The organism is Acidisoma sp. (assembly GCF_965199065.1).
In the GTDB taxonomy this organism is placed as follows: Bacteria; Pseudomonadota; Alphaproteobacteria; order Acetobacterales; family Acetobacteraceae; genus Acidisoma.
Map to the genome: position 1 here is coordinate 1,416,034 of NZ_CBDAQN010000001.1, position 113,055 is coordinate 1,529,088.

At 66.4% G+C, this 113,055-nt stretch carries 100 protein-coding genes, 1 tRNA gene, 4 pseudogenes, 1 CRISPR repeat array and 1 riboswitch (2 of these 107 cut by a window edge); of the genes and pseudogenes, 51 read left to right on the forward strand and 54 right to left on the reverse strand.

Annotated features, from left to right (window positions below; all coding sequences use genetic code 11):
* The 3 genes from ACOEQ1_RS06670 to ACOEQ1_RS06680 all read left to right on the forward strand — a co-directional run.
* On the forward strand, nt 1-1,897 hold the 3' portion of the coding sequence (locus ACOEQ1_RS06670; RefSeq protein ID WP_419758410.1) for a hypothetical protein. The gene continues 566 nt to the left of window position 1, outside the view; 1,897 of the gene's 2,463 nt are visible here — the last part of the coding sequence; its start codon lies beyond the left edge, outside the window; its stop codon occupies nt 1,895-1,897.
* 42 nt (nt 1,898-1,939) lie between these two features.
* A complete protein-coding gene (locus tag ACOEQ1_RS06675; RefSeq protein ID WP_419758411.1) occupies nt 1,940-2,323 on the forward strand; it encodes a hypothetical protein in 384 nt (127 codons plus the stop codon).
* A 362-nt stretch (nt 2,324-2,685) separates the two neighbouring features.
* The gene (locus ACOEQ1_RS06680; RefSeq protein ID WP_419758412.1) at nt 2,686-3,426 is read left to right on the forward strand and encodes a hypothetical protein; all 741 of its coding nucleotides are present in this window, start codon (nt 2,686-2,688) and stop codon (nt 3,424-3,426) included.
* 360 nt (nt 3,427-3,786) lie between these two features.
* Here ACOEQ1_RS06680 and mfd read toward each other — a convergent pair whose 3' ends face one another.
* Both mfd and ACOEQ1_RS06690 read right to left on the reverse strand, forming a co-directional pair.
* Nucleotides 3,787-7,230: a transcription-repair coupling factor gene (gene mfd / locus ACOEQ1_RS06685; RefSeq protein WP_419758413.1), complete on the reverse strand. Its 3,444-nt coding sequence runs from the start codon at nt 7,228-7,230 to the stop codon at nt 3,787-3,789.
* Nucleotides 7,227-7,511, reverse strand: a complete 285-nt coding sequence (locus ACOEQ1_RS06690) for a succinate dehydrogenase assembly factor 2 (protein ID WP_419758414.1) — start codon at nt 7,509-7,511, stop codon at nt 7,227-7,229. Before ACOEQ1_RS06690 ends, mfd begins: the two co-directional genes overlap by 4 nt.
* On the opposite strand from ACOEQ1_RS06690, the gene recG reads away from it, so the two are divergent.
* A complete protein-coding gene (gene recG / locus ACOEQ1_RS06695) occupies nt 7,510-9,615 on the forward strand; it encodes an ATP-dependent DNA helicase RecG (RefSeq protein WP_419758415.1) in 2,106 nt (701 codons plus the stop codon). The genes ACOEQ1_RS06690 and recG overlap by 2 nt on opposite strands.
* The gene (locus ACOEQ1_RS06700; protein WP_419758416.1) at nt 9,612-10,070 is read left to right on the forward strand and encodes an NUDIX hydrolase; all 459 of its coding nucleotides are present in this window, start codon (nt 9,612-9,614) and stop codon (nt 10,068-10,070) included. The genes recG and ACOEQ1_RS06700 overlap by 4 nt, the downstream gene beginning before the upstream one ends.
* A 26-nt stretch (nt 10,071-10,096) precedes the next feature.
* On the opposite strand, the gene ACOEQ1_RS06705 is transcribed toward ACOEQ1_RS06700, so the two are convergent.
* Entirely contained in the window at nt 10,097-10,675 is a 579-nt protein-coding gene (locus ACOEQ1_RS06705; RefSeq protein WP_419758417.1) for a bactofilin family protein, read from the reverse strand.
* Nucleotides 10,676-11,017: 342 nt separating this feature from the next.
* Here ACOEQ1_RS06705 and ACOEQ1_RS06710 point away from each other — a divergent pair, with 342 nt between their 5' ends.
* Nucleotides 11,018-11,995 (forward strand): adenosine kinase, encoded by a 978-nt coding sequence (locus ACOEQ1_RS06710; protein ID WP_419758418.1) that lies wholly within the window; start codon nt 11,018-11,020, stop codon nt 11,993-11,995.
* 48 nt (nt 11,996-12,043) lie between these two features.
* On the opposite strand, the gene ACOEQ1_RS06715 is transcribed toward ACOEQ1_RS06710, so the two are convergent.
* The 5 genes from ACOEQ1_RS06715 to ACOEQ1_RS06735 all read right to left on the reverse strand — a co-directional run bounded on the left by ACOEQ1_RS06715 (nt 12,044) and on the right by ACOEQ1_RS06735 (nt 16,003).
* Entirely contained in the window at nt 12,044-12,529 is a 486-nt protein-coding gene (locus ACOEQ1_RS06715; RefSeq protein ID WP_419758419.1) for a septal ring lytic transglycosylase RlpA family protein, read from the reverse strand.
* A gap of 289 nt (nt 12,530-12,818) precedes the next feature.
* Nucleotides 12,819-13,544 (reverse strand): phosphate regulon transcriptional regulator PhoB, encoded by a 726-nt coding sequence (gene phoB / locus ACOEQ1_RS06720; RefSeq protein ID WP_419758420.1) that lies wholly within the window; start codon nt 13,542-13,544, stop codon nt 12,819-12,821.
* A 58-nt stretch (nt 13,545-13,602) separates the two neighbouring features.
* Nucleotides 13,603-14,328: a phosphate signaling complex protein PhoU gene (gene phoU, locus ACOEQ1_RS06725; protein WP_419758421.1), complete on the reverse strand. Its 726-nt coding sequence runs from the start codon at nt 14,326-14,328 to the stop codon at nt 13,603-13,605.
* Between the two features lie 8 nt (nt 14,329-14,336).
* Nucleotides 14,337-15,152, reverse strand: a complete 816-nt coding sequence (gene pstB, locus ACOEQ1_RS06730) for a phosphate ABC transporter ATP-binding protein PstB (protein WP_419758422.1) — start codon at nt 15,150-15,152, stop codon at nt 14,337-14,339.
* Between the two features lie 200 nt (nt 15,153-15,352).
* Complete coding sequence (locus tag ACOEQ1_RS06735; protein WP_419758423.1) at nt 15,353-16,003, reverse strand: peroxiredoxin; 651 nt, start codon at nt 16,001-16,003, stop codon at nt 15,353-15,355.
* 387 nt (nt 16,004-16,390) lie between these two features.
* Between ACOEQ1_RS06735 and ACOEQ1_RS06740 the strand changes: the two genes are divergently transcribed.
* The 3 genes from ACOEQ1_RS06740 to ispD all read left to right on the forward strand — a co-directional run bounded on the left by ACOEQ1_RS06740 (nt 16,391) and on the right by ispD (nt 18,330).
* Nucleotides 16,391-17,059 carry an HAD family hydrolase gene (locus ACOEQ1_RS06740; RefSeq protein WP_419758424.1) on the forward strand — a complete coding sequence of 223 codons (669 nt, stop codon included), beginning with the start codon at nt 16,391-16,393 and terminating at the stop codon, nt 17,057-17,059.
* A 142-nt stretch (nt 17,060-17,201) separates the two neighbouring features.
* Complete coding sequence (locus ACOEQ1_RS06745) at nt 17,202-17,612, forward strand: hypothetical protein (RefSeq protein ID WP_419758425.1); 411 nt, start codon at nt 17,202-17,204, stop codon at nt 17,610-17,612.
* Nucleotides 17,613-17,637: 25 nt separating this feature from the next.
* Nucleotides 17,638-18,330 (forward strand): 2-C-methyl-D-erythritol 4-phosphate cytidylyltransferase, encoded by a 693-nt coding sequence (ispD, locus tag ACOEQ1_RS06750; protein ID WP_419758426.1) that lies wholly within the window; start codon nt 17,638-17,640, stop codon nt 18,328-18,330.
* A gap of 6 nt (nt 18,331-18,336) precedes the next feature.
* On the opposite strand, the gene ACOEQ1_RS06755 is transcribed toward ispD, so the two are convergent.
* On the reverse strand, nt 18,337-19,242 hold the full coding sequence (locus tag ACOEQ1_RS06755) for an NAD(P)-dependent oxidoreductase (RefSeq protein ID WP_419758427.1): 906 nt from the start codon (nt 19,240-19,242) through the stop codon (nt 18,337-18,339).
* 26 nt (nt 19,243-19,268) lie between these two features.
* On the reverse strand, nt 19,269-19,886 hold the full coding sequence (locus ACOEQ1_RS06760) for an acetate uptake transporter (protein ID WP_419758428.1): 618 nt from the start codon (nt 19,884-19,886) through the stop codon (nt 19,269-19,271).
* A gap of 168 nt (nt 19,887-20,054) precedes the next feature.
* Here ACOEQ1_RS06760 and ACOEQ1_RS06765 point away from each other — a divergent pair, with 168 nt between their 5' ends.
* Nucleotides 20,055-21,539, forward strand: coding sequence for an aldehyde dehydrogenase (locus ACOEQ1_RS06765; protein WP_419758429.1), 1,485 nt, complete (start codon nt 20,055-20,057; stop codon nt 21,537-21,539).
* Nucleotides 21,540-22,214: 675 nt separating this feature from the next.
* Here the strand turns inward: ACOEQ1_RS06765 and ACOEQ1_RS06770 are convergent.
* The gene (locus tag ACOEQ1_RS06770; RefSeq protein ID WP_419758430.1) at nt 22,215-22,565 is read right to left on the reverse strand and encodes a helix-turn-helix domain-containing protein; all 351 of its coding nucleotides are present in this window, start codon (nt 22,563-22,565) and stop codon (nt 22,215-22,217) included.
* Nucleotides 22,566-22,769: 204 nt separating this feature from the next.
* Between ACOEQ1_RS06770 and ACOEQ1_RS06775 the strand changes: the two genes are divergently transcribed.
* The 6 genes from ACOEQ1_RS06775 to ACOEQ1_RS06800 all read left to right on the forward strand — a co-directional run bounded on the left by ACOEQ1_RS06775 (nt 22,770) and on the right by ACOEQ1_RS06800 (nt 27,782).
* Nucleotides 22,770-23,315, forward strand: a complete 546-nt coding sequence (locus tag ACOEQ1_RS06775; RefSeq protein WP_419758431.1) for a histidine phosphatase family protein — start codon at nt 22,770-22,772, stop codon at nt 23,313-23,315.
* A gap of 17 nt (nt 23,316-23,332) precedes the next feature.
* Nucleotides 23,333-24,286, forward strand: a complete 954-nt coding sequence (locus ACOEQ1_RS06780; protein ID WP_419758432.1) for a threonine dehydratase — start codon at nt 23,333-23,335, stop codon at nt 24,284-24,286.
* Nucleotides 24,287-24,398: 112 nt separating this feature from the next.
* Nucleotides 24,399-25,199 carry an ATP-binding cassette domain-containing protein gene (locus ACOEQ1_RS06785; protein ID WP_419758433.1) on the forward strand — a complete coding sequence of 267 codons (801 nt, stop codon included), beginning with the start codon at nt 24,399-24,401 and terminating at the stop codon, nt 25,197-25,199.
* Nucleotides 25,199-26,239 (forward strand): ABC transporter permease, encoded by a 1,041-nt coding sequence (locus ACOEQ1_RS06790; protein ID WP_419758434.1) that lies wholly within the window; start codon nt 25,199-25,201, stop codon nt 26,237-26,239. The genes ACOEQ1_RS06785 and ACOEQ1_RS06790 overlap by 1 nt, the downstream gene beginning before the upstream one ends.
* Nucleotides 26,240-26,305: 66 nt before the next feature.
* Nucleotides 26,306-27,304, forward strand: a complete 999-nt coding sequence (locus ACOEQ1_RS06795) for a substrate-binding domain-containing protein (protein ID WP_419758435.1) — start codon at nt 26,306-26,308, stop codon at nt 27,302-27,304.
* A 193-nt stretch (nt 27,305-27,497) separates the two neighbouring features.
* Complete coding sequence (locus tag ACOEQ1_RS06800) at nt 27,498-27,782, forward strand: hypothetical protein (protein WP_419758436.1); 285 nt, start codon at nt 27,498-27,500, stop codon at nt 27,780-27,782.
* A gap of 69 nt (nt 27,783-27,851) precedes the next feature.
* On the opposite strand, the gene cobS is transcribed toward ACOEQ1_RS06800, so the two are convergent.
* The 4 genes from cobS to cobA are packed head-to-tail and all read right to left on the reverse strand — an operon-like array spanning nt 27,852 to nt 31,738.
* Nucleotides 27,852-28,598 carry an adenosylcobinamide-GDP ribazoletransferase gene (gene cobS / locus ACOEQ1_RS06805; protein WP_419758437.1) on the reverse strand — a complete coding sequence of 249 codons (747 nt, stop codon included), beginning with the start codon at nt 28,596-28,598 and terminating at the stop codon, nt 27,852-27,854.
* On the reverse strand, nt 28,582-29,595 hold the full coding sequence (gene cobT / locus ACOEQ1_RS06810; RefSeq protein ID WP_419758438.1) for a nicotinate-nucleotide--dimethylbenzimidazole phosphoribosyltransferase: 1,014 nt from the start codon (nt 29,593-29,595) through the stop codon (nt 28,582-28,584). The genes cobS and cobT overlap by 17 nt, the downstream gene beginning before the upstream one ends.
* Entirely contained in the window at nt 29,592-30,923 is a 1,332-nt protein-coding gene (locus ACOEQ1_RS06815) for a cobyrinate a,c-diamide synthase (RefSeq protein WP_419758439.1), read from the reverse strand. The genes cobT and ACOEQ1_RS06815 overlap by 4 nt, the downstream gene beginning before the upstream one ends.
* A complete protein-coding gene (cobA, locus tag ACOEQ1_RS06820; RefSeq protein ID WP_419758440.1) occupies nt 30,920-31,738 on the reverse strand; it encodes a uroporphyrinogen-III C-methyltransferase in 819 nt (272 codons plus the stop codon). Before cobA ends, ACOEQ1_RS06815 begins: the two co-directional genes overlap by 4 nt.
* A gap of 32 nt (nt 31,739-31,770) precedes the next feature.
* On the opposite strand from cobA, the gene ACOEQ1_RS06825 reads away from it, so the two are divergent.
* Complete coding sequence (locus tag ACOEQ1_RS06825; protein WP_419758441.1) at nt 31,771-32,862, forward strand: cobalt-precorrin-5B (C(1))-methyltransferase; 1,092 nt, start codon at nt 31,771-31,773, stop codon at nt 32,860-32,862.
* Here ACOEQ1_RS06825 and cobM read toward each other — a convergent pair.
* From cobM to cbiE, 3 genes are read right to left on the reverse strand one after another with little or no spacing between them, the layout of a single operon-like run.
* On the reverse strand, nt 32,853-33,611 hold the full coding sequence (cobM, locus tag ACOEQ1_RS06830) for a precorrin-4 C(11)-methyltransferase (protein ID WP_419758442.1): 759 nt from the start codon (nt 33,609-33,611) through the stop codon (nt 32,853-32,855). The two genes, ACOEQ1_RS06825 and cobM, sit on opposite strands and share 10 nt — an antisense overlap.
* Nucleotides 33,608-33,976 (reverse strand): cobalamin biosynthesis protein, encoded by a 369-nt coding sequence (locus tag ACOEQ1_RS06835; RefSeq protein ID WP_419758443.1) that lies wholly within the window; start codon nt 33,974-33,976, stop codon nt 33,608-33,610. Before ACOEQ1_RS06835 ends, cobM begins: the two co-directional genes overlap by 4 nt.
* Nucleotides 33,973-35,178, reverse strand: a complete 1,206-nt coding sequence (gene cbiE / locus ACOEQ1_RS06840) for a precorrin-6y C5,15-methyltransferase (decarboxylating) subunit CbiE (protein ID WP_419758444.1) — start codon at nt 35,176-35,178, stop codon at nt 33,973-33,975. Before cbiE ends, ACOEQ1_RS06835 begins: the two co-directional genes overlap by 4 nt.
* A 2-nt stretch (nt 35,179-35,180) precedes the next feature.
* Between cbiE and ACOEQ1_RS06845 the strand changes: the two genes are divergently transcribed.
* Nucleotides 35,181-35,930 (forward strand): cobalt-precorrin-6A reductase, encoded by a 750-nt coding sequence (locus tag ACOEQ1_RS06845; RefSeq protein WP_419758667.1) that lies wholly within the window; start codon nt 35,181-35,183, stop codon nt 35,928-35,930.
* Here ACOEQ1_RS06845 and cobJ read toward each other — a convergent pair.
* The 7 genes from cobJ to ACOEQ1_RS06880 form a co-directional block, all read right to left on the reverse strand.
* Nucleotides 35,903-36,664 carry a precorrin-3B C(17)-methyltransferase gene (gene cobJ, locus ACOEQ1_RS06850; RefSeq protein ID WP_419758445.1) on the reverse strand — a complete coding sequence of 254 codons (762 nt, stop codon included), beginning with the start codon at nt 36,662-36,664 and terminating at the stop codon, nt 35,903-35,905. The two genes, ACOEQ1_RS06845 and cobJ, sit on opposite strands and share 28 nt — an antisense overlap.
* The gene (locus ACOEQ1_RS06855) at nt 36,661-37,398 is read right to left on the reverse strand and encodes a precorrin-2 C(20)-methyltransferase (RefSeq protein WP_419758446.1); all 738 of its coding nucleotides are present in this window, start codon (nt 37,396-37,398) and stop codon (nt 36,661-36,663) included. Before ACOEQ1_RS06855 ends, cobJ begins: the two co-directional genes overlap by 4 nt.
* Nucleotides 37,395-38,027 (reverse strand): precorrin-8X methylmutase, encoded by a 633-nt coding sequence (locus ACOEQ1_RS06860; protein ID WP_419758447.1) that lies wholly within the window; start codon nt 38,025-38,027, stop codon nt 37,395-37,397. Before ACOEQ1_RS06860 ends, ACOEQ1_RS06855 begins: the two co-directional genes overlap by 4 nt.
* A complete protein-coding gene (locus ACOEQ1_RS06865) occupies nt 38,024-39,133 on the reverse strand; it encodes a hypothetical protein (protein ID WP_419758448.1) in 1,110 nt (369 codons plus the stop codon). Before ACOEQ1_RS06865 ends, ACOEQ1_RS06860 begins: the two co-directional genes overlap by 4 nt.
* Nucleotides 39,130-42,177, reverse strand: coding sequence for a cobaltochelatase subunit CobN (locus ACOEQ1_RS06870; RefSeq protein WP_419758449.1), 3,048 nt, complete (start codon nt 42,175-42,177; stop codon nt 39,130-39,132). The genes ACOEQ1_RS06865 and ACOEQ1_RS06870 overlap by 4 nt, the downstream gene beginning before the upstream one ends.
* Before the next feature lie 80 nt (nt 42,178-42,257).
* The gene (gene cobW, locus ACOEQ1_RS06875; protein WP_419758450.1) at nt 42,258-43,289 is read right to left on the reverse strand and encodes a cobalamin biosynthesis protein CobW; all 1,032 of its coding nucleotides are present in this window, start codon (nt 43,287-43,289) and stop codon (nt 42,258-42,260) included.
* Nucleotides 43,286-43,657 (reverse strand): DUF1636 family protein, encoded by a 372-nt coding sequence (locus ACOEQ1_RS06880; RefSeq protein ID WP_419758451.1) that lies wholly within the window; start codon nt 43,655-43,657, stop codon nt 43,286-43,288. Before ACOEQ1_RS06880 ends, cobW begins: the two co-directional genes overlap by 4 nt.
* Nucleotides 43,658-43,768: 111 nt before the next feature.
* Nucleotides 43,769-43,990: riboswitch (cobalamin riboswitch) on the reverse strand.
* 9 nt (nt 43,991-43,999) lie between these two features.
* Between ACOEQ1_RS06880 and cobU the strand changes: the two genes are divergently transcribed.
* Together cobU and cobO are read left to right on the forward strand one after the other, a co-directional pair.
* Complete coding sequence (gene cobU / locus ACOEQ1_RS06885; RefSeq protein ID WP_419758452.1) at nt 44,000-44,518, forward strand: bifunctional adenosylcobinamide kinase/adenosylcobinamide-phosphate guanylyltransferase; 519 nt, start codon at nt 44,000-44,002, stop codon at nt 44,516-44,518.
* Entirely contained in the window at nt 44,515-45,177 is a 663-nt protein-coding gene (gene cobO, locus ACOEQ1_RS06890) for a cob(I)yrinic acid a,c-diamide adenosyltransferase (RefSeq protein ID WP_419758453.1), read from the forward strand. Before cobU ends, cobO begins: the two co-directional genes overlap by 4 nt.
* A gap of 39 nt (nt 45,178-45,216) precedes the next feature.
* Here the strand turns inward: cobO and ACOEQ1_RS06895 are convergent, their stop codons facing one another.
* Complete coding sequence (locus ACOEQ1_RS06895; protein WP_419758454.1) at nt 45,217-46,290, reverse strand: alpha/beta hydrolase; 1,074 nt, start codon at nt 46,288-46,290, stop codon at nt 45,217-45,219.
* A gap of 184 nt (nt 46,291-46,474) precedes the next feature.
* On the opposite strand from ACOEQ1_RS06895, the gene ACOEQ1_RS06900 reads away from it, so the two are divergent.
* Nucleotides 46,475-46,768 carry a hypothetical protein gene (locus ACOEQ1_RS06900; RefSeq protein ID WP_419758455.1) on the forward strand — a complete coding sequence of 98 codons (294 nt, stop codon included), beginning with the start codon at nt 46,475-46,477 and terminating at the stop codon, nt 46,766-46,768.
* A 12-nt stretch (nt 46,769-46,780) separates the two neighbouring features.
* Here ACOEQ1_RS06900 and ACOEQ1_RS06905 read toward each other — a convergent pair whose 3' ends face one another.
* From ACOEQ1_RS06905 to ACOEQ1_RS06915, 3 genes are all read right to left on the reverse strand, one after another.
* Nucleotides 46,781-48,142 (reverse strand): alpha,alpha-trehalose-phosphate synthase (UDP-forming), encoded by a 1,362-nt coding sequence (locus tag ACOEQ1_RS06905; RefSeq protein ID WP_419758456.1) that lies wholly within the window; start codon nt 48,140-48,142, stop codon nt 46,781-46,783.
* A 49-nt stretch (nt 48,143-48,191) separates the two neighbouring features.
* On the reverse strand, nt 48,192-48,917 hold the full coding sequence (gene otsB / locus ACOEQ1_RS06910) for a trehalose-phosphatase (RefSeq protein WP_419758457.1): 726 nt from the start codon (nt 48,915-48,917) through the stop codon (nt 48,192-48,194).
* A 91-nt stretch (nt 48,918-49,008) separates the two neighbouring features.
* Entirely contained in the window at nt 49,009-49,401 is a 393-nt protein-coding gene (locus tag ACOEQ1_RS06915) for a YraN family protein (protein ID WP_419758458.1), read from the reverse strand.
* Between the two features lie 165 nt (nt 49,402-49,566).
* On the opposite strand from ACOEQ1_RS06915, the gene ACOEQ1_RS06920 reads away from it, so the two are divergent.
* Nucleotides 49,567-50,667 carry an aldose epimerase family protein gene (locus tag ACOEQ1_RS06920; RefSeq protein ID WP_419758459.1) on the forward strand — a complete coding sequence of 367 codons (1,101 nt, stop codon included), beginning with the start codon at nt 49,567-49,569 and terminating at the stop codon, nt 50,665-50,667.
* A gap of 13 nt (nt 50,668-50,680) precedes the next feature.
* Here the strand turns inward: ACOEQ1_RS06920 and ACOEQ1_RS06925 are convergent, their stop codons facing one another.
* The gene (locus ACOEQ1_RS06925; protein ID WP_419758668.1) at nt 50,681-52,207 is read right to left on the reverse strand and encodes a cryptochrome/photolyase family protein; all 1,527 of its coding nucleotides are present in this window, start codon (nt 52,205-52,207) and stop codon (nt 50,681-50,683) included.
* On the opposite strand from ACOEQ1_RS06925, the gene ACOEQ1_RS06930 reads away from it, so the two are divergent.
* Entirely contained in the window at nt 52,088-53,149 is a 1,062-nt protein-coding gene (locus tag ACOEQ1_RS06930) for a PPK2 family polyphosphate kinase (RefSeq protein WP_419758669.1), read from the forward strand. The two genes, ACOEQ1_RS06925 and ACOEQ1_RS06930, sit on opposite strands and share 120 nt — an antisense overlap.
* A 517-nt stretch (nt 53,150-53,666) precedes the next feature.
* The gene (locus ACOEQ1_RS06935; protein WP_419758460.1) at nt 53,667-54,659 is read left to right on the forward strand and encodes a glycoside hydrolase family 5 protein; all 993 of its coding nucleotides are present in this window, start codon (nt 53,667-53,669) and stop codon (nt 54,657-54,659) included.
* A gap of 41 nt (nt 54,660-54,700) precedes the next feature.
* Here ACOEQ1_RS06935 and aqpZ read toward each other — a convergent pair whose 3' ends face one another.
* Nucleotides 54,701-55,444, reverse strand: a complete 744-nt coding sequence (gene aqpZ, locus ACOEQ1_RS06940; protein ID WP_419758461.1) for an aquaporin Z — start codon at nt 55,442-55,444, stop codon at nt 54,701-54,703.
* Between the two features lie 256 nt (nt 55,445-55,700).
* On the opposite strand from aqpZ, the gene ACOEQ1_RS06945 reads away from it, so the two are divergent.
* Nucleotides 55,701-57,152, forward strand: a complete 1,452-nt coding sequence (locus ACOEQ1_RS06945; RefSeq protein WP_419758462.1) for a methyl-accepting chemotaxis protein — start codon at nt 55,701-55,703, stop codon at nt 57,150-57,152.
* Between the two features lie 80 nt (nt 57,153-57,232).
* Here ACOEQ1_RS06945 and ACOEQ1_RS06950 read toward each other — a convergent pair whose 3' ends face one another.
* Genes ACOEQ1_RS06950 through betB form a run of 3 tightly spaced genes read right to left on the reverse strand, consistent with a single transcriptional unit; the run spans nt 57,233 to nt 61,286 of the window.
* Nucleotides 57,233-57,631: a DUF2177 family protein gene (locus ACOEQ1_RS06950; RefSeq protein ID WP_419758463.1), complete on the reverse strand. Its 399-nt coding sequence runs from the start codon at nt 57,629-57,631 to the stop codon at nt 57,233-57,235.
* Nucleotides 57,632-57,639: 8 nt separating this feature from the next.
* The gene (betA, locus tag ACOEQ1_RS06955) at nt 57,640-59,295 is read right to left on the reverse strand and encodes a choline dehydrogenase (RefSeq protein ID WP_419758464.1); all 1,656 of its coding nucleotides are present in this window, start codon (nt 59,293-59,295) and stop codon (nt 57,640-57,642) included.
* Complete coding sequence (gene betB / locus ACOEQ1_RS06960) at nt 59,295-61,286, reverse strand: betaine-aldehyde dehydrogenase (protein WP_419758670.1); 1,992 nt, start codon at nt 61,284-61,286, stop codon at nt 59,295-59,297. Before betB ends, betA begins: the two co-directional genes overlap by 1 nt.
* Before the next feature lie 412 nt (nt 61,287-61,698).
* Between betB and ACOEQ1_RS06965 the strand changes: the two genes are divergently transcribed.
* The 6 genes from ACOEQ1_RS06965 to ACOEQ1_RS06990 all read left to right on the forward strand — a co-directional run bounded on the left by ACOEQ1_RS06965 (nt 61,699) and on the right by ACOEQ1_RS06990 (nt 66,959).
* On the forward strand, nt 61,699-62,661 hold the full coding sequence (locus ACOEQ1_RS06965) for a choline ABC transporter substrate-binding protein (protein WP_419758465.1): 963 nt from the start codon (nt 61,699-61,701) through the stop codon (nt 62,659-62,661).
* Between the two features lie 191 nt (nt 62,662-62,852).
* On the forward strand, nt 62,853-63,680 hold the full coding sequence (choW, locus tag ACOEQ1_RS06970) for a choline ABC transporter permease subunit (RefSeq protein WP_419758671.1): 828 nt from the start codon (nt 62,853-62,855) through the stop codon (nt 63,678-63,680).
* A gap of 2 nt (nt 63,681-63,682) precedes the next feature.
* The gene (choV, locus tag ACOEQ1_RS06975; protein WP_419758466.1) at nt 63,683-64,909 is read left to right on the forward strand and encodes a choline ABC transporter ATP-binding protein; all 1,227 of its coding nucleotides are present in this window, start codon (nt 63,683-63,685) and stop codon (nt 64,907-64,909) included.
* A gap of 156 nt (nt 64,910-65,065) precedes the next feature.
* The gene (gene parA, locus ACOEQ1_RS06980; RefSeq protein ID WP_419758467.1) at nt 65,066-65,695 is read left to right on the forward strand and encodes a ParA family partition ATPase; all 630 of its coding nucleotides are present in this window, start codon (nt 65,066-65,068) and stop codon (nt 65,693-65,695) included.
* Nucleotides 65,692-66,138, forward strand: coding sequence for a hypothetical protein (locus ACOEQ1_RS06985; protein WP_419758468.1), 447 nt, complete (start codon nt 65,692-65,694; stop codon nt 66,136-66,138). Before parA ends, ACOEQ1_RS06985 begins: the two co-directional genes overlap by 4 nt.
* Before the next feature lie 14 nt (nt 66,139-66,152).
* The gene (locus tag ACOEQ1_RS06990; RefSeq protein ID WP_419758469.1) at nt 66,153-66,959 is read left to right on the forward strand and encodes a phosphate/phosphite/phosphonate ABC transporter substrate-binding protein; all 807 of its coding nucleotides are present in this window, start codon (nt 66,153-66,155) and stop codon (nt 66,957-66,959) included.
* A gap of 166 nt (nt 66,960-67,125) precedes the next feature.
* On the opposite strand, the pseudogene ACOEQ1_RS06995 reads toward ACOEQ1_RS06990, so the two are convergent.
* A pseudogene (locus ACOEQ1_RS06995) lies at nt 67,126-68,049 on the reverse strand (fatty acid desaturase); the annotation flags it as partial.
* 27 nt (nt 68,050-68,076) lie between these two features.
* Here ACOEQ1_RS06995 and ACOEQ1_RS07000 point away from each other — a divergent pair.
* Nucleotides 68,077-68,940, forward strand: a complete 864-nt coding sequence (locus ACOEQ1_RS07000) for a helix-turn-helix domain-containing protein (RefSeq protein ID WP_419758470.1) — start codon at nt 68,077-68,079, stop codon at nt 68,938-68,940.
* A gap of 8 nt (nt 68,941-68,948) precedes the next feature.
* Here the strand turns inward: ACOEQ1_RS07000 and adhP are convergent, their stop codons facing one another.
* Entirely contained in the window at nt 68,949-70,028 is a 1,080-nt protein-coding gene (gene adhP, locus ACOEQ1_RS07005; RefSeq protein WP_419758471.1) for an alcohol dehydrogenase AdhP, read from the reverse strand.
* A gap of 47 nt (nt 70,029-70,075) precedes the next feature.
* Nucleotides 70,076-71,458, reverse strand: a complete 1,383-nt coding sequence (locus ACOEQ1_RS07010) for an NAD-dependent succinate-semialdehyde dehydrogenase (RefSeq protein WP_419758472.1) — start codon at nt 71,456-71,458, stop codon at nt 70,076-70,078.
* A 334-nt stretch (nt 71,459-71,792) separates the two neighbouring features.
* Between ACOEQ1_RS07010 and ACOEQ1_RS07015 the strand changes: the two genes are divergently transcribed.
* The gene (locus ACOEQ1_RS07015) at nt 71,793-72,311 is read left to right on the forward strand and encodes a hypothetical protein (protein WP_419758473.1); all 519 of its coding nucleotides are present in this window, start codon (nt 71,793-71,795) and stop codon (nt 72,309-72,311) included.
* Nucleotides 72,312-72,318: 7 nt separating this feature from the next.
* Nucleotides 72,319-73,302, forward strand: a complete 984-nt coding sequence (locus tag ACOEQ1_RS07020) for a zinc-dependent alcohol dehydrogenase family protein (protein WP_419758474.1) — start codon at nt 72,319-72,321, stop codon at nt 73,300-73,302.
* 52 nt (nt 73,303-73,354) lie between these two features.
* On the opposite strand, the gene ACOEQ1_RS07025 is transcribed toward ACOEQ1_RS07020, so the two are convergent.
* The 6 genes from ACOEQ1_RS07025 to ACOEQ1_RS07050 form a co-directional block, all read right to left on the reverse strand.
* Complete coding sequence (locus ACOEQ1_RS07025) at nt 73,355-74,125, reverse strand: L-iditol 2-dehydrogenase (RefSeq protein ID WP_419758475.1); 771 nt, start codon at nt 74,123-74,125, stop codon at nt 73,355-73,357.
* Entirely contained in the window at nt 74,122-74,949 is an 828-nt protein-coding gene (locus ACOEQ1_RS07030) for a carbohydrate ABC transporter permease (protein ID WP_419758476.1), read from the reverse strand. The genes ACOEQ1_RS07025 and ACOEQ1_RS07030 overlap by 4 nt, the downstream gene beginning before the upstream one ends.
* Nucleotides 74,946-75,878 (reverse strand): carbohydrate ABC transporter permease, encoded by a 933-nt coding sequence (locus tag ACOEQ1_RS07035; RefSeq protein WP_419758477.1) that lies wholly within the window; start codon nt 75,876-75,878, stop codon nt 74,946-74,948. The genes ACOEQ1_RS07030 and ACOEQ1_RS07035 overlap by 4 nt, the downstream gene beginning before the upstream one ends.
* 135 nt (nt 75,879-76,013) lie before the next feature.
* Nucleotides 76,014-77,318, reverse strand: coding sequence for an ABC transporter substrate-binding protein (locus ACOEQ1_RS07040; RefSeq protein ID WP_419758478.1), 1,305 nt, complete (start codon nt 77,316-77,318; stop codon nt 76,014-76,016).
* Nucleotides 77,319-77,445: 127 nt separating this feature from the next.
* Nucleotides 77,446-78,420: a sugar-binding transcriptional regulator gene (locus ACOEQ1_RS07045; protein ID WP_419758479.1), complete on the reverse strand. Its 975-nt coding sequence runs from the start codon at nt 78,418-78,420 to the stop codon at nt 77,446-77,448.
* Nucleotides 78,421-78,516: 96 nt separating this feature from the next.
* A complete protein-coding gene (locus ACOEQ1_RS07050) occupies nt 78,517-80,670 on the reverse strand; it encodes a ComEC/Rec2 family competence protein (protein WP_419758480.1) in 2,154 nt (717 codons plus the stop codon).
* Between the two features lie 25 nt (nt 80,671-80,695).
* Here ACOEQ1_RS07050 and gltX point away from each other — a divergent pair, with 25 nt between their 5' ends.
* The 3 genes from gltX to ACOEQ1_RS07065 all read left to right on the forward strand — a co-directional run bounded on the left by gltX (nt 80,696) and on the right by ACOEQ1_RS07065 (nt 84,453).
* Entirely contained in the window at nt 80,696-82,108 is a 1,413-nt protein-coding gene (gene gltX, locus ACOEQ1_RS07055) for a glutamate--tRNA ligase (protein ID WP_419758481.1), read from the forward strand.
* A gap of 72 nt (nt 82,109-82,180) precedes the next feature.
* On the forward strand, nt 82,181-83,143 hold the full coding sequence (locus ACOEQ1_RS07060; RefSeq protein ID WP_419758482.1) for an aspartate carbamoyltransferase catalytic subunit: 963 nt from the start codon (nt 82,181-82,183) through the stop codon (nt 83,141-83,143).
* Between the two features lie 5 nt (nt 83,144-83,148).
* A complete protein-coding gene (locus ACOEQ1_RS07065; protein WP_419758672.1) occupies nt 83,149-84,453 on the forward strand; it encodes a dihydroorotase in 1,305 nt (434 codons plus the stop codon).
* Nucleotides 84,454-84,488: 35 nt separating this feature from the next.
* On the opposite strand, the gene ACOEQ1_RS07070 is transcribed toward ACOEQ1_RS07065, so the two are convergent.
* On the reverse strand, nt 84,489-84,785 hold the full coding sequence (locus ACOEQ1_RS07070) for a type II toxin-antitoxin system RelE/ParE family toxin (protein ID WP_419758483.1): 297 nt from the start codon (nt 84,783-84,785) through the stop codon (nt 84,489-84,491).
* Between the two features lie 272 nt (nt 84,786-85,057).
* On the opposite strand from ACOEQ1_RS07070, the gene plsY reads away from it, so the two are divergent.
* From plsY to ACOEQ1_RS07095, 5 genes are read left to right on the forward strand one after another with little or no spacing between them, the layout of a single operon-like run.
* A complete protein-coding gene (plsY, locus tag ACOEQ1_RS07075; RefSeq protein ID WP_419758484.1) occupies nt 85,058-85,663 on the forward strand; it encodes a glycerol-3-phosphate 1-O-acyltransferase PlsY in 606 nt (201 codons plus the stop codon).
* Nucleotides 85,660-86,796, forward strand: a complete 1,137-nt coding sequence (dprA, locus tag ACOEQ1_RS07080) for a DNA-processing protein DprA (RefSeq protein ID WP_419758485.1) — start codon at nt 85,660-85,662, stop codon at nt 86,794-86,796. Before plsY ends, dprA begins: the two co-directional genes overlap by 4 nt.
* Nucleotides 86,797-86,814: 18 nt before the next feature.
* A complete protein-coding gene (topA, locus tag ACOEQ1_RS07085; RefSeq protein WP_419758486.1) occupies nt 86,815-89,583 on the forward strand; it encodes a type I DNA topoisomerase in 2,769 nt (922 codons plus the stop codon).
* Nucleotides 89,584-89,602: 19 nt separating this feature from the next.
* Nucleotides 89,603-91,957 (forward strand): ribonuclease R, encoded by a 2,355-nt coding sequence (gene rnr / locus ACOEQ1_RS07090; protein ID WP_419758487.1) that lies wholly within the window; start codon nt 89,603-89,605, stop codon nt 91,955-91,957.
* Complete coding sequence (locus ACOEQ1_RS07095; protein ID WP_419758488.1) at nt 91,954-93,459, forward strand: S41 family peptidase; 1,506 nt, start codon at nt 91,954-91,956, stop codon at nt 93,457-93,459. The genes rnr and ACOEQ1_RS07095 overlap by 4 nt, the downstream gene beginning before the upstream one ends.
* Nucleotides 93,460-93,501: 42 nt before the next feature.
* Here the strand turns inward: ACOEQ1_RS07095 and ACOEQ1_RS07100 are convergent, their stop codons facing one another.
* Nucleotides 93,502-94,485 carry a glutathione S-transferase family protein gene (locus tag ACOEQ1_RS07100; RefSeq protein ID WP_419758489.1) on the reverse strand — a complete coding sequence of 328 codons (984 nt, stop codon included), beginning with the start codon at nt 94,483-94,485 and terminating at the stop codon, nt 93,502-93,504.
* Nucleotides 94,486-94,608: 123 nt separating this feature from the next.
* On the opposite strand from ACOEQ1_RS07100, the gene ACOEQ1_RS07105 reads away from it, so the two are divergent.
* Nucleotides 94,609-94,683 (forward strand) — tRNA-Thr (locus ACOEQ1_RS07105).
* Nucleotides 94,684-94,695: 12 nt separating this feature from the next.
* Here the strand turns inward: ACOEQ1_RS07105 and ACOEQ1_RS07110 are convergent.
* The 6 genes and pseudogenes from ACOEQ1_RS07110 to ACOEQ1_RS07135 all read right to left on the reverse strand — a co-directional run bounded on the left by ACOEQ1_RS07110 (nt 94,696) and on the right by ACOEQ1_RS07135 (nt 98,426).
* Nucleotides 94,696-94,977, reverse strand: a complete 282-nt coding sequence (locus ACOEQ1_RS07110) for a hypothetical protein (RefSeq protein ID WP_419758490.1) — start codon at nt 94,975-94,977, stop codon at nt 94,696-94,698.
* Nucleotides 94,970-95,239, reverse strand: a complete 270-nt coding sequence (locus ACOEQ1_RS07115) for a tyrosine-type recombinase/integrase (protein ID WP_419758674.1) — start codon at nt 95,237-95,239, stop codon at nt 94,970-94,972. Before ACOEQ1_RS07115 ends, ACOEQ1_RS07110 begins: the two co-directional genes overlap by 8 nt.
* A pseudogene (locus ACOEQ1_RS07120) lies at nt 95,226-95,476 on the reverse strand (transposase); the annotation flags it as partial. The gene ACOEQ1_RS07115 and the pseudogene ACOEQ1_RS07120, both read right to left, overlap by 14 nt.
* A 390-nt stretch (nt 95,477-95,866) precedes the next feature.
* On the reverse strand, nt 95,867-96,727 hold the full coding sequence (locus ACOEQ1_RS07125; protein ID WP_419758491.1) for a DUF707 domain-containing protein: 861 nt from the start codon (nt 96,725-96,727) through the stop codon (nt 95,867-95,869).
* A 585-nt stretch (nt 96,728-97,312) separates the two neighbouring features.
* Nucleotides 97,313-97,730, reverse strand: a pseudogene (locus tag ACOEQ1_RS07130) (transposase); the annotation flags it as partial.
* A gap of 423 nt (nt 97,731-98,153) precedes the next feature.
* Nucleotides 98,154-98,426: a hypothetical protein gene (locus tag ACOEQ1_RS07135; RefSeq protein ID WP_419758492.1), complete on the reverse strand. Its 273-nt coding sequence runs from the start codon at nt 98,424-98,426 to the stop codon at nt 98,154-98,156.
* 176 nt (nt 98,427-98,602) lie between these two features.
* Between ACOEQ1_RS07135 and ACOEQ1_RS07140 the strand changes: the two genes are divergently transcribed.
* Complete coding sequence (locus tag ACOEQ1_RS07140; RefSeq protein ID WP_419758493.1) at nt 98,603-99,595, forward strand: hypothetical protein; 993 nt, start codon at nt 98,603-98,605, stop codon at nt 99,593-99,595.
* Nucleotides 99,596-99,886: 291 nt separating this feature from the next.
* Here ACOEQ1_RS07140 and ACOEQ1_RS07145 read toward each other — a convergent pair.
* Nucleotides 99,887-100,211, reverse strand: a pseudogene (locus ACOEQ1_RS07145) (integrase core domain-containing protein); the annotation flags it as partial.
* Nucleotides 100,212-100,537: 326 nt separating this feature from the next.
* On the opposite strand from ACOEQ1_RS07145, the gene ACOEQ1_RS07150 reads away from it, so the two are divergent.
* From ACOEQ1_RS07150 to cas2, 7 genes are all read left to right on the forward strand, one after another.
* Nucleotides 100,538-102,784, forward strand: coding sequence for a CRISPR-associated endonuclease Cas3'' (locus ACOEQ1_RS07150; RefSeq protein ID WP_419758494.1), 2,247 nt, complete (start codon nt 100,538-100,540; stop codon nt 102,782-102,784).
* A gap of 168 nt (nt 102,785-102,952) precedes the next feature.
* Nucleotides 102,953-103,627, forward strand: coding sequence for a type I-C CRISPR-associated protein Cas5c (gene cas5c, locus ACOEQ1_RS07155; protein ID WP_419758495.1), 675 nt, complete (start codon nt 102,953-102,955; stop codon nt 103,625-103,627).
* Nucleotides 103,624-105,522, forward strand: coding sequence for a type I-C CRISPR-associated protein Cas8c/Csd1 (cas8c, locus tag ACOEQ1_RS07160; RefSeq protein WP_419758496.1), 1,899 nt, complete (start codon nt 103,624-103,626; stop codon nt 105,520-105,522). The genes cas5c and cas8c overlap by 4 nt, the downstream gene beginning before the upstream one ends.
* Nucleotides 105,519-106,412 carry a type I-C CRISPR-associated protein Cas7/Csd2 gene (gene cas7c / locus ACOEQ1_RS07165; protein WP_419758497.1) on the forward strand — a complete coding sequence of 298 codons (894 nt, stop codon included), beginning with the start codon at nt 105,519-105,521 and terminating at the stop codon, nt 106,410-106,412. The genes cas8c and cas7c overlap by 4 nt, the downstream gene beginning before the upstream one ends.
* A gap of 14 nt (nt 106,413-106,426) precedes the next feature.
* The gene (gene cas4, locus ACOEQ1_RS07170) at nt 106,427-107,059 is read left to right on the forward strand and encodes a CRISPR-associated protein Cas4 (protein WP_419758498.1); all 633 of its coding nucleotides are present in this window, start codon (nt 106,427-106,429) and stop codon (nt 107,057-107,059) included.
* A 4-nt stretch (nt 107,060-107,063) separates the two neighbouring features.
* The gene (gene cas1c, locus ACOEQ1_RS07175) at nt 107,064-108,104 is read left to right on the forward strand and encodes a type I-C CRISPR-associated endonuclease Cas1c (protein ID WP_419758499.1); all 1,041 of its coding nucleotides are present in this window, start codon (nt 107,064-107,066) and stop codon (nt 108,102-108,104) included.
* Nucleotides 108,105-108,107: 3 nt separating this feature from the next.
* A complete protein-coding gene (cas2, locus tag ACOEQ1_RS07180; RefSeq protein WP_419758500.1) occupies nt 108,108-108,398 on the forward strand; it encodes a CRISPR-associated endonuclease Cas2 in 291 nt (96 codons plus the stop codon).
* 200 nt (nt 108,399-108,598) lie between these two features.
* Nucleotides 108,599-111,508: a CRISPR direct-repeat array (repeat unit 32 nt; unit sequence GTCGCTCCCCGTGCGGGAGCGCGGATCGAAAC).
* Between the two features lie 126 nt (nt 111,509-111,634).
* On the opposite strand, the gene ACOEQ1_RS07185 is transcribed toward cas2, so the two are convergent.
* Together ACOEQ1_RS07185 and ACOEQ1_RS07190 are read right to left on the reverse strand one after the other, a co-directional pair.
* Nucleotides 111,635-112,009: a response regulator gene (locus ACOEQ1_RS07185; RefSeq protein WP_419758501.1), complete on the reverse strand. Its 375-nt coding sequence runs from the start codon at nt 112,007-112,009 to the stop codon at nt 111,635-111,637.
* Nucleotides 112,010-112,259: 250 nt separating this feature from the next.
* Nucleotides 112,260-113,055: the final stretch of a chemotaxis protein CheA gene (locus tag ACOEQ1_RS07190; RefSeq protein WP_419758502.1), read on the reverse strand. Its footprint extends 1,508 nt past the window's final position; the window shows 796 of its 2,304 coding nt (coding positions 1,509-2,304); the start codon falls outside the window, past its right edge; its stop codon occupies nt 112,260-112,262.

Here is a 113,055-nt window from a genome sequence, read left to right on the forward strand (position 1 = left end):
GGCGCCGCTCGCCTCGACCGGCCTCAGCTATGCCGTCAACACCAACTGGGACGTGATCCAGGACCCGTCGACGGGCGGCGCCTGGTACTTGCTGAACAACGGCAGCTGGCTCGTGGCGCAGGCCTATACCGGGCCGTATGAGCCGGCCGGACCGCTGCCGCCGGCCTTCTCCCGCATCCCTGACGACGCCGATTTCGGTGCGATTCGGAAGGCCGTGCCGGGCCACCCGCTGCCGCCGGGGACAGTGCCGGTGGTCTTCGTCTCGACGAAGCCCGCCGAGATCATCGTGACCGCCGGGCCGCCGGCCTACCAGCCGGTGCCGGGAACTGCGCTCAGTGCGGTAACGAACAGCGGCTCGGTGCTGTTTCTCTACAAGCCCACCAGCACCTTCTACTATCTGGTCTCGGGGCGCTGGTTCTCGGCCGCGAGCCTCTACGGCCCCTGGACCTTCGCGACCCCGAACCTGCCGGCGGATTTCGCGCAGCTTTCACCGACCGGGAGCTACGGCAACCTGCTCGCAGCCGTGCCCGGCACCGCGGCGGCGCAGGCCGCTGTGCTGAAGGCGCAAATCCCGACGCAGGCGACGCTCTCCCGCAAGGCGGCGACCATCACCGTGACCTATGCCGGCGCGCCTAACTTCGCGCCGATCCCAGGCACGACCATGCGCTACGCGACCAACACGCCCTTCCAGGTCATCGACGTGAACGGGCTTTTCTACTGCTGCTATCAGGGCGCCTGGTTCGTGGCTCATGCGCCCACAGGACCCTGGGCACTGGCGACCAGCGTGCCGCCGGCGATCTACACAATTCCGCCCTCGAGCCCGGTCTATAACGTGACCTACGTGCGGGTTTACGGCTCGACACCGGCAACGATCACCTACGGCTTCACCTCGGGTTATGTGCTGGGCTTCGTGACCGCGGGCGTGCTGGCCTACGGCACGGGCTACTACTACCCGCCCTATGTCGTGCCGGGACGGGTGCCAGCCTACTTCCCCTACCCATACTCCTATGCCGGGAACGTCCACTACAACACGGCGACCGGCGCGTGGGCGAGCACCGGCACGGTCTACGGCCCCTATGGCAATGCGGCGACGGGCGGCGCTGCCTACAACCCGAACAACGGCGCCTATACGCGCGGAGGCGCTGTCTACGGCCCCTATGGCGGCGCCAGCGCGTGGTCGCGCTACAATCCCTCCACCGGCACCTACTCTCATGGCAGCGCGAGCTGGAGCAACGGCAGCGGCACGGCCCGTGCCTCTGCCTACAACCCCTATACGGGCCGCTCCGGCAGCACGACGCAGAACGCCAACCCCTACGCGCGCTGGGGGTCGAGCACCGCCAGCGGTCCGAACGGCACGGTCAATACGGCGAGCGGGAGCAACGCGCGGGGATCGGCCGGCGGGTTCACTGCGAGCAACGGCGCTCAAGGTGCGGCGGTGCACGGGAATAACGGCAACAATGCCGGCGCGGTGAGAACGGCGAACGGCAACGTCTATGCCGGGGCGGATGGCAACGTTTACAAGAAGACTGATTCCGGCTGGTCGAAGTACAATAACAGTTCGGGTTCCTGGCAGGCGACGCAGCCACCTTCGGCCAGCAGCGCGCGGAGCAACGCGCAGACGAACCATCAGAACTACTCGGCGCCGGCGACGCGTCAGAGCTATGGCTCGTCGAGCACGCAACGACCCGGCACGTCGAGCTATCAGCGCCCGAGCACGAGCAGCTACCAGCGACCGAGCAGTTACCAGCAGCCGGGCATGAGCGGCAACGGCTGGGGACAGCTCAACCGGGATCAGACGGCGCGGCAGTATGGCGGCTACAACCGCGGCGGTTATGGCGGCGGTTACGGCGGCAGAGGCGGTTATGCGGGCGGCGGCGGGCGGCGTTTCGCGCGGTAGGAACAGGCAGAGACGCTAGCAATCAACACGTTCGAGGATGCCATGACGCGCATATTGTTCATTGGCCAGAAGCCCGAGACCGTGGACTTCTCAGATCCCGCTCTGCCGCCGGGTTTCGATGCGGACAAGATCAACGCCGGGATCGCTGTCGCCGTCGAGAAGATCGAGGAGCGGGGCTGGCAGGGCGACACCTGCATGATCATGCCCGACGAGACAGCCGGTCCCACGATCGAGAAGCAGTTGTCGAGCGCGCATTACGATTGCGTGGTGATCGGCGGTGGTCTCAGGATCCCGCCGAAGAGCCTTGCGTTGTTCGAGCGTGTGATCAACGTCGTCCACAAGGCAGCGCCTCACGCGGCGATTGCTTTCAACACCAAGCCCGAGGACACGGCCGAGGCCGCCGCCCGTCAGCTTGGGGTGGGTTGACCGCGCGAGGTTCAATGCCGGCTCTGGCTGAAATGGTTGGAAACCGCACTGTCTGGGCTTCTGGCGGGTGCTGGGTTAGCAGACTCTCGGCATCGGGCTAAGATTGGTCGAAAGCCGACTGGCTGCTTTGGAGAAGCATATCAGAGACAGTAGACATACCGTAGCTACCAATGCCGGCAGCCTTCGACCCAGGCCATGAGACACAGAAAGTAGTGATGCGCAGCTGTTCGTATCCGCAGATCTTACCGGCGTCACCGTCCGCATCTGCGTCCAACTCAGAGAAGCGAACATTTTGAATTGCGTAACCATGGGATCTCAGACGTGGGCGCTGGAAAAAAGTCTGAGCTGTAGAGGACTGCCCTGTGAGCCGATCTTTGCCTACGCCATTCCCGAAGCGCGAACGGCTAGCAGAGCGATTTAGGCGCGCGATCCTCACCGTGCCGGAGGCACAGGAACTTGACGAGACCGCCGAGAAGCTTCACGGCGTCAAGTTGGCCGACTATGCCCTGCCTCGCCACAACGTGATAGTAGAGCAGAAGGAGATAAAGGTTCAAACCGACGCCCGCATAACAAAACTTGAAGCGGAGATGTACCGCTTGGGACTGATTTACGGATTTGATCCAGCAGTAACAGAGCCAGTAGAAATCGACCGCATGATTACAGGAAAACACGACCGCTTTGAGAACAACAAAGTCTATCTCAGCGCATTGCGGTTTGTAGAGGAAGATCTTTCCACCGCGAACCGGCAAATTCGGGATACGAAAGATCGGCTCGGAATGGCGTCTGCCGGCGGACTTGTCGTGATGATCAATGAGGACGCAGGAGAATTCTCTGTGCACGTTATTGGATTTGCTATCGCTCGTCTGTTGCGGAAGCGCAAATCAAGGACCGAGCGGCGACTCTCCCACATCAACGGAGTTCTTCTTTTTCAAAACAGACCCATTGCTGGGCCCCGTGCAAACGTAATTTGTTTCCATAGCGCTTACACAATCCCGTCAATAGACCGCTTCGCCTACGAGTTGATGTCTCTCTGTACTGGCGGTGCACCAATCGAGTATGGTCGTGTGGATGCCGCAAACAATGCTCGAATTTTTCTCCTATAGACACGTTCAGCAACGTGTCCGGTAGTCGATCGCACAGTGTGATGTCGGCTTCGGAACAACCCGAGACAGCCCTCGATGACCGACATTGGGCGCAGAGCCGTCGGTCGAGCCGCTGTTTGAACGTCCATTATCGACCATCGCGCGCTTGCCGCTGTACGGCAGGAATGGGTCGCTAGCGAACAATGAGGAGACAGTCCCACTACTTGCTCAGCGCCACCTGCGGCCGAGTGCTCGACGGCCCCTGACCCAAGGAGAGCCGTTGCCTATCAAACTCGGGACCGTCGCTAAGCCGCCTTCGCCTCTCCCAACCTCGGGACCGTCGCTAAGCCGCCTTCGCCTCTCCCAACCTCGGGACCGTCGCTAAGCCGCCTTCGCCTGCCCCACCAGCCGAGACAAGTTCCCCAGCACGTCCTTCGCCACCTTGATCCGGCGGCTCACATCCATGTCGCCCGACATTACCAGCTTGTGGTCCGGGCGCAGCCGGATCGCGCCCCCGCGCGACCCGATCCAGGGGATCAGCCCGGCAGGATTGCTGAACGAGTTGCCGCGGAAGCTCAGCACCATGCCCTTCGGCCCGGCATCGAGCTTCTCCACACCCGCCTCGCGGCACACCCGCTTCAGCGTCATCACCTGAAGCAGATTGTCGACCTCCTCAGGCAACGGCCCGAAACGATCCACCAGCTCGGCCGCCATCGCCTCCGTTTCCTCGGCGGATGACAGCGCACCAATGCGCCGGTAGAGGCCTAGCCGCACCGGCAGGTCCTTCACGTAGTTCTCCGGGATCAGCACCGGCAGGCCGAGTGCGATCGTCGGCGTCCAGTCGCGCTCGCTCGCACGGCTCTTCTTGCCCTTTTCGGCGCGAAGATCGGCCACCGCATCCTCCAGCATCTGCTGGTAAAGCTCGATGCCGACCTCGCGAATATGCCCGGACTGCTCGTCTCCCAGCAGATTGCCAGCGCCACGAATATCCAGGTCATGCGAGGCGAGCGTGAAGCCCGCGCCGAGCGTGTCGAGCGTCTGCATCACGTCGAGCCGCTTCTCCGCTGCCGCCGACAGCCGATGGTTCGGCGGCCACGTTAGATACGCGTAACCCCGCTGCTTGCCCCGCCCGACGCGCCCGCGCAGCTGGTAAAGCTGCCCAAGCCCGAACAGATCCGCCCGATGAATGATCAACGTGTTCACCGCCGGCATGTCGAGCCCGCTCTCCACGATATTCGTCGAGAGCAGCACGTCATACTTCCCGTCGCCGAACTCGGTCATCACGCGCTCGAGTTCGGTTGGCGCGAGCCGCCCATGCGCCTCGACGACACGAAGATCCGGAACGATCTCCTGCAGCCGCTTGCCGACGCGCTCCAGATCCTCGATGCGCGGCACGACGCAGAATATCTGGCCGCCACGGAAGCGCTCGCGCTGGATCGCCTCGCGCACGACGAGCCCGTCGAACGGCATGATGAACGTCCGCACCGCCAGCCTGTCGACGGGTGGCGTCGCGATGATGCTCATCTCCCGCACGCCCGTCAGCGCCAGTTGCAGCGTGCGCGGAATAGGCGTCGCCGTCAGCGTCAGCACATGCACGTCGGCCTTCAGCGACTTCAGACGTTCCTTGTGCGCTACACCGAAATGCTGCTCCTCGTCGACAATGACGAGGCCCAGGTCCGAGAAGGTGATGGACTTCGCCAGCAACGCATGGGTGCCGACGACGATGTTGATGTCGCCCGACGCGACCCCTGCCCGCACAACCGCCGCTTCCTTCGCGGTCACCATGCGGGACAGCTGCGCGACCTTCACCGGCAGGCCCGCGAAGCGCGCGGAGAAGACCCGGAAGTGCTGGCGCGCCAGGAGCGTTGTCGGCACAACGACGGCCACCTGAGAGCCGGACATCGCCGCCACGAAGGCGGCACGCAACGCGACCTCGGTCTTGCCGAAGCCGACATCGCCGCAAATCAGCCGGTCCATCGGGCGGCCGATAGCCAAATCCTCGAGCACGTCGGCAATCGCACGGGATTGGTCCTCGGTCTCCATGAAGGGGAAGCGGGCGCAGAACTCGTCCCACATGCCCTCGGCGGGGGCGAGGCTCGGCGCTTCGTGCAACCGCCGTTCGGCCGCGATCCGGATGAGCCCCGCCGCCATGTCGCGAATGCGCGTCTTGGCCTTCGCCTTGCGGTTCTGCCAGGAAGCGCCGCCGAGCTTGTCGAGTGCGATGCCCGCCGTCTCCGCGCCGAAGCGCGACAGCATCTCGATATTCTCGACCGGCAGGAACAGCTTGTGCTCGCCGTCGTACATGATGCGCAGGCAATCATGCGGCGCGTTGTTGACGTGGATGGTCACGAGCCCGTCGTAGCGCCCGATGCCGTGGTCCTCGTGCACGACGAGATCGCCCTCGGCGATGTCGGTCGCCTCGGCGATGAACTGGTCGGCGCGCTTGCGTTTCCGGGGCGGACGCGCAATCCGGCGCCCCAGCAGATCCTGTTCGCCCACGACCGCCATGCGGTCGCCAATGAAGCCGCGTTCCAGGCCGAGCGTCACCAGCGCGATGGCCTGCGGCGGCAGGGCGCGCACCGCATCCGCGTTAGCCGCCACCTTCATCTGATCGAAGCCGTGTTCGCGCAGCAGCGCGCCGAGGCGGTCCCGCGAGCCATCCGTCCAGGCCGCGATCACCAGCCGCTTGCGGTCGCGCGCCCAGTTCGCGGCGGCCTCACGCAGCTTGTCGAACACATCCGGCTGCATGTCGCCGCCGGGCGCGAAGATCGGCGCCGGCCGTCCGCCACCATCGACGCCGGTCGCATGTTCCGGCTTGGCGAAAGGACTGAAGGCGAAGCTGCCCACTTGGGCCAGCATCGCGTCCCACTCCTCGCCGCTCAGATAGAGCCGCTCGGAGGGCAGCGGCCGGTATGGGGTCTCGCCATCGCGCGGCACAGCGCGCCGAGCATGGTAGTGGTCGGCGACGAGTTCGAGCCGCGATTCCAGCACCTGTTCGGCCTGATGGTCGAGCGCCACCGAAACTCCGGGCATGTAGTCGACCAGCGTTTCCATGGCGTCATGGAACAGCGGCACCCAGTGCTCCATGCCGGCATGGCGGCGGCGGTCGGAGATCGACAGATAGATCGGGTCCTCGGCGGCGGCTGCCCCGAACAGTTCCCGCCAGCTCGTGCGGAAGCGCGCGACGGACTCGGGGTCGAGCGGCACTTCGGACACCGGGTGCAGGCTGAGGCCGGTGACCGTCTCGCCGCTGCGCTGCGTGTTGGGGTCGAACCGGCGCATGCTCTCGATGCTGTCGCCGAACAGGTCGAGGCGGATGGGTTCCGGTTCGCCCGCCGGGAACAGGTCGACAATGCCGCCGCGCATGGCGAATTCGCCCGGCTCCATCACCGTCGCGGCGCGCGCATAGCCATGCGCCTCGAGGTAGGTCGCCAGCGCTTCGGGCGCGATGTCGCCGCCCGGCGCCAGCATCAGGCTCGATCCCTTGAACATCGCGCGCGGGGGCACGCGCTGGACGAGGCCATTGACCGTCGTCAGCAGCACGCCGCGCTTGAAGCGGCCCGGCGCCAGCTGCGCCAGCGCTGCTATGCGCTCGGAGACGATGGCGGGGTTAGGGGAGACGCGATCGTAGGGCAGGCAGTCCCAGGCCGGGAAGCGCAGCACCGGCAGTTCGGGCGCGAAGAAGGCCAGCGCCTCGGCCATCCGCGCCATGCGCTGATCGTCCCGCGCGACATGGATGATGGGGCCGTCGGCTTCCAGCGCGCGCCGCACGAGCAGTGCCGCGTCCCATCCATCGGGCGCGCCGTAGACGGTGAGACCGCTCATCGTCCCGCCGCATCCACCATCGCGCGGAGCATCGGGCTGTCCTGGTCGGGCGGCACGGGTTGACGGCGGGTCAGCCACTCGGCCAGATCCGGTTCTGACAGGTCGAGGAGTCGCTCGACCTCGGTCAGCTCGTCCGGGGAGAAGGCGGCCAGCCGGGATGACACGAAGCCGCCGATCAGCAGATCGAGTTCATGGGTTCCACGATGGGTGGCGCGAAACAGGAGACGCCGCCGCCGAGGATCGGAGTGGGGCGGCTCGGGATCAGAAACGGGATCGGTCATGGGTGATGCGTCCTATAATCACGCGCTCGCCCGGTGTCAGCCTATGACGACCGATCACGTCGCAATAATTCGCGCGCCACTGACCTACCTTCCCGGCATAGGCCCGAACCACGCCGCCTCGCTCGCGCGTCTGGTCGGCGGCCCGACGCTCCGCCACCTCCTGCTGCACATGCCCGACAGCACCATCGACCGCCGGCAGAGGCCGCGCCTCGCCGATGCCAGGCCCGGCGGCATTGTGACGCTCGAAGTCGAGGTCGTTCGGCACGACAAGCCGCGCAGCCGCGCCCAGCCGTGGCGCGTGGTCGTCACCGACGGCTCAGCCTTCGCCGACATCGTGCTCTTCCATCAGGCGCGGCTGAGCCAGATGCCGCTCGGCGCCAGGCTCATCGTGTCGGGCAAGCTCGAACGCTTCAACGACAAGCTCACCTTGCCGCACCCCGACTACGTGCTGCCCGTGGAGCGCGCTTCGGAGATGCCGGAGATCGAGCCGGTCTGGCCGCTGACGGCGGGCGTCAGCAACCGGCTGGTGGGCCGCGCCATGGCGGGCGCCCTCGCCCGGCTGCCCAACTTCCCTGAGTGGATCGAGCCCTCGCTGCTCACCCGCCGCCGCTGGATCGGCTTCACGGCGGCACTGAGGCGCGTGCAGGCGCCGGACACCGACGACACGGCGCGCGAGGCCGCCCGCACCCGCCTTGCCTATGACGAGCTTCTCGCCGAGCAGATCGCCCTCGGGCTGCGCCGTCTCGCGCGCCACAAGCGCCCGGGCCGCTCGCTGACGGGGGACGGCCATCATCGGGCCGAGGCGCTGCGGCGCTTCGGCTTCCAGCCGACGGGCTCGCAGATCCGCGCGCTGGCGGAGATCGACGCCGACATGGCCTCGCCGCGGCCCATGCTGCGGCTGCTGCAGGGCGATGTCGGGTCGGGCAAGACGCTGGTGGCGCTCATGGCGATGCTGCGCGCCGCCGAGGCCGGCACCCAGGCGGCGCTCATGGCGCCCACCGAACTTCTCGTGCAGCAGCACTGGCGCACGCTCTCGGCGCTGTCGCCGGTGACGGTCGGGCTCCTCACCGGCTCCGTGCCACCCGCCGACCGGCGCGGCATATTGCGCGGTCTCGCGGATGGCTCCGTGCCGCTTGTCATCGGCACCCACGCGCTGTTTCAGAAGAGCGTCGAATTCCGGGACCTCGGTCTCGCCGTGATCGACGAGCAGCATCGTTTCGGGGTCGAGCAGCGGATCAGCCTAGGCGACAAGGGAAACGCCACGGACGTGTTGGTAATGACGGCAACGCCCATTCCGCGCTCGCTGCGGCTCACCCAATATGGCGAGATGGATGTGAGCCAGCTCACCGAAAAGCCGCGGGGACGCGGCCCCGTCCGCACCACCATCCATCCCATCGCGGCGATGTCCGACGTGATTGCCGGTCTCGCCCGCGCGCTCGATCGCGGCGCGCGCATCTACTGGGTGTGTCCGCTCGTGTCGGAGAGCGAGGCGAGCGATCTCTCCGCCGCGGAAGATCGTTTCGCCATCCTGCAGAAGCGCTTCGGCGGCACAGTGGGTCTCGCCCACGGCCGGCAGGACCCAAAGCTGCGGGAGGCGGCGCTGGCCGATTTCGCCGCGGGACGCATCCGGCTTCTGGTGGCGACGACAGTGGTCGAGGTCGGCGTCGATGTGCCGGAGGCGACGGTCATGGTCATCGAACATGCCGAGCGCTTCGGGCTCGCCCAGCTCCACCAGCTGCGCGGGCGGGTCGGGCGCGGGTCGGAGGACAGCTTCTGCCTGCTGCTGCACGAGGATGGTCTGACGGCGGTCGCCCAGGCGCGTCTGACGCTGCTGCGGGACACGCAGGACGGCTTCGAGATCGCGGATGCCGATTTCCGGCTGCGCGGGCATGGGGACGTGACGGGCACCAAGCAGTCCGGCCAACCCGGCTACCGCCTCGCGGATATTCCGGGGCAGGACGCATTGCGGGAGGTCGCGGCCAAGGACGCTGCGCTCCTGCTCGACCAGGACCCGACATTGCAGACGCCGCGCGGCCAGGCTGCGGATTGCCTGCTGCGCCTGTTCGACAAGGAGGACAGCGTGCGCAAGCTGATCGGCGGATGACCGCCGCCCCAAACGGGCGGGAGTACCCGGCGCGGCCCCTGGTCGGCATCGGCATCGTGGTGCTGAAGCCGCCGCACGATGTGCTGTTGATCCGGCGCGGCCGCGCCCCGATGCTGGGCCGGTGGGGCCTGCCGGGCGGCGGTCAGGAACTTGGCGAAACCGCCGAGGCCGCGGCACGGCGCGAGTTGCTGGAGGAGACGGGCCTTGCGGTGGGCGAGTTGCGCCTCGCCGGCAATGTGGACAGCATCGAGCAGGATGCGGAGGGTCGCATCCGCTTCCACTACACGATCCTGGACTTCGCGGCGCTCTGGTCAGGCGGCGAACCGAAGGCCCTGTCGGACGCCGCCGACGTGACCTGGGCCGATCTGCGGGCGCTCGACGGCTACGACCTCTGGAGCGAGGCGCACCGCATCATCGCCCTTGCCCGTCGCGCCTTCGGGGTGGAGACCGGCTGAGACTACCGGTCCTCCATCCAGAAAGATCAGCCGCTGAAGCTGTTGGCGCCGACCGGCACTTCCGGCTGGCTGAGGTCGGACAGCGGCGACGATGTCGGAGACGGCGCCGCCGGCGGCACGCCCGCGGCGACATGCGCGTCCGTCAGCATCTCGATCTGGCCGGTCAGTTGCCCGCCATCCTCGACCTGAAGCCGACGGCAGCGCGCGCGGCCCAGAACGCTGCCGCTCGAGCGCACGATCAGGCTTGTCCGGGCGGTGATCACCCCGTCGATCGTGCCGGCGATCTCGGCCTCCTCGACTTCGATCTCCCCCTTGAAGATGCCGCCATGGATGACCGAAAGCTCGGCGGCGCGGATCGTGCTGGCTTCGACGGTGCCTTCGACGACCAGGCGCTCGGCGTCGTTGATCGTACCGTGCAGGGTGATGCCGCGCCCGACGACGAGCGTGCGGCGCTCGCTGGGGTCGGAGGAAGGTGCTACAGGGCGCGGCGGCGCCTGGAGTCCCGATGCCTGAAGTCCCGGCGACGGGTTCATTCCAGGTCGCGGTGGCGCGACCGGCATGTTCGGGACGCTGGTCGGATTGGGGGCGAAAGGCGGTCGGGCCATCGTTGTTGGGTCCTTGTCCGTGAGCGGCGCGGGTCGAAAGGGCGGAACGCCAAGGCCGCTATCCGTCGGCTGAGTAGCCGCAGAGCTACCAACAGGTGGTTGGGCAGGCAAGCTCGGGGTCTGCGCCGCGGGGGCGCCCTGCTGGATCTCATCCTCTGGTCGGTTGCTGCGGCGTTTGAACACGTTATGCTCGTTTCCTGCCTTGGCGAAGCAGCGGGCGTATCATGAACCTATCAACACGAACAACCCGCCGCGGTCATTTTGTTAACGCATTGCGTGCAACTCCCGGTTTGCAACACCAGACCGCCACTGCTACGCGCAAGCATCAGGTGAGGAGAACGCATGAATTCCGCCCGTTTCGACATCCTCGGCATCGGCAATGCAATCGTCGACATTCTTGCCGAGGTCGATGATGAATTCCTCGCCGAACAGGGCATGATCAAAGGTTCCATGGACCTTATCGATGCGGAGCGCACCGACAAGCTTTACGCGCTGATGCCTCCGGCGGTGCAAACCAGCGGCGGCTCGGTTGCCAACACCGCCGCCGTCGCCGCGCAGATGGGCGTGCGGAGCGCCTTCATCGGCGTCGTATCGGATGACGAGTTCGGCCACATCTTCCGGCACGACATCACCTCGTCCGGGGTGCACTACGTCACCCCGCCCGCGCCGCCCGCGCTGCCGAGCGCACGCTGCCTGATCATCGTCACGCCGGACGGGCAACGTACGATGAACACCTTCCTTGGCGCCTCCAGCTCGCTGCATCCGGACTATCTCGATGCCGAGGTCATTGCGGCCTCGGCGATCGTCTATCTCGAAGGCTTTTTGTTCTACGTGCCAGATTCGCGAGAGTCTTGCCTCGTCGCGGCGCGCCTGGCGCATGAGGCCGGGCGGCGTGTCGCCATCAGCCTGTCGGACTTCCTGTGCGTGGAGCGCAACCTGGAGGCGTTCCGCGCCATGGTGCGGGACCATGTCGATATCCTCTTCGCCAATGAGAGCGAGCTCGCGGCGCTGACAGGCCTCGATGATTTCGAGGCGGCAGCGGAGGTCGTGCGCGATCAGGTCGAACTCGCGGTTCTCACCCGGGGCGCGCGTGGCAGCGTCATCCTGCGCGGTGGCGAGCGAGTTGAAGTGCCCGCCGAGCCGACAGAGGTCGTCGATACGACCGGCGCCGGAGACGCTTACGCGGCTGGGTTCATGGCGGGACTGGTAGCGGACGCGCCGCTCGCCGTCTGCGGGCGATGGGGGTCGCGGGCAGCGGCGGAAACCATCCGGCGTCTGGGCGCGCGTCCGCTGGGAGACCTGTCCTACCTGCGCGGCTAGCGATCCGGCTCGTTTTGGTAGCGTGACGCCGGGCGATGCGGCGCGGCGTCAGTTTCCTGTCGCGGGGCCAGGGACTGCCCCCGCGCCCGCCATGACCGCGCCGTTGGCCTGAGGGACGGCGACAGGCGCCACGACGACGGGGACGATGCCTTCTCGCTTGCTGATCCCAAGCTGCGAGGCCGTGGCTCGTGTCACGTCGACGACCCGACCGCCGACGTAGGGGCCATGATCTTCGACCGTGACGAGCGCGGTGTGGCCGTTCTGGAGGTTCGTTACTTTAGCGACCGTTCCGAGCGGCAAGGATTTGCTCGCGGCGGCACGGCTCCTCTGGTCGAAGGCACGCCCGTTCGCCATCTTCCGGCCCTGGAAGCGGGGCGCATACACCGACGCTTTGCCCAGTTCCTTGCGCCCGGAATGGTCCTCGACGATATGGCGCCCATTGGGCGGACGCACCGCCGGCTCCCGCGCAAGCCTGTGTGCCCTGAGTTGCACCTGCGGGTCGCTGGTGTCGATCGCCGCAATGCCGGCGGGCATGGCTGCGGATTTTGATGTGTCACTAACGGAGTGCGATGTTCCGGCGTAGGCGACAGGGCCCGCCAACATGCACATCAACGCCGCGATCCCGCCGCAGAGGCGGGACAAGCCTATAAAGCCGTCAGTAACGGGACGAAGTTCCACAACAATCTCCTCACCGGGGTGAGGATTTTATGGAACCCGATCAAGCAATAAAGACATCTATCGGGCTAGATCGTGTGGGCATCCGGCGGATGTTTCGCCCAGGATCGCTCGCCGCAATGGTCTTCAAGAACGCCAGATCTGGCCCTTAGGCTTGTTCGGTGTCGAGCGCATAACCCGCAGCCCGCACCGTCCGTACTACGTCCAGCTCATCCGGCGCATTGATCGCCTTGCGCAGCCGGCGGATATGGACATCCACTGTCCTGGGCTCGACGTGGATGCTCGGGCCCCAGATCGCGTCCAGCAGTTCCTCCCGCGAGAAGACGCGGCGCGGCCGCTGCATCAGGAACTCCATCAGCCGGTACTCGGTCGGCCCCAGATGCAACTGCCGCCCGTTGCGGCTGATGCGGTGCGCCGCGAGGTCGAGCACGATGTCATGAAAACGAAGCTCGCCTTTCGCAGGCACGGTGTTCGACCGGCGCATGAGCGCCCGCATGCGGGCCACCAGCGCCTCGGTGCTGAAGGGCTTGGTCACGTAGTCATCGGCACCGGTATTGAGGCCGCGGACCGCGTCCTGGTCCTCGCTCCGCGCCGTGATCATAATGACCGGCAGTTCCCGCGTCGCCGGGCGCCGGCGGAGTTGCCGGCACACTTCGATGCCCGAGAGGTGCGGCAGCATCCAGTCGAGCAGCACCATGTCGGGCTTGAGCTCGTTGATGCGGGTCAGGGCCTCTTCGCCGTCCCCGGCTTCCTCGACCCGGAAGCCCTGCTTCTCGAGATTGTATCGAAGCATCGTCATCAGCGCCGCCTCATCCTCGACGATGAGGACGAGCGGTTTGTTCGCGGTCGTAACGCTATCTGGAACCACAGTCATTATTCCTCGCCATCAGGCGTTCTGCTCTCAGGCGTTCGGCAATCAGGTCACGCAACCCTCAGGCACCGAGGGAGCGATTGGGCGTGAAGCTACTCTCGCCCTTGGGCCGTTCGGTCGGTATCGCCGAGCCGGTGATCGAGTAGTGCACGGTCTCGGCGATGTTCGTCGCGTGGTCGCCCATCCGCTCCAGGTTCTTGGCAATGAACAGAAGATGCGTGCAGGGCGTGATGTTGCGCGGGTCTTCCATCATGTAAGTGATCTGCTCGCGAAAGATGGCCGAATAGACATCATCGATCATGATGTCGGAGCGCCAGACCTCGAGCGCCCGCTCGGCATTGTCCTCGCCGATCGCATCCACCGTGATCTTCAGGTTCTCCTGGACAAGCCGGCACATGTGGCCGATGCCGCTCAGCGTGTAGGGCGCCGCCATCTCGTTCAGCACCAGGCTGCGCTTGGCGACGTTGGCGGCGTAATCCCCGATACGCTCGAGGTCGCCGCTGATCTTGATGCTCGCCACGATCATGCGGAGGTCCGCCGCCACCGGCTGCCGCAGCGCCAGCATCCGGATCGCGAAGTCGGCGATCTCCCGTTCGAGCGTATCGACCTTCACGTCGTCCTGCACGGCGTAGCCGGCGGCAGTCGAATTATGCTCCATGACAGCGCGGGCCGCATTGGCGGCCTGGGCTTCGACCATCCCGCCCATCTGGGTCACGAGACCACGCAGACGGCTCAGTTCCTGATCGTAGCTTTTCACGATGTGCTCGCTTTCAGACCGTTCGCTCATGCCCAGGGCTACCCGAACCGGCCGGTGATGTATTCCTGGGTACGTCTTTCCTTGGGGTTGGTGAACATCGTGCCGGCGGCATCCACCTCTACCAGTTCGCCGAGATAGAAGAAGGCGACGCGGTCGGCGCAGCGGGCCGCCTGCTGCATGTTGTGGGTGACGATGACGATCGTGAAGTCCTTCTTCAGCTCGTCGATAAGCTCCTCGATCTTTAGGGTGCTGATCGGGTCGAGCGCGCTGGTCGGCTCGTCGAGCAGAAGGACCTTGGGCCGCACCGCGATGCTGCGGGCGATGCACAGGCGCTGCTGCTGCCCGCCGGACATGCCGGAGGCAGGCGCCTTCAGCCGGTCCTTCACCTCATCCCAGAGGGCGGCGCGGGTCAGCGACCATTGCACGCGCTCATCCATCTCCGCGCGCGCCAGCTTCTCGTGCAGGCGGACACCGAACGCCACGTTGTCGTAGATCGACATCTGGAAGGGCGTCGGCTTCTGGAACACCATGCCGACATTGCTGCGCAACTCGTTCAAATCCACGTCCGAACCGACGATGTTCATGCCGTCGAGCATCACCTCGCCCTCGGCGCGCTGCCCGGGGTAGAGGTCGTACATGCGGTTGATGACGCGCAGCAGCGTCGACTTGCCGCAGCCCGACGGCCCGATCATGGCCACGACCCGCTTATCGGGCACGTCGAGGTTGATCGACTTCAGGGCGTGGGTCTTGCCGTAGTAGAAATTGAGGTCGCGGATCGAGATCCGCGCTGCTTTGTCCGCGGCCGAGACCGCCAGAGCCTCTGTCGCCGGTTTCGCCTGCTCCGTCACCGCCATGTGCGTCTGTCCACGATGTTCCGCCGAATCCTACATCAGTCACGGCCGACTGTGGGCGGGAATAGCGGAGGAGCCCCATGCGGACCATGGGCCGCCCGTGAAGGTTTGATGACGGGGTTGAACGCCGAGCCGCAGCCCGGGAGGCCGCGGACCGAGAGGCCGCATGACGCGCCCCCCCGGTTCACCTGAGGCAGGCGACCTTATTTGGCGGCCTTGGGAGGCTCATTGAGATCGACCACGCGCAGATACGGGCGCAGCGTCTTCCAGCCCTGCGGGAAACGGGCCTTCGCATCCTCGTCCGAGAGGCTCGGGACAATGATGACATGCTCGCCCGGCTTCCAGTCGGCGGGCGTCGCCACCTTGTTGCCGTCGGTCAGCTGCAGGCTGTCGATCACCCGCAGGATCTCGTTGAAGTTCCGCCCTGTGCTCGGCGGATAGGTCAGCGTCAGCCGCACCTTCTTGTTCGGATCGATGATGAAGACGCTACGGACGGTGACGCTCGGATCGGCGTCCGGATGCACCATGCCGTAGAGGTTGGAGACCGTCCGGTCGCGGTCCGCGATGATCGGAAAGTTCGGCGCCGTGCCTTGCGTCTCCTCGATGTCGCGCGCCCAGCCCTCATGGTTCTCGGTGCTGTCGACCGAGAGGCCGATGGGCTTCACGTTCCGCTTCTCCCATTCCGGGGCGAGGCGGGCGACGGCCGCGAGTTCCGTGGTGCAGACGGGCGTGAAATCCTTCGGATGGCTGAACAACACCCCCCAGGAGTTGCCGAGGTAGGCGTGCAGGCTGAGGGGGCCGATGCTGCTGTCTTGAGTAAAGTCGGGGGCGATCTGGCCCAGCTGGATGGTCATGAGGGTGCTCCTAGGCATGGTTTCGGGAACCACTTTGCACCTTGGAGAGGGTCAATCAAGCGGTCCGCCCCGGGAGAGACGGGGTGTTCCCGGCAAGCGGCGAAGGGAGACTGTTTGCCTCCCGTTCGGGCTTATCATGCCAAACCCGGCCAGCGGCGACCGATGTAGGGCGAGGCGCATTCCACGTCGCCCTGGCCCTGCGGCATGGGAGCAGCATCGGCGGGCGCGGTTTGCGCTCGCGCCGTGCGGGCGGTAAACGCCCCCTTCGCACCGAGGGTCATTCCCAGAGGCATACCCAGCGGGCCGGCGAGCAACCGGCGACATTTCGCGGCTGGTCGCCGCTCATTTCCATCTTCGCGGACATTACAGGGACGATCGGGCAGCACCATGCGTTTCGACAGCGGACGGCGACTCACGGCGCGGGGCTTCCTGTTCGATATGGACGGGACACTGGTCGATTCCGGTGCGGTCGTCGAGCGCGTCTGGGGCGCCTGGGCACGCACCCACGGCCTCGACCCGGTCGGGCTGATGCCCATCGCCCATGGCCGCCGCGCCATCGAGACGATCCGGATGTTCGCGACCGGCGCCATCGATCCGGAGGAGGAAGCCCGCAAGCTGGAGGAGGCCGAGCGGCACGATCTCGAGGGGCTCTTGCCCGTCGCCGGTGCGCTCGAACTCATCGTCAGCCTGCCGCCCGGCAGCTGGGCACTGGTGACCTCGGCCGACGCGGCCTTGGCGCGCAGCCGTCTCGGTGCCTGCGGGCTTCCGGTGCCGCGCGTCTTCATCACGGCGGAGTCGGTGGAGCGCGGGAAGCCCGATCCCCGCTGCTACCAGCTTGGCGCCGAGGGCCTTGGCCTCCACCCGAGCGATTGCATCGTCTTCGAGGATGCGGATGCGGGCCTTGCCGCCGGCCGTGCCTCGGGGGCGCAGGTGGTCGCCGTCGCCTCCACGCAGTCGAGCGAGGGGCTGGACCGCAAGGGCGAGCTTTGGGTGCCGGATCTGAGCGGCTTGCGCGTGCGGCGCGAGGGGGATCTGTTCCAGCTTTACCATCTCTGACAGGTCCCAAATTCGTGCCCTGGCGGCGTCACTGCTCCGTGACTTTAATCCTGGGCTCGACAATCCTGGGCTCGGCCGCCGGAATTTGGACACGGTTCCTGGAATATCCTCCAATGTCATTCGATGGGTGCGTGAGGGCAGTATGATGGATCACGAGCGACACACGATCCCGCGCCGGACGATCGGGCGGGTCAGGATGGCGGCAGTGGCCGTTCTCAGCGGCGCGGCCCTGCTGGCGGTCAGCGGCGTCGTTGTCCCGAAGCCGGCTCTGGCCTGGTGGCGCGGCGGGGTCTGGATCGCGGGTCCAGGCTACTACCCTTACTACGGGCCGCGGCCCTACTACTATCCGCCGCCGATCGTCGTCGCACCGCCGCCGGTCTACTACGCGCCGCCCCCCGTGTACTACCCGCCGCCGCCGGTCGCTTACCCGGCGGCCGCCCATACCTGCTACGCCCCGTCCCTCACCTGCCCCATGGAAGTTGCACGGGCGCCCGGCGCTGCCTGCTACTGCTCGGATCAAGCCGGCAACCGCGCGTACGGCACCGCCCACTGACCTACAGAACGGCGGCACAGCCCAGATGAAGGTGACGGCGCTCATCGTCTGTGCGGGGCGCGGCACGCGCATGGGTCCGGGCGCGCCCAAGCAATACCGCTCGCTCGGCGGGGTCGCCGTGCTTCGCCACACGGCGCTGGCCTTTCGCCTCCATCCCGCCATAACCGGCATCGCCGCGGTCATTCATCGGGACGACGAGGCACTTTACGAGGCCGCGACGGAGGGCCTCGATCTGGCGCCGCCCATCGTCGGTGGTGCGACACGGGACACGTCCGTGCGTCTCGGGCTGGAGGCGCTGGCGGCGGACCCGCCGGATCTTGTCCTGATCCACGACGGTGTCCGGCCCTTTGTGGCGCCGGAAACCATCACCTCGGTCATCGCGGCACTCGAAACCTCGCCGGCGGCGATCGCGGCGATGCCGGTGTTCGACACGATCAAGTCCTGTGCCGGCGGGCTCATCACCGGCACGATCGACCGAGCGTCACTCTGGCGGGCGCAGACGCCGCAGGGCTTCTCGTTCCCGGCGATCCTGGCCGCGCATCGGCTGGTGGCGAGCCGCCCAACTCTGCCGGATGTTCCGCCGGTGACGGACGACGCCTCGGTCGCCGAAGCGGCCGGCCTTCCGGTGCGCGTGGTTCAGGGGTCCGAGGACGCCTTCAAGATCACGACCGAGGCCGATCTGCGGCGGGCCGAGCGCCATCTGCGCGGCGACGAGTGACGCTGGTCAGTCGGCCTTGGGCACCAACGAAACGCCGTTCATCTCGGCGATTATGTCGGAGAGCTGCGGCACGTAGTCCTCGGCCCTGCCCGCGCCCGCCGCGAGCGCGAAGCTGTTCCGCACCGCCGCCCCCATCGGGTTGGCGAAGCTCGACGCGCTCGCGAAGCCGGCGAGGTAGCTCATATCCTTCAGCGCGTTGCGGATCGCGAATTGATGCGCGTTCCGGTCCCGCTCCAGCACATATTTGAAGAAGGTCTGGTAGAACAGGCAATCCATCCGGCCGCCGCGAATGACGCTGTCGAACACTTGCGGCGTCAACCCTGCCTTGGCGCCCAGGGCCAGCGCTTCCGAATACAGCGCCGCATAGCCCATCGACACGAAGTTGTTCAGCAGCTTCATCGTGTGGCCGGTGCCGACCGGCCCGGTATGCACGACACGGCCCGCGAAGGCGTCGAGGATCGGCCGCACGCGGCCCACCACATCCTCGGGACCGCCGACCATCACGTCCAGAGTGCCGGCCGCGGCATCCTTCGGCGTCCGGCTCAGCGGCGCGTCGATCAGCGTGATCCCCTGCCCGCGCAGGCTCTCGGCCAGCCGCAACGTCTGCGACGGGTCCGAGGTGGAGCAGTCAATGATGACGAGCGGCCGGCCACTCGCGGCCAAGCCGTCCGGCCCTTCGACGACGGCGGACACTTCCGGCGATCCGGTGACGCACAGCACCACGACATCGCTCGCCTGCCCCAGCGCGCGGGCCGAGGTCGCTTCACGCGCGCCCTCGGCTACCAGCGCCTCGACCGCCGTCCGGCTACGATGCGCCAGCACCGTCAGCGGCCAGCCCTTGCTCAGGATGTTTCGCGCCATGCCCTGGCCCATGAGGCCAAGGCCGACAAATCCAACGCGCTCTTTTTCCAAGGCTGGCTCGCTTTCGTTAGCGGTCGTCAGACAACCTGCGCCCCGCGGATGCTGTTGACGGGTGTCCGCACACCGAGTGGAAGCACCGCCCGTCCGTGCGTCTCGTTGATGATCTCCGCCGCCGACACATAAAGGGCAAGAACGGCCGTGACCAGCCCGGCATAGCCGCCGATCATGGTGGCGGCGGGGAAGCCCCAGGCGCCGATCGCCAGCAGCACGAAGGTGATCCAGAGGGCCAGGAAGATGTAGGAGACGGCCCGGTTCAGCGCGAGGCTGCCGAGCCACATGTAGAAGGTGAACACGCCCCACATAAACAGATACCAGCCGACGAAGGCGGGCGGCACGTGGGCGGCGTAGAACTGGACGAACAGCGCGAAGGACCACCAGAAGGCGCCGTAACTGCAGAAGGCGACGAAGCCGAAGGTGTTGCCGCGCGGCAATTCCAGCAGGCCGGCGCAGAACTGGGCGGTGCCGCCGAAGGCGAAGGCGAGCGCCAGGACCAGCGGCACGGAGGCGGCGCCATACCAGCCCGCGTTGACCATGCTCAGCATCCAGGTGGTGACGGCAAATCCGACCAGCCCCAGCGGGGCCGGATTGGCAAGCTTGTACATCTCACTCTCCCGGTCGTCCGGAGCGCCATGCATCCCGGATCATTGTTACGAGACGGCACTCATATACCGTCCTGAGTGAAGCTACACCTAACTTCGGCCAATGTGAAAGTATCCGTTCGGGCGTCACACGAAAGCAAAAGCCCCTTCTGTCTTCCCGCCGCCATGTTACGCTCCATCCCGGAACCTCGCAGGGAGACGGTCATGAGCACCTCGGTCTGGCACGAAAAAGCGGCGGCCCTCCGGTTCGAGACGCGCTCCTTCATCGGCGGCGACATGGTGGAGGTCACCGGCGGCCATTTCGAGACGATCAACCCTGCCACCGGCGCGGTTCTGGCGGCCGTCGGCCAGGGTTCGCCCGCCGACGTGGATCGCGCCGTCGCCGACGCGGTCAGTGCCTTCCGCGGCGGCAGCTGGTCCCGCATGGCCCCTCGGGACCGCATGGCCGTGCTTTACCGCTTCGCCGACCTCATCGAGCGCGAGACCGAGTTGTTCGCGCTCCTCGACACGCTCGACATGGGCAAGCCGATCAGCGACATGCTGAACATCGACGTTCCGGCCTCGGCCACGACCATTCGTTTCTGCGCCGAATGCATCGACAAGATCACCGGCACCACGACGGCGACGCCGGCCAACGTCCTGCACTACACGACGCGGGAGCCTTTGGGCGTTGTCGGCGCCATCGTGCCCTGGAACTATCCGATGCTGATGGCGGTATGGAAGATCGCGCCCGCTTTGGCCGCCGGCAACGCGGTGGTGCTGAAACCCGCCGAGCAGTCGCCCTTGTCGGCGGTGCATCTCGCCCGGCTGTTCGTCGAGGCCGGTGGGCCGCCCGGCATCTTCAACGTCGTCAACGGTCCCGGCGAGACGGTCGGGCGCGCGCTTGCCATGCACATGGACGTGGCGAAGGTGAGCTTCACCGGCTCCACCGAGGTCGGCAAGTTGATGTTGCAATATGCCGGGCTGTCGAACATGAAGCGCGTGGCTCTGGAATGTGGGGGCAAGACGCCGCAGGTGTTCATGAGCGACCTGCCCGACCTCGCCACCGCCACGAAAACGGCGGCCTTCGGCATCTACGGCAACATGGGCGAGGTCTGCAACGCGGGTTCGCGCCTATTGGTGGACAAGAAGATCCACGACGAGTTCCTCTACGGTTTCATGCGTGAGAGCGAGAGTTTCGTGCCCGGCGACCCGTTGCTGGAGGAGACGAACATGGGTCCGCTGGTGACCTTCGAGCAGCAGAAGCGGGTGCTCGGCTACATCGACATCGGAAAAGCGGAGGGTGCGTCTCTGGCGTTCGGCGGCAACGTGCCGCAGGGGCTGGAGCGCGGCGCTTATGTGGCGCCGGCTTTGTTCACGGGCGTGGGGCCGAAGATGCGGATTGCGCAGGAGGAGATTTTCGGGCCGGTTGCGGCGATTATTCCGGTGGACGGGGTGGAGAACGCGATCGAGGTCGCCAACGACACGATCTATGGGTTGGCGGCGGGCATCTGGACGACGGACCTGACGACGGCGCATCGCATGGCGCGCGAGATCGAGGCGGGCACGGTGTGGGTCAACTGTTTCGACGAGGGCGACATGACGCAGCCTTTCGGCGGCTACAAGCAATCGGGCAACGCGCGGGACAAGTGCTTCGACAGTGTTGTGGCGTACACGCAGCAGAAGTCGACGTGGGTAAAGCTGGTTTAGAACGGTTCGCTTCTTTAAAAACTAGGCAACACGTTTTGAAAAAAAACCAAAACTTTAACCGCGTCAAGGGATCTTGACAAAACTTTATCTAGAAGTTCTAGTGTTAGGCTTTGATATATCAACATTACAAAAAAATGTAATTAGGACATTCTAGTGGAGCAACCCGAATGGTATCTCGGTGGCGAAACTTTTGAGACCATCCTTAATGAGGGGATGTTTTTCATAAAGGATGCGGGGCCACTTCATGGTCCAGTCAAAGGATTCTCTGTCAGGCGCGATGAAACGGGAGAAATTACACTAGATACAACTACCGTAGGTTCTCAACTGCCGTCTAGTGCCGATCATCCTCCCGGCACGATATTCACAAGCCATGAATGTGTTGAGTTTGTTGGCCCAAACGGGGCTAAGGCAATTGCGCGTGGCGTTTGGAGGCTTGGGGAGAGCGGAATGCTGCGGCACATAGGACTAAGACAGAGCCGTCGGGTCATCACAACCAAATTAGAAACTGTAATCGGCTTCGCCTTCTTTTTGTCCGGCTATTACTTGCGGTTTCATCGGCGACCGACCTTATCTAGACGATTGCACCGTTGGCCATCCAACTCGTAGGCTTGTAGAAGCGGTGCCTTAACAACTCACAGGCCGATTGCCTCACTGTGCTGATCCAGTGGAAACAGATCAGCCTGGGAGTCCTGATCCAAGGGCGCGTGATACCGTTTCTGGCTCACGAGCAATTACCGTCAGGTAAGCTCGTGCTGTTTGATCGGGCTCGGCTCTGCCCTGTTCCCAATCGCGCAGGGTGCCGAGTGGAATACGGAAGCGCGTCGCAAACGCCTCCTGTGTCAGACCAAGGGCCTGGCGCATCGTCTTCGTCCGAGGAACGGGCCTCATCCGGGCAAGGCTCTCTTCCGTCAGCGGCTGGGCATCCGGATCGCTCAATGCGGCCGCATGCACGTCGCTCTCCGTCATCGCATCAGCGCGGCTCCAGTCATGGCTTGCCGTTTTCGTCGTGGTATCTTCTTCGTTCATAGACTTCTGCCTTTCGGGCCGAAATGATCCTTAAATACCTCGCTCGCCATTTCGAACGTAATGCCATGGTCGCGCCGGTTGCTCGCCGCCTTGGCAGGATCCCACGCGAACTCTATATCCACTACTGGTTACCCGTAGTTGTGTCAAGGGCGCAAATCGGTGCAACGGTCGGCAAGACAGTCCAACGCCGAGATAACAAATCCATTGCGATACAGCACTAAGCAGCCAATCGCCCTCGTCCGCCACCCCGCCGTCGCGGACGCCACCGGGCGTTGCTACGGACGGCTTGACCTGCCGCTCGCCGACGCCGCCAGCATCGCGCCAATCGTCACGGCGCTCGCCCCCATGCGCGGGGCCACGATCCACACCAGCCCCCTCGCCCGCTGTCGCCTGCTTGCCGAGGCACTCGCCGCCGACTGGCGCCAACCGCCCCCCATTGCGGACCCTCGCCTTTTGGAGATGGATTTCGGCGCGTGGGAGGGCCTCGCCTGGGACGACATCCCGCGCGCCGACCTCGACCGCTGGGCGGCTGACCTCCTCAACTTCGCCGCACCCGGAGGCGAGACCGGAGCCGCGCTCACCGCGCGCGTCACCGACTTCTGGCGGAACCTCCCCGAACAACCCAACCCGCATGTCGTCGTCACCCACGGCGGCCCGCTGAAGGTGCTGATGGCGCTCGCCGAGGATCAGCCCGTGGACCTCTTACGCCCCACCTTGCCAACCGGCGCGATCTGGCACACGCCACGCTGACCGCAGGAGAGACCGCAGTGTTCACGCTCGACGAGTTGGAGGCCGCGCAGCGCGCGATCCACGCGGTGTTCCCCGGCACGCCGCAATACGCCTGGCCGCTTCTCGCCGAGCGCCTCGGCGCCGAGGTCTGGGTCAAGCACGAGAACCACACGCCCACCGGCGCGTTCAAGGTTCGTGGCGGCCTCATCCACATGGAGCGCCTCGCCCGCGCGCAGCCCCACATCTCAGGCGTCATTTCGGCGACGCGCGGCAATCACGGCCAGTCCCTCGCCTATGCCGGTCGTCGTTTCGGTATCCCGGTCACCATCGTCGTCCCGCACGGCAACAGCGTCGAGAAAAACGCGGCGATGCGGTCCATGTGTGCGCGGTTGATCGAGCACGGCCATGACTTCGACAGCGCGAAGCAGGAGGCGGTGCGGTTGGCCGAGGTCGAGGGCCTGACCTTCGCCCCTTCCTTCCACCGCGACCTCGTGCTCGGCGTGGCGACCTGGGCGCTCGAGCTTTTTCGCGTGGTCGCCCATCTCGACGTGCTCTATGTCCCGATCGGGCTCGGCTCGGGGATTTGCGGCGCGATCCTGGCGCGCGACCTGCTCGGTCTCGGCACAGAGATCATCGGCGTGCAGAGCGCCGGTGCGGATGCCTATGCCCAATCTCTCGAAGCCGGGCACACGGTCCATCTCTCCTCCGCCGAGACTTTGGCGGACGGTTTAGCGGTGCGCGTTCCCGATCCGGCGGCCTTCGAAATCATCCGCAGAGGCGTCTCGCGCATCGTGACGGTGACGGACGACGAGGTCGCCGAGGCGATCCGCGTCTACTGGACGGACACCCACAACCTCGCGGAGGGCGCCGGCGCGGCCCCGCTCGCCGCCGTTCTGCGTGAGCGCGCGGCATTGACGGGGATGAGAATCGGCATCCCGCTATGCGGCGGCAACATCGACCTCGCCTTGTTCCGACGCTGGGTTCTGGGATGACGCCGCCGCCAAATCAACATTTGACAGTCCTCGCGCTGCTTCCTAACCTCACGCTTATTGTTCCGACTATTGCCGCCATACCTCCGTCCAAGAACAAAAGAGCAAAACCAACATGGACATGCAGACTCCGAAGACGCGGAGTTACGAGCACATTGTCCGGGCTGAGAACCTCAGCCTGTCCTATGGCAAGGTCCGCGCGCTGTCGGGCATCGACCTCGCGATCGGCAAGAACGAGATCGTCGGGCTCATCGGCGACAACGGCGCGGGCAAATCCACTCTCATCAAGACGCTCACGGGCGTCGTCCGCCCGACCTCGGGCAAGCTCTACATCCGGGACGAGCTGGTCGACTGGGGCAGCTATTCCGTGCGCGAGGCTCACCGGCTGCGGTTCGAGACGGTCTATCAGGAGAAATCGCTCGGCGAGAAACAGCCGCTCTGGCGCAACATCTTCGTCGGTCGCCAAATCACCAACCGCTTCGGCTTCATCAAGGTGGCGGAGGAGCGGCGCATCGCCAACGATATCCTCAAGCGCCAGCTCGGCTTTCGCGGTGTCGGCATCGACGCGGACTCCACCATCTCGAAGCTCTCGGGTGGCGAGCGACAGGGCATCGCCATCGGCCGCGCCATGCACTTCGACAGCGACCTCATCATTCTCGACGAGCCGACGGTCGCCCTCGCCATCAGCGAGGTGCGCAAGGTGCTGGACTTCGTGCGCTCCATTAAAACCTCAGGCCGCGCCTGCATCTACATCGAGCACAATCTCGCCCATGTGCATGAACTCGCGGACCGGCTGGTGGTTCTCGATCGCGGGCGCATCGTGGCCGATATCAAGTCGGGCGAGATGACGCTCGAGCAGCTCACAAAATTCCTCATCGACCTCCAGCACAGCGGCCACGCCGTGGGGCCCGGCTGATGAGCACACATCTCTCGAGCAAAACCCCCGAGGCCCGCCCCGGCCTGTTGCCGCGGCTCATCCATGTCGAGGGGCTGCCGATCATCCTCGTCTTCGTGATCCTCGTCGTGTTCTTCATGATCGCGGCGCCGCAGGTCTTCCTCGGCTGGCCCATCTACCTCTCCTTCCTCACCACCGTGCCGCCCATGCTGGTGCTCGCCATCGGCCTGACCCTCGTCGTCGCGGCCGGCGAGATTGACCTGTCATTTCCCTCGACCCTGGCCTTCTCGGGCTTCCTGTTCTCGATCTGCGAGACGCAACTCGGCAGTCCCTGGCTCGGTGTGTTGGCGGCACTCGCGGGCGGCGCGCTCATCGGCGTCGTCAACGGCACGCTCGTCGCGGTCGTCGGCGTGCCCTCCATCATCGTCACCATCGGCACGCAGTTCTTCTGGGCCGGCGCCGCCTCCATCCTCTCGGGCGGCCAGTCGGACGCGCTGCAGGAATTGCAAGGCACGCCGCTCTACAACATCTTCGCCGGCAACCTCTTCGGCTTCCTGCCCATGCAGGCGCTCTGGGCGCTCGCGATCGCCGTATTCATGTGGTTCATCCTCAACCGCCACCGCTTCGGCGAGCATGTGCTGTTCATCGGCGACAGCCGCACGGTCGCTCGCGTCGCGGGCGTCAACGTCGTGCTCGAGACGATCAAGCTCTTCACGCTGATGGGCGTGCTGGGCGGCTTCGCGGCCGTGCTGCTGACCGTCGAGAACCTCAACTACTTCTCGACGCAGGGACAGGGCTACCTGCTACCGGCCCTCGCGGGCGTCTTCATCGGTGGCACCTCGGTCTTCGGCGGCACCGCCACCATCGTCGGCACCTTCTTCGGCACCTTCATCATCGGCATGCTCGAAGCGGGCGTCGTCGCCACCGGCATCGCCGGCTTCTGGGTCCAGGCCATCGAAGGCGTCGTCTTCGTCGCCGCCGTCGTCCTCCACCTCGTCGTGGAGAGCCCAGCCAAACTCCGCGCCCTCAGCGGCATCGTCGGGCTGCGAAGGGAGTCGTGAGCAAACCAGCAGTTCTTTTCTGAAGAAAAGAACCAAAAGACTTTTACACCTAAGGGAGAGACAACAATGACCAAGATGAAATTGCTGGCGGGCTGCGCGGTCCTCGCACTCGGCGGGGTGAGCGTCGCCCACGCAACCCAGCCAACCACCTCCGGGCCGCTCGGCGCCGGCATGACCATGTACATGCAGATGGGCGGCAACCCCGGTGACGGCGCCACCCTCGCGCGGCAGACCGGCGCCGCCGATGCCGCGCACGCCTTCGGCATCAAGGTCATCGAGCAGTTCTCGGCCTGGAACCCGGAGACGATGCTCGACCAGTTCCGCCAGGCAATGGCCGCGCGTCCCACCTGCATCGGCGTCACCGGCCATCCGGGTGACGCGGCCTTCGATCCTCTGATCGCTCAGGCCGAGAAGGAAGGCACGCTGGTCACAGTCGGCAACACTCCGCTCCCGGTCGCGGAAAAGACCTACGGCGCGAAGGGCACCGGCTATGCCGGTGTGGACCTCTACATCGGCGGCGAGATCACCGCGCAGGCGATGCTGGCGGCAGGCCTGAAGTCCGGTGACGAGGCCCTCGAATACGGCGTCTTCAACGAGACCGAGCGCAGCCAGTCCGACCGCGGCCTGCGCGACACGCTCGTGAAGGCCGGCGTGAAGGTGACGGAACTCAACATCTCGCCGCAGGTCGATTCGGATTCGTCATTGGCGGTCCCGATCCTGGTGGCGTTCATCGAGTCTCATCCGCATCTGAAGGCGATCGGAACGCAACATGGCGGGGTGACGGGCTTCATTCCGCAGGCTCTGCGCCAGGTCGGCAAGCAGCCGGGACAGATCATTGTCGGTGGCATCGATCTCGCGCCGAGCACCATCGCGGGGCTGCAGGGGAAATACATAACGGCGACCCTGGACCAGCAGCTGTACCTGCAGGGCTTCCTGCCGGTGGCGCAGTGCGTCCTCTCCGCGAAGTACCATTTCGCCGGGCTGAACATCAACACCGGGGCGGGCGTGGAAACGCCGGCGACAATCGACGCGCTGATCCCGCTGATCAAGCGCGGCATCCGGTAATCCGGGCAGCCGACGCCGGCCGGGGCAACCCTGTCACCCCGGCCGGCGCCGGCGTAGAACTCCTCGTAACTGATCTACCTATTCCGGGTAGAACCCAAATAATGGCCCTGTCCAAATCTTGACTAAAACATTAAAACCAAGAAAGTATCCCCCGTGGATTAATAAAGATCCCAATTTTTATTGCGAGAGAGCAATGAGACTGCAGACTATTCCGCAACCGCTCCCCGAGCTGCCCAAGATCTGGGGGAAACCGAACCTCAGCGGTCCCAGCGTCACCTACAGGATCGGGCGCGATGATGCCGTGAACATCAAGGAGCTGAATCGCTGGATCGAGGTTCATCAGGTCGCCTGCTGGATCGAGCGGATCACCGACCAGTATGGCGAGACGGTCTTCTGGGACTACAGGATCGAGCTTGATTACATGATCGTTCTTGCGCGCCAGGGCGTTCCCCGGTTCCGTCTGTGGCGTCCCAAGTAATCGGGGCGCACGATCAGGCTCAGCGCCGAAACGGATGATGTTACGTCAGCCGGTTTTGGCGCGGCCTCGCTATCGCACTGCGGCCGCCAGCACCATCAGCACCGCGCACTCAACCAGTTGCTCCGTCGCCCCCAGGGTGTCGCCCGTATAGCCGCCGAGGCTGCGTACGCCCACTCCGGCCATCGCCGCCGCCGCCATCAGCGTCACCAGCAACGCCTCCAGCATCACATGCGGGCGTTCCAGCAGAAGGCACGCCAGTAACGCGATCACTCCGCCGATGATGAGCCGCCTGCGGTCGAGCGCGCCGAGCGCGGCGCCGAGCCCCCCTGTGCGTGCCGGTGGGGAGAGCAGCACGACGCCGGGCATGGCGCTTCGGCCCAGCACCGCCGCCACGATCAGCGCCGCCGCCACCAGCCGAGGCTCGGCCAACTGCGCGAGCGCTCCAACCCGCAGCCCCACGGAGGCGATCAGCGCCAGCGCGCCGAAGCTGCCGATGCGGCTATCCTTCATGATCATCAGCCGCTTCTCCGGCGTGGCGCCGCCGCCGATGCCATCCGTCGTGTCGGCCAGGCCGTCCTCATGGAAGCCGCCCGTCGCCACCACCGTCGCGGTCACGGCCAGCAAAGCCGCGAGCAGAGCCGACAATCCAGCCCGCCAGGCCAGCGCGTAGGCCGCGGCGCCGATCAGGCCGATCACCAGCCCGACGACGGGCCACGCCCATACCGAGGCACCCGACGAGGATGCCGTTGCCTCACGCGGCAGCGGCAGCCGCGTCAGCAGTCCGAATGCCGCGACAAGGTCAGCGCCCGTCGGCAACGCCCGCCTCCGCGAAGGTCGCCATGCCGCTATGGCAAGCGACTGCCGCCCGCAGGATGCTCACGGCCAGCGCCGCGCCGGAGGCCTCGCCCAGCCGCATGTCGAGGTCGAGCAAGGTCGGCCGGCCCAGCTCCCGCACCAGGCGCCGGTGCCCGGCCTCGGCGGAGACATGGCCGATCATCGTGTGCTCCAACCCATCTGGCAGAAGCTTCGCCGCCGCCGCCGCCGCCGCCGAGCAGACGAAACCGTCGAGCAGCACCGGGATGCTGTGCCGCCGCGCCGCGAGCACCGCGCCGAGGATCGCCGCCGTCTCCCGACCGCCGAGGCGACGCGCCACTTCCCACGGATCACCGCTGGCCTCGGCATGCAGCGTGAGCGCCCGATCCACCACCGCCGCCTTGTGCGCGACGCCCGCCGCGTCGAGCCCGGTGCCGCGCCCTGCCCAGTCGCGGCCTTCGCCGCCGAACAGCGCCGCCGCCATCGCCGCCGCCGCCGTCGTGTTGCCGATCCCCATTTCGCCGAGGCACAGCAGATCCGTGCCCGGCACCACCGCCTCGAAGCCCGCCTCCAGCGCCGCCCGGAACTCAGCCGGCGTCATCGCCGGCTCCACGGTGAAATCCGCCGTCGGCTGGTCGAGCGCGAGCGGCACGACCGAGAGCGTGGCGCCGACGGCAGCCGCGATCTGGTTGATCGCCGCACCCCCGGCCTGGAAGTTGGCGACCATCTGCGCCGTGACCTCCGAGGGGAACGGCGACACGCCCTGGGCCGTCACGCCGTGGTTGCCGGCGAAGATCAGCACGTCGACCTGGTCGAGGCGCGGCATCTCCCGCCGCTGCCAGCGCGCGAGCCAGCCGACGGCTTCTTCCAGTTGTCCAAGGCTTCCGGCGGGCTTGGTCAGCCGGGCCTGACGGCGCGCCACCGCATCGCCGGCGGCCTCATCCGGCGGCGGCAGGCCCCTCAGAAGATCGGCAAGATAATCGGATTGGCGCGTCATCATGGTCGGAGGTCCTCCTGCGCGATGAGGTGAAAGAAACTGCCCGTGACGAGGCCCCGGCGGCTTCCGGCCGGGCCGAGCGTCGTGCCAAGCGCGTCCGCCAGTTGGACAAACGGGGCGTCGAGGCCGCCGGCGGAGACGGTGGCGTAGTGGAATTCGTGGCCGCGCAGCGCCGTGCCGGCGGCACCCAAGGGCCCATCCGCGCACAGCCGCGCAAGCCGGTAGCCGAGGTGGAGCCGACGCCGGGCGAAGCTGGTTTCGTGGTCGAGAAGTCCGGCCATCGGATGGCTCGATCCGGTGGCGTCCGTCAATGCCTCGCCGAGGACCATGTAGCCGCCGCACTCCCCATGCACAGGCCGCGTTTGGGCGAAACCCCGCAGCCCGGTCTTGAACCTTTCGGCTGCGGCAAGCCGGCCCCCGTGCAGCTCCGGATAACCGCCGGGCAGCCAGCAGGCATCGCAACCCACAGGCGGCGGCTCGTCGGCGAGCGGCGAGAAGGTGCTGATCTCAGCCCCCGCCTCGCGCCACCCCGCGAGCAGATGCGGGTAGAGAAAGCTGAACGCCGCGTCCCGCGCCACCGCGATGCGCTGACCAGGCGGCGCGATGGCAGGCACAGCCTCGCCGCCGGCCGTGATCGGCGCCGCCAACGCCAGGATCGCGTCGAGGTCGAAGCGCTCTTCCGCCAGCTGGCCGAGGCGTTCGATCCGGGCTTCGAGGTCGCCGGTTTCCTCGGCCTGGACGAGCCCGAGGTGCCGCTCGGGCAGGCTGAGTGCGGCATCCCTCAAAAGCGACCCCACCACCGGCAGTTGAATGCCCGCCATCGCGAGCCGGATGCCGGCCTCGTGCTTGGCGCTGCCGAGGCGGTTGAGGATGACGCCCGCGATCGTGACGCCGGGCTCGAAGCCGATGAAGCCGCGGGCGCTCGCCGCCGCCGTTTGGGACTGGCCCGAAACGTCCAGCACCAGCACCACCGGCAGGCCCCAGCGCGCGGCGAGATCCGCCGCCCGGCCCGCTTCGCCCACCGGGCCCGCGCCATCGAACAGACCCATGGAGGCTTCGATGAGCACGAGGTCGGCGTCTCCGGCGGCCTGGGCCAGCAGTCCGTCCAGCACGCCCGGCGGCATGGCCCAGCTATCGAGGTTGAAGGCGGGTCGTCCCGTGGCGACCGCGTGGAAGGCTGGGTCGATGTAGTCGGGGCCGGATTTCGCGACGGCCACGCGCACCCCGCGTCTTCGGAAGGCGGCGGCGAGCGCCAGCGTTACGGTGGTCTTCCCCGACCCCGATCGTGGCGCCGCTATGATGAGCGAAAGTTTTTTGGCTCTTTTGTTCAAAAAAGAACCTCTTGCTTGGCTTGAGAGATGAGGTCCGTGATCCGCGCCCGCATCGTCACGATCCGGCCGATCACGATCAGGGCGGGGCTCTCCTCGTCACCCTCGCCCACGGTTCCGGCGATATGCTCGAGATCGGTCACCGTCACGGTCTGTTCCGCCCGGGTGGCGTCGAGGATGAGCGCCGCCGGCAGGTCCGCCGGCATTCCGCCCGCCATCAGCCGGCGTGCGATCGTACCGATCCGGCGCGCGCCCATATAGAGCACGATGGGCTGTCCGAGGCTCGCCATTGCCTCCCAGTTCAGGCTGGCGTGCTGCGACTCCGCGCCGTGGCCGGTCGCGAAGATGATGGCCTGATTGATGCCGCGCATGGTGGCCGGGATCATGGCGGCCGCCAGCCCGGCGAGGCCCGCGGTCATGCCGGGGATGACGCGGAACGGGATGCCCGCCTCTGCCAGGGCGAGCACCTCCTCGCCGCCGCGGCCGAACACGAAGGGGTCGCCGCCTTTCAACCGCAGGACCCGCCTGCCCGCGCGCGCCTCCGCCACCAGACCCGCTGAGATGGTGGTTTGTTCGGAGGATGGCCGGCCGCAGCGCTTGCCTGCCGGCACCAGCTCGGCTTCGGGCTTCGCCAGAGCCAGCACAGCCTCGCTCACCAGGGCGTCGTGCAGCACGACATCCGCCTGGGCGAGCCCGGCGATAGCATGAAGTGTGAGTTGCCCCACGTCGCCTGGCCCGGCGCCTGCCAGCCAGACATGGCCGGGCAGGAGTTCCGGCACTACCGGCATCAGGCGCCGCAGCGCCTCCTCGATTGTCATTCGTCGTCTCCGCCGTGACTTGGCGTCAGCAGTTGGTTAGTTTCCGTGCCGTGGACACGCCCTCGCTCCGCCGTGGCTGGACGACAGGCGCATGCGCCGCGGCCGCTGCCCGTGCGGCGGCTGAAGGCCTTCTCACCGGCCAGTTCCCCGACCCGGTCGCAATCCGGTTGCCCGGCGGCGGCACTGCGGCCTTCGCGCTGGCCGAAACCCTGAGGCTTCCAGGCGCCGTCATGGCCGCCATTGTCAAGGATGCGGGCGACGACCCCGACGTGACGCATGGCGCGCTCATCCGCGTCACCCTGTCCCTCGGCGTCCCTCTGTCCGGCGTCACCTTCCGGGCGGGTCCGGGGGTCGGCATCGTCACCCTGCCCGGCCTGCCCGTTCCGCCGGGCGAGCCCGCCATCAATCCGGTGCCGCGCCGCATGATCGCGGAGGCGCTGGCCGAGGCGGCGGCGCTGTTCGGCGGCGGCAGCGACTGGGTGGTGGAGGTTTCCGTCCCCGGCGGCGAGTTGCTGGCGGAGCGCACGATGAACGGGCGTCTCGGCATCCGGGGCGGGCTCTCCATTCTCGGCACGACGGGGATCGTCATCCCGTATTCCTGCGCGGCCTGGATCGACAGCATCCGGCGCGGCATCGATGTGGCGCGTGCGACGGGCATTACCCATGTCGCCGCTGCCACCGGCCGCACCTCGGAGGAGGCCGTGCAGCGACTGTATGGCCTGCCGGATCAGGCGCTGCTCGACATGGGCGACTTCGTCGGCGGCACGCTGAAGTATCTTCGACGGCATCCGGTCGCGCGGGTGACGCTGGCAGGCGGCCTCGCGAAGATGACGAAGCTCGCCCAGGGGCGGCTCGACCTGCACTCCAAGCGAGGCGGCGTGGACGGCGATGCCCTCGGCGCGCTGGCGGTCCGGCTCGGTGCCAGTGCCGGCCAGGCCGCGCTCATAGCGACCGCTAACACAACCGCACAAGCCTTTTATTTTGCCGGATCTCTTCCGCTCGCCGCCACCATTGCGGCCGAGGCGCACCGGGTGGCGCAATCCGTGCTCGAGGATGCGCCGATCAGGTTGGACGTGCTGCTCATCGATCGCGAAGGACGCGTGGTGGCCTCGCATCAGCCCTGACCTCGGAAGCGGCGGACGTAATCCGCGCCGTAGAGGGCGCTTTCGCGAAACTCGTCCGGTCCCAGCGCCGGCCCGACCAGGATGAGCGCCGTCCGCTGCGCCGGCGTCGCCGTATGCTGTTCCACGAGCGTCCCCAGCGTGCCGGTGATGACGGCCTCCTCCGGCCAACTCGCCCGCGCCACAATGGCCGCCGGGCAGCCCGCGCCGTAATGCGGCACCAGCGCCGTCACCACCTCGGCAAGGCGGTGGATCGCGAGATGGATGGCGAGCGTCGCGCCCGTCGCCGCGAACGCCGCCAGGTTCTCGCCCGGCGGCATCGGGCTTGCCCGGCCCTCGATGCGTGTGAGCACCACGCTCTGGGCGAGGCCCGGCACCGTCAGTTCCCGCCCCAGCACGGCGGCGGCGGCGCCGAAGGCGGGCACGCCGGGTGTCAGGCTCCAGGGGATGCCGAGCCTGTCCAGCCGCCGGGTCTGTTCGGCGACGGCGCTGTAGATGGAGAGATCGCCCGAATGCAGCCGCGCCACGTCCGACCCGGCTGCATGGGCTGTGCGATACTCGGCCTCGATCGCGTCCAGGCTGAGCGGCGCGGTGTCGACCAGCCGCGCATCAGGCGGGCAGTGCGCCAGCATCGCCTGTGGCACGATCGAGCCGGCATAGAGGCAGACGGGGCAGCGGGCGAGGATGTCCCGCCCGCGCAGGGTCAGCAGGTCCGCCGCACCCGGTCCGGCGCCGATGAAGAATACGGTCATGCGCCGTGGCTCTCCGCGAGGGCGCAGGTGACGCCGCCACCCGCGATGCGCGGCAAGATAAGCCGCGAGCCGGGTCCGGCAGCGGAGAGCGCGGCAGCCTCGGCCACACACGATAGTCCGATTTCGGCTTCCGCGCGGGCCGAGCGGGTCACGCAGCGGCCTTGCTCTCCCTTCAGCTGATCCCGCTCCACCCACAGGATGGGCAGGTTGAGGCGTCTGGCGGCTTCAGTGATCCCCGGCTCTCCCCTGCGAAAGGCCGGCACCGCGAGCGCTTCCGGTGGCGCCGTCTCAGAAGCAAGGCGCAACAGCGACAGGAGCGCCTCCGCGGTGACTTCAGTCCTGCAGCCAATTCCCGCGACTATCATGGTTTTACCGCCCGGTACTGCAGCACCGTGCGAGCCGGAGCGAAGCCCTGCATGGTGCCGATCGGCTCCAGCCGCTCGATCCCGATGCGTGTCAGACGGCCGCCCCACTCGCCATGACACGACATCACTGCCCGCTCGGTCTCCAGCGTCACCGCGTTGACCACGATCCTGCCACGGGGTTTTAGAGCCTGCCAGCAAGCCGCTGTTACTGCTGCATCGGATGCGCCTCCGCCGATGAACACCGCATCCGGGGGTGGGAGATCCACGAGAGCCTCGGGCGCGGTTCCCACACCTACCTCCAGCGCCGGCACGCCGAGTGCCGCCGCGTTGCGCATGATCCGCGCGGCGCGATCCGCCCGCGCCTCGATCGCGATGGTGCGGCAGGACGGGTGCCGCAGCATCCATTCGATGCCGACCGAGCCTGAGCCCGCGCCGACATCCCACAGCCGCTCGCCCCGGTGTGGCGCGAGAGCCGCGAGCGCCAGCGCCCGGATCTCGCGCTTGGTGATCTGGCCATCGGTCTCGAACCAATCTTCGTCCAGGCCGGGCGCGAGCGGGATGGCCGGGCCGCCCGATACCTCCAGCGCCATCAGGTTGAGCTTCGCGATCCTGTCATGGATGCTCTTCAAAGCCCTGAAGGTAAATGAATCTTCGTCCGGGCCGCCCATTGCCTCCAGCACGGTGATGCGCGTCTCGCCAAATCCCCACCGAGCCAGCAGCGCGGCCAACGCCGCTGGGGTCGTGTGATCGGCCGAGAGCGCCAGGACCCGCGCGCCAGAGTGTAGCAACGGGCGGATCGCCTCGAGCGGACGGCCACAGAAGGAGATGGTCTCCACCTCGGGCAGCGACCAGCCGAGCCTCGCGCAGGCAAGGCTGAAGGCCGATGGCGCCGGCAGGCAGAGCATCTCGGCCATCGGCAGCGTTCGGGCCAGCACACTGCCGATCCCGAAGCAGAAGGGATCGCCCGAGGCGAGCACCACGACCCTGCTCCCGCGCCTCGCCAGGACCGCCGGAATGCCATCGGTCATCGGGCTGGGCCAGGCGATCCGTTCGCCCATGATGAGCGAGCGGGCAAGTGCGAGGTGGCGTTCCCCCCCAAACACCACGGTCGCCTGGGCGATGGCCGCGCGGGCGGCGGGCGCGAGCCCCTCGACACCGTCCTCCCCGATGCCGACAATCGTCAGCCATGGGACACGGCTCATCACTGCGGGTGCTCATATTGGGGGGAACCGCCGAGGCGTCGGCGCTCGCGCGGCTGCTGGCGGGCGAAACATGGGTCGCGCCCGTGCTCTCCTTCGCCGGGCGGACGGTCTCGCCCGTGTTGCCGCCCATCCCGAGCCGCATCGGCGGTTTCGGCGGCGCCGAGGGTCTCGCCGCGTATCTGCGCGCCGAGGCGGTCGATCTTCTGATCGATGCGACGCATCCCTTCGCCAATCAGATATCCATCAATGCCGAGCGCGCGGCCGAGGCGACCGGCATGCCGCGACTGGTGCTGCAACGTCCCCCCTGGATCGCGACGCCGGGCGACGACTGGCATTACGTGCCCGACGTTGTCGCCGCCGCTGCCGCTTTGGGTAAGGCTCCTCGGAGGGTTTTCCTTACGATCGGGCGCCAGGACTTGCTGCCGTTCCAGGCAGCGGCCCATCATTTCTACCTCATCCGCAGCGTCGATCAGCCGGACCCGGCGCTGCTGCCGCCGCACGTGGAAATCCTCACCGGGCGCGGCCCCTTCACCGAAGCCTCCGATCGCGCCCTCATGGAGCGCCACGGCATCTCGGTGCTGGTGACCAAGAACTCCGGCGGCACCGACGGCAAGCTGCGCGCCGCCCGCGCGCTCGGCCTCCCCGTCATCATGGTGGACCGGAAACCGGCACCGAGAGGCGAGACCGTAGCCGCGCCCGAGGCCGCTGTGACTTGGCTCCACGCTCATGCGGAAACCTTGCGGGGGGCATAGAGCCAATCCCGCCGCCCCTCCCCGCGCGCGATGCGGCGGGTTTCGGCGGTGCCTATCAGCACCAGCGTCCGCATGTCGGCGCGCAACGGCTCGGCTTCAGCGAGGGTCACGATCTCGATCCGCTCGTCTGGCCGGCTGACGGCGGTGGCGAAGACCACAGGCGTCTCGGCGGGCAGGATGCCGCGGAGATGATCGAGCGCCGCGCCCAGCTGCCAGGGTCGAGCGCGCGAGATGGGGTTGTAGAGCGCCAGCGCGAAGCCGGCGGAGGCCGCGGCACCCAGCCGCTCCAACACGAGCGGCCAGGGCTTGAGGTTGTCCGAGAGCGAGACCACCGCGAAGTCATGGCCCAGCGGCGCGCCCACGCGCGCGGCGGCGGCCAGCATGGCCGAGATGCCGGGGATGACCGTCACCTCGAGCGCGCGCCACGCGGCGGGGCCGCTCTCAATCGCCTCGAAGACGGCGCTCGCCATCGCGAACACGCCGGGATCGCCGCCGGAGACGACACCCACCATCTGTCCCTCGGCGGCGAGCGTCAGGGCGGCTCGCGCGCGGTCCAGTTCCTCGCGGTTGTCGGAGGCATGGTGTCGCGTACCCGGCCGCTCAGGGAGACGCTCGATATACGGAAGATAGCCGAACAGGTCGGTGCAATGATCGAGCGCCGCCTGCGCCTCGGGCGTGAGGAGCGCGAGGTCGCCCGGTCCGAGCCCGATCACGAAGAGCCTGCCACCGCTCATCGCGGGCCTTGCCGCCCTGGCACCAGTATCATCGAAAAGTAGGGCGCGGACCCATCGGCGATCTCGGCCAGCGGGAGCACACGCGAGCCCGCCATCGTTCCGCGTTCGACGTAGATGGCGCGGTCGGACCGGCCCAGGGCTGTCAGCACGGAACGCACCTTGGCGAGGTTCCGCCCGAGCTTCATGATCACCGCCGCGTCGACGCCCAGCAGCGAGCTGTGCAGGGCGGCCTCCGTCATCGTCCCCGGCACCACGGTCAGCACGTCGTCGCCGTGCGTCATGGGCAGCTGCGCCTCGGCCCAGCAGCCGCTCATGCCGAGCACGCCGGGCACGATCTCCATCGGGAACCGCTCGCGCAGCCGGTCGAAGAGATACATCGAGGAGCCGTAGAAGAACGGATCGCCCTCGCAGAGCAGCGCCACGTCCAACCCCTGCTCAAGCCGAGCAGCGACGGCATCGGCGGCGGCGGCGTAGCAGGCCGCCATGGCGTCGACATAGCGGCTGTCCCGATGCGGGATCTCGGTCGTGGCCGGGTAATCGAAACGCAACTCCTCGGCTTCCACGCCGATGTGGCCGTCAGCGATGGTACGCGCATGGCCGCGCTGGCCGGCCTTGGCGAAATAGGCCACCACCGGCGCCTGCCCCAGAATGCGGGCCGCCTTCAGCGTCAGCAGTTCGGGGTCGCCCGGACCCATGCCGAGCGTGAACAGCGTGCCGGGAGCTTGGGCGGTCACTCGGCCTCGCTCGCGAGAGCATTGACGGCGGAAACCGCCATGGCGCTGCCGCCGCGCCGCCCCTCGACGATGAGGAAGGGCACACGGCCATCCGCTGCGAGCGCCGCCTTCGATTCCGCCGCGCCGACGAAGCCGACGGCCAAGCCGATCACCGCCGCCGGCCGCGGCGCGCCCTCGTCGAGCAGTTCGAGCAGATGAAACAGCGCCGTGGGCGCATTGCCGATGGCGACCACCGCCCCGCCCAGCCGCTCACCCCAGAAGTCGAGCGCCGCCGCCGAGCGGGTGTTGCCGATCGCCCGCGCCCGCTCGGGCGTCTCCGGCGCATCCAGCGTGCAGATGATTTCATTTCGAGCCGGCAGGCGCGCGCGGGTGATGCCATGGGCGACCATCTTGGAATCGCAGAGGATCGGCGCGCCAGCGAGCATTGCGGCGCGGCCCGCTTCGGCGAAACCGCCGCCGAAGCGGATGGCCTCGGCAATCTCCACCATGCCGCTGCCATGGATCATGCGGACGGCGATCCGGGCTTCCTCCGGCGAGAAGCGGGAGAGCTCAGCCTCGGCGCGGATGATGGCGAAGGACCGCGCGTAGATCGCGGCTCCATCGCGGATATAGTCGTAAGGGCCGCTCATGCTGGCACGCTCTGCATCAGCGCCGCGCACTGCGCCAGTGTCAGGCCATGCGCCACCGCCTCGTTGCCCGGACGGCCGCGGCGGATGAAGGTGAAGCGCCCATTTTCGCCGACGAGCGTCACCTCGGCCGGTCCCGGATGGGCGCAGCCCTTCGCGCAGCCGGAGAGATGCAGCAGCGGATCGCCTTCATGGCGTGACAGCGCGAGGCTCTCGGCGGCGGCATAGGTCTCCACCTCTCCGCGGCTGCAGGAGGGCGCGCCCACACAGGTGACGATGCCGAGGCGCCGGTCATCCGGCTCCGTCATGAGGCGAATTTGCCTGGCCAAATCCCTCAACAACCCCTCATCGCGACGTTCGACGCCAGCGATGGCGAGGCTTTTCCATGGCGTCGGGCGCAGGCTTCCATCGCCCAGTCGCTCTGCCAGGTCGGCAAGGCTGGAGAGTTGCGTCGCCTGAAGCTGTCCGAAGGCCGGTGCGAGGAGGACCGCTCCCTGTCTGCCGTCGCCGTAGGGGTGGAAGCCAAGCGCGGGGCGTGTGTCCGTGCGACCCGCGACCTGCCTCGGCGCGCAGGCGCGCACCTCCGCCAAAGCGAGGGCGCGCGCTGCCGCGTCCTCAACGGCGACTTCCGCACCGTCGAGCAGCCAGCGGCCGCCGGCGGCGCGGAGCGTCACGTCGAGCGAGAGGCCCGCCAGCGGCAGGGCGCCGCCGCCGTCGATCAGGACGCCGAACTTGGCGGGCAGCGCCAAACCGGAAGCGCGGGCAATGGCCGCCGCGAGATCCAGGGTTTCCGCCGCCACACCGGGATCTGAGCCGGCCAAGGGGGAGACGAGGATCGCCGGACCATCGTCCGCCGCACCCACGGCCTCCATCGCCGCCGCGAAAGGCTCGACCGTCTCCGGCCGCAGCCCACGGATTTGCAGGTTTGCCCGGTTGGTGATCTCGATCCGCCCGTTGCCATACCGCGTGGCGGCCCCGGCAACGGCACGGGCAATAACCGCCGTGATGACCGCCGCGCGCGGCCGGACGCGCACCAGCCAGCCATCGCCGGATTCCATCGGCCGCAGCAGGCTGGGGCACCAGCCCCGCTTGAGGTCCGCGCCCATCATTCAGCCGCCATGGCGATGCTGTTCCGGCGGGGCCGCCACAGATCGCGCGCCAGCGCATCGCGGAACCGCGCCTCCAGCACCGCCAGCGCCGCCGGGTTGGCCTCGCCCAAAAACTCCGTCACCGCCGCATCGCCGAGCGTCGCGTCATAAAGCTGCTCGAACTGGTCGTCGAACCGATCGCCGAACGTGGCTGCAAAGCCACTCAGGCTCTCGGCGCCACGCACGATCTCGGCCGCGCCCCGGTAGCCGTGGCGCATCATGCCGGCGATCCAGCGCGGATTGGCGGCGCGCGACCGCACGATGCGGCGCACCTCCTCGGCGACCAGACGGGGCTTCGGCGCCTCAGGATTGCTGGTGTCGAGGTGATAGAGCACGGGCGCGCCGCCGAGCATGGCCGCGGCCGCCGCGAACCCGCCCTCATGCGCCGCATAGTCGACGCTCTCGAGAATGTCGGTCTCGGCGTGGTCCTGGGTGTGGACGAAGCCGTCCGCCGCGCCGACCCGCGCCGCAAAGCCGGCGGCATCCGCTAAACCGTCGTCCGTGTCCCAGGCGGTCGCGGAACCGGCAAGGTAGGACCGCCCCGCCTCCTGCTTGCCGTCGACCAACACGACGCCGCTGCCATAGCCGCCGGCGACCGGGCCGAAAACCCGCGCGCCGGAACTGGTCACCAACGGGTTCCAGTCCGCCGCCTCGTCCCGGGCCGCGACGGCGCGCGCCGCCTGATCGAACAGCGCGATCTGACCGGCGAAGGCATCGCGGAACAGGCCGGAGATCCGCAGGCTGACATCCACCCTCGGCCGGTCGAGCACCGCCAGAGGCAAGACCTCGAAGCCGCTCACCCGGCTCGACCCCTCGTCCCAGAGCGGGCGGACGCCCAGCAGAACCAGCGCCAGCCCAAGATCCTCGCCGCCGGTGCGCATGGTGGCGCTGCCCCAGAGGTCGATCACCAGGGCGCGCGGCCAGTCGCCCTGCTCCTGCCGATGGCGGGCAAGCAACGCCGTCGCGGCGCGTTCGGCGAGCGCCATCGCCGACCGGGTCGGGATCGCGCGCGGATCGAAGGTGACGAGGTTCCGCCCCGTCGGCAGGACATCGTGGCGGCCACGGGTCGGCGCGCCCGCTGGACCCGGCGGGATGAACCGGCCGTCGAGCGCCGAGAGCAACGCACGCCCCTCGGCTTCCGCGCAGGCGTCCAGCGCCGCCACAGGCAACCCCGCCGCGAGCAAGCCCGCCCGCTGAGCCGGTGCGGGCGGCTGCCCGAACACATGCAGCCCATCGCGGATCTGCATGTCCTTCACGTCGCACAGGTAGGCGTCGAGTTTCGCGAGTGCCGCGTCCTCGCCCTCGATCTCCGGTTTGGCGCCGCTCTCGGCGAGCAGGCCGGAGGTGGTGGCTTCCACGAGGATCTCGCGCCGCAGCGCGTTCGCCCGCCGCCGGTCGAGCCCATCGGCGCCCGCGAACTCGTCGATCAACCGCTCAAGCATTGCCGCCCGGCCATGCAGTCCGGCGCGCTGCAGAGGCGGCGTCAGGTGGCCGATGATGACCGCGCCGAGGCGGCGCTTGGCGGGCGCGGCCTCGCCCGGATTGTTGACGATGAAGGGATAGATCACGGGGAGACCCCGCGTCAGCGCCACCGGCCAGCACTCTGGCGAAAGCGCCGCCGCCTTGCCCGGCAGCCACTCCAGGGTGCCGTGCGTGCCGAGATGGATCATCGCGTGGATGTCCGCCTCCTCCGTCAGCCGACGATAGAAGTCGACATAGGTGTCGGCGGGCGGGGCTGCGGGGTCATGATAACCGGCCCGGCGATCGGCGCCCGTTCCGCGATCCGGCTGCACCGCGACGGTGATATTGGCGAGATCATACCCTGCTGCCAGAAGCCGTTGGCGGATCGCCGTGACGCTCGCGAGGCTGTCGAGCCCGACGGCATGGCCGACCTCATGGCCCTCCCCGCCGGGATAATCCGATAGAATGACGGCGATCCGCCGCTCCGCCGGCGGTGTTGACGCGAGCCTCACCCAGCCGGCGGCACGGTCGGCGGCCAGTGCAATCCCATCCGGATCGGGCACCAGCCGGGCGAGCCCTGTCTCGTCGCGTTCCTTGAACGAGACGGCCGTCGTGAGCAGCCGCCCATCGGTCTCCGGCAGCACGACCTGCATGGCGAGGTCGGCCTGCGACACCCCGCGCGACGACGCCTGCCACGCGGCGCGGCTGGTGCCGGCCTGAACCAGTTGCAGCACCGGCACGCCCGCCGCTTCCAACGGCGACGGCGCATCCCCAAGCCTCGCGGAGAAGCCCGTCAGGTTCAGCACCACCGCGGGCTTCCAGGCGATCAGCCAGTCACGCACGAAGGTCGCGGCCGCCGGGTTCTTGAGGCTGTCCACGAAGACCGCCCGCGCGCCGAGGCCTCGCGCGGCCAGCGCCGCCATCAACGCCTCGATCGTCGCTGTCTCGCCCGCCAGCAGATGCGAGCGGTAGAAGACGATTGCCGCATCCGGTGCAGACATAAGGATATGCTTATCAGTAAGCAGACCGAACTCGGGTAGCGCGACGGCTGTCGCGGGCGCCTCCGGCCAGAGCGTCGCCGCATGCGCCGCGCCAATGAGCGCCCGCGCAAGATTTTCGGAGCCTCCCTGACGCAAACAGGCGTCGATGGCGGCCCGAGCCGCGTGCGCCATTGTCGAGACGGCAGCGAGCTTCGGATCATCCGCGGGCCCATCACCCGGCAGCACGGCCAGAAGCACGCCCGAGGCCGCGCATGTGGCTGCGACCTCTTCCACGCCGTAGCGCCAGTAGTCGAGGCCGCCGAGCAGCCGGATGACAACCACGCGGGCCTCGGCCACAAGACGTTCGCACAGCAGATCGACTGAGAGCGGATGCAGGAAACGCCCAATGCGCTCCATCCGGACGCTTGGAAAGCCAGCCGGGAGCACCGCCGCCGCTGCCGCGCTCAGGTCGCTGTCGGAGAAGGACAGAAACAGGATGTCCGCGGGCGAGCCCTCGGGTTCCACCGCCGTTTCGCCTTCCTCCAGCCCGTGAGTTTCGCGCACCAGCAGATGCATCGCTCAACCGCAACCGAAGAGAGTTTTTGCTTCTTTTCGCAACAAGAAGCGCTTGATCGTTTTCGCGCTCATCCCAGTATCGCCCGCTCGATCGCCGGACGGTCGAGGCCACGGCGTCCGATCACCACGATGGACCCGCCGCGCGGCTCCTCCGGACGCCAGGCCCGGTCGTATTCATGGCGAAAGCGCGCGCCGACGCCCTGCACCACCAACCGCAGCGGCTTGCCCGTGACGCTCGCGAAACCCTTCATCCGCAGCACGTCATGCGCCTGCGCCGCCGCCCGCAGCCGCGCGACCAGCGGCTCCGGCGTCGGCTGCTCGCCGACATCGACGACGAAGCTCTCCCAATCATCGTGCTCGTGCGCGCCATCGACCGCGTCATGATGGGAGGGCCGGGACGCCAGATCGTCCTCGGCCTGCGCCGCCAGTCCGAGCAGCACCGCAAGGTCGACGCGGCCCTCGCGCGCCGGGATCACCTTCACCGCTCGCGGCAGGGCGCCGTTCACCGCCGCCAGCACACGCGCCAGTTCGGCCTCGCCCATGAGATCGGTCTTGTTGAGCAGCACGAGGTCGGCCGCGTTCAACTGGTCCTCGTAAACCTCGGCCAGAGGGTTGTCGTGATCGAGCGACGGGTCGGCGGCCATCTGCCGCGCGACCTCCTCCGGATCATCGGCGAAGCGGCCGGCGGCGACGGCGGGTCCGTCCACCACGGCGATGACCCCATCCACCGTCACCCGCGCGCGGATCGCCGGCCAGGAGAACGCCTTGAGCAACGGCTTGGGCAGAGCCAAACCCGACGTCTCGATGACGATATGCTCGGGTGGGTTCGGCCGGTCCATCAGGGCCTCCATCGCCGGCAGGAACTCGTCCGCCACCGTGCAGCAGAGGCAGCCGTTGGACAGCTCGACGATGCTGTCCTCGTCGCAACCCTCGATGCCGCAGCCGGCGAGCAGCGCGCCGTCGATGCCGAGGGAGCCGAACTCGTTGACGATCACCGCGATCCGCCGGCCGCCGGCGTTCTGAAGCAGGTGGCGGACGAGCGTGGTTTTCCCGGCGCCGAGGAAGCCGGTGATGATGGTGGCGGGGACGCGCGCGCTCATGCTGCCGGCTCCAGGCCCGGGATGCGCCCGATGACGACGTCCTTCAGGCTCGGCGCCCTGCGGCTCGGCATGACGGTCCCCGTCGCGGCGGCGGAGTAGAGGCGGGCGTAGGCGACGAGGTCGTCGGCGTGATCGGGCGACAGGCGGCCGAGCAGGTAGCCCCATTTGCCGGAGGCGGTGGCGGCGGCGGAGCAGCCATCGCCGCAGAGGGCGAGGCAGGTCACGGGCTTCAGCGCGAAGGGCTCGTCCTCCGTCATGAGAGCGGCGATGCGGTCATGCAGGATGAGGCCGGGCCGCGGCTCATCGGGGAAGCCGCAGGTGACGCAGACATGCAAGGTAGCGTTGTTGTCGAGGGTATGGGTGGCCACATCGCGCTCCGGTTCAGCACGCCCTCAGCGTCGGGCGGAAACGGGGATGCGGCCGCGGGCGGAGGCCCGTGGCTTGGAGGAACGAACCCGCCGAGGCACCCCGCCCGGAAGGAACAACAGCCGTGCGATGGCAGGTCTCCTGGCTCGCGGATCAGGCGCCGTCCGGTCGTCCTTCCCAGACCCCGAGGGGCCCAGTGGAAAATGACCGGCAGGCTTTCCGCTTACAGTTGCGGGGGCAGCCGCGGCATTGGATGGCGTCGCCATCCGCACCGCATTCCCTTTTCATCCTCCAAGCGGTTGCCCGTTGGAGGAACCATCGGGAATGATCTAAGAGCCGGGCCAATGGCCCGTCAACCGGATACCTCAGTGACCCTCATCCTCGGCGGCGCGCGATCCGGCAAAAGCCGGCACGGCGAAGCGCTCATCGGCGCCCATCCGCCGCCATGGACCTACATCGCGACCGCCGAGAGCTGGGACGACGAGATGGGGGCGCGGATCGCGCTGCACCGGGCAAGGCGGGACGAGCGGTGGCAGACGGTCGAGTCTCCGCTGCGCCTGCCCGCAGCACTGGCCGAAGCGGCGGGTGCGCCCGTTCTCGTCGATTGCCTGACGTTGTGGCTGACCAACCTGATGCTCGGCGAGCGCGACGTGCCTGCCGCGACGGAGGCCTTGCTCGCGGTGCTGGCGGCGAGGTCGGCGCCGACGGTGCTGGTGGCCAACGAGGTCGGGTTGGGCGTCGTGCCCGAGCACCGCCTGGGGCGGGATTTTCGCGATGCCGCCGGGGTGCTGCACCAGCGGATCGCGAGCCGGGCCGACCGGGTGCTGTTCATGGTGGCCGGTCTGCCGATGGTGGTGAAATGAGCGACAGCCCGAAGCCTGAAGCCGGCGTCGAGGCCGGCGTCGAGGCCGGCGTCGAGGCTGGCGTCGAGGCTGGGCGCTGGCGCGAGAAGATGGCGCGGCGCAAGGCGGTTCAGGATGCCGAGGTGGCAGGCAAGACGATCGAGAAAGGCCTGCTGCTCGTTCACACCGGGCCGGGCAAGGGCAAAACGACGGCGGCGATGGGGCTCGCGCTGCGCATGCTGGGGCGTGGCCGTGCGGTCGCCATCGTGCAGTTCATCAAGGGCGCCTGGAGCACCGGCGAGCGTGGCGCGCTTGCACGCTTCGACGACCTTCTGGCCTGGCACAGCATGGGCGAAGGCTTCACCTGGGAGACGCAGGATCGCGCGCGGGACATCGCCGCCTGCGCCCGCGCCTGGGACGAGGCAAGGGCGCAGATGGCGCGGCCGGAGGTCTCTCTGGTCGTGCTCGACGAGTTGTGCATCGCGCTCCGCTACGAATACCTCGATGTCGCGGAGGTTGTGGGCACGCTGACGGCGCGGCGGCCGGGGCTGCATGTCGTGGTGACGGGACGCAACGCGCCCGCCGCCTTGCTGGAAGCCGCGGATCTCGTGACGGAGATGCAGGCGGTGAAGCACCCCTTCAAGGCGGGCGTGAAGGCGCAGGAAGGGATCGAGTTCTAGCCGCCGACGGCCGCGCGAGCGGCCGCCGGTCGTATGGGGTCAGTGGCCGAGATACTGGCCGAAGAAGGCGCCGATTTCAGTGAAGGCTTCGCGGGTTTCCGGCACGGTGTCGTCGAACTGATACTGCGCGTGAGATTCACCCTCGAACACCTCGAGGATGGCCGGCACGCCCGACCGCAGCAGCTTGCGATGCACGCGCACCGTGTTGCTCAACAGCAGATCGCGCGTGCCGGTCGTCAGGATCGCCGGCGGGAAGCCGTGCATGTCGCCATAGACCGGCGACAGCAGCGGATCGCTCAGATCATGGCCCTTGGCGTAGATGAGGGTCGCCGCGTGGCAGAACCCGCTACGGGAAACGAGGACGTTGTCGACCTTCTCATTGGTGTAGAAACTGTCGCCGGTCTTGGTCACGTCGGACATCGGCGTGCCCGGCGCGATGGCCCCCGGCAGAGGCAGCCCGTCCTGCCGTGCGCGCAACACCATCTCAAGCGTGAGCGCGCCGCCGGCGGAGGTGCCGAAGAAGGCCACGTCCTTCGGCTTTGTCGTCTTCAGGACCTCCTTGTAGACCGTGACGGCATCGTCGAGCGCGGTTGGGAAATAAGCCTCAGGCGGCATGCGGTAGTCGACCGAGATCACCTTGTAGTGGGCGAACCCTGCCATCATGATCCCCTCCGTGGCGCCGGACTCGCCCGGAAACAGCACGTAGCAGCCGCCATGGACGTGAATGAGGACCTTGTCCTTGTTCTCCGGCGGCATGTCGGCGGGCGTCAGGACGTAGACGTGGACGCCGCCCATCGACGTCGATGTCATCGTCACATGCAGCCGGGAGAGCATTCCCGGAATGGTCGGCACGACGCCTGCGGCTTGTTTGTCGGCATAGGCGCGGGCCTCGGCGCCGGTCTTCCATTGATCGTTCCAGTCCGGATTGAGCGGCTTGGCGATGAATGCCTGCATCTGCGGGCTGATGTCCGCGTACGGCGCGGGCAAGGTCTTTGCCGGTTCCTGCAGGGGCGCGAGCGGTGGATTGGGCGCGGTCGCGCCCTGTGCGAGAGCGGCGATCGGCGCCGCCGCGACGAAGGCGATGACAAAGGCAGCGAGCCCTTTGGGCTTCATGACGTCTTCCTCCCCATGATTATAATCGTCTTTGGCCACCACGCAGTCCGGTCGCGCGCGGCAGGTGTATGAAAGCGCTACCATCGCAGAAGCAAAGCGGGGATTTCTCACAACTTTGTGCTATCGGCATGAGCCGCGCCGTCTTCAACGCCGGCAAGGTTCCGGCACCACAGGAGCGTCCTCCATGTCGCACCGGCCAAGTCTTTGGCTTGTCGTTGCTGCCGTCAGCCTCGGATCGGTCCTTGCCGCACCCGCCCAGGCGGAGGACCAGGCCGCGGCACTCGCCTGCTCGAAAAGCCTGCCGCCCGAAGCCATGACGATCTACCAGGATTCCGCACCCTACGTGTCCCCGGACACCGACATGCGGTCTCTGCTCAGGACACGCGTCAAGGCGCTGATCATGGCAGGCAGTGTCCAGCGGGCGACGGCCCGTGGCTCCGCCATCGCCGCCTACGGCTGCCTGAGGCACCTCAAATGAAGCGACCGCTTCTCAGGCACGCAGCATGTCGAGAAAGGTGTCCGTGAACAGCGTCGGCGTTCCCGCCCAGACTGTCTCCCGCAGCGCCTGCCAGCGCTCCTTCCGCTCGGGCAGCTCCATGGTGAGCGCCTGATTGATTGCCTCCGCCACTTCATCGGCGTCGAAAGGATTGACGATCAGGGCTTCGCGCAGCTGATCCGCCGCCCCGGCGAAGCGTGACAGGATCAGCACGCCCGGGTCGGCGCTCGACTGCGCCGCGACGTATTCCTTCGCGACCAGGTTCATGCCGTCCCGCAACGGCGTCACCACTCCGACGCGCGCCACACGGTAGAAGCCGGCGAGGCTTTTCCGGCTCAGCGCCCGCGTCATGTAGCGGATGGGGACCCAGTCGAACTCGGAGTAGCGGCCGTTGATATCGCCCACCAGCCGGTCGAGCGTGCGACGGAGTTGCTGGTAGCGGTCGACATCCTCCCGCGAGCGCGCGGCGACCTGCAGCATGGAGATGTTGCCCCGATGTTCGGGGAAGCGCTCCAGGAGCTGGTCGAAGGCCCGGAAGCGGTTGGGCAGGCCCTTGGAGTAATCCAGCCGGTCCGCGCCGATCGCGAGCGCCCGGCTGAACAGGCTTTCGCGGATCCGCTTCACCTCGGCGCCCCGGGCCGAGCGGGCGGCGATGGCGGCGAATTCCTCCGCATCGATGCCGATGGGATCGCTGAGCGTCCGCACCCGTCGTCCGTCATAGACGAAGCTGCCGTCCTCGTCGGGCGACACATCCAGGAAGGCGCTGACGCAGGCGAGGAAGGCGTGCCGGTGATCCTCGGTATGAAAACCCACCACGTCGTAGGCGCAGAGGCTCTTGAGGAGCGGGACGCCGCACGGCAGCGCGTCAAGGATTTCGGGCGGCACGAACGGGATATGCAGGAAGAACCCGATGCGGTGACGCGCGCCGAGCTGCCGCATTTCCAACCCGGCCGGGATGAGCTGGTAGTCGTGGACCCAGACGAGGTCGTCGTCGTTCAGGAGCGGCAGCAGGGCGCCGGCGAAATAGGCGTTCACGCCGCGGTAGCCGTCGTATTCGTGGCGCAGGAAGTCGAGGAAATCGAGGCGGTAGTGCAGCAACGGCCACAGCGCGCCGTTCGAGAAGCCGACGTAGAACTCGTTGTATTCCTTATCGGTCAGGTCGACCGTGGCATAGGTGACCCCTTGCGCCTCGTGGATGCTGGGCGTGCGGCCGCCCGTCCCGCGCTTGCCGCTCCAGCCGAACCAAAGTGTTCCAGGCTTGAGCCCGGAGCCGAGAGCGACCGCAAGGCCGCCGGCGCGGGGCGACTTCTCCGACGGGATCTGCACCCGGTTGGAGACGATGACGAGGCGAGACAAGGCGATTCCTTTCGTTCCGTGGGCGCGGGCCGATGCGGCGGAGGTCGGTTCAGAGACGGTCCGCCATGTCGGCAAGCCACGCCCTGACGTTGGCGGCGGCGCCGCCGAAGTTGCGTGCCACATGCAGGCCGGCACCGCCATGCGCCACGGCGGCGTCGATGCCCTCTTCATCGGTCACATCGTCACCGATGAAGACGGGGACGCGCCCCGCGAACGGCGCGAGCTTCATCAGCCGGTCGACGGCGTGGCCCTTGCCGACGCCCTTGGGGCGGATTTCGAAGGCCATCAAAGCCGGGAGCAGCTCCGCGCGCCCATCCGCAGGCGCGATGAGCGCGCGCATGAAGGCCTCGATCCCGGCCCCATCGCTCGGTGCCTGCCGGTAGTGGATCACGAGACCGATCGTCTTCTCCTCGAGGAAGGCCCCCGGCCAGCGCGGCAAGGCCTCGTTGATCGCCGCGATCCAGCCGGGGCGTTCCGGCAGCGCCGCCTGGTGGACTTCCAGCGTCCCGTCCGGGAGACGCACGCGCGCGCCGTGCTCAGCCGCGACGCAGATGCCGGGGATCGGGATGAGAGAGACGATGTCGTCCAGCGGGCGGCCGCTGACGATGGCGAGCGCGCCGCCGAGAGCGTTCCGCAGTCGCGCCAGAACGGCCGGCAACTCGGGCGAGACCCGGACCTCGTCGTGTCGCGGCGCGATGTCGATCAGCGTGCCATCAAGATCGAGAAAAAGGGCCGAGCGAAGGGTGAGCGGCCGTATCGAACCGTAATCGATCATCCACGTCCTGCTCTGATGTGCGCCGCGTCGGCGCAGCAGAGATAGAGCGTATCGGCGGAAGCGTCACCCCGGAGTTGAGGGCCCGGCCGTTTCAGCCTTCGTCACGGAAGGCGTCGGGCACATGACGCATATGACCCTTGGCATCGACGAGCCACGCGTCGAACCGCGTTCCAGCCTGGCCCCAGCTGGGATTTTCACCCTGCAGGATGGCTGCCGCCTGGCACAGACGACGGCGTTGCCGCTCGCCAAGCGCGTAAGCCGCAGTGTCGAGATCCCGACGCGTCTTCACTTCGATCAGGGCGAGCAACCCGTCGCGCTCCGCCGCGATGTCGATCTCGCCGGCGGCGGTTCGCATCCGACGGCCATGGATGGTCCATCCGCTGGTCGCGAGGGCAAGCGCCACCTTGCTCTCGCCATCGATCCCGCTGCGCTGCGCGCGCCGGCCCCGCGCCGCCTTGCGCTGGATCGACGCGGGTTCGTTCATGATGGTTCCGGCTGCTACCATGGGTTGTGTATGACACAACCTGACGAGGATGGCAGTGAAAACTTTGGGGCGTCCCTCAGGCCGCCCTATGGGCTTGCCCGGACGCTGGGGCTACGCTGCCTCCAACAGGAGGGCCAACATCATGAGCGCCGGTGGAACGAAACAATGAGCCTAGAGAGCGGTAGCGTATCGGCGGCGATGGGCCTCACCCACAAACCCTTCGGCACCCTTTCGTCGGGCAAGCCGGTCACGGAGTACCGCATGCGCAACGCGGCGGGGCTGGAGGTGCGGTTTCTCGACCTCGGCGGCATCGTCACGGCGATCCTCGCGCCCGACCGCGCGGGCCACTTCGCCAACGTCACCCTGGATCAGCCCGACATGGCCGGATACGAGGCCAATGCCGGCCATTTCGGCGCCCTCATCGGCCGGTTCGGCAACCGCATCGGCGGGGCATCCTTCACCCTCAGCGGCAAAACCTACCATCTGGCCGCCAACGACCACGGCAACACACTGCATGGGGGCATCGTGGGCTTCGACCGCGCCCTATGGAGCGTCACCGCCGCCCAGAGCGGCCAGGCGCTGTCCGCGGTGCTGAACCACGTCAGCCCCGACGGCGACGAAGGGTTCCCCGGCACGCTGAAGGTCGAAGTCGTCTACAGCCTCAACGACGACAATGAGTTCCGCATCGACTATCAGGCCGTGACGACCGCCGAAACCGTGCTGAACCTGACCAACCACGCCTACTTCAACCTCGCCGGCAACGACCAGGGTTCAGCCCTCGACCAGATCGTGCAGATCAACGCCGAGAGCTACACGCCCGTCGACGCCGAAGGCATCCCTACGGGCGAGATCGCCCCCGTGGCGGGAACGCCGCTCGACCTCCGGCAGCCAAAACCGATCGCCGCCGGTATCCGCATCGCCCATCCGCAGATCCTCATGCAGAAGGGCTACGACCACAACTGGGTGCTCGACAAGCCGAGCCCGAACGCCATGACGCTCGCCGCCCGCGCCTACGATCCGGTCAGCGGACGGATGCTGGAGGTCGAGACGACGGAGCCCGGCCTCCAATTCTACACGGGCAACTACCTCAGCGGGAGCACCGCGGGCACGGCCGGCGTCGCCTATCGCCAGTCGGACGCCTACTGTTTCGAGACCCAGCACTTCCCGGACTCGCCGAACAAGCCACAGTTCCCGACGACCACCCTGCTGCCGGGCCATATCTTCCGGTCGAGCACCGTCTATCGCTTCAAGACCGACCGCGGATGATGTCCAGGAAGCATCAGTAGTCGCTCGATAATCCGCCAAGAAAGGCCGCCGCCTGATCCTGCACGGCGGCCTTTTTCGCCTCGTCCATCCGGTCGAGCGAGGCGTAGATCATCGCCATGCGCTGATTGCCCCGAAGCATCGGGGCGTTCGCCATGAGAAAGTTCCAGTAGAGGAAATTGAACGGACAGGCCCGCTCGCCCGTGGTCTGCTTCACGTCGTAGCGGCAGTGACGGCAGTAATCGGACATCCGGTCGATGTACTTGCCGCTCGCCGCATAGGGCTTCGAGCCCAGATAGCCGCCATCCGCGTAGAGGATCATGCCCTGCACGTTGGGCAGTTCGACCCACTCGTAGGCGTCGATGTATACGGCGAGATACCACTCCGCGACCTCGGACGGCCGCGCGCCGATCAGCAGCGCGAAATTGCCGGTCACCATGAGCCGCTGAATGTGATGCGCGTGGGCAAGCCGCCGGGTCTGGTCGACGCATTGGTGCAGGCAGTTCATCTCGGTCGGCGCGCCCCAGAACAGCCCCGGCAGAGCCCGGTAGGCGCCGAGCCGGTTCGTCTGCGCGTAATCCGGCATCTTCAGCCAGTAGATGCCGCGCACGTATTCGCGCCAGCCGAGGATCTGGCGGATGAATCCCTCCACGGCGTTCAGCGGCGCCAAGCCGTCGCGCCAGGCCTGTTCCACCGCGGCACAGACCGCGCGCGGATCGAGAAGCCCCGCATTCAGATAAGGCGAGATCACGGAGTGAAAGAGCCGGTCCTCGCCCTGCCGCATGGCGTCCTGATAGTCGCCGAACGACGGCAGCCCGTGCTCGAGAAAATGCGCGAGCGCCCGCTCGGCATCGCGAGCCGTCACCGCGTAGTCGAACCCCTCGAGCGTCCCGAAGTTGTTGCCGAAGCGCGAACCGACGAGCGCGAGCACATCGCGCGTGACCGCATCCGGCTGCACGAAAAACTCCGGCGGCGTCGCCAACCGCGCCGGCAGCGGCTTGCGATTTTCAACATCGTAGTTCCAGGCGCCGCCAGCAGGCGTGCCGTCCTCATCCATCAGGAGGCCCGTGCCGCGCCGCATCTCGCGGTAGAAGAACTCCATGCGCAGTTGACGCCGGCCCTCCGCCCAGCCCCGGAACTCCGCCCGCGAGCAGAAGAACCGGTCGTCCTCCCGGATTTCCACCGGCACGCCAGCCTCCGCCTGCCAATCCTGCATCGCATGCAGCACGCGCCACTCGCCCGGATGGGTCACCACCACGGACGCCGCCCCAAGCCGCTCGACCGCCCGCGCAAGCTCCGAACCGAAAGCGCCGGTGTTGGCCGGATCGTCGAGCGTCACGTAGTCGACGGTGAAGCCTGCCTCGCGAAGCTCCGCCGCGAAATGGCGCATGGCCGAGAAGATGAAAGCGATCTTCTTCGGGTGATGCGGCACGTAGGAGGCTTCGTCCGCCACCTCCGCCATCAGCACGACATCGTTTCGAGGGTCCGCGTCCGAAAGAGCCGCGATGCCGCGCGACAGCTGGTCGCCGAGGATATATCGCAGCACCGGCCTTCGCTTTGCCCTCATGAGCCTGATATAGCTCGCGCAACGCCAAGGAGAAGGCCGATCAGCGACCATTATGAGGAGAGCCGCCGGCTGCTCGGTTCCTGCCGCATTCGTGAAACAGGCCCGCTCGCGCTGAGCCGGCATGAAACCGACAGCAGGATCCCCGGTCTCGACAAGAAATCCGGCGCCCGCGCGCTCGCGGCCACACTGCGCGCCACGGCGGATCTTCAGGCTCGTCTCGTCGCCGAGCGCCGCTGGGGCGTGCTGCTCGTCCTGCAGTCCATGGATGCCGGCGGCAAGGACAGCACCATCCGCCACGTCTGCCGCGGCATCGACCCCGGCGGCCTGCGCGTCGCCTCCTTCAAGGCGCCGTCGCGCGACGAGATGGGGGAAGACTTCCTGCGCCGCACCTCCCAGGCGCTGCCGGTACGCGGCGAAATCGGCGTCTTCAACCGGAGCTACTACGAGGAGGTGCTGATCACCCGCCTCCACCCCGAATTGCTCGCGGCCGAGCACCTGCCCCAACCCGAGCTGAACGACCGCATCTGGCACGGCCGGCTGGAGGACATCGCCGCCCACGAACGCTATCTGGACCACCAAGGCATCCTGGTGCGGAAAGTCTTCCTGCATATCTCGAAGGATGAACAGCGCCGCCGGTTCCTCCGCCGCCTCGACCGCCCGGACAAGGTCTGGAAGTTCGACCCCGCCGATCTCGCCGAGCGCGCTCTCTGGGACAAGTACGTGACTGCCTATGAGGAGGCGATAGCCGCCACCGCGGTAGACCACGCACCGTGGTACGTGATCCCCGCGGACCATAAATGGGTGGCGAGGCTGCTCGTCGCGACCCTGCTGCGGACGACGCTCGAGGCGCTCGACCCGCAATATCCTCCGCCCGGCAAAGGCGTGAAGGACGCACGACAAAAGCTCGAAGAAGAGTAGAGCGCGCGGTATCCGAATATTGGCCGGCGCGTTACCACCATCAACGCGCGGCATACCATCCGTAGAACCCGAATATTCCGTTACATCGAGTTCTAGTTTAAATAGTCTCGAATTCAGTAAGAATACGGAAACCGGGACTTTGATTGAAATTACCTCATGCCCGTCGACAACATGTTCAAGAACATGATCATCAAGTGCCGAAAACGACCGAGCAAATATCTTTACCTTCCCATTGAACTAAGTGTAGACGTTCCTGGCGCTTCCGCGCGACGCGGTTGTGTTTGCATCTGAACGAGACGAGATCATTGGAAAATAGCCTTGGCCGTTACACGGTGCATCTGCGACCGTATTTGAATTAACTGCAACGGACGGCAGCGCCTGTCGCGCCAACTCTGTGCTTCCTTGCAGGAGTCTGGTGCCGTTCGCGGCCAACACGATGTGACAACATGCAATGTGAGACGCGATTGAGGCGCGCCTGAAGCCATGCCTCTGCCCGTGCGATCTCGTGGAGAAGATAATGAAGAAACTTACCATGGCGGTGACGCAACTGCTCGGCGTTGCGCTCACGGCCGTCACTGCTCAGGCCGCATCTCTATCCTATGTCGGGGTCAACCTATCGGGTGCAGAGAGCGGCAGCCCCACGAGCGGCGTCTATGGCTACGGGTACATCTACCCCACGCCCGCGGAGGCTGATTACTTCACCGGCATCGGACTAAACTTCTTCCGCGTTCCGGTCGCCTGGCAGCGGTTGCAGCCGACACAGTATGGCTCGCTCGATACGACGCAACTCGGCTACCTCGATGCCTTTGTCGCCGAGGCCGCAAAGGACAAGGCGGGCGTCATAGTGGACGACCACGACTATGGCATCGCCTTTGGAAACGACATTGGAACGTCCGGCACACCGACCTCCGCCTTCGTGGATTATTGGAAACAGCTGGCCGAACACTACAAAAGCATTCCTAACGTTGTCTTCGGGATCGAGAATGAACCGCATGACCAGAGCGCGACCGACTGGGCCGCCGTCGTCCAGGCGGTGATCAACGCAATCCGGTCGACGGGGGCCACTCAGGCGATTTTGGCCTCCGGCAGCGACTGGGATGGCGGCGCGCAATGGATAAGCTCCGGCGACGCGGCAGCAATGGTCGGCATAACGGACCCGCTCAACAAGACCGTCTTCGAAATCCATGAGTATCTCGATACCGCAGCCACCGGTACGGATTGCAGCATCGTCTCGCCGACGATCGGGCCGGAAGATTTGGCTGCCGTGACCAACTGGGCACAATCCAACGGCAAAAAATTGTGGCTCGGCGAGATCGGCGTCTGTAGCGACAACGCGAGCTTGTCCGCGTTCACAAACACGCTGAACTACATCAACGCGAACACCAATGTCTGGCAGGGCTTGACCTACTGGGCCGGCGGTCCCTGGATGGGGGACTACATGTACTCCGCCGATCCCTTGAGCGATGGAAGCACTCCGCCGCAACTGGCCGCGCTGCTGGCGACCCAGTAGGGTTTCCAGCTCGGCTTCTAAACCCGCCGGCCGGCCTCGCCCTAAGCCGCACTTGTTTCCTCGATGACGACCGTCTCGGTGATCGTTGCAGGTTCCCATAAAGTTCGCGCAAGGGCACCTGCGACGACCGCCCCCAGGATCGGCGCGATCCAGAACATCCAAAGCTGCGCGGTATACGCGCCCCCGGCGAACAAGGCCGGGCCCGTGCTGCGCGCGGGGTTCACGGAGGTGTTCGTGATCGGGATCGAGATCAGATGGATGAGCGTGAGCGCAAGGCCGATGGGGATGCCCGCGAAGCCGCTGGCGGCACCCTTGGAGGTCGTGCCGACAATGATCATCAGGAAGAAGAACGTGAGCAGGAACTCGGCCAGGAAGCAGGCGGGCATGGCAAACTTGCCGGGGCTCAGAGCGCCGTACCCATTCGCGGCGAACGCGCCCGGGACCCAGCCGGGCTTGCCTGAGGCGATGAGATAGAGCGCGCCCGAGGCGAGGATCGCGCCGAGAACCTGCACGATGACATAAGGCACCACGTGCTTGTTCGCGCAGCGCCCGGCGGACCACAGGCCGAGCGTGACAGCCGGGTTGAAGTGGCCGCCTGAGATATGCCCGACGGCGTAGGCCATGCTCAGCACCGTCAGCCCGAAGGCGAAGGCGACGCCGACAAAACCAATGCCGAGTTGCGGAAAGGCCGCCGAGAAAATGGCCGCGCCGCAGCCTCCGAACACCAGCCAGAACGTTCCGATAAACTCTGCCGCCAGACGGCGCTGCATATCCGTGTGCAACATGCGGTCAACCCCCTCGCTATTACACGCAGCAGGTTTACGTTCCGATAACGTTTCTTGTGCTGCTTTGAGAGGAAGTGTCGCACGGATCAACGTATTGCTGAAGGCCAGGACAGTAACGAGAGGCTAAGCCGTTCGGACAGCCGAGGCGTAGGCCGGACGAAAAACCTACTTCGGGCAAGCTCGCCCGCGGCTGGCTTTACCCCTCGTTAAGCTAGATCCTTTTACTAGGTGGCAGCTTCTTCGGAGTGAGCGGATCGTGAAGTGGTATGTCAAGGCTGCGCCTGTCCGGCTCAAGCTGGTCATCGCCTTCGGGCTGCAGTTCGGACTGGTGGCCGTGGCCGGCCTTCTGGGCACCGGGACGTTCGGCACCGGACTTGGCGGCGCCACGGGGCATGCAATGCTTGCCGCCATTCTCGCAGCCTCGGCCATCGCCGGCTTCGCCTGCCGCGCGGCCATCGCGAACCCCTACGTCGCGACAGTCGAGAGGATGGAAGCGCTCGCTGCCGGGAACATCACGACCCCCGTCCGCTTCACCGACCATACCGATTGCGTCGGGCGTCTGACAGTGGCGATGGAAGTGTTCCGGACGAATGCCGTCGCTCGCCGGGAGGCGGAAGCGGAGGCCGGGGCAGTGCGCGCGGCAGCCGACGAAGAGAGAGGAAAGAACGAGCGGGCCCGCGCTCAGGCCTCGGCCAACCAGAAAGAGGTGGTGGAGGAGCTTGCGAAGGCGCTCATCAGCCTCGCCAACGGCGACCTCAGCTACAAAATCAACAAGTTCTTCAGCGTCGACTACAAAACCCTCCGCATGGACTTCAATCTCGCCTCGAGCAGGATGGAGAGCACCATGCACAACGTGATTATAAGCACGAACTCAGTCTCCACAGGTTCGCGTGAAATCAACGGCGCCGCAGCTGACCTTGCCCGCCGCATCGAGCAGCAAGCCGCGCAACTCGAGCAATCCGCCGCCACGCTGGCGGAAGTCACCGGCACGGTGGAGCAGACCTCCCAGAACGCCAAAAGCGCCGCGGAGCTCGCCGCCGCCGCCCGCGCCGACGCCACGGCTTCCAGCACGGTCGTGCGGGACACCATCAACGCCATGACGGGCATCGAGGCCTCGGCGCGCCAGATCGCGAACATCATCAGTGTCATCGACGAAATTGCCTTCCAGACCAACCTGCTGGCGCTGAACGCCGGCGTGGAGGCAGCGCGCGCGGGGGATGCGGGCCGCGGCTTCACCGTGGTCGCGACCGAGGTGCGCGCGCTCGCGCAGCGTTCGGCGGATGCCGCGAAGGAGATCAAGGCGCTTATCTCCGCGTCCGGCAAGCAGGTAGGCACCGGCGTCAAACTTGTGAACGAGACCGGCCACACCCTGCAGCGCATCACCGGACAGATCAGCGACCTCGCGGAACTCGTGCAGGGCATCGCGGGCGCGGCCAATCAGCAGGCGACGGCACTGAAACGGGTGAACTCGTCTGTCAGCCAGATGGATCGCGTAACGCAGGAAAACGCGGCGATGGTCGAAGAAACAAACGCGGCGAGCCAGTCGCTCTTCAACGAAGCCGACAAGCTCACCGCGATGCTGTGCGACTTCAAGGTCGGCAGCGCGCCAGCCGAAGCAGGCGCCGTCAACGCCTCCGCAGCGCGACAGCAGCAAATGAAATCTGCCGTTCCTCGCACGGCCGCGGCTGTCGCCGTCGCCGTCGCGTAGCAAGGCTCGACACCGTTGCAGGCGTCATGGGGGCCGGTGCGGGCGCTACGCCGCCCGACACGCGGGAGGACCAGCTACCATCAGCGCCTGCGGCGCCGCTCCCGCATGATCGACCATGCAACGAGCGATACGATTGTGCTGATGACCATGCCCCAGACAACATCCTCGACCGTCAGCGTGAGGTCCCAGTTCTTAAGCACCGCGTAGTTCGTGAGGTCGTAGGTCGCATAGGTGAAAAGGCCGAACAACGCGCCATGGGCCACCACCCATGCCGCGCCATGCCGCGTTCCAGGGCGCGCGACGAAGATCATCAGCCCCAGCGTGTCGAGGACATAGAACAGGACGGCAGGGGCGACGCGCACATTTGCCGCCAGCATGTCGCCCATGACGGCGCGATAACCTGGCCCCATCAACACAAGCCAGATGGCATCGAGCGCCACGAAAACGATCAGCGCGGCGAGATAAGCCAGAAACGGCATGGGGAGCCTCAGCGTTGCGCGGTCTGCCAGTTCGGCGCCATGTAGAATGGCGCATTGGAGGGCGCCAGCATCGGCCGCCCAAGGATGTGGTCAGCCGCCTTCTCGCCGATCATGATCGTCGGCGCGTTCAGGTTGCCGGTCGTGACGCTCGGCATGATGGAACTGTCGACGACGCGCAACCCCTCGAACCCGATCACGCGCGTCTCGGGGTCGACGACCGCCATCGGATCGGCCGGATCGCCCATGCGGCAGCTGCAGGAGGGGTGGTAGGCGCTCTCCACCTTGGAGGCGACGAAGGCGTCGATCTGGTCGTCGGTGACGATGTCGGCGCCGGGCTGGATCTCCCGCCCGGCGAACGGCGCGAAGGCGGGTTGGGCGAAGATCTCGCGCGTCAGCCGCACGCAGGCCCGCATCTCCTCGCGGTCGTCCGGGTGGCTGAGGTAGTTGAAGAACACACGCGGCTTGTCGAGCGGATCGGTCGAGCGCAGCCGCACCCAGCCCCGGCTTTTGGAGCGCATCGGCCCGACATGAGCCTGCATCCCATGCTCCGTGGCGAGGCTCTGGCCGTCATAGGACACCGCGAGCGGCAGGAAGTGATACTGGATATCGGGATAGGGAATGCCGGCACGGCTGCGGATGAAGCCGCAGGTCTCGAAATGATTGGTCGCCCCCAGCCCATCCCGCCGCAACACCCAGCGCGCCCCGATCATGCCCTTGGAAACCAGGGACTGGGCCGAGAACAGGGTGATCGGCTGCGTCACCGCCACCTGGAAATAGAACTCCAAATGGTCCTGCAGATTCTCGCCGACGCCCGGACGATCGGCGGCAACGGTAATGCCGTGCTCGCGGAGTTCCGCCGCCGGACCGATGCCCGAGAGCTTCAGCAACTGGGGCGAGTTGATCGGGCCACCGCAGAGGATGACCTCGCGACGGGCGCGGACCTCGGTCTCGGTGCCCTCCCGCCGGTAGCGGACGCCGACAGCACGACGCCCCTCCAGCAGGATGGCGGTGGCGAGCGCATCCGTCCGCACCTCGAGGTTTGGACGGTCAAGCGCCGGCTTGAGGTAGGCGTTGGCCGCACTCCAGCGCTGGCCGCGACGGACGGTCATGTCCATCCGCCCGAAGCCCTCCTGCTGGTAGCCGTTGATGTCCTCGGTTTCGGGGTAGCCCGCCTGTTTCGCGGCCTCGATCCAGGCCCGGTAAAGCGGGTTTTTGGTCGGGCCATAGGAGGTGTGGAGCGGTCCGTCGGAGCCGCGATAGCTGTCGCCGCCCTCCTCCCGCGTTTCGGCGCGGCGGAAATAGGGCAGGACGTGGCGGTAGCCCCAACCACGCGCGCCGGCCTGCTCCCAGCCTTCGTAGTCCATGGCGTTGCCGCGCACATAGACCATGCCGTTGATGGAGGACGACCCGCCAAGCACCTTGCCGCGCGGCGTATGCATGCGACGGCCGCCGAGATGCGGCTCGGGTTCGGTCTCGTAGAACCAGTTGTATTGCGCGCGGTTCATCGGGATCGACAGCGCCGCCGGCATCTGGATGTAGATCGAGCGGTCGGAGCCGCCATACTCCAGCAGGAGCACGCTGTTCTTGCCATCCTCGGTCAGGCGGCTGGCGAGCACGCAACCGGCCGAACCCGCGCCGACAATGATGTAGTCGAAGCTTTCCATTAGTAGGGCGCTTCGACGTCGGTCAGCGCCACGTAGACGCTCTTGATCTGCGAGTAGTGGTCGAGCGCAGCGCGGGAGTTCTCGCGTCCGAGGCCCGACATTTTATAGCCGCCGAAGGGCAGTTCGATGGGCGTGATGTTGTAGGTGTTGATCCAGCACGTCCCGGCCTCGAGCTGCGCGATGACCCGGTGGGCGCGGGCGAGATCCCGCGTGAACACGCCCGCACTGAGGCCGAACTCGGTGGCATTGGCGCGCGCGATCGCCTCCTCCTCGGTGTCGAAGGTCAGCACCGCCATCACGGGGCCGAAAATCTCCTCGCGCACGATGGAGTGGTCATCCGTGCAGCCGTCGAAGATCGCGGGCGAGACGAAGAAGCCACGGCCCAGACCGTCCCGCGTCACCCGCTCGCCGCCACAGAGCAGCCGCGCGCCGTCGGCCACGCCGCGCGCGATGTGGGCCAGCACCTTCTGCATATGAGCCTCCGAAATCAGCGCGCCCATCTGCGTCGCGGGGTCGAGCGGATCGCCCACCACGATCTTGCGCGTGCGCTCCAGCAGGCGCTCGAGGAAACGCTCGCGGATGGAGCGATCGACGAAGACCCGCGTGCCGTTGGAGCAGACCTCGCCCGCCGAGTAGAAGTTGCCGAGCAGCGCGCCCGACACGGCGTTCTCGATGTCGGCGTCCTCGAAGACGAGGATCGGGGATTTGCCGCCGAGTTCCAGCGTGACCTGCTTGAGCGTCTCGGCCGCCGCCGCCATGACCCGCTTGCCCGTCGGCACCGAGCCGGTGAGCGAGATTTTCCGGATCGCCGGATGCGCGGTGAGCAGGCCGCCGGTGCGGCCGTCGCCGGGGAGCACGTTGAAAACGCCATCCGGGACACCGGCTGCCGTCATGATCTCGCCGAGCTTCAGCGCGGTGAGCGGCGTCAGTTCCGAGGGCTTGAAGATCATCGCATTGCCGCAGGCGAGCGCGGGCGCGGCCTTCCAGCAGGCGATCTGCAACGGGTAGTTCCAGGCGCCAATGCCGGCGACGATGCCGAGGGGCTCTCGCCGCGTGTAGCCCATCGCGGCGGGACCGAGATCGACGCTCTCGCCGGTGATGCCGCCCGCGAGGCCGGCGAAATACTCGAGGCAGTCGGCACCGGATACCACGTCGACGACGCGCGTCTCCTGGATCGGCTTGCCGGTGTCGCGGGTTTCCAACTCGGCCAGCTCGTCGTTCCGCTGGCGCAGGATATCGGCGACGCGACGCAGAATGCGCCCCCGCTCCATCCCCGTCATCCGCGCCCAGACCTTCTGCCCGGAGCGCGCGGCGGCGACGGCGGCTTCGACCTGGGCGATCCCGGCGATCTCAAGCGACGCCAGGGCCTCGCCGGTGGCGGGGTTCGCGGAGACAAAGGTCTCGGCGGTCGCGTCAGGAGCCGCACGGCCTCCGATCCAGGCGGCGAGGCGCCGTTGCGAAGATGCGGCCGGCACCGGCGGGCTCATAGGCATCGCGTATCCTTCCGTACTGGCCGCCAGCTGCGTGTCGACGAAACCGGCGGCGATCCGGCGCGCGGCATCGGCGTCGGACGGGCTCCATGAGGCCGCCAGCGTCGTCCGCAGCCAAAGCCCGTCGATGATGGCGGCGATGATGATCGCGAGGCGCTCGGCCTCCGACGAGGGCGCGAGCAACGTCAGGGCATGGCGCAGGTTGGAGAGCACGCGCCGCTGATAGATGCGCTGCACGCGAAGGAGCCGGTCCGAATGGATCGCCTGCCCCCAGAAGGCAAGCCACACCGCGCCGGTGCGCTGATCCATCTCCTCGGGCGCGAGGTTCGCGTCGATGACCGCCTGGAGCCGTGCGCGCGGTGTGGCGGCGGCGCGAAGGCGAGCCGCGGCCGCGCGACTGAGGCGGGACGCAAGGCTGCGCAACGTCGCTTCGAGCAAGCCGTCTTTATCGCCGAAATAATGCGCGACGAGCCCCGTGGAGACGCCAGCCTGTTTGGCGATGAGCCCCGAGCGTGGTCGCGCTGAAGCCGACCTGGGCCATAACGAGAATGGTTGTGTCGATCAACTGCTTGCGGCGAACATCTTCCGTATCCCGGCGCGACACGCGGCTCTCCAAGGGTGAAATTGGGCCGGTCTGATCTTGCAGACGACCGTCGGCCGAACCTAGGGTTGATTGAACGTGCAATCAACAGCGATTTCATCAGCGGCATTCTTGTGTCGTTACGAAGCACTCATTGCCTAATAATGGAGCAAACAGCGCCCATTCCAGGTCGAGGTTCGGCATGATTTACGAATCGATCCCTAAAAAGGCATGTGCGAAACCAAAAATTGAAAGTATGTTCAACGCACGGCTCCGGGCGACGAGATCCGGGGTTCGCCAGATCTCAGAACTCTGTCAACAGGGAACCGCACGATGCGTAGACATCTCCTTCAGGCTGTAGCGGCCATCGGGTTAATTGCAGGCGCGGCCGGCAGCGTGGGCGCGGCGCAGGCGGCGGGCGACCCGGCCTCCTGTCACAACGTCAGCTTCTCGAATGTCGGCTGGACGGATATCAGCGCCACCACCGGCACGGCGACGGTGATCCTGCAGGCTCTGGGCTACAACCCGACGACCGACATGCTCTCCGTTCCGGTCACGTACGAGGAGATGAAGGACAAGAAGATCGACGTGTTCCTGGGCAACTGGATGCCCACCATGGCCGACAACATCAAGCCGTATGTTGCGAACAAGACCGTCGATGTCGTCGGCCCAAATCTCGAAGGCGCGAAATACACTCTCGCGGTGCCGACCTACCTCTACGACCAGGGCCTGAAGTCGTTTCAGGACATCCACAATTTCTACAAGCAGCTCGACGGCAAGATCTACGGCATCGAGCCCGGCAACGACGGCAATCGCCTCATCCTCACCATGATCAAAAATAACACTGACGGCCTCGGCAACTTCACGCTGGTGCAGTCAAGCGAGCAGGGCATGCTGGCCGAAGTCTCGCGCAAGACGAAGCATCACCAGGGCATCGTGTTCCTGGGCTGGGAGCCGCACCCGATGAACACGAAATACGACATGACGTATCTCTCGGGCGGCGACGCGGTCTTCGGACCGAACTACGGCGGCGCGACGGTCTATACCAACGTCACCGCCGACTATACGAAGGAGTGTCCGAACCTCGGCCGCTTCCTCGACCAGCTCAAATTCACGCTGCCGATGGAGAACACCATCATGGGCTCCATCATGTATGACAAGCTCGACCCCGCCCCTGCCGCCGCCAAATGGCTGAAGGCCAACCCGGATGCGATGACGCCTTGGCTCGCGGGCGTCACCACCGAGGATGGCAGTCAGCCGGCAGAGGCGGCAGTCAAGAAGTCCCTCGGGCTGTAAGAAACTCTGCTAAGGACGGCCATCTGGCGCGCTTTTCCTGTGCCCCGATGCTCGGGCAAACACGCCAGCTCGCTCGTCCTCGCGAGTTTCCACACTAGGATTTCGGTTCTTGTCCGACCCGGTCAGGGTTGAAGAAGAAACCGCTTGCTCATGCAACGAACGGGGTTCGCATGCTGGAACGCCTAGCCGATATCGTTTCGGGACATAAGATCCCTCTCGGCAACTGGATCGCTGCCGTCGTCAACGATATCAGCGGCTCGGACGCCATCGACGCCATCTCCAACGGCATCGCCTGGGCCATCAACGGCGTGACCTCGGCGCTCGAGGCGATCCCCAGCATCGTTCTCATCCTCGTCGTGGGCGCCATCGCCTACGCCATCCGGCGGTCCTGGAAGCTCACGCTCTTCGTCATCCTGGCGCTGCTGTTCATCCTCAACCAGGGCTACTGGACGGCGACGATGGAGACCTTGTCCCTCATCGTCTTCGCGACCGTCATCTCCATGCTCATCGGCGTGCCCATCGGCATCGCCTGCGCGCACCGGCCCTGGCTCTATGTCGGCGTGCGGCCGATGCTCGACCTCATGCAGACGCTGCCGACCTTCGTCTATCTCATCCCGACGCTGGTGCTGTTCGGCCTCGGCGCGGTGCCGGGCCTTATCTCCACCATCATCTTCGCCCTCCCCGCCCCGATCCGCCTGACGCAGCTCGGCATCTCCAGCGTGCCGCCGCCGCTCATCGAGGCGGGCGAAGCCTTCGGCGCATCGAAGTCGCAACTGCTGTGGAAAGTCGAACTGCCGCATGCGCTGCCAACCATCATGGCGGGCCTCACCCAGTGCATCATGCTCAGCCTGTCGATGGTGGTGATCGCGGCGCTGGTGGGCGCGGGCGGCCTCGGCGTGCCGGTGGTGGAGGCGCTGAACTCCGTGCGCGTCGATATCGGCTTCGAGTCCGGCCTCTGCATCGTCGTGCTGGCAATCATTCTCGACCGCGTCTGCCGGCCACGCGAGAGCGAGGGCTGACCGTGTCCCAGACTTCGCACGAGACTGTCATCGAGTTCTCCCACGTCGACATCCTGTTCGGCGCCGCGGGGCGTCGCGGCGCGCGGGCGAAGGCCGAGGCCGTCACCCTGATGGACCAGGGCCGGACGCGCGACGAGATCCTGGCCAAAACCGGCGTCGTGCTGGGCGTGAAGGACGCTTCGCTCTCCGTGCGGGAAGGCGAGATTTGCGTCCTCATGGGGCTTTCCGGTTCCGGCAAGTCGACGCTGCTGCGAGCCGTCAACGGACTGAACCGCGTGACGCGCGGGCGCGTGTTGGTGCGAAACGAGGACAAACAGGTCGATGTCGCCGCCTGCGACCGCGCCACGCTGCGGTTCATGCGCACCCGCCGCATCGCCATGGTGTTTCAGCAATTCGCGCTGCTGCCCTGGCGCACGGTGCGGGAGAATGTCGGGCTCGGGCTCGAGTTCCGCGGTGTCAAAACCGCCGAACGACAGCGCATCGTGGACGAGAAACTGAAGCTCGTGGCGCTCGACCAGTGGGCCGACAAATACGCCCGCGAGCTTTCGGGCGGGATGCAGCAGCGCGTCGGGCTCGCCCGCGCCTTCGCGACCGACGCCGACATCCTGCTCATGGACGAGCCCTTCTCGGCGCTCGATCCGCTCATCCGCACGAAGCTGCAGGATGAGCTGCTCACGCTGCAGAAGAAGGTCCGCAAGACGATCATATTCGTCAGCCACGACCTCGACGAGGCGCTGAAGCTCGGCAACCAGATCGCGATCCTGGAGGGTGGACGCATCATCCAGTCGGGCTCGCCGGAGGACATCGTGCTGCGGCCGGCGAACGAGTATGTGCGCGAGTTCGTCCAGCACATGAACCCGCTGAACGTGCTGCGCGGGCGCACCTTCATGACGCCGCTGGCGGCGCTGTCGCAGAGGGATGGGTGGACGGTGCTCGACCCTCACCGGCCCGTCCTGATGCGCACGAACGGCGCGGGGCACGAGATGACGGCCGGCGGCGCGCGGGTGCCGATCGCCGAGATGGCGCTGGAAGGCGCGGGTCCGCCGCCCGGCAGCTGTGCCGCCATCAGCAGCGAGGCGACGATGAAGTCGGTCATCCAGCTGCGGCAGTCGACCGGCATGCCGGTGCTCATGACGGAGGGCGGGCGCCTGGTCGGCATGTGCGGCGAGGACGAAATTCTGCACGCGCTGGCGTCGGAAGGCTGGCAGACGGTGCAATCGACGCCATAGCTCGCTTGCCTCGGCAACAGCGTTCGGTGCGCGAACGTCGTCGATGCATCAGCGAGCGCTCGTGCTCGCAGGCACGTCCGGCTCTCCCGCCTGATCGGTCGAATCGCATCCAGGAACGATTCGCCTATAATGCTGCGTTGCAGCGGAGTCGCGCCCATGGCCCTCGTCATCACGGTAGCCCAGCAGAAGGGAGGCGCCGGCAAGACAATGCTCGCGGCCAACCTGGCGGCAGCCATGGCGACCGACCGGCGCGTCTGCCTGCTCGACATCGATCCCCAGCGCAGCCTCAAGCGCTGGCACGAGATACGCGGGAAACAAGGCCGCGCCCTGCCCGCCATCACCTTCTCGGATGTATCCGGCTGGCGGCTCCGCACCGAGCTTGAGCGGCTGATGGCCGGGCATGATGTGCTCATCGTCGATACCCCGCCGCAGGTCGATACCGAGGCGAAGCTCGCGATCCGCAGCGCCCACCTCGTGCTGGTGCCTCTGCAGCCGAGCCCGCCCGACCTCTGGGCGGCCGAGGGCACGGTGCAGCTCGCGCGGACAGAGAAGCGCCCGGCCCGGCTGGTGTTGAACCGGGCGCCGACGAGTTCGAAGCTCCGCACGACGGTCGAGCATGATGCGGAGGCCGCGGGCTACGCGGTGATGGCGAACACACTCGGCAATCGCGCGGGCTTCGCCAATGCCTTCGCGCAGGGTATGGGTGCGGTCGAGGCGGCGCCGAAATCGGTCGCCGCGCAGGAAATCCTGGCGCTGCTGCGCGAGATTGAAGGAGTGGTGGCTTGAACTATCTCGTCTGGCTGGTGACCGCCATCCATCTGCTCTGCGTCGTGCTGTGGGTGGGCGGGATGGCCTTCCTGCTGCTGACGCTCCGCGCGAGCGCGAACGCGATCGAGCCCTCGGCGCGGCTGGTGCTGCAGGGCGCGGTGTTCCGGCGGTTCTTCCGCACGACCTGGCAGATCATGCCGATGGCCGTCGTGAGCGGCCTGCTGCTGATCATCCTCCTCTACAATCACCAGAAGCAGCCGTGGGAAGTCATGGTGATGGAGACCGGCGGCGTGCTGATGGCGGCGATCTTCATCGGCATGGTGCTGGTGCCGAACAAGCGCTTCCAGGCGAAGCTCGCCAGCGGCACGGCGACCGTTGAGGATGCAGCCCCGGTCCGGCGGCTGCTCTGGCTGAGCCTCGGTATCGGCGCCGTCATTCTGGTCTGCGTCGCCAATCTCTGACCGAGACTACAGCGATGTGGCGCGCAAGCCTGCCGATGTATGCGCTGCCGGAGATGGCGGCGGCCAATGCGGCGCTGTGGGCGGCGGTCCGCGAGAGGCTTGAGGCGGCGGGGATCGCGGCGCTGCCAGCGCTGCTATCGCCCGCACCTGCGGCGCTGCCGGGGGCGATCGCACCCGGCACGCTGTTCAGCCAGATGTGCGGCTACCCGCTCAGGCGCCTCTATGATGGGCAATACCGGCTGCTGGGCACGCCGCTGTACGACCTGCCCGGCTGCGGGTGGTTCGCGCCGGGCGTCCCGGGCCACTGCTCCTTCATCGTGGTGCCTCGAACTTCACCCACGGAGACCGTCGAGGCGCTGCGGGACAGCCGGTTCGCGGTCAACGGCTTCGATTCCAACTCCGGGATGAACCTGCCGAGACGGCTGCTGGCGCCGCTGGCCGGTGGGCGGCCCTTCTTCTCGCAGGTGATCGTCAGCGGCGGCCACCTGCGGAGCATGGAGATGGTCGCGGCCGGCGAGGCCGACGCCGCGTCGATCGACTGCGTGACCTATGGCTTCTGCGCGCTCTATCGGCCGGACCTCGTGGCGGCGCTGCGGGTGGTGGCGGAGACGCCCACGAGCCCGGCGATCCCGTTCATCACCTCGGCCGGGACGCCGCCGGAGACGGCGGCGGCGCTCACCCGGATTCTTGGGGCCGAGGTTCCGGAGGCGCTGGCGGGACTGCGGATTGCAACGGTGCTGCCGCCGCGCCCGGAGGCCTATGATGCAGTCCTCGTCTTTGAGGCGGAAGCCGCCTCGCTAGGCTACCCGGTTCTGACCTGAGAGCCGGCGCCTGCCGCCCGAGGGCACGCGATTGCGGCAGAGCCGCACGCGGTTCCTCGAAGCCCGGATGCGGCCCCATATGATGCGGCGTCACCAGATACCGCCGGATGACATCGGCATAGCCGTCATAGACCAGCCCGCCGTTCGCCGCGATCAGTTCGGCCCGGTGGGCGCGGTAGTAGGCCGGGATGCGATACCAAGGCAGGCCCGGCCGGTCATGATGAACCGCATGAAGATTATTATAGAGAAACAAAAGCCCCAGAACCGGCGCGTTCTCGACGATGGCGGTACGCTCGGCTTCGTCAGCCGCCGCGCGATGCTCGGCGAACGAACGGATGCTCGCCAGTGACCGGGCCGAAACGACAAAGCACAAGACGTACATCCAGACGGCCATGTGGCAGACACCGCAGACCCAGACGAGCACCGCCGCCACGCCGAGCAGATGCGGGAGCCAAACCCGCAACTCGGCCCGGTTGCCGCGCAGACACAGTCCGAGATGCACCCAGAGGAACAGGACCATGCTGCGCATGGCGCCGAAGGTGATGCGCCCCAAGAAGGTGTTCCGGAAGCGCAAGAAAGCCCGAGCCGCCGGACCCAGCCGCCCGAAGCGCTCGGGCGTGAGGTAATACGACTCCGGATCCTCCAAAGGATCGGTGAGATAGGCGTCCCGATGATGGCGAAGATGAATGGCGCGATAGACGTTGTACGGCAGCCAAAGTGTGAGCGGCGGAAAACCGATGGCGTCGTTCAGCGCACGATAGCGCGTCGGGTGACCGTGGAGAACCTCGTGCTGCAGCGACATCTGCCACGCGACGAACCAGCCGCCGCCGAGGGCAAGTAACGGCCACGGAATGAGAGCGTGCCAGAAGGTCAACGCACCCCAGCCGCCGTAGATGACCGCTGTCAGAAGCACCGTCGGCCACTCGACCGGAGGACGCGGAAATCGGGCAACACGCAGATTCGTTTCGGTATCCATACACATATGTTGATCGGAAAAAGAGTGTGTCTCAAGGCGATAACCAGCCTGTGAGCGTGTATAATGCGCATCTTCCGTTACATATGAAACGGGAACGCTATAGCTTGATGACATTCCGCACACTCGTGGTTAAAATCCCGCATGAGCTTTACCTCCGCAGATCGCGCCGAGCTTGTCCGCCTGTTCAGGGAGCGGCTTTTGGCAGTGATGAACCGCAGCGGGCTCGGGCAGACCGCCTTCGCGAGCAGCGTCGGCATCGACCGCTCCACGCTCTCACAGATCCTGTCACCAGCGAATGACCGGCTGCCGCGACTCGAATCGGTCGCAGCCATTGCCCGCGTGGGTCAGGTGTCGCTGGACTGGCTGTTGGGCCTGCGCGAGGTCGAGGCGCAGGAGCCGGGGCTGGTCGCCGAGAGCCTCAGCATCGAACGGGACGTGATCTCACCGGCCGACGAGCGGCTGATGCGCTGGCTCGAAGAGGCCGCCGGCTACAAAATCCGCCACGTGCCCAGCAGCTTCCCGGACGTGCTGAAGACCGAGGAGGTCATCGCCTTCGAGTATGAGAATTTCATCGCGCTCTCGCCGCAGAAGCGCATCGAGATCACCCGGTCCCGGCTGGATTATCTGCGGCGGCCGGAGACGGATATGGAAGCGGCGACCGCCATGCACGTGATCGCGAGCTTCGCGCGTGGCCAGGGACGATGGCAGGGGCTGCCGGTGGAGGTGCGGCGCGCGCAGCTCGAACATCTCGTCGGCCTCTGCGAGGAGCTGTATCCCCGCTTCCGCTGGTTCCTCTATGACGGGCGCGAGCTGTATTCGGCGCCGATCACCATCTATGGGCCGATCCGGGGCGCGATCTATATCGGCCAGGCATTTCTGGTCCTGCAGTCGCGCGACCATATCCGGGCGCTGATCGGGCATTTCGACCAGCTCGTGCGGGCCGCGAAAATCGGGCCCACCGATATGCCCGGCTATCTCCGCGGGCTGCTGCAAGATTGCGGTTGAGGTGGACCTCAGGCCGGAATGGCCTCGCGGACGGTTTTCTTGCCAGCGCCGGGCGTCGGTTCGAGAAAATCGAGCACCACGCGCCCAGGCACCTGACCTTTTCCAAGGCGCTCGAAGACCGAGTTGATCGCCGAAAGCGGCTGCAGCTCGATATCGGCCTTCACCTTGCCCTCGGCGGCGAATGCGAGACATTCGGCCATATCCTCGCGCGTGCCGACGAAGGAGCCGCGCACCGTGATGCAGTTGGCGACCACGTCGAAAAGCGGTGTCGGAAACTCGCCCGGCGGGAGACCGACGAGCACGCAGGTGCCGCGCTTGCGCGTCATGCCGATGCCCTGCCGGAAGGCGGGCAACGAGGGCGCGGTGATCAATACGCCATGCGCGCCGCCGCCGATCGCCTTCTGCAGGACCGCCGCCGGATCGCCCGTCTTTGCGTTGACAACCAGGTCGGCGCCGAGCGTCGTCGCGAGCGCGAGCTTGCCCTCGTCGATGTCGACCGCACAGACATGCAGGCCCATCGCCTTGGCGTATTGGATGGCGAGATGGCCGAGGCCGCCGCAGCCCGAGATGGCGATCCACTCGCCGGGGCGCGCTTCGGTTTGCTTGATGCCCTTGTAGGTCGTGATTCCCGCGCAGATGATGGGCGCGGCCTCCTTCGGACCGAGGCCCTTCGGGATGTGCGCGACATAGGTGGGATCGGCGAGAACATATTCGGCGAAACCGCCGTTCCGGGTGTAGCCGCCGAACTCCGCCTCGGCACAGACCGTCTCCCAGGCGCTGAGGCAGTATTCGCAATGTCCGCAGGCGGAATAGAGCCATGGCACGCCGACGCGGTCGCCTTCCTTGACGATTTTGACGCCCTTGCCGACGGCCGCGACGATACCGATTGCCTCGTGACCCGGAATGAAGGGCGGCTTCGGCTTGACAGGCCAATCGCCGCTCGCCGCGTGGAGATCGGTGTGGCAGACGCCGCAGGCTTCGGTCTTGACGAGGATCTGGCCGTGACCGACCTCTGGGATATCCCATTCCTCGAGGGCCAGCGGCTTGCCGAATTCACGGACGACGGCGGCGTGCATCTTCTTGGACATCGATCAATCCTTCTGGTGATTAGCCGGCCGCGCGCCGCCCAAGCCTGTCAGCCCGGCGCTTCGAGAACCGCGTAGCGCACGAGCTTCTTGTTGACGAACTCCTGGATGCCCATGTCGCCCAGCTCGCGGCCATAACCGGAGTTCTTGATGCCGCCGAAGGGAAGTCCGGCATCAGTCCAGTCGATGTTGTTGATGAACATCATGCCGGTGTCGACGCGGCTGGCGATCCGCCGTCCGCGCGCGATGTCCTGCGTCCAAACCGATCCGCCGAGGCCGAAATCGCTGTCGTTTGCGAGTGCGACCGCCTCATCTTCGTCTTTGACGACATAGAAAGAGACGACCGGCCCGAAGAACTCGTCGCGGAAGGCGGGGTTTCCCGGCTTGATGCCGGTGAGGATCGTTGGCTGCATGAAGGCGCCCGGACGGTCGAAGCGCTTGCCGCCCATCAGCAGCTTCGCCCCGTGCTTCACCGCCACGTCGACCTGCGCCAGAAGATCGACGAGCGCCTGTTCACTCGACAGCGGACCGAGAGTGGTTTTCTCGTCCATCGGATCGCCAGGCTTCAGCGCCTCCAGCGCCGCGCGGAAGCGGGCGAGGAAGGTTTCGGCCAAACTCTCCACCACGATGAAGCGCTTGGCGGCACAACAGGTCTGGCCGCAGTTGTACATGCGGCCCCACACGGCCCATTTGATCGTGTGGTCCATGTCGGCGTCGTCCAGCACGATGAAGGCGTCGCTGCCGCCAAGCTCCATCGAGGATACTTTGAGGTTGCGCCCGGCGCTTGCGGCGATGATCTGTCCAGCGGCCACGCTGCCCGTCAGCGCCACGCCCTTGATGCGCTCGTCATTGACGACACGGTCCGACTGCTCATGCGAGATGAGAAGATTGGTGTAGAGGCCGGGAGGCGCGCCGGCGTCGAGCAGTATTTTCTCGAACGCGATCGCGCATTGCGGCACGATGCCGGCATGCTTCACGACCATGGTGTTGCCGGCCATGAGGTGCGGGCCGGCGACACGGGCAAGCTGGTAGTATGGAAAGTTCCACGGCTCGACGCCAAAAATCACGCCGATCGGGCTGCTCTCCATATGCGCCTCGCCGACGCTCGGGTGCAGCTTGACCGGTGCCAGGAACCGTTCCGCGTGCTTGGCGTAGTAGGCGAGGATTCTGGAGCTGAATTCGACTTCGCCACGGGCCTCGCTGATGCGCTTGCCCATTTCCAGCGTCATCGTGTGGGCGAGGCTATCGGCCTGCTCATGCATCAGCACGGCGGCGCGGGCGATGATGACGGCGCGCTCGGCATAGGACTTGTGGCGCCACGTCTCGTAGCATGACTGCGCCGTGGCCAGCTTCGTCTCGAACTCAGCGTCGGTGATCTGATCGAAGGATTTCACGAGCTTCCCGTTGAAGGGATTGAGCGTCTGATAGGTCATGCGATGTTCCTGCTGCGGACTGTCGGCCAAAGCATGCTCAAGCCCGGAGGACACGGTCGTCGCATCCCGATGCTTTGGGTGCGGCCTCTCTGTCCACCCAATGAAATCTCTAATCGCCTTGGGCCAGGAGCAGCAGGATCGGAAACTACCCATACGGGACGCGCTCGGAAGCCGTTGATATGGATCAAACTCCGTCGGTTATCTTCATGCAATCAATCGGCAGGCCGAAGTGTTCCGCCGCCACTCGGTATTTTCCGTCGCTTACCATCCGGCCTGCCAAACGCCATCCTGCTGGATCAGGCAGCGGCGCCAGCCCTGACACGCAGGTATGCACATGACCAGTCCCGCCCCATCCGGCTATCTCAGCACCGAGTTCGACCCCTTCCTGAGTTCGCCGCTTTGGCTGGACCGGAACGAGTTCCCCCTCAGCGTCATGTCGGCGTTGGCGCGGCTCGACATCGATCCGTGGCAGGAAGCCGCAGCTTTGGCCGCGCTATCGAAAGCGGCGGCCGTCACGCGCCTCTCGGCCCTGCTCGGGCCTCTACCCGGGGCGCCATCCACCAGGCCCGACCGGGAGGGCCTTTGTCAGCGGGTGCTGGGCCTTCTGCCGTCGCCCCGGACAATACCACTGCATCCTGCGCTCGAGGTCACGGCGGCGGCTGCAAAAAAGGGTGTCATGACACGCCCGACGACATCCTCGCTTCTGTTCTTGGGCTGGATCGTCATCGCCGGCCTGATCGGCGCCTCAGTCGTGCCGCGCCTCTTCGACAGACCGACGGTATCAGCCGCCGCCACGGTCGTGCATCGAAGCCCGGGCGCCGCCATCCAAGGCTTCACCACGAGCAAAGACTGACATCCCGATGAAGGCTATGGTCCTGGGCAGGCCGAAAAGCCCGCTGGTCTGGACGGAACTGCCGGACCGCCATCCGGGGCCGGGCCAGATCCGGGTCAAGGTGCTGGCCTGCGGGGTTTGCCGCACGGACTTGCATGTGCTGGACGGCGAACTGCCGCGTCCCAAATCACCCATCATACCCGGGCATGAAATCGTCGGTCGCATCGACGAGATTGGGGAAGGTGTCACGGGCCTGAAGCTCGCCGATCGCGTGGGCATCCCCTGGCTCGGCCATACCTGCGGCGTCTGCCCCTACTGCGAGGCAAGCCGGGAGAACCTCTGCGACGCGCCTCTGTTCACCGGCTATACGCGCGACGGCGGCTTCGCGACCGCCACCATCGCCGATGCCCGCTTTGCCTTTCCGCTGGGCGAGACGGGAGCGGACGTGTCGCTCGCGCCGCTGCTCTGCGCCGGGCTGATCGGATGGCGGTCGCTCGCGATCGCGGGCGAAGGCAGGACGATCGGCCTTTACGGCTTCGGCGCTGCCGGGCACATCGTGGCGCAGGTAGCGCGATGGCAGGGCCGCCGCGTCTTCGCCTTCACCCGGCCGGGAGACACAGGCAACCAAGCCTTCGCGAGGAGCCTTGGCGCGGACTGGGCCGGCGGCTCGGACGAAGCGCCGCCCGAAAAGCTGGATGCGGCGATCATCTACGCGACGGTAGGCGCGCTCGTGCCACTGGCGCTGAAGGCCGTGCGTAAAGGCGGGCGCGTCGTCTGCGCCGGCATCCATATGAGCGACATTCCCGGCTTCGCTTACGATATTCTGTGGGAGGAGCGGCAACTCGTCTCCGTCGCCAATCTCACGCGCCAGGACGGGATCGACTTTCTCGGGCAGGCGCCGAAGATGGACCTGCAGATCAAGACCACGACCTACCCGATGCAGGAGGCGAACACGGCGCTGGCGGATCTCTGTGCCGGGCGGTTCGAGGGGGCCGCCGTGCTGGTGCCTTGAGCCTCGGGGCCGCCGGCTCCAGCGGGTCCAGGGCAGAGCCCTGCCCTCGGCCCTAGCTCATCCAGTTGCCGCCGTCGACGTTCAGCGTCTGCGCGACAATGTAGTCGGCGTCCGAACTCGCCAGGAACACCGCCGCACCGGTCATGTCCTCGACATGGCCCATCCGCCCGTACGGCACCGCGAGCCCCACCTGACGCTTCTTCTCGCCCAGCGGCAGGTTCTCGTATTTCGCGAACTGCGCGTCGACCACGTCCCACATCGGCGTGTCCACGACGCCCGGCGCAATCGCGTTCACGTTGATGCCGTGCTTGATCAACCCAAGACCGGCACTCTGCGTGATGCTGATGACGGCCGCCTTCGAGGCGCAATATACGGCGACGAGAGCCTCGCCCCGCCGGCCCGCCTGGGAGGCGAAGTTGACGATCTTCCCGCCCTGACCCTGGCGCACCATCTGGCGTGCCACCGCCTGCAGCGTGAACAGCAACCCCTCGACGTTGACCGAGAACTGCTTCGCGTAGCTCTCGCGGGTGATCTCGAGGATCGGCGCCATCTCGAAGACGCCGGCATTGTTGACCAGGATGTCGATCCGGCCGGCGCGCTCGACCACCGCCGCCACCATCGCGTCGATCGACGTCTGCTGCGCCACGTTGACGCCGACGCCGATCGCATCATGTCCGATCTCGTCGGCGACGCTCTTCGCCTCCGTCGCGTTGATGTCGGCCACGACGACGCGGGCGCCCTCCGCCGCGTAGCGTGTGGCGATGGCGCGTCCGATGCCCCGCGCGCCGCCGGTGATGATCGCAACCTTGCCCTCGAGCCTCATTTCACCGCTCCGAACGTCAACCCGCTCACGAGCTGCTTCTGGCTGATCCAGCCGAAGATGAGAATGGGCGCGATCGCGAGCACGGAGGCGGCGGAAAGCTTGGCCCAGAACAGGCCTTGCGGCGCCGAGAAGCTGGCGATGAAGGCGGGCAGCGGCGCCGCGTTGTGCGCCGTCAGGTTGAGGCTCCAGAACGCCTCGTTCCAGCAGAGGATGATGCCGAGCAGCCCGGTCGAGGCGATACCGGGCATCACCAGCGGCAGCAGGACGTGCACCAGCACCTGCCGCAGGTTGGCGCCGTCGATGCGGCTCGCCTCGATGATGTCCTTCGGCAGGTCGCGGAAGAAGGTGAACAGCATCCAGACGGCGATCGGCAGGTTGCTCATCATGTTGATGACGATGAGCGCCGTGCGGCTGTCGAGCAGCCCCGCGTCGCGGCAGAGCAGGTAGATCGGCACCAGCACGCCGACGGCGGGCAGCATCTTCGTCGACAGCATCCAGAGCAGCAGGCCGCGCGTGCGGTGCGTCGGGTAGAAGGCCATGGCGAAGGCCGCAGGCACGCCGATGATGAGCGTCAGCAGCGTCGCGCCCACGGCGATGATGACGCTGTTGGCGGCGAAATGCAGGTAATCGGCCTCGGCGAAGATGTCCCGGTAGTTGATGAGCGTCGGCTTGAAGAAGATGAGCGGCGGCGTCTGCACCGCCTGCACCTCGGTCTTGAAGCTCGCCAGCACCATCCAGGCGATGGGGAAGAACATGACGAGGGCGACGACCCAGGCAATCGTTCCCGCGACCGGGCTGTTCTTCCTGGCGACACCGTAGCTCATAGCTCAAGCCTCTTGCCGACGCTCCGCGTGAGGAAGGCGGAGACGATGTTGGCGAGCACGATGGCGATGACGCCGGCCGCCGATGCGCCGCCGACGTTGAAGGCCAGCAGAGCGCGCTGATAGATCAGGAATGTCAGGTTGGTCGTCGCGTAGCCGGGGCCGCCCGCCGTCGTCACGTAGATCTCCGCGAAGACGCTCAGCAGGAAGATCATCTCGATCATGATCGTGACCGATATGGCACGCGACATGTGCGGCAGCTGGATGTTGAGGAAGATGTCGATGGCGCTGGCGCCGTCCAGCCGGGCGGCCTCCAGCTGTTCTTCGTCCATCGACTGCAGCGCCGTGAACAGGATGAGGAAGGCATAGGGCAGCCATTCCCAGCACAGGATCGCCATGATCGAGCCCAGCGGAAAAACGCTGAACCAGGCGACGGGCTGAAGGCCGAGCATGCGGAAGATGGCCGCCACCAACCCGTCGACGGGGTCGAGCAGGAGGTTCTTCCAGACCAGCGCGCTCACCGTCGGCATGACGAAGAAGGGCGAGATCATGAGAACGCGCGCGAACCCCTGGCCGCGGAACGGCTGGTTGAAGACCGCCGCGAGGATCGTGCCGAAGATGATCGTGATTGCGATGACGCCGACCACGATGATGACCGAGATCATCAGCGAGTTGAGCAGCGCCGGATCCTGGAAGAGGTATTTGAAGTTCCGGAACCCGGCCCAGCCGTGGATCATCGGGTTGAGCAGGTTGTAGCGCCGGAACGCGAAGAACAGCGTCATCGCGAGCGGCACGATCATCCAGATCAGCAGCAGCCCGACGGATGGCGCGAGAAGCGGCAGCGTCCTCACCCCACCGCCCGGCCGTTTCACGACTTTTGCCGATGCACCTGAGGCGGCCGGCCCCCCCGCACTCATAGGAGTGGCACTCATGACGATCCTTTCCGGTCCGGCGTGCTTCTCGAACTCGAGCGGCAAAGCAACGAGTTGCGGCACGCTAGAAACATCAACGGCCCGGCCTGGGAACCCCAGTTGTGCCGGGCCGCCTGTTCTTACTTCACCAGGCGCTTACTGAGTGTAGCCCGCCTGCTGCATCGTGGAGGAGACCGAAGCCTGCGCCTGCTTCAGTGTCGCATCGATGCTGCTCTGGCCGGTCAGCGCCGCCGCCACCAGCTGTCCGACCGTCGTTCCGATCGACTCGAATTCCGGGATCGAAACGTACTGAATTCCGGTGTACGGAACCGGGTTCAGTGTCGGGTGGTCGAGGTTGGCGGTCAGGATCGCCGTCTTCACCGCGCCGGCGAAGGGTGCCGCCGCGAGGTAGTCAGAGTTGGAGTAGGTCGAGAGACGGGTGCCGGGCGGCAGCGTCGTCCAGCCGTTGTCCCGGCCCACGAGGTCGATGTAATCCTTCGACGTGGCCCAGCTGATGAAGTCTTTCGCGGTCGCCGCCTGCTTGGAGGTGGAGGGGACCGCCAGCGCCCATGACCAGAACCAATGCGAACCGTTCGGCGTTACATCGACAGGGGCGGCGGTGAAGCCCGTCTTGTCGTACACCTGGCTGCTGTTCTTGTCGTAGATCATGCCGGCGCCGGAGGTCGCGTCGATCCACATGGCGCAGTGGCCGGTGGCGAACAGCGCCTGGTTCTCGTTGAAGCCGTTCGAGCTGGCGCCCGGCGGGCCGTAGTCGCGCAGCAGATGCACGTAGAAGGTCAGCGCATCATGCCAGGGTTGGGTCTCGAGCTGGGCCTGCCAGCTCATGTTGAACCACTCGCCGCCATAGGTGTTCAGCAGAGTGTCGAAGAACGCCATGTTCTCGCCCCAGCCGGGCTTGCCGCGAAGGCAGATGCCATACTGCTGCTTGCTCTTGTCGGTGAGCTTGGCGGCATAGCCGTCAACCTGCTTCCAGGTCGGGTTCGACGGCATCGTCAGACCGGCGGCCGAGAACAGGTCCTTGCGGTAATAGGTGAAGGAGCTTTCAGCGTAGAAGGGCAGCGCATAGAGCTTGCCGTTCGACGACAGCGCCTGCCGGACCGAGCTGAACACGTCGTTGTAGTCGTAGCCCGGGATGCCATCGAGCGGCGTGAGCCAGCCCTGCTTGCCCCAGATCGGCGTCTCGTAGGAGCCGATGGTGATGATGTCGAACTGGCCGCCATGGGTCGCGATATCGGTCGTCACGCGCTGACGGAGGACGTTCTCCTCGAGCACCACCCAGTTGATATTGTTACCGGTCTTCTTCTCCCAGACCGAGGAGAGCTTCTGCATGACCACCATTTGCGAGTTGTTCACGGTGGCGATGGTGATCGTCGTCGCATGGGCCAGACAGGTGCCGGACATCAGGGCAGCCGCGAAGGCCGCTATCGCTCTTAGACGCATTTCCTATTCCCTATATTCAAAAGCCGTTTCGAGCTACGCCACTTGATGGGCGTATGCTCGGCCGGCGAGCAGAACATCAAGACCGAGGCCGCCTGTCAAGTGGCCTTTCCAAGGCATTGCGTCAGCTTCATGTTGCAAGCAGCGCTTCGGCGGTCGCTTCGTCGGTTATCAGGCCGTCGACCATGCCGCCGACCATGGCCGCGCGGATGGCGCCGACCTTCACCGCGCCGAAGGCCGCGCCGACCCGCAGCGCGCTGGTGCGTAGCGCCAGATGCCAGACCCCGGCGACGCGTTCGTTGACCGAGCCGCCCAGGAGGCGGCCATCCGCGTCATAGGACCAGCCGCCGATCTCGCCGACCGCGCCGCCTTCGATGAGCGTGGTGAGTTCTCCGTCCGATACGCAGCCGTCGCTGTGCAGCGCGCTTTTCCAATCGACGGAGCCGATGCCGACGAGCATGCAACGGGCCTGGGGCAGAAGGTCGCGCAGGGTCTCGTATGGCTGTTGTTTCTGCAACACGTCCCGCTCCTCGACGGTTGCGGCGATGACCGGACAGGGGAGCGAGAAGCATTGCGCACCCGACCTCTCGGCGATCCGCAGCACCGGGTCGAGCGCGATGGCACGGCCCATCGGCAGGATGCTGCCGCAGAGCGAAAAAACCTTGTGCTGCGGCGCGGCCACGGGGGAGAGCTCATTCGCGATGGCGCGCAGCGTGCGGCCGGTGCCGAGACCCAGCACGAGCGGCGCCCGTTGCGAGAGCCACTTCTCGAGGAACTGCGCCCCGGCGATGGCGACGGAGCCGAGCGTCGCGGCGTTGCTGCCCATCGTGGGCACGACCTCGCAGAGCGAGAGGCCGAAGCGGCGCGACAGAGCGTCGCCGGCCTCCATGCAGGGGCCCACCTCATGATCGAACCGAAACTTTATGAGCTTTTCGGTGAGCGCGAGGGAAATGAGCCGCTGGGCCGCCTGGCGCGATATGTTGAGCTGCCCGGCGACCTCATCCTGCGTGCGCCGTCCGACGTAATAAAGCCAGGCCGCACGCGCCGCCTGCTCCAATCTCAATCCTTGCCGGGACCGCGTCTCCGCGGCCATCTTTTCGCTCATGAACGTCCCATCCCTGGATGTCCGCGCATCCTTGGGGTGAAGTATTGTTCGCTTGCCGGGCATCTGCCAACCCCCTGCCGGCAGAAGAGCAGGCGGTCATTGCGCCTCCGGCCTGAGCGGCGGAAGCCACGGCCAGATCCCCCGCCCGTCGCGGTCGGTATCGATCCGCGGGCCACCGGGTTCGAGCCGGATGGCGATCGCCTGTCCGCTTCGGACCAGGTCGCGGTCGACGCGCGCCACGCCGGCACAGTCAGCGCCGGAAAGCTCGTCGAGATAGCCGGTGGCGACGATCACCCCGATGCCCCGGCAGTTCGCGGGCGGGTCGTAGGCGCGCCAGATCAACACCGCGCCCTTGCCGGTGCCCGGCAGCACGCAGCCCTCCGCCGTGCAGGTGACGCGGCCATCGGCAAGCGCCCCCTCACCCGGCAGCGCCACCAGCGGGCGACCGGCGAAGAAGCGGCGCCACTCCCCGAGCGTGAAGTCGTCGTGTCCGGTCTGCTGCAGGTAGACGGCGCCGGGTTCGCGCACCGCGATGATCCGGAGGTCGGGCGAGACGAGGATGTCCGGGACCCGCACGAAGAAGGGCATGACGAGGACGCCGAAGACGAGCGGGGCAAGGCCGAGCAGCCGCAGTGAACTGTGCCACAGGCAGAGCCAGATGAGCCCCAGGCTCGCGATGCAGAGGCCGGTGAGCGACTCCGGCGGCACGGACAGGGTGGCGGCGGGCAGGTGCGCGGCGATGCGGGCGATCCCGACCATCAGGGCGCAGCCCCACCCCATTGGGACGAGGGCGAGGAAGCCGAGACCGAGCGGCATCAGCAGCAGCCCGGCGAGGCCCAGCGGCAGCACCCAGAAGGTGGCGAGCGGCACCGCCAGCATATTGGCGAGCACGGAATAGATCTGCACCTGACCGAAATGATAGGCGACGAAGGGCGCGGTCGCCGCGGCTGCCAGCAGGCTCGTGGTGGCAACCAGCATGAGGTCCCGCCGCAGCCAGCCCAGCACCCCGGCCCGATGGGAAAATGATGCGATCTTGAGGGAGTGCAGCACCTCATAACCGGCGACCAGCACCATCACGGCGGCGAAGCTCATCTGGAAGCTGACCCCGCCGACCGCTTCGGGCTGCGTCAGCATGAGGACCGTCGCGGCGAAGCCGAGGCTGCGCATCGAGATCGCCCGCCGCCCGAGCAGGAGGCCGAGCGTGACGAGGCAGGCCATGACGAAGCTGCGGATGATGGGCAGGTGCATGCCCGTCATCGCCATGTAGAAGGCGCCGGCCGCGAGCGCCACGACCCCGGCCACCTGCTTGACCGGCCAGCGCAGAGCCGCCCACTCCCACTGCACCAGACCGAAACGGGCGGCGCCGAGGACCGTGCTCATGACGATGCCGATATGCAGGCCGGCGACCGCCAGGATGTGGGCGAGGCCGGCGGTCGCGAAATCAGCCCGGACGGCGATGGGGATCGCGGTGCTGATGCCGGTGAGCAACGTGGCCGCCACCGCCCCCGGCGCGCCGGGCACCACCGCCATGATCCGGCCGGCGACGTTCTCCCGCAATCGCTGCCAAAGCTGGGCGAGGCCGGTGCGGTGCGCGGGCGCCGACAGGTGCACGGCGCCCAGAGCGAAGCCGCCGCCCGCCAGTCCCTGGAAATACTCGTCGCGCCGCTGATCCCAGGCGCCGGGATAGGCGGGTGGAAAAGGCGCCCGCAGCAGCGCCCGCACTGTCAGCCGGTCGCCGGGAGCCAGCGGCTGGAGATCGGTGTTGCGAAGCCGGAGCCGGAGCCCGCGCGCCATCGTGGCCCCGCCGTCGAGCGTCATCGCCCCCAGGATGACGCGGCGGCCGGTGGGCAAGGGCTCCACCGCTACGATCGTGCCGGAGACCACGATTGCGTCGTGCGACAACACGGGCATCGGCGGCATCGCATGAGTTCGCAGACTGGCGGATGCGAAGCCGATCGCCAGCGCGAGCAGGCAGGCCGTCAGCGCGCGCGGGATCTGGCGCCGCCAGCCGAGCACCACCAGAGGCAGGACCAGGCCGGCGAAAACCGGCCCGATCCAGGCGGTCGGCTCGGCGGGCTGGGCGAAGAACAGCACGATGCCCGTGGCCATGAACACCGCCAGCCAAGGCAGGAAACGGCCCTGCTCGGCATCGATCCAGGCGGCCAGCCCCCGCTCCGCGGCCAGCCGCGCCCGCAACAGCCAGACCCCATGAAGCGGGGCGGCCAATCGCGCGAGGACATTTTCACCCACCGGCGAAATGCTTTAAGCAGCCGCCATGACCGCCGAAACCCCAATCCGTACCCGCTTCGCGCCCTCTCCGACCGGGCTCCTGCACATCGGCGGGGCCCGGACTGCGCTGTTCAACTACCTCTTTGCCCGCCACCATGGCGGCAGCTTCCTGCTGCGGATCGAGGACACCGATCGCGCCCGCAGCACGCCGGAAGCGACCGAGGTCATCCTCAAGGGTCTCGACTGGCTGGGCCTCAACCCGGACGAGCCGCCCGTCTATCAGAGCGCGCGCGAGGCGCGGCACGCCGAGGTGGCGCGGCAGTTGCTGGAGCAGGGCCGCGCCTACCGCTGCTTCGCCACCAAGGCGGAACTCGACCAGATGCGCGCCGAGGCCATCGCCGCCGGTCGCCCGCCGCGCTACGACGGGCGCTGGCGCGACCGCGACCCTGGGGAAGCGCCGCCGGGCGTGAAACCCTCGATCCGGCTGCGCGCGCCGCAGGAGGGCGTGACCGAGGTCGAGGACCTCGTGCAGGGCACCGTGCGGGTCGCCAACGCCGAACTCGACGACATGATCATCCTGCGCAGCGACGGCACGCCGACCTACCTGCACGCCGTGGTGGTGGACGACCACGACATGGGCATCACCCACGTCATCCGCGGCGACGATCACCTCACGAACACGTTCCGGCAGGTGCAGATCTACAACGCAATGGGCTGGGAGAAGCCCCGTTTCGCCCATATCCCGCTCATCCACGGCGCGGACGGCGCCAAGCTCTCCAAGCGCCACGGCGCCGTCAGCGTGCTGGAGTTCGAGCGCGAAGGCTTCCTGCCCGAGGCGCTGTGCAACTACCTGTTGCGGCTGGGATGGGGGCACGGCGATGCCGAAATCCTCAGCCGCGAGCAGGCCATCGAACTGTTCGACCTCGGCGGCGTCGGCCGCGCCGCCAGCCGGATGGACTACGCGAAACTCACCCACCTCAACGGCGTGTGGTTGCGGCAGGCCGATGACACGCGTCTCGCCCGCGATGTGCTGCGCCGTCTCGCCGAGGAACCCGGCCTCGTCATCGACGACACCGTGGAAGCGCGCGTCTCCCTCCTCATGCCGGCGTTGAAGGAGCGCGCGAAGACGTTGGTCGAGTTGGCGGCCTCGGCGGGTTTCCTCGCGAGGCCGCAGCCCCTCACCTTCGACACCAAGGCGCAGCTCCTGCTGACGCCGGAGGCCCGAACCATGCTGGCAAGCCTCGCACCACGGCTGGAGGCGACCGACTTCTCGGTGGCGGGGATCGATGCCGCCCTGCGCGCCTTCGCCGAGGAAACCAGCCGCAAACTCGGGCAGGTGGCGCAGCCGCTGCGCGCGGCACTCACCGGCACCACGACGAGCCCACCGATTGACGCGACCCTCGCCGCACTCGGCCGGACCGAAAGCCTCGCCCGGATCAGGGCGGTGACCACGGGATAGCGCAAGCGCTTCTTTCTGGAACAGGGCGCCCTGGGCAAAGAAGCAAAAACTTTCACTCCGGTAAGGAAGCGCATGCGCCACCTGCTCGCCATCGAAGGCCTCTCGCCCGCGACGATCGGGGAGCTTCTGAACCTCGCCGAGAGCTACGCATTGCTCAACCGCTCGGGGAAAACCCAGCGCGACGTGCTGCGCGGGCGGACGCTCATCAACCTGTTCTTCGAGGATAGCACCCGGACCAGGACGAGCTTCGAACTGGCGGGAAAGCGGCTCGGCGCGGATGTCATCAACATGTCCGTGTCCACCAGCAGCGTGAAGAAGGGCGAAACGCTGCTCGACACCGCCTCGACGCTGAACGCCATGCAATGCGACCTTCTGGTGGTGCGGCACGACCAGTCGGGCGCGCCGAACCTGCTGGCCCAGAAGGTCGAGGCGGCGGTCATCAACGCGGGCGACGGCACCCACGAACATCCGACCCAGGCGCTGCTGGACGCGCTGACGATCCGCCGGCATCGCGGCAAGCTGGAGGGGCTGGTGATCGCCATCTGCGGCGATGTCGGGCATTCGCGGGTGGCGCGCTCCAACATCCATCTGCTCAACGCGATGGGCTGCACGGTGCGCGTGGTGGGGCCGCCGACGCTGATGCCCGCCGCCATCGAGGAGCTGGGCGTGACCGTGTTTCATGACATGGCGACTGGACTGGCCGATGCGGATGTGGTCATGATGTTACGATTGCAGAAAGAGCGTATGACCCGCAACCTTGTTCCCAGCAGCCGAGAGTATTTTCGCTTTTTCGGCCTCGATGCAGCGAAATTGGCGGTCGCGCGCCCCGATGCGTTGGTCATGCATCCGGGGCCGATGAACCGTGGCGTCGAGATCGACAGCGCGGTCGCCGACGATCCGGCGCACAGCGTCATCCGCGAACAGGTCGAGATGGGAGTGGCCGTGCGTATGGCGGTGCTCGACCGCCTCTCCCGCCCCGCCGTGGTGCCCGAGCGGCAAAGCCGCGCGCCCATGACGGCGAGACAACGCGCATGAACGGCATGAGCCCGGTCACGCAGCGCGACACCCTCATCATGGGCGCCCGGGTGATCGACCCGGCGAGCGGCCTCGACCAGATCGCCGACGTGCTGATCCGGGGTGGGCTGGTCGCCGATATCGCGCAGGGGCTGACCGCGCCGGAAGGCGCCGAAACCGTGGCGGCCGACGGCGCCGTGCTCTGCCCGGGCCTCGTCGACATGCGCGCCGAGCTGGGCGAGCCGGGCCGGGAATATCGCGAAACGATCAAGTCCGTCGCGCGCGCGGCGGCGGCGGCGGGCATCACGACGCTGGTGGCGCTGCCGGACTCTGTCCCGGCAATCGACGATCCGGCGCTGGTGCGGCTGCTGCGCGCCCGCGGCGAGGAGACCGGCACGCTCACCATCCTCCCCTATGGCGCCGTCACCCGCGGCTGCGCGGGCGAGCAGCTGGCCGAGCTTGGCCTTTTGCGGGAGGCCGGGGCGGTCGGCTTCTCGGATGGCGGCCGCGCGATCGGGCCGGCGCGGCTCATGCGGCTCGCCTTGTCCTATGCGCGCGGGTTTGGCGGGATTGTGGTGCAGCACCCCGAGGAGCCGAGCCTGGCGGAGGGCGGGGCCGCGACCGAAGGTGAACTGGCGACGCGGCTGGGTCTGCCGGCCATTCCGGCCGCGGCCGAGGCGATCCAGGTGGCGCGGGATATCGCGCTCGCGCGGCTGACCGGCGGGCATGTGCATTTTGCCCACGTCTCGACGGCGGCGGCGCTCGACCTCATCCGCGCGGCAAAAGCTGAATGTGCCCGGGATGGGGGCTTTCAGGTGACCTGCGATACGGCGCCGCCGTATTTCGACCTCAACGAGATCGCGATCGGCGAGTTCCGCACCTATGCGAAGCTCTCGCCGCCGCTGCGGAGTGAGGCCGACCGCCGGGCGGTCGTCGCTGGCCTCGTGGATGGCACGATCGATGCTGTCGCGTCGGATCACCAGCCGCGGGACGCGGACGACAAGAGGCAACCGTTTGCCTTGGCGTCTGCCGGCGGCGCGGGGCTGATGACGCTGCTGCCGATCACGCTGGCGCAGATGCATGGCGGGATGATTTCCCTGCCGCGCGCGATCGCGCTGATGACGGCGGGTCCGGCGCAGGTGCTCGGGTTGCCGCTCGGGCGGATCGCGCGCGGCGGGGCGGCGGACCTGTGCCTGTTCCATCCGGAGCGGGCGTGGAAGATCGAGGCCGGGAAGATGCCGGGCAAGGCGCAGAACACGCCGTTCGATGGGCGCGCGGTCGAGGGCCGGGTCCTTGGGACCTGGAAGGCTGGGAGGCGCGTGTTCGGATGAACACTGGATGCTCAAGACCGCAGTGGACGCTCGCGCTAAATCCGGTGCGGGATGTCGGCGGTGACGTAAAACCCGCCCGAAATGACTGGCGGCGAGGTCAGCCTGTACGACACGCAGTAGCGGCCCTCGATAATCCAGCGCCGGCCAGGGCGTTGAAAAGCCCGGTATGGGCGCGGGGCTGGCAGCCCGGCGTCGGGCGCTGTGGCGATACGGTCCTTCGCCCGTTCGAGGGCGCGAAACAGGTTGACGGCCGCTTCCAGTCGTCCGTTCGTTTCGAAATGCTCGACCAGACTATCGACCTGGGCCTCCGCTTCGCGAGAAAGCGATATCACGCCATGCCGGGGTGCGTGGACTTACCCTCGGCGGCCTGCATTCGTGCGATACTGGCGCGGAGCCGACCAAGGACCGGCTCAAGCGGAACGACCTGTCCTGCCTCTATCTGCGCCTCGCTTCGCTCCAGCGAGTCCAACATCCAGCTTGGCAAAGTGTTCTCAGCGACCTTGTCCATAGACCCTACGCTAAGCCGGCGCGGGCGTAACTGCCAGAGAACGCATTCCGGGGGGACAATGCATCAACAAGAAAATAAGTCAGGCGCGCGCGCGCCATGACTCCCATGCTCGCGATCTTGCCTCCGGTGATCCTCGGCTACCTGCTCGGCAGCATCCCCTTCGGCCTCATCCTCACCCGCCTCGGCGGGGCCGGGGACCTGCGCAGCATCGGCTCGGGCAATATCGGCGCCACCAACGTGCTTCGGACCGGCCGCAAAGGGCTGGCCGCCGCGACCCTCCTGCTCGATGGCGGCAAAGGCACCGCCGCCGTGCTCCTCGCCGCGAATGTGCCCGCCCTTCATGTCGTGCCGACGGCTGGCCTCTGGGCCGGCGCTTTCGCCGTGATCGGCCACATGTTCCCCGTCTGGCTGAGGTTCCGCGGCGGCAAGGGCGTCGCCACCGGCATCGGCGTGGCGCTCGCCGCCTGCTGGCCCGAGGGCGTGCTCATGTGCGCGATCTGGCTCATCGGCGCCAAGCTGACCAAAATATCTTCGGCCTCGGCGCTCGCGGCCTTCATCCTCTCGCCCTTCATCGCCTGGGCCTTCGGCGGCCCCGCCCGGGCCATCCTGGCGCTCGTCGTCGCCGTCCTCGTGCTGGCGCGCCATCACACCAACATCCGCCGCCTCCTCTCCGGCACCGAACCCCGCATCGGCGCCACGTGAGCCGAACCGGGTCCGATCTCGCCGACCGGCTGCGGCTGGCGCGCACCGAAGGCGTCGGCCCGGTCACCTATCGGCGCCTGCTGGACCGTTACAAAACGCCCGCCGCCGCCCTGGAGGCGCTGCCCGGCCTCGCCCGCGCCGCCGGGCGGCCTGACAAGCCGATCCCCTCCCTGGCCATGATCGAGGATGAAATCGCCGGCACCGAGCGTCTCGGCGGCCAATTCCTTATGCCGCACATGCCCAGCTATCCGCCGCTGCTGGCGCTGCTGCCCGACCCGCCGCCCGCGCTCGCCGTGCTCGGCAGTGTGGACCGGCTGGCGGATCGCTCGGTCGCCATCGTCGGGGGGCGCAACGCCTCGCTGAATGGCCAACGACTGGCGGCGCATATGTCCGCGGCCCTGGGCGGCGAAGGCATCACGGTGGTCTCCGGCATGGCGCGGGGCATCGACGCCGCCGCCCATGAGGCGGTGCTGGCGGCGGGCGGATGCACGGTCGCCGCGGTCGCCGGGGGGCTCGACCATCCCTATCCCCCTCAGCACGTCGACCTGCAGGCGCGGATCGCCGTCAGCGGCGCCGTGGTGACCGAGGCGCCCCTCGGCACCGAACCCCAGGCGCGCCACTTTCCGCGCCGCAACCGCATCATCGCCGGCCTTGCGCTCGGCGTCGTCGTGGTGGAGGCCGCCTGCCATTCCGGCAGCCTCATCACGGCCCGTCTGGCGCTGGAAGCCGGCCGCGAGGTGTTCGCCGTGCCGGGTTCGCCACTCGATCCCCGCTGCCAGGGCTCCAACGACCTGATCCGCCAGGGCGCGCAGCTGACCGAGACAATCGGCGACATCCTCGCGCATCTGCCGCGTGGCCCCGAGGACTTCACCGCCAACCGGCGCCCGCCCCAGCTGTTCGACCACCTGGCGGAGGAGCTGCCGATGAGCCCGTTCGAGGCGAGCGAAATCCGCGCCTCCGTGCTGCAACTGCTCAGTCCGGCACCGACATCGGTTGACGATCTGCTTCGACACTGCCAGTTCACGTCTCAAGCCGCCTTATTGGCCGCCTTGCTGGACCTCGAACTCGGTGGCGTCATCGAGTCCCTGCCCGGCAACCGCGTGGCTTTGATCGCGCAGCAGCAGGGCGGATAAGCGCCTTTCAGGAAGAGCATGTCTGACGTCGTCGTCGTCGAGTCTCCCGCCAAAGCCAAGACCATCAACAAGTATCTTGGTGATGGATATACCGTGCTGGCCAGCTTCGGGCATGTGCGCGACCTGCCGCCCAAGGATGGCAGCGTGCGTCCCGACGAGGATTTCGCCATGGACTGGGAATCGGATGAACGTGGCAGCCGCCAGGTCTCCGCCATCGCCAAGGCGATCAAGCGCGGCACGACGCTCTATCTCGCCACCGACCCGGATCGGGAAGGCGAGGCGATCTCCTGGCACGTCCGCGCCATGTTGGAGGACCGTCACGCCCTCGACGGGGTGACCGTCCACAGGGTGACGTTCAACGAAATCACCCGCAACGCCGTCACCACGGCGATGGCCAAGCCGCGCCTGCTGGACCAGCCGCTGATCGAGGCCTACCTCGCCCGCCGCGCGCTGGACTACCTCGTCGGCTTTACCCTATCGCCCGTGCTGTGGCGCAAACTGCCCGGCAGCCGCAGCGCCGGCCGGGTGCAATCGGTCGCCCTCCGCCTCGTCTGCGAGCGCGAAGCCGAGATCGAGGCGTTCCGCGCTCGCGAATACTGGTCGATCGAGGCGCATCTGGCGACGCCGGCCGGCGCGCCGTTCCTCGCCCGCCTGACCCACCTCAACGGCCGCAAGCTCGACCAGTTCGACCTGCCGAACGCCGCCGCCGCCGAGGCCGCACGGGCGGCGGTGGAAGCCGGCGCCTTCTCGGTCTCCACGATCGAGCGACGCCGCGTGCGGCGGAACCCGAACCCGCCCTTCACCACCTCCACCCTGCAGCAGGAGGCGAGCCGGAAACTCGGTTTCGGCGCCCAGCAGACCATGCGCGTGGCGCAACAGCTTTACGAGGGCATCGACATCGGCGGCGAGACCGTCGGCCTCATCACCTATATGCGGACGGACGGCGTGCAGATGGCGCGGGAAGCCGTGCATGCCATCCGCGACCACGTCAAAAGCGCCTTTGGGGGCAACTACCTGCCCGCCGCCCCCCGCGAATACAACACCAAGGCCAAGAACGCTCAGGAAGCCCATGAGGCGATCCGCCCGACCGATGTCGATCGTCGCCCGGAGGATGTCGCTCGTGCCCTCAGCCATGATCAGGCGCGGCTCTATGAGCTGATCTGGAAGCGCGCCGTCGCCTCCCAGATGAGCCAGGCCGAGTTCGACCAGGTCACCGTGGATATGGCGGACGTCAACGATCCAAGGGGGGCGGGCGCTGGCACCACACTGCGGGCGAACGGCTCGCTGCTCGCCTTCGACGGCTTCCTCAAGCTCTATCGCGAGGATCGCGACGACCAGAGCGACGACGACGACGAGACGCGCGTGCTGCCCGCAATGACTGAGGGCGACCCGCTGACCCGGCGCGACGTGCGCGCGAGCCAGCACTTCACCCAGCCGCCGCCGCGCTACACCGAGGCCTCGCTGGTCAAGAAGATGGAGGAGCTGGGGATTGGCCGGCCCTCGACCTATGCCTCGACGCTGTCGGTGTTGCGGGACCGCAATTATGTGCGGCTGGATGCGAAACGGCTGGTGCCGGAGGATCGCGGCAGGCTGGTGACGGCGTTCCTGACGAGCTTCTTCACCCGCTACGTCGACCCCGGCTTCACCGCCTCGCTCGAGGAGAAGCTCGACGAGATTTCGGATGGGCGCGCGGATTGGCGAGCGGTCATGCGCGCCTTCTGGCACGACTTCTCCGAGGCCGTCGAGCAGACGCGCGAACTCAAGATCACCGACGTGATCAACGCGCTGGACGACGATCTCGGGCCGCATTTCTTCCCTCCCCGCGCTGATGGCGGCGATCCCCGCCTCTGCCCGGCCTGCAACACCGGACGCCTGGGCCTGAAGCTCGGGCGGCACGGCAGCTTCATCGGCTGCTCCAACTATCCCGCCTGCCAGTACACGCGCCGCCTCACCGTGAACGGCGAGGACGGCGACGAGACGCTGAAGGAAGGGATGCGGGTGCTCGGGCGCGATCCGACCACGGGCGAGGACATCACGGTCCGCCGCGGCCCCTATGGCCTTTATGTCCAGCAGGGCGAGCCGCCGCCGGCCGCACCGGACGACAAGAAGGCGAAGAAGGAAAAGCCGAAGCGGATGTCGCTGCCGCGCGGCGTCGACGGCGAGACCATCACGCTGGAGCAGGCGCTCGGCCTGCTGACGCTGCCACGGCTGATCGGCATACATCCGGAGAGCCGCGAGCCGATGGAGGCCGGGATCGGCCGGTTCGGGCCCTACATCCGCATGGGCTCGGTCTATGCTTCGCTCGACCGCGACGACGACGTGCTGAGCGTCGGCCAAAACCGGGCTGTCGACCTGCTGGCGAAAAAGCTCGCCGGGGTGCGGACGCTCGGGCCGCATCCCAAGGATGGCGAGGCGATCATGGTCAAGAAGGGGCGGTTCGGCCCCTACGCGCAGCATGGCAAGGTGGTCGCGAACCTCCCGCGCAGCCTCTCCATGGACGACATCACGCTCGAGGCGGGCATCGCCCTGCTCGCCGAGAAGGGGCGCGAGCTGAAGCCGAAGCCGGGCGCGCGCGGTAAAGCCGGCGCCAAGGTCAAAGCTGGCGTCAAGGCTGGCGCCAAGCCTGCAAAGGCCGCCGCGGAGCCTGTTGCCAAGAAACCGGCGGCGAAGATCGCTGCGCCGAAGAAGGCGCCGGTTTCCAAGCCTGGAGCCAAAGCTGGGGCCAAGACCGGAGCCAAAGCTGGCGGCAAATCCGGCGCGCGCGTCCGTTCCCAGGCTGCGGAGTAGCCGAAGGTCGCGCCCGGGCATGAAAACCGCGCGAAAGAAACCGAAGCCGCCCAAGGTCTCTGGTGAAACCCCGGAGGCGGGGCGTGATCGTCCCTTCCCTAGCCGCGAGCAGTTGCGCGCCTTCCTCGCCGAGACACCCGGCAGGGTCGGTAAGCGCGAGGCGATGCGCGCCTTCGGCCTCGGGCCCGAGCACAGGGTCGCCATGCGGACGGTGCTGAAGGAGATGGCGAGCCGGGGCGAAGCGGCGCCCGCCGGCCATAAGCGCTTCACCGCGCCACACGGCGTCCCACGCCTCACCGGCTCGCTGGGTCGCGCGGGCGGCAGCCGCCTGCCGGAAGCGATCATCGTCGAGATCACCGGCATCGACACCGAAGGCGACGCCATCGGCCGCCCGGCGGAATGGCGCGGGGACGGCCCGGCACCGACCATCTTCATGCAGCCCGAGGCGCGCGGCCAGGCGGCACTCGCCCCCGGCCAGCGCGTCCTCGCCCGCATCAAGCCGATCGGCGAGGCGCGCAACGCTCGCAAGTTCGAGGGCCGCACGCTGCGGCGGATCGAGGGCACGCCCGGCCGCGTCATCGGCATTTTCCGCCGCCGTGGCGGCCTGACCCGGATCGAACCCACCGACAAGCGCGTCAAAGCCGAGTGGATCGTGCCACCCGGCGAGGATGGCGGTGCCGAGGACGGCGAGATCGTGCGTGGCGAGCCGCTGGCCCCACGCGAAGGTGGCGGCGGCCTCGGCCTCAAGCCCGTCCGCGTCACCGAGCGCCTGGGCGACGCGGGCAGCGCGCGGGCCGTCAGCCTGCTGGTGATCGCGACGCTCGACATCCCCGACGCGTTTCCTGCCGAAGTGCTGGCCGAAGCGGAGCATGCGCGTGGCGTCGGGCCGGAGGGACGAGAGGACCTCCGCCACATCCCGCTGGTGACGATCGACGGCGCCGATGCACGCGACTTCGACGATGCCGTGTTTGCCGAACCGGAAGGCAGCGGCTACCGCCTGATCGTGGCGATCGCCGATGTCGCTCATTACGTACGGCCGGGGAGCGCGCTCGACCGCTCGGCGCGCGAACGCGGCAACTCCGTCTACTTCCCCGACCGCGTCGTGCCGATGCTGCCCGAGGCGCTCTCCAACGGCTGGTGCAGCCTGCGCCCGAACGAGGATCGCGCCTGCCTCTTCGCCGAGATGCACATCGGCCACGATGGCCGCAAGGTGTCGCACCGCTTCGGCCGCGGGCTGATGCGCAGTGTGGCGCGCCTGACCTACGAGGAGGTGCAGGAAGCCCGCGAAGCGAACCGCGAGACGCCGGGCTTTCCGCTCGATCACCTCTACGGCGCCTTCGAGAGGCTGCTGGGGGCACGGCGCCAGCGCGGGACGCTCGACCTCGACCTGCCGGAATGGAAGGTGACGCTCGATGCCGAGGGGCACGTCACCAGCGTCACGAAACGCACGCGGCTCGACAGCCACCGGCTGATCGAGGAGTTCATGGTGCTGGCGAACATCGCGGCGGCCGAGGAGCTGGAGCGGCTGCACAGGCCGGTCGTCTATCGCGTCCATGCGCCGCCCTCGGAGGCGAAGCTCGAAGGCCTGCGGACCTATCTGCATGGCATGAGCATCAGCCTGCCGCCGGGCGACCAGATCCATCCGCGCGACCTCGACGCCGTGCTGACGCGGGTCGCCGGCACAGAGGAAGCGCCGCTGGTCAACGACGCGGTGCTGCGCAGCCAATCCCAGGCGGCCTACAGCCCCGAGAACCTCGGCCATTTCGGGTTGGCGCTGACCCGCTACGCTCATTTCACCAGCCCGATCCGGCGCTACGCCGATCTTCTGGTGCATCGGTCGCTGATCGGCGCGCTCGGCTTCGGCGCCGACGGGCTGACGCCCGAGGAGGCCGCGCGGCTCGAAGATACGTGCGAGCACATCACGCGCACCGAACGCCGCGCCGCCCAGGCGGAGCGCGACGCCACCGATCGCTACATGGCCGCCTTCATGGCCGACAAGGTCGGCTCCATTTTCGAGGCGCGTATTTCGGGCGTGACGCGCTTCGGCCTATTCGTTACTTTGATGGACACCGGTGCCAGCGGAATGATTCCGCTGGCAGGACTGCCCGATGACTTCTGGATGCACGACGAAGCAACGCAAAGCCTTAGCGGACGGCGCAGCCGGGTGGTTTATCATCTCGCTCAGGCGGTCATGGTGCGCTTGGCGGAGGCCCGTCCGGTGACAGGCGGGCTGCTGTTCCAAATGGCTCCGTCTGGCGCTGGGTCTTTAGCTGGGCCGGGCTCTAGGCCGGGCGCTGAGCCCGGCGCGGGAGCATCGGACCCCGAACGCCGCGCCCGCCGTGGCGGCAGCCAGCCCCGCCCACGATCGCCGTGAACCGCGGCGCCTTTTTCGCCATTGTTTTCCTGATCCTGCCCCTGCGGGCAGAAGCCCAAAGCAATTGGAACCAGGGCCTCGCCAGCGGTATATACGCCAGCGCCTTCGCATTCATGGCGCCACGAACGCTGGACATCATTCCGATAGGGGAGATGACGCTCTGGGGCCTGCGCGGGCTTACCGCCCTCGACCCGTCGGTCAGCCCGGCGATGGACCAGACCAGGCTCTTCCTCGTCGACCGTGAACAGATCGTTCTATCCTTGGCGCTGCCCCGGCCCGACGATGCGGCCGGCTGGGGCGCCGTCGCCGCCGTGCTCTGCGGCCGTGCCGCGCAGCTTTCCCCGGCGATCGCCGAGGCCGGAACAGACGGCATCGTCACCAGCTTCTTCGACGAGTTGTTCAACCATCTCGACCCCTACTCCCGCTACGTTCCACGCGACGCCAGCGCGGTCGACACGGCAGCCGGGGACCCTGGGCTCACGGTCGCCGTTCGCCGCCATCGCGCCGTGGTGGACAAGATCGATCCCGGCGGACCGGCGTCTGCCGCCGGGCTATCAGCAGGCGACCGCATCTTCGCAATCGATGGCGTATCGACCCGCGGAGAGGACGCCTACGCGCTGAACGGGGCCCTCGCGGGGCCGCCGGGATCACAGGTGACACTCGAGGTCGTGACCGGGCACCGGCGGCCGCAGACCCTGTCGCTGACCCGCATCGCGATCTCGCCGCCCACGGTCTTCGCCACCCGGCACGGGCCGATGCTCGTGGTCCAGATCGCGGGCTTCGAGCAAAGCACGGCGAACGACTTCCGCCAGGTGCTGACCAATGCGCTCAACTCCGGGCCCGAGCCGCGCGGCCTCGTGCTCGACCTGCGGGGCAACCGTGGCGGGTTGCTGAACCAGGCGGTTGCGGTAGCCCGCAGCCTGATCGACGCCGGCCTCCGGAACCAAGGCATGATCGGGAGCGCGATCGGGCGGGACCCGGAGGCGGACCAGACATGGACCGCCGGGAGCGGCGACCTTGCCTCCGGCGCGCCCGTGGTGGTGCTCGTGGACGGCCGTACCGCAAGCGCGGCCGAGGTGCTGGCCGCGGCGCTCGCCGATGACGGGCGCGGGGTCGTGGTCGGCAGCGCCACCTTCGGCAAGGGCCTGGTGCAGGCGGCAACGTCGCTGCCCGGCGGCGGGACGCTGCTGGTGACCTGGGCGCGGCTGCTGGCGCCGCTTGGGTGGCCGCTGCAAGGCCTAGGCGTGATGCCGCAAATCTGCACGAGTGGCACCACCGACGCCGTGGAAGCTCAACTGGAGGCGCTGACCGCGGGGCAGCAGCCGATGGGCGCCGCAGTCCGCGCCTCTCGGGCGGCGCGACCAGGGATCACGCTCGACGAGATCCTCCAGATCAGGGAGGCTTGTCCCGCCGCTCTGGGCTCGTCACTCGACATGCAGGCGGCGCAGTTCCTGGTAACGATGCCGCTCGCCTATTCCGCCGCTCTGATCAGCGGTCTCTGACAGAAGGGAAGCGGTCCCACCTGGGAGAAGAACCAGGAACGCTCATCCGCTCAGCGGCACCGAGCGCTTCGCAGGCACGGCAAAATCGAGCTTTGGGCCGATCGGCACAATGGCGTGCGGGTTGATCGTCGGGTGGCTCTGAAAGTAATGGCCTTTGATGTGCTGGAAGTTCACCGTCGCCGCGACGCCCGGCGCCTGATAAAGCGCACGCGTGTAATCCCACAGGTTCGGGTAGTCCGTCAGCCGCCGCAGGTTGCATTTGAAGTGCCCGACATAAACCGGGTCGAAGCGCACCAGCGTCGTGAAGAGGCGCCAATCGGCCTCCGTCACGCGGTCCCCGCAGAGGAAGTTGCGCGTGGCAAGGCGCGCCTCCAGCCAGTCGAGGCTGTCGAACAGGGGATGCACGGCCTCCTCATAAGCCTCCTGTGTGGTGGCGAAGCCCGCCTTGTAGACGCCATTGTTGACCGTGTCGTAGATGCGGGCATTGAGTGCATCGATCTCCGGGCGGAGGCGCTCAGGGTAGTAGTCGCCAGCGCGGGCGCCGACCCGATCGAAGGCGCTGTTGAACATGCGGATGATCTCGGCGCTCTCGTTGCTGACGATGGTGCCGCGCTTGCGGTCCCAGAGGACTGGCACCGTGACGCGCCCTGAATACTGCGGGTCGGCGCGGCAGTAGAGATCGAACAGGCTGGCGGCGCCGAGGGGGTCCGGCACGACGCCGGGCGCGCGATCGAAGGTCCAGCCCCGATCGAGCATGACCCAGTTGACGACCGAGACGGGGATCAGCCCCTCGAGCCCTTTGAGTGCGCGGAGAATGAGGGTGCGGTGCGCCCAGGGGCAGGCGAGCGAAACATAGAGGTGATAGCGCGCCGGCTCCGCGGGAAACCCGCCGTCACCGCTGGGGCCGGGCGCGCCGTCCGGGGTGAGCCAGTTCCGGAACTGCGCCTCCGTCCGCTGGAAACGGCCGCCATGGGCGCGGGTGTCATACCAGCCGGTATTCCAGACGCCGTGTTCCGCATAACCCATGAGAAGGCTGCTCCCAGTCGGTTTGGAGAGGATATCCTCGAAGGAAAGGCCGTGATTGGGGCGAGGATAGGGCGAAGCCGGGAGTTGCGTCGGCGGGCTGATGGCGATACACGAGCGGCGTGTGCCGACATAGCTCAGGGGTAGAGCAACTGATTCGTAATCAGTAGGTCCTCGGTTCAATTCCGAGTGTCGGCACCACTTCTCAAAGCCTTAGCTGGTGCGCTGGCCGTGTTCCGCCGGGCTTTCCGTCAAGGTTGCCGAACGGTTTTTCTGCCGAGTGATTGCTGCAACTGCTTGCCCGCGCGGAGTGATCCGGTAGGAACATCCCCGTTTATTCCGCGACACCAGCAGTGTGCAGCCCAACTTCTCCAACCTTGCCATAGTTGCTGGACGGAAAGAGAACTCAGAACCTTTCCACTCATCAATGTCGAGAAGCCCTTGTATATCTCTCAATCCAAGCCCGTCTGCGATCTTCTGCGGAACATCACTCACCACTTCTCTTTCGTTCCTGCAATTCTCTTAGCGCGCCCTGCTTGAACTGTTCGACTGTCGGGCGCGCATAACGAGCCGCCATCACCACGGTCGCGTGGCCGCTGTGGGTTCGCATCTCCAGGATGGACGACCCGGTGTTGGCAAGCTCCGTCTGCGCCGTCGCGCGCAAGTCGCGGAACTGCAGCGTCTTCGAGATACCGGCGGCATCAGCGACCTGGCGGAAGTTGTGCCCGAACGTCCAGCGGAGCTCGCGAGACAGCATCGAAGGGTCTGTCCCAGAGCCCATCTTCCGCCAGCGAACAAAGCGGTTGTAGCAGGTCGTAGTCGGCCCATAGCGCTCAGGGCTATCTGCTCATGGTGATCCCGTGCGCAAGCGCCAGTAGATGCCGTTCAGGACCCGACGGTCATCGGCCCGTGGCACCCCACGCGGCTTGCTCGGAAGCAGTGGCTCGATGATAGACCACTCGGAATCCGTCAATTCATACCGGCGCGGGCTCATGATCACTCCCATCCTGAGGGGCGTTTGGATCAGATGTTCCTTGCCGTGGATTCCCGTTTACCAGTTGAGGACCTAGCCCGTGCCAGCCCTGCACCGTCTCCCAGCGCCAGCGCCACAGGGCCATCTGGACCGTAAGAAGCCACAATCCCGCCTTTGACAGGCTGCGGCCACTCAAATCGGCTGCTATCTTATCCTTTGCGCTTAGGGTCGGTCGGGGGCGTTGATGCGGGGCGAGGACGAGCAGACTGGCCAAAGGCAACATGCGCCTGAGTTCAGCACTCAAAAACCGCACCCGTCCACAAGCTTTCAGCCAAGTACGCCAGCTACCCGACGATAGATACCGAATTATCGCGGCCTGTTAAGGAACATCGACACATGGGTTGCCCGCCCTTACGTCGCAGAGATCATGAACGGACGCTTCACGAGCCGGCCAGTGTGGAGCATCAACCTCCAGCGCGCCGGCGAGACGAACAGCGCAGTCAAAAACCCCATACTAAGTCTGGCGGAATAGGCCAAGGAAGGGCCTGTCACCTCGTCTACCCGCCCTGACTTCCACAGCACCCGGTGGATCTCGATGCGCTGCATCGTGATTCCCGCTGCCTTCCAGAACGCCGCCAATTCGTCCTGCGGTGACACCCCCGCCGCCTTCATAGCGTCGTAGTTCGGGCCACCCAGCGGTCGCGTGTGATGGATCGCCACTTCGTCGACGATCGCGATCCCTGTTCGCGGCTTGTTCACCAGCTTTGGCCACAGCCAGTCAATGCCCCAGCCGCTTTGCGTCCGGTCGAACGTCGGCAATGCTTTGCGCAGGCATGCAGTGCTGAAGCACGGCGCCATCACCTCCACAAAATTGGTGAAACGGATCCGGCTGCGCGTGTTGTTAATCACCATGGGGTGCGTCACTGGGCTGTTCGGCGTCAACGACGGTTGGGCCAACTCAAGCTGATATTCGTGGCACAGGTCGAAGAACCGGTTCATGTCCTTCGTCGTCATTGCCAGGTCATCGTCCGGCAGCCAGACATAATCGTAATCATCGACGTACTGCGGATGAGACGCCAGCAGGGCCTGAAGCGGCGGCCATTTTGGCCCTTTGCCGTCAATCCGCACGATCCCGTCCTCCCGGTATCGGTCAGGATCGTTGCCGAAATAGCTAACAACCAGATCCCAGTTCCGCACCTCAGGGCCTTGCATCCATCCGGGGTGCAACGAATTGTCGCCGGCGCGGACGATGACAAGGTTGCGGCGAGGCATGGATGCGTTGTCCCTTACTGGAGTATCCCGTTTCAACTCTTCGTCATCCCCGGAAGTTGCTGCAGTGCCCCGGCGTCCAGTTCAATCCAGAGGCGCTAAGATGTCATCAAGCACTAACGCGTTGGGCCACTTGCGCTAATTATTGGATAGGACAGGCCGGTGCTTCCTGCAAGACGCGGAATGTTAGCCGTCGCGCCCCGGCGGTTCGATCTGAGCCCACATGGCCCTCAACAAAGTGTGCGCGAGCTGATGGGCTTGCTCACCATCCGGTTTGACGGGCGTAGGTGGCTGGTCAAATCGCACTAGACCTTTGGCTCGCCGCCCAGCCTCGGACTACATGAAGCGAGCAGCCGAGCGCGCTGATTACGGCAACCTGCAGCAAAGGGGTAGGAGCTACCCTCCTCCACTGGGCGGCAACCAGCCCGATCCTCATTGCGATCGCGGCGTAGAAGGTAGGTTTGAGGTAGCCCATCGCGACGTCCCGCAGTCTGACCCGACCCTTCGGTACACCCAATAAACGAACCCTGGCTGCCATTCAGGGTCTTCAATTGCCGAGCGCAGTTGTAAGAGCCCGTTAGGGAAAGATTAGCTAAGGGCGATCCGGCGCAGAAGCAGGCTTCGCATGGCGAAATAGATCATGGCTTCGGAGACATCGAGGCACGTCTCGTAGTTGTGCACGAGCCTGCGCCAGTTTCATCCAGCGAATGTGCGTCCGATTACCCAACGTCGTGGCAGCACCTTGAAGCCCGCGTCTTTGTCGGCTCGGCGCACGATCTCCAGCACGAAGTCTCGGAACATGGCTTTGTCGAGCAGATTGGTGCGGTCATAGGCGCCATCGGCGAACACGTGCTTGAGCCAAAGCCGGCGCTTGCGGACCGCGTCGAGGATGGCCTGTGCTCCTGCACTGTCGGAGATTTCCGCCGTGGTCAGGTTTACCATCAGCAGCCGCCCATCGGTCTCCACCAATGTGGCGCTTGCGACCGACGATCTTCTTGTCGGCGTCGGTTGCGTCACGAATGCTGGTAGAAGACGCGTCAACGCGAGAGACGAGTTAGATGCCGGCGATCTCAAGCTGTGAGTTGAAAGAGGTTTGCAACGAACACGGTCGGCGCCTGCATGTCGCGACCGTGGATGTTGTGAACCTGCCCCTTCGGGATCATCGCAATGACTTCCTAGCCGGCCGGCGATCAGTGGGCGGTTGCCAGGCTTCCGAACCCGAGCCCAGGCCTTACCTCCACGCTTCATCTCCGCAGTGGCACGCGGGCAGGCAGGGTTCCTGTCGACGGTAATCATGCGCGGGTTGCCGGTATGGACCTGCGCCAGTGCCTTGCGGAGTAACCGCTTAGCCGGGACAGCGTCCTGCTGCGGTGAGAGCAGGAAGTCAATGGTCTGACCCGGGTTTGCTCACAGCCCGATAAAGATAGGTCTAGGCGTCCCTGACCTTGATGTACGTCTCGTCGACGCGCCACGAGCCGATATTGCACCGCAGATGAGGCCGTAGGCGCTTCTCCAGCATCGCCGCGTAGGCCTGCACCCAACGGAAGATCGTGGTGTGATCGACTGCTACGCCTCGATCCGACAGCATCAGAGCGACGCCGGGATAGCTGACTGGAAACCCAAGATACCACCAGAGCGTCCAAAGGATGACCTCGGCCGTAAGAGGCCGCCCCATTGAATGCGCGCGTTGGTCTTCGTTCATCGCCGACTCGTTGTTCGCTTGGGCCTAGCTTGTCACCCCCGTGCACGGCGGGCAGACTTGCAACTAAGCCGGAAATTTGCTCTGTGCACTCAATATACTGGCAAATGTTCAATGTCAGGCAGTCAAGCTGACACTGCGACCGCTATAATTCCGTTCGGCCCTGATTTAGGTTATTGATGATGAAAACTAATGATGCGGTTGTTTTCGGCGCCGGCCATGTTCCGCACTATGCTGTCATCTTCCGTACACATTTCTGGGATGCGTTCGCGCAACGCCAGTTCGACCGCATCCGTCAAAACGTGAAGTCCGGCGACATCTTTGTGCTGGTCGACGAAACCCATGGCAAAGTGAGCGGCATCACCCATGACCGCGTGGTCCGCCATACCGAGCAAGATCTGGTCGACCTAGGACTGCCGCGCGCCGGTGGCGACAACAAGTTGTGGGCCGGCGCGTCAAACATGTTGTGGTTCAACGGCGACTATCCGCTGTACCTTTTCCTTCGGCAACAACCCGGCTACGACTACTACCTGCAGATGGAATATGACGTCGTCATCAACACTGACGTCGACTCGCTGGTTTTGAAGGCTGGAACCGACGGAGCCGATTTCGTGGGCCTCACCAAGGGTGAGCCTGTGGATGAATGGATGTGGCTCCACACCTGCACGGACCTCTACCGGATGTCCGAAATTCGCTACAAGCTGATCTGCCTGTCGCTGTTCTCAAATCGCGGCCTGACGACGCTATTTGAAGCCCGACTGGCCATGGCCGACAAGCTCCGGGCGGGGCTAATCCAGGCCTGGCCATTTTGTGAAGGCTTCATCGCGACTGAAATGGCCCGGAACGGCTTCGTCAGCGTCGAATGGAGCCAATACAGCGAAACAAACCACTACGACACTTGGCCCCCTTTCGTGGAAGCTGACCTTTTTGTCATGCCGTCAGGTAGCATCGTTCACCCAGTGCTCGACCGCAACCGCTACGTCGCTAGCCTGATGAAGGTCAAGGTCGGACTCTTCGGCTACCTCAACCCCAACAGCCTGCTCCATCGCAAGCTGCGGCGCCTACCGCCTAGCGCCTATTTGAAAGCCCTGATGGGGACGTTTACGCAGAAAGTAACTCGCGTCCTGCGTAGTACGTCCCTGGGCTCGCATCTCCGCGGCCGACGGGTCTGATACGCCATGACCTTCATTCATACGCATCGCTAACGCCCTAACCCGTGGGATGATGATGGTCCGGCAGGCGGACGCAAAGAGCAGCTCTGGAACTGCGATCAACCGAGGTCACCGCCGTTCTTCCTCTCAACTGCCAATTGCTGATGAGGTTTTCCGCGACGGACCCATACAGGACCAGCGGGAGTGGTGACCTGCTTCGCTGCGATCGAAGAAATGCCGAAGGTGGACCTCTCGAGCGCAGGTAGTCTTTCAAGATATCCAGCGGGGAGATCGGATCGTTCCTTAGCAGGATCAGGTTGTTCCGACCGGCGAGCGGTAACGAAGCACCTTATCTGGGTGACTATTTTATAATGGTCGAACCAGCCAGGAAGTAGGCTCATGAGGGGTTGGGCGTCCGGGATCGCGTTGACCCTGACGCAGTCTCGCTTGAAAGTCCGGACGAAGGCTTCGGCCACGCCGTTGCTCTGGGGCTCTTGATGGGTGTCGTCCTCGGTTCCAGGCCGGCGCCCATGGCAAAGTTCCTGGTGCCATGGGCGACGTAGCAACTGCCATTGTCGCTGAGCCATTCGATTTTATGGGGCAGCCTGTTCACGCGACCGAACCGGTGTTCGACCGCCGCAGGTTTCCGGGAGGCAAGTTTAGTTGGGTGCTACGCGGCCATTGGGATGACTTCAAGTTGCGCTTAATAGGCGGCTTCCGCCTCGGCGGGCGGCATGTTGCCGATCGGTTCAAGGAGACGTCGGTTGTTGAACCAGTCGACCCATTCGGCTTGGGCGTCGACGCACACCCGTCACGGTATAATCAAGCGTGCCTTGACCACGTCTCCAGCCGCAGAATGGCGGACCCGATGGCCTCCGGAGCAACACTAGCAGATGCCACAGGCAGGGCTCAGGCTTCGTCTAGCCGGTTCAACCGTGCCTCTTGAAAGGCTCCAGAAGCCAGATGCCGTATTATGCGCACACTGTCGATGGCCGACCGCAAGATGTTTGGGAGCCACTACTACACCACCTGCTGGAAGTGGCGGCGCTCTCGGCGGCTAACGGTGCGCGATTCGGAGCAGGTCCATTAGCGCACGCGGCTGGGCTGCTGCATGATCTCGGCAAGTATAGCGAGGCGTTCCAGAACAGGTTGCATGGTTCCCGAGCGTCGGTCGATCATTCCACAGCGGGCGCGGCGTGGGCGGACCAGCATCTGCCGCTGAAATTGGGGCGGCTCATTGCCCATGCGATAGCGGGGCATCATGCGGGGCTGCAGGACGATGTGGTGGGACGGATCGAGGCCAAGGCCCGCCTTGGAGCCTCCGCCGCTGATGCGGGCCGGGCCGATGGCCTCGTATTGCCCGACGTTATCCCGGCGCCTGTGGATATGAGCTTCGTGAAGAGCCATGCTGGTTTCCAGCGCGCCTTCCTGACCCGAATGATCTTCTCCTGTCTGATCGATGCCGACCGCACCGCCGCTGCGGCTTTTGATGCGCGCTCTGGCCACCGCGAGGTCCCGGCGACAGCCGCCAGCCCTTCGATCGCGGATTTGGATGATGCAATGCGGGCTTGGATCGGACGGCGGCAGACGACCGAGAGCGCGCTCAACCGGCTGCGCGACGAGGTGCTGGCCGCAGCGCTAGCCAAGGCTGCCGAGCCGCCCGGCGCCTTCACGCTGACCGTGCCGACAGGCGGCGGCAAGACGCTGACCTCGCTCGCCTTCGCGCTCGCTCACGCGCGGGCGAACGACCTTGACCGGGTCATCGTGGTGATACCCTACACCTCGATCATCGAGCAGACCGCGGCGGTCTATCGCGACGTGCTGCGCCCTTTTGATGACGCGGCGGTGCTGGAGCACCACAGCGCCTTCGAGCGGGAGGACGAGGCGACGTGGAGCCGCGATCACACCGGGCCGGACGGGCTGCGCCTGTCGATGGAACGATGGGACAAGCCGATTGTCGTGACGACGGCAGTGCAGTTCTTCGAGAGTTTGTTCTCGGACCGGCCAAGCCGCTGCCGCAAGCTGCACAGCATCGCCCGCAGCGTAGTGGTGGTTGACGAGGCGCAGACCATGCCCCTGCCCCTGCTGCGTCCCTGCGTGGCGGCATTGAAGGAGCTTGTGCGCAACTACCGATGTTCGGTGGTGTTGTGCACCGCGACCCAGCCAGCCCTGAATGCCGGTCCGTCGGGAACGAAGGTGGGCTTTCTTGCCGGTTTCACGAAGGTGAGGGAACTGGCTTTGGACGATGTCCCGAGGCTCTTCACGGATTTGAGGCGGGTCACGCTGCGGCATATCGGCATGCAGTCGGACACCGATCTTGCGGAGCGGTTCGCCGCCAGCCCACAGGCACTTTGCATCGTCAATCAGCGGGCCCATGCGCGGGCTCTGTTCCGGGTGATCCGCCATCTGCCTGGGGCACGGCATCTCTCGACCTGCATGCACAGCGTCCATCGCGCGCGGGTGCTGGCGGAGATCAGGATTGACCTCGAGCACAAGCGCCCGTGCCGGGTAGTTTCCACGTCGCTGGTGGAAGCCGGGGTTGATATCGACTTTCCTCTGGTGTTGCGGGCCGAGGCGGGGCTGGACCAGATCGCCCAGGCGGCGGGGCGCTGCAACCGCGAGTTCCGCGCGACGCCGGAGGAGAGCGAGGTGCTGGTGTTCCAGTCACCAGACTATGGTGTGATCCAGGCATTGAAGGCCAATGCCGAGGCTGGCCGCGAGATAATGCTTGACCATCCGGAGGACCCGTTTGCTCCGGACATCATGAAATCGTTTTTCGAGCTGCTCTATTGGCGCCGCGGTGAGGCGGAGCTGGACAATGGACGTGTGCTGGAAGACTGCCACGATCATGCGGGCGACCTTAATTTCCCATTCGAGAAGATTGCCAAAGCCATGCGTTTTATAGACGACACGATGGTGCCGGTGATCGTGCCGGTCGAGGATGACGGCGCTGTTGCCGGTCTGCTCAAGGAACTGCAGTGGGTAAAGGGCGTCGGTCGCATCGCGCGCAAGCTCGGGCGCTTTACAGTGGGGGTTCCGCGCAAGGTGCGCAACCGGATGCTGGCTCAGCGGGTGGCTGCACGCGTTCGAGGTGAGGACTTCGGGGATCAGTTCGTGGTTTTGCTGAACCTCGATCTCTACCTTCCCGCTTCGGGGCTGGTCTGGGACGACCTCACCTTCATGACCACCGAAAGCCTCATTATCGGATAGGCTTCAGCAGGACTGTATTGACGCCTCCAATCTGTTACGATATATTTTGTTACGATTACGGATTGAAACAGCAGGTCTGTGTTGTAGCTGCACAAATCTGGCGGCTGTGGGTCATGTGAACCCACGGCTGCCAGCGGATCGGGTTCGCACAAGCAAGAAAGCAAAATCATGTATCCCTCGGTGAACTTGTACGTCTGGGGGCCACGAGCGCTTTTTTCCCGCCCCGAAATGAAGGTCGAGCGCGTAAGCTACGACGTGATCACACCTTCGGCAGCGCGAGGCATTCTCGAAGCCATCCACTGGAAGCCACAGATGGTCTGGCGCGTCCGCCGGCTGCGCGTGCTCAGGCCCATCCGCTTCGAATCCATCCGCCGCAACGAGGTTGGGTCCAAAATTCCTGCGGGTAAGGCCGCATCCGCCATGCGGGCGGGCTCGACCGAGGGCCTCGCTCTCTATGTGGACGAGGATCGGCAGCAACGTGCCGCGACCCTGCTCAAGGATGTCGCCTATGTCATTGAGGCGGAGGTGGAACTGACGGCCAAGGGGCGTGCCGACCCCACCGAGACGGTGCAGAAGCATCTCGAGATCGCCCGTCGGCGTGCCGCCAAAGGGCAGTATTTCCATCACCCCTATTTGGGCACACGCGAGTTTCCGTGCGACTTCGAACTGCTGGAGGGCGAACCGCCTGCCCCGGATGAGAGCCTGCTCGGAACCCGTGATCTCGGCTGGATGGCGCTCGACATCGATTATGGCCCAGGAATGGAGGCGCGGTTCTTTCGGGCGACGATGGTCGATGGCGTCATCGACGTGCCGGCACTCGGCGCCGAGGGCGTGAAGGGATGACCATTCTGCAATCGCTGGCGTCGCGATACGAGCGGCTCGCGGCTGTCGGACAGGCGCCGGTTCCGGGCTTCGCGCCGGCTCAGATCAGCTTCACGATCGTGCTCGACCGTTCCGGCGGCTACGTCACGACGGATGATGAGCGAACTGGCGACGGCAAGAAGCCACGCCCCAAGATTATAGCCGCGCCCGCCGCGCCCAAACGTACGGTGGGCATCGCGAGCGGCGTTTTCTGGGACAAGACCTCCTACGTATTCGGACGGACTGCGACCGACCAGACCGTCCCCGCCGCCAAGCGAGTCCGAGACGCGGCGCGGCTGATCAACGAACACACGGCGTTTCTGGCCCGCCACGAAAAACTGCTGGCGGGCAGCAATGACATCGGCCTCGTTGCGCTATGGAGCTTTCTGCGGAACTGGTCTCCAGATCAATACGATACGCTCCGCCACGCGGCAGAGATGTTGGATCAGAACGTCGTCTTTCGCCTCCAGGGTGAAAGGGGCTTCATCCATGATCGAGAGGCGGCCCGCGGCGCACTGACCGCCGAAGCCGGTGCCCGCGATGCCGTGCCACAAGCCATGTGCCTCGTCAGCGGCGTGGTCGGGCCCATCGCCCGGCTTCATCCCTCAATCAAAGGCGTGCAGGGCGCGCAATCATCCGGTGCGGCGCTGGTATCCTTCAACCTCGATTCCTTCACCTCCTACGGCCATAACCAAGGCGAGAATGCACCGGTCTTGGAGGCAGTAGCCTTTGCCTATGGCTCCGCTCTCAATGGGCTGCTCGCTCCATCCGGCCGGGATGCCAAGGACCGCCCCGTCTATCGCAATCGCGTCATACTCGGGGAGACGACCGTGCCCTTCTGGGCCGAGCACGGCACGGTCGAGCAGTTGATGCGCGCCATGCTCAACCAATCGGGAGATGAAGAGGAGGAAGCCGCTGACGACGCCCTCCCGGTTGATGAGGCGACGGAAAGCATCAAGGTCAGGGAGGTGCTGCGACGGATGCAGGACGGCACCCCAATGCGGGATTCTGGCGCCCCCATGCACGCCGACTCGCGGGTCTACGTGCTTGGCCTCAGTCCCAATGCGGCGCGGCTTTCGGTCCGTTTCTGGGTCGAGCAGACCTTCGCGGACTTCACCCGGCACTTTCAGGAGCACTGGCTCGACCTCAAGCTCGATCCGGCGCCGCGTGACAAGCCTCCATCGATCTGGCGGCTTCTGCTGGAACTCGCGCCTCAGCGGGAATCCGCCGACATCCCCAAGCATTTAACCGGCGAGGTGATGCGTGCGATCCTCACCGGCCTGCCCTATCCGCAGGCGCTGCTCGTCCAAACCATCATGCGCATTCGCGCTGATGGGGACGTGAACGGGATGCGTGTGTCCCTCGCCAAGGCCGTGCTCACGCGTGTCGCACGGCGCCGGCACGCCGAACAGTTCCGCCAAAACCCTGCCGCTTCAGCCTGGAAGGATCCGCTTGTGGCGCTCGATCGTGATGAAACCAATGTCGGCTACCGTCTGGGACGCCTCTTCGCGCTCCTCGACTACGCCCAATACTTGTCGGTTGGCTCAGTGAACGCGGGCATCAAGGAGAGGTTTTTCGCATCGGCCTCCTCCACACCGCGCCGGATTTTCCCGAGCCTTCTGCGCATGTCCCAGAACCATCTTTCGGACGCGAGGAAGTCACCGGAAAAGCTCGGCCGCGCAACCTTCATCGACACCGAAATCAAGCAGGTGATGGATGGGCTGGAAGCGCATGTTCCGTTCCCGACAACGCTGGCCCTGGACGACCAGGGCCGCTTCATCGTCGGATTTTATCACCAGCGGCCAGGGCCACGCGGCGCCAAGACGGCGGATGCTGCTGTAGCCATTGACCCAGACAACGGAGAGACCGACGCATGACCCAGCCGAGCCAGGTGCCGATTGCCAATCGTTACGATTTCGTTTTCCTGTTTGATGTTCACAACGGGAACCCAAACGGGGACCCCGATGCCGGCAATATGCCGCGCATGGATCCGGAGACTGGTAGTGGACTGGTCACCGATGTCGCCATCAAGCGCAAGATCCGCAACTATGTCGCCATGGCGCGCGGTGATGCGCCCGGCTACGACATCTACATGCAGGAGAGGGCGGTTCTCAACCGTGCCCATGCCCGCGCCTATACCGCGCTCGACCTGAAGTCCGAATCCAAGAAACTGCCAAAGGACGACGACAAAGCGCGTGGTTTGACGGCCTGGATGTGCGCCAACTTCTTCGACATCCGAACCTTCGGCGCCGTCATGTCCACCGAGGTCAACGCCGGGCAGGTGCGCGGCCCCGTGCAGTTCACCTTCGCCGAGAGCCTCGATCCCATCGTGCCGCTGGAAATCTCGATCACCCGCTCCTCCGTTACCAATGAGAGGGACGCGCTGCAGAACGACCGCACCATGGGTCGCAAGCATATCGTGCCTTATGGCCTCTACCGCGCCCATGGCTTCATTTCCGGCCGTCTCGCCAATGACGCCAGGAAGGGCACCGGCTTCTCCGAGGCCGATCTCGCTCTGGTGTGGGAGGCGCTGGCCAACATGTTCGATCATGACCGCGCCGCCGCGCGCGGCGAGATGACGGCACGCAGCCTCGTCGTCTTCAAGCATGAGAGCGACCTCGGCAACGCGCCGGCTCATAAGCTTCTCGAGCGGGTGACGGTTTCGCGCGCGCCGGGCGAGGGACCGCCGCGCGGCTATGGCGACTACGTGGTGACGGTGAACGAGGCCGACCTTCCCGCCGGCATCACCGTCGAGCATAAAATCTAACGGCAGGGCCGGCGATGTCGGCCGCCGATCTCATCGCCATCTCGGCCCTCCAGCACTACCTCTTCTGCCCCCGCCAGTGCGCCCTCATCCATGTCGAGCAGGTCTGGGCCGAGAACGCCGCCACCGCCGAGGGCCGCGTCGCGCATGAACGCGTCCATGCGGAGGGTGCCGAGAGCCGCCGCGGCATCCGCACCGTCACCGGCATGCCGCTGCGCTCTGACCGGCTCGGCGTCACCGGCATTGCCGATGTCGTCGAACTCCATCCAACCGCTGAGGGCAGCGGCTGGCGCCCCTTCCCGGTCGAGCACAAGCTCGGCCGCCCCAAGGCCCACCGTGCCGACGAAGTCCAACTCTGTGCCCAGGCCTTCGCGTTGGAGGAGATGTTCGGGATGACGATCACCGAAGGCGCGCTTTTCTATGGGCGACCGCGACGGCGAACGCCCGTGTTCTTTGACACTGCGCTTCGCAATCTGACGGAGCAGATCGCGGCCGCCACCCGCGCCCTCATCGTCTCCGGCCGGACGCCGCGCATGGGCTATGACAAGAAGCGCTGCGATGCCTGCTCGCTGATCGAGATCTGCAGGCCACGGACGACGGGTGCGGCGCGCTCGGTCGAGGCCTGGCTCGCCGAGCGACTGGCGGAGTAGCACCGTGCGCCAGCTGCTCAACACGCTCTACGTGACACTCGACGGCGCCTACGTCCGCAAGGACGGGCTCAACGTCGTTGTCGAGCTGGACGGCGTCGAGAAGCGGCGCGTGCCGGTGCATCTGCTCGGCAGTGTCGTGGTGTTCGGCCGCGTGTCGCTGTCGCCGGCGCTGATGGGCAGCTTGGCGGAGGCGGGCGTGACTTGCGCTTTCTTCAGCATGAACGGACGGTTTCTGGCGCGTGTGGAGGGGCCGGTCTCGGGCAATATCCTCCTGCGCCGCGAGCAGTATCGGCGCATGGACGATCCCGCCGGCTGTGCCGCGATCGCGCGGAGCATGGTGGCGGCGAAGGCGCTCAACCAGCGAGGTGTGTTGCAGCGGGCGATGCGCGATCATGGCGTCGGCTGGACGGAAGCTGTGCGGGCGGCTGTATCGGGGGCGATTACCCGGATGCAGGACATCGCACGGCGGGCGGCGCATGAGGCCGACTTGGATCGGCTGCGCGGACATGAGGGCGAGGCCGCCGCACTTTATTTTGGTGTTTTCGGCCATATGGTGCGGTCAGTGGATGAAGGGATCGTCTTTCGGGGACGCAGCCGGAGGCCGCCGATGGACCCGGTGAACGCGCTGCTCTCCTTCGTCTATACGATGTTGGTTCATGATTGCCGGAGCGGCTTGGAGGGGGTGGGTCTGGATCCGGCGGCCGGTTTTCTGCATCGGATGCGCCCGGGGCGGCCCAGCCTGGCGCTGGACCTGATGGAGGAGTTGCGAGCCCATCTCGCCGACCGGCTGGTGCTGTCCCTGCTCAACCGGAGGGAGTTGGGGATCGGCGATTTCCGGTTGATGGAGAACGGAGCGGTGCTTCTGGCGGAGGACAGCCGGAAAACGGTGTTGACTGCCTGGCAAGACCGGAAAAAGGAGGAGATCGACCACCCTTTCCTGAAAGAGCGGACATCTCTCGGCTTGTTGCCGCATCTGCAGGCGAGCCTTCTGGCGCGGACACTCCGGGGAGATCTGGATGCCTATCCGCCGATGATCTGGAAATAGGAAGTGCTGGTGCTGATCACCTACGACGTGGAAGTCGCGTCGCCGGGTGGGGCTCGTCGGCTGCGACGGATCGCCCGCGCCTGTCAGGATTACGGGCAGCGCGTGCAGTTCTCGGTGTTCGAGTGTGAGGTGGCGCCGGACCAATGGGTGCTGCTGAAGGCGCGACTTGTGGCGGAGATGGATTGTGAGCGGGATAGCCTGCGCTTCTATTTTCTTGGGTCCGGGGGCAAACGTCGGATTGAGCACGTAGGCGCCAAGCCAGCCGTGGATTTAGAGGACCCGATCATCGTATGACGGTTGTGCGGAGCGTAATGGCTCCGCGACCGTGAAGCGTCGGGATAAACCCTGGGTCATTCGCGGGCGCTCTTTGTCATTGTTTATATTGTATAGTTGGTTGTCACCTCCGGTGTTTAGACGGTGGGACGTGGCTTGGCGGATGGTTTCGCGGAAGCGGGGCGTTTCGTTGTGTTTCGTCCGCCGGTTAAAGCGCGGGAGTCGCTCCCCGTGCGGGAGCGCGGATCGAAACCCCATGGGTCGCGCCGGGAATGCGCTGGACAATTGTCGCTCCCCGTGCGGGAGCGCGGATCGAAACACGTAGTCGGTGAGCCCGAGCCGCTTGGTGAAGGCGTCGCTCCCCGTGCGGGAGCGCGGATCGAAACGCCAATCTCGATAGGCTGGCCGCAGTTCTCGCACCGCGTCGCTCCCCGTGCGGGAGCGCGGATCGAAACGGAGCAAATCGACCTCGCCGAGGCGAACAAGGCCGTCGCTCCCCGTGCGGGAGCGCGGATCGAAACCGCTATCCGTTCTGATCTACTCGCCGCGTGCAAGATGTCGCTCCCCGTGCGGGAGCGCGGATCGAAACCACAGATCGCGCGCCAACTTGGTGCCTTCGCAGGATGTCGCTCCCCGTGCGGGAGCGCGGATCGAAACTGCGGCGTAGCGAGCGTTTCTAGGGCGCATCTACGCGTCGCTCCCCGTGCGGGAGCGCGGATCGAAACGGCGATGCGGCGCGCGGCCTCGTCGCTGTCGGCAAGTCGCTCCCCGTGCGGGAGCGCGGATCGAAACGTCACCATCCGCGGCGAGCCGGATGCCTGCCCCGCGTCGCTCCCCGTGCGGGAGCGCGGATCGAAACGTCTGGTCTCCATCAGCGGTGCCCGCGTGAGAGCGTCGCTCCCCGTGCGGGAGCGCGGATCGAAACTCCATTGTTGACGGTCGGCTGATCCAAAAGCGGCGTCGCTCCCCGTGCGGGAGCGCGGATCGAAACTCGAGCGCCAAGGGGATCGAAGCGGTGCGCTTGTGGTCGCTCCCCGTGCGGGAGCGCGGATCGAAACAAGTAATCTTCCAGGGCCGCAACCGTGTACATCCGGTCGCTCCCCGTGCGGGAGCGCGGATCGAAACTACAAAGATTGCGCTAATGTCGAGTTCCGGTTTTCGTCGCTCCCCGTGCGGGAGCGCGGATCGAAACCTGTCGCCCCTTTGTGCCACAGCCAGGCGTCGCTTGTCGCTCCCCGTGCGGGAGCGCGGATCGAAACCAGTCGGCGACGTTGACGAGCGATCTATCGCTGATGTCGCTCCCCGTGCGGGAGCGCGGATCGAAACACCCCCTACCAGGGCAACGTGGTGGCGCTCCATCCCGTCGCTCCCCGTGCGGGAGCGCGGATCGAAACTGGCACCCGCGACAGATGGCAACATCGCAACGTCAGTCGCTCCCCGTGCGGGAGCGCGGATCGAAACCCCCGACAAGAACATTGATGGCTGCGTATTGTCCGGTCGCTCCCCGTGCGGGAGCGCGGATCGAAACGGTATGCGTATGAGTGTCGGTCATGGGGTTTCCATGTCGCTCCCCGTGCGGGAGCGCGGATCGAAACCAGGAGATTGTCGATGGAGTCCAGGCTGCGATTTAGCGTCGCTCCCCGTGCGGGAGCGCGGATCGAAACCAGGGCCACGCACCCGGCGGGGATGGCGCGATCTTGTCGCTCCCCGTGCGGGAGCGCGGATCGAAACTCGAGCGCCAAGGGGATCGATGCGCTGCGCTTGTGGTCGCTCCCCGTGCGGGAGCGCGGATCGAAACGCGACGGTCGGGCAATCGGATTGTCATGGGCGCGGGTCGCTCCCCGTGCGGGAGCGCGGATCGAAACGTGAGCGCGTATTGAATGTCTTTGTTCGACGACGGTCGCTCCCCGTGTGGGAGCGCGGATCGAAACGAGACGCCGCCGGACAGGCCGGAATAGAGCCCCTTGTCGCTCCCCGTGCGGGAGCGCGGATCGAAACGTGCCGAGGTCGACGTGATAGCCCTGATTCGAGATGTCGCTCCCCGTGCGGGAGCGCGGATCGAAACGGGCCGAACAGCCCGCCGCCCGCGCCGCCGAGCAGCGTCGCTCCCCGTGCGGGAGCGCGGATCGAAACCTGATAGTATGGTTATCACTGGTCGGAAGATCGCGTCGCTCCCCGTGCGGGAGCGCGGATCGAAACCTCGGTCTGATCGATCAGCGCCCAATCCCAGGTCGTCGCTCCCCGTGCGGGAGCGCGGATCGAAACCATACCGCATCGCCAACCTGACCGACCAGCATATCAAGTCGCTCCCCGTGCGGGAGCGCGGATCGAAACGCCGAGCCTTGCTGTCCCTCGCCGTTCGAGTTCGTGTCGCTCCCCGTGCGGGAGCGCGGATCGAAACGTCCGCAGGTCGTTATTCTGGCCGATGGTCGAGCGTCGCTCCCCGTGCGGGAGCGCGGATCGAAACAGCATGTGCTCGCAACTCTCGCATCTGCGCTATCGTCGCTCCCCGTGCGGGAGCGCGGATCGAAACTTGCTGCCTTGCCGCGCCTCTTGGCGCGGCCAAGTCGCTCCCCGTGCGGGAGCGCGGATCGAAACCGCTCCGGAGCAACGAAGTGAAGGGCACCCCGACCGTCGCTCCCCGTGCGGGAGCGCGGATCGAAACTTTGGGTGTGCTGACGGTGATGCGGGCGACGGGGGCGGTCGCTCCCCGTGCGGGAGCGCGGATCGAAACCGTGCCCCAGCACACAAACCGGGTGCCGCGCCCGGGTCGCTCCCCGTGCGGGAGCGCGGATCGAAACTCCGCGCTCTGCTCCGCATCCGGAAGCAGGAAGTCGCTCCCCGTGCGGGAGCGCGGATCGAAACAGGCCACGCAGCTGGCTGGTCGACGCCGCCTGCCGGTCGCTCCCCGTGCGGGAGCGCGGATCGAAACATGGCGCTCGCTCGGCGTGTTGATCCAGACGGAGGTCGCTCCCCGTGCGGGAGCGCGGATCGAAACTTAACGACCACGCCGGCCGCTCGATCGGCGTCCCGTCGCTCCCCGTGCGGGAGCGCGGATCGAAACTGGCAGAAGATGGCGATGGCCTTGAAGGGCACGCCGTCGCTCCCCGTGAGGGAGCGCGGATCGAAACGCCGCTGGACCATCAGAGTTTGGCCGCGCCAAGAGGTCGCTCCCCGTGCGGGAGCTACAGTGCGCCAGAGTGGCGGATGAGGCCTGAGAGGCGTTTTCAAGTGTCGGCACCACCTCTCGTCTGATGTCAGGCACCCGGCACAACCTGCTTGATCGCCTGGAGCAACTTGTCTGAGGGAACGGGCTTCACCAGCCATCCGGTTGCCCCAGCCGCCTTGGCGTCGTCACGCTTCCTCTGCTCCGACTCAGTCGTGAGCAGGAGGATCGGAGTGAACCGCGCATTGGGCAGCTTGCGAGCCAAGCGAATCATCTCGACACCGTTGATCCCCGGCATGTTGTAATCCGTGATGATCAACGCAAAAGGCCCTGGCGCAGCCCGGATCTTCTGCACCCCATCCTCGCCGCTTGTCGCCTTCGTCACGGCGAACCCGCTGCGCTCGAGCACGCTCGCCATGCTCATCAACAGGGTCGAACTGTCATCCACGAGAAGGATGGTTTTCATTGATGGCTCCCTTCAAGGCCTGAGCCCATGAGGGGAGCCAGGAGTTTCGCAAGCAAGGCGTCTGGCGATGCCGCCGCGACAGAGGGCCGGACCGCGAGAAGAGTCTGCAGGATTGCGGTGTGCACGTGATCGCAACGAGCTAGGTCAACCTTCGGCGCTTCAGTCAGCCGAAGCCACTCGAGCAGCGGCTCCGCCTCTTCGACGTCGCAGACGCCCACGAAGATCGCCACGTCGTCAGTCATCGTGATGCTCACAGACTCAGCTCCGCCACATTGAGGATCATCAACACTCGTCCGTCGCCAAGCAGAGTTGTTCCGACAAATGACGGGAGGCCGGCCAGTGCTCCCTCCAGCGGCCGCACGATCGCCTCCATCCGCTCCCGGAAAGCGTCGATCACCAAGCCGACAGTCGTCGACCCCACGCGAAGAACCAGGACAGATATCTCGGCGCCCGTGTCCTCGCCGTCATCGACAGGCAGCTCCAGCAACCGCGCCAGCCGGAGCAACGGCAAAACCCGCTGCCGCAACACGAAGGCTTCACTGCCTCGAATGCGATGCACGGCGCTCGCTGGCAACCGCACGCTCTCGACCAACGCGTTCATCGGGATCCCGAACAAATGGCCGGCGCACTCGATTGTCATGATCCGCGTCACCGCCATCGTCATCGGCAGCGTCATGCGGACAGTGGTTCCTTCTCCCAGCTGGCTCTCGAGGTCGACCCGGCCGCCCACCCGTTCCACTGCCGAGCGGACTACGTCCATGCCGACGCCCCGGCCGGACAGGTCGGATACTGCCTCAGCCGTGGAAAAACCGGGCGCAAACACGAGACGGAGCGCTTCCCGATCGGTCAAGGCCGCGGCCGTTGCGGTATCAAGCATGCCGCGCTCGACCGCCTTGAGCCGGACACGCGCGGGGTCGATGCCGCGTCCATCGTCACGGATGGTGACGATGATGCTCTCGTTGGCCTGTTCGGCGGCAAGGCGTATGGTTCCGCACGCGGGCTTGCCCGCAGCGATCCGTTCAGAGCGGGGCTCGATGCCGTGGTCC

Coding starts and splice junctions, on each gene's coding strand:
- ACOEQ1_RS06675 (WP_419758411.1), top strand. CDS start 1,940: ATGACGCGCATATTGTTCATTGGCCAGAAGCCCGAGACCGTGGACTTC.
- mfd (WP_419758413.1), bottom strand. CDS start 7,230: ATGAGCGGTCTCACCGTCTACGGCGCGCCCGATGGATGGGACGCGGCA.
- recG (WP_419758415.1), top strand. CDS start 7,510: ATGGGTGATGCGTCCTATAATCACGCGCTCGCCCGGTGTCAGCCTATG.
- ACOEQ1_RS06690 (WP_419758414.1), bottom strand. CDS start 7,511: ATGACCGATCCCGTTTCTGATCCCGAGCCGCCCCACTCCGATCCTCGG.
- ACOEQ1_RS06700 (WP_419758416.1), top strand. CDS start 9,612: ATGACCGCCGCCCCAAACGGGCGGGAGTACCCGGCGCGGCCCCTGGTC.
- ACOEQ1_RS06705 (WP_419758417.1), bottom strand. CDS start 10,675: ATGGCCCGACCGCCTTTCGCCCCCAATCCGACCAGCGTCCCGAACATG.
- ACOEQ1_RS06710 (WP_419758418.1), top strand. CDS start 11,018: ATGAATTCCGCCCGTTTCGACATCCTCGGCATCGGCAATGCAATCGTC.
- ACOEQ1_RS06715 (WP_419758419.1), bottom strand. CDS start 12,529: ATGCCCGCCGGCATTGCGGCGATCGACACCAGCGACCCGCAGGTGCAA.
- phoB (WP_419758420.1), bottom strand. CDS start 13,544: ATGACTGTGGTTCCAGATAGCGTTACGACCGCGAACAAACCGCTCGTC.
- phoU (WP_419758421.1), bottom strand. CDS start 14,328: ATGAGCGAACGGTCTGAAAGCGAGCACATCGTGAAAAGCTACGATCAG.
- pstB (WP_419758422.1), bottom strand. CDS start 15,152: ATGGCGGTGACGGAGCAGGCGAAACCGGCGACAGAGGCTCTGGCGGTC.
- ACOEQ1_RS06735 (WP_419758423.1), bottom strand. CDS start 16,003: ATGACCATCCAGCTGGGCCAGATCGCCCCCGACTTTACTCAAGACAGC.
- ACOEQ1_RS06740 (WP_419758424.1), top strand. CDS start 16,391: ATGCGTTTCGACAGCGGACGGCGACTCACGGCGCGGGGCTTCCTGTTC.
- ACOEQ1_RS06745 (WP_419758425.1), top strand. CDS start 17,202: ATGATGGATCACGAGCGACACACGATCCCGCGCCGGACGATCGGGCGG.
- ispD (WP_419758426.1), top strand. CDS start 17,638: ATGAAGGTGACGGCGCTCATCGTCTGTGCGGGGCGCGGCACGCGCATG.
- ACOEQ1_RS06760 (WP_419758428.1), bottom strand. CDS start 19,886: ATGCATGGCGCTCCGGACGACCGGGAGAGTGAGATGTACAAGCTTGCC.
- ACOEQ1_RS06765 (WP_419758429.1), top strand. CDS start 20,055: ATGAGCACCTCGGTCTGGCACGAAAAAGCGGCGGCCCTCCGGTTCGAG.
- ACOEQ1_RS06770 (WP_419758430.1), bottom strand. CDS start 22,565: ATGAACGAAGAAGATACCACGACGAAAACGGCAAGCCATGACTGGAGC.
- ACOEQ1_RS06785 (WP_419758433.1), top strand. CDS start 24,399: ATGGACATGCAGACTCCGAAGACGCGGAGTTACGAGCACATTGTCCGG.
- ACOEQ1_RS06790 (WP_419758434.1), top strand. CDS start 25,199: ATGAGCACACATCTCTCGAGCAAAACCCCCGAGGCCCGCCCCGGCCTG.
- ACOEQ1_RS06795 (WP_419758435.1), top strand. CDS start 26,306: ATGACCAAGATGAAATTGCTGGCGGGCTGCGCGGTCCTCGCACTCGGC.
- ACOEQ1_RS06800 (WP_419758436.1), top strand. CDS start 27,498: ATGAGACTGCAGACTATTCCGCAACCGCTCCCCGAGCTGCCCAAGATC.
- cobT (WP_419758438.1), bottom strand. CDS start 29,595: ATGATGACGCGCCAATCCGATTATCTTGCCGATCTTCTGAGGGGCCTG.
- cobA (WP_419758440.1), bottom strand. CDS start 31,738: ATGACAATCGAGGAGGCGCTGCGGCGCCTGATGCCGGTAGTGCCGGAA.
- cobM (WP_419758442.1), bottom strand. CDS start 33,611: ATGACCGTATTCTTCATCGGCGCCGGACCGGGTGCGGCGGACCTGCTG.
- ACOEQ1_RS06835 (WP_419758443.1), bottom strand. CDS start 33,976: ATGATAGTCGCGGGAATTGGCTGCAGGACTGAAGTCACCGCGGAGGCG.
- cbiE (WP_419758444.1), bottom strand. CDS start 35,178: ATGAGCCGTGTCCCATGGCTGACGATTGTCGGCATCGGGGAGGACGGT.
- cobJ (WP_419758445.1), bottom strand. CDS start 36,664: ATGAGCGGTGGCAGGCTCTTCGTGATCGGGCTCGGACCGGGCGACCTC.
- ACOEQ1_RS06860 (WP_419758447.1), bottom strand. CDS start 38,027: ATGAGCGGCCCTTACGACTATATCCGCGATGGAGCCGCGATCTACGCG.
- ACOEQ1_RS06865 (WP_419758448.1), bottom strand. CDS start 39,133: ATGATGGGCGCGGACCTCAAGCGGGGCTGGTGCCCCAGCCTGCTGCGG.
- cobW (WP_419758450.1), bottom strand. CDS start 43,289: ATGAGCGCGCGCGTCCCCGCCACCATCATCACCGGCTTCCTCGGCGCC.
- cobU (WP_419758452.1), top strand. CDS start 44,000: ATGGCCCGTCAACCGGATACCTCAGTGACCCTCATCCTCGGCGGCGCG.
- cobO (WP_419758453.1), top strand. CDS start 44,515: ATGAGCGACAGCCCGAAGCCTGAAGCCGGCGTCGAGGCCGGCGTCGAG.
- ACOEQ1_RS06895 (WP_419758454.1), bottom strand. CDS start 46,290: ATGAAGCCCAAAGGGCTCGCTGCCTTTGTCATCGCCTTCGTCGCGGCG.
- ACOEQ1_RS06900 (WP_419758455.1), top strand. CDS start 46,475: ATGTCGCACCGGCCAAGTCTTTGGCTTGTCGTTGCTGCCGTCAGCCTC.
- otsB (WP_419758457.1), bottom strand. CDS start 48,917: ATGATCGATTACGGTTCGATACGGCCGCTCACCCTTCGCTCGGCCCTT.
- ACOEQ1_RS06915 (WP_419758458.1), bottom strand. CDS start 49,401: ATGAACGAACCCGCGTCGATCCAGCGCAAGGCGGCGCGGGGCCGGCGC.
- ACOEQ1_RS06920 (WP_419758459.1), top strand. CDS start 49,567: ATGAGCCTAGAGAGCGGTAGCGTATCGGCGGCGATGGGCCTCACCCAC.
- ACOEQ1_RS06930 (WP_419758669.1), top strand. CDS start 52,088: ATGCGGCACGTAGGAGGCTTCGTCCGCCACCTCCGCCATCAGCACGAC.
- ACOEQ1_RS06935 (WP_419758460.1), top strand. CDS start 53,667: ATGAAGAAACTTACCATGGCGGTGACGCAACTGCTCGGCGTTGCGCTC.
- aqpZ (WP_419758461.1), bottom strand. CDS start 55,444: ATGTTGCACACGGATATGCAGCGCCGTCTGGCGGCAGAGTTTATCGGA.
- ACOEQ1_RS06950 (WP_419758463.1), bottom strand. CDS start 57,631: ATGCCGTTTCTGGCTTATCTCGCCGCGCTGATCGTTTTCGTGGCGCTC.
- betA (WP_419758464.1), bottom strand. CDS start 59,295: ATGGAAAGCTTCGACTACATCATTGTCGGCGCGGGTTCGGCCGGTTGC.
- ACOEQ1_RS06965 (WP_419758465.1), top strand. CDS start 61,699: ATGCGTAGACATCTCCTTCAGGCTGTAGCGGCCATCGGGTTAATTGCA.
- parA (WP_419758467.1), top strand. CDS start 65,066: ATGGCCCTCGTCATCACGGTAGCCCAGCAGAAGGGAGGCGCCGGCAAG.
- ACOEQ1_RS06990 (WP_419758469.1), top strand. CDS start 66,153: ATGTGGCGCGCAAGCCTGCCGATGTATGCGCTGCCGGAGATGGCGGCG.
- ACOEQ1_RS07000 (WP_419758470.1), top strand. CDS start 68,077: ATGAGCTTTACCTCCGCAGATCGCGCCGAGCTTGTCCGCCTGTTCAGG.
- adhP (WP_419758471.1), bottom strand. CDS start 70,028: ATGTCCAAGAAGATGCACGCCGCCGTCGTCCGTGAATTCGGCAAGCCG.
- ACOEQ1_RS07010 (WP_419758472.1), bottom strand. CDS start 71,458: ATGACCTATCAGACGCTCAATCCCTTCAACGGGAAGCTCGTGAAATCC.
- ACOEQ1_RS07015 (WP_419758473.1), top strand. CDS start 71,793: ATGACCAGTCCCGCCCCATCCGGCTATCTCAGCACCGAGTTCGACCCC.
- ACOEQ1_RS07020 (WP_419758474.1), top strand. CDS start 72,319: ATGAAGGCTATGGTCCTGGGCAGGCCGAAAAGCCCGCTGGTCTGGACG.
- ACOEQ1_RS07025 (WP_419758475.1), bottom strand. CDS start 74,125: ATGAGGCTCGAGGGCAAGGTTGCGATCATCACCGGCGGCGCGCGGGGC.
- ACOEQ1_RS07030 (WP_419758476.1), bottom strand. CDS start 74,949: ATGAGCTACGGTGTCGCCAGGAAGAACAGCCCGGTCGCGGGAACGATT.
- ACOEQ1_RS07035 (WP_419758477.1), bottom strand. CDS start 75,878: ATGAGTGCCACTCCTATGAGTGCGGGGGGGCCGGCCGCCTCAGGTGCA.
- ACOEQ1_RS07040 (WP_419758478.1), bottom strand. CDS start 77,318: ATGCGTCTAAGAGCGATAGCGGCCTTCGCGGCTGCCCTGATGTCCGGC.
- ACOEQ1_RS07045 (WP_419758479.1), bottom strand. CDS start 78,420: ATGAGCGAAAAGATGGCCGCGGAGACGCGGTCCCGGCAAGGATTGAGA.
- gltX (WP_419758481.1), top strand. CDS start 80,696: ATGACCGCCGAAACCCCAATCCGTACCCGCTTCGCGCCCTCTCCGACC.
- ACOEQ1_RS07060 (WP_419758482.1), top strand. CDS start 82,181: ATGCGCCACCTGCTCGCCATCGAAGGCCTCTCGCCCGCGACGATCGGG.
- ACOEQ1_RS07065 (WP_419758672.1), top strand. CDS start 83,149: ATGAGCCCGGTCACGCAGCGCGACACCCTCATCATGGGCGCCCGGGTG.
- plsY (WP_419758484.1), top strand. CDS start 85,058: ATGACTCCCATGCTCGCGATCTTGCCTCCGGTGATCCTCGGCTACCTG.
- topA (WP_419758486.1), top strand. CDS start 86,815: ATGTCTGACGTCGTCGTCGTCGAGTCTCCCGCCAAAGCCAAGACCATC.
- rnr (WP_419758487.1), top strand. CDS start 89,603: ATGAAAACCGCGCGAAAGAAACCGAAGCCGCCCAAGGTCTCTGGTGAA.
- ACOEQ1_RS07100 (WP_419758489.1), bottom strand. CDS start 94,485: ATGGGTTATGCGGAACACGGCGTCTGGAATACCGGCTGGTATGACACC.
- ACOEQ1_RS07115 (WP_419758674.1), bottom strand. CDS start 95,239: ATGCTGTCTCGCGAGCTCCGCTGGACGTTCGGGCACAACTTCCGCCAG.
- ACOEQ1_RS07125 (WP_419758491.1), bottom strand. CDS start 96,727: ATGCCTCGCCGCAACCTTGTCATCGTCCGCGCCGGCGACAATTCGTTG.
- ACOEQ1_RS07135 (WP_419758492.1), bottom strand. CDS start 98,426: ATGAACGAAGACCAACGCGCGCATTCAATGGGGCGGCCTCTTACGGCC.
- ACOEQ1_RS07140 (WP_419758493.1), top strand. CDS start 98,603: ATGATGAAAACTAATGATGCGGTTGTTTTCGGCGCCGGCCATGTTCCG.
- ACOEQ1_RS07150 (WP_419758494.1), top strand. CDS start 100,538: ATGCCGTATTATGCGCACACTGTCGATGGCCGACCGCAAGATGTTTGG.
- cas5c (WP_419758495.1), top strand. CDS start 102,953: ATGTATCCCTCGGTGAACTTGTACGTCTGGGGGCCACGAGCGCTTTTT.
- cas8c (WP_419758496.1), top strand. CDS start 103,624: ATGACCATTCTGCAATCGCTGGCGTCGCGATACGAGCGGCTCGCGGCT.
- cas7c (WP_419758497.1), top strand. CDS start 105,519: ATGACCCAGCCGAGCCAGGTGCCGATTGCCAATCGTTACGATTTCGTT.
- cas4 (WP_419758498.1), top strand. CDS start 106,427: ATGTCGGCCGCCGATCTCATCGCCATCTCGGCCCTCCAGCACTACCTC.
- ACOEQ1_RS07185 (WP_419758501.1), bottom strand. CDS start 112,009: ATGAAAACCATCCTTCTCGTGGATGACAGTTCGACCCTGTTGATGAGC.